The following is a 90735-nucleotide window of genomic DNA, read 5'->3' on the forward strand; positions in this document are numbered from 1 at the left end:
CGGGGGACAGTCCCCCGGTACTTTAATGCGTTACCAATCCGGGGGACTGTCCCTAAACCTAATAGAAGATGGTGGGCAATTTTTGGAGCCGACGAGTAACTTTAGGTATGCGACGAGTATTAGATCATTTCGACGAGTAACTAAGGAAAAATGACGAGTAATTCTCTGATTTTGACGAGTAAACAGGAGAAGTAGACGAGTAAACGAAATTTTCAAATTTAGATTAATTATTTCCGGCATATTTGCCGGATATTTTTTTGTCTTTTTTATAAGTCTAGACCATTCTCCACGCTAGAATGTCCTACTAGAGTGATTTCAAATTACCTTTTTATATGAAAAACCATTTATCAGCCGCTTTTTGAACTTTATCTGCCGGTTGAGTACTGATATCGTCCACTTTTTGAGATTTATCAACCACTTTCAACCACTTATCGACCATTCACCAAAATCCAGCTCAATCCCTACTTAAAAAAGCCAGTCCCCGCACTTTGGGGAATGGCTCAACTCATTAATCTTTTAACGCACTACCACATCGGGGACAGTCCCCCACTGCTTTAATGCGTTACTACTCCGGGGGACTGTCCCCCAAAAAAACATGTCTCAAAATATCGAATTTTGTTATGATAGTTTCAGGGGAACCCTCCCATATTTCGTTGAGGAGAACAATTAACTTGAACCTAAAACTTCGTACATATATGGCCGTCCTGTTTGCCATAGGAATTACCGCGCTAGCCGCCATCTTAAGCCTGATGATTGGGCACCAGGCTAGCAAAAAAATAGAAAGTGAAATTGGCAATACACTTTCAGCCACGGCCTACCAAATGGCGGATAAACTCGACTTCTTTATGTGGTCGCGCTCAGGCGAAATTGATATCGTCAGCCAACTAAAAGACATACAAGAACCAAACGACAAAGAAAAAGTCCAACAATTACTAGACCAGCTACAGGTCAGCTTTCCCACCTTTTCCTGGGTGGGATTAACCGATGCCAACGGAAAAGTGATGGCGTCTACTAAAGGGATCCTGGAGAATGCCGACATATCTGAGCGGCCTGTCTTTCAGAACGGAAGTAAAGGCCGGTTTATTGGTGACGTCCATGATGCAGTCCTGTTGGCCAAGCTTCTCCCTAATCCAAGCGGAGAGCCCCTCCAGTTCGTTGATGTTAGTCGCCCAGTCCGAGGCGAGGATGGGAAGCTAGTGGGCGTACTCGCGGCCCACTTAAGCTGGGAATGGTCTCGTCAGGTCGAGCAGGAAATCCTGAAACCGCTAAAGGAAAAGAACAAAGCCGCAGAAATTTTTGTGGTGAGCCAACATGATCAAGTCATTCTTTTAGGGCCGAAAGCAATGATTGGCAAACGGCTCAACATTGATAGTATCAAGCAGGCACAAAAAGCTCAGAACAGCTGGCAGCTTGAAACATGGCCAGATGGGAAAAAATATTTAACGGGTTATGCTTTAGGAGACGGCTATCAGAATTACCGGGGATTAGGCTGGTCCACTCTCGTTCGTATCCCGGAAGAAACAGCCTTTGCCCCAGTGAAGGAGCTACAGAAAACGATCATCATCACGGGTATCCTATTAGCACTCGTATTTGCTATTCTTGGCTGGTTCATTGCCGGCTACATTACGAAGCCGTTGCAACAAATCACCAATTCGGCCAATCGCCTCCGCGCCGGGGAAAAAGTAGAGATTCCTCAATATCGGGGCATTAAAGACATAGAGATTCTCTCGCTATCGTTACGCGAGCTAGTAGATTCGCTTGTTCGCACCGTTTCCGATCTGGGGAAAATGGAGAGTCTCGCGCACCACGATAAATTGACCGGGCTCATGAATCGAATTGCGCTCGATTCGTATATCCTAAAGGCCTTAGAACGAACGAGACCATTAGGGGAAAAACTGACCTTCTTGTTCCTAGACTTAGATGGCTTTAAGAAAGTGAACGACACATATGGGCACCAAGTTGGTGACCTTCTACTGCAAGAGGCAGCAAGGAGACTACAGGGGTGCATCCAAAGTAAGGGGGAAGTGTTTCGTTTAGGCGGGGACGAGTTTTTAATCGTCCTGTTTACCGAGGCGATAGATCCTAACCAGGATGCATCCGTAGTGGCAGCAAAAGTAATCGAAAGCCTGAACCAACCGTTCGACCTAGTCAACGAAGAAATCAAGGTAGGATGCTCAGTCGGGGCTGCAACTTGGGAAGACGAATCAACCGCACCAATCGAAATCATCCGATATGCCGACGAAGCCCTCTACGTGTCCAAGCGCACAGGAAAAAACAAAGTAACCTTCCATTAAACCAAAATGGGGACAGTCCCCCGGCGCTTTAGCGCAACGGGGGACTGTCCCCATTATAATTCTTCGCCCGCTTATCTAAATACTTCCTCAATCGGTCATAAAAAACCACATTAACAACCATCACGAGAAAATAGAAAATAAGCGAATAGTAAATTTTCCAGGTCTTATAGGTAAACAACTGAAAGAAATAAACCGAAATGCCTTCTAACGTACCTAAAATAATCGTACATATCAAAATAAAGAACCATTTTCGCGGCTTCTTTACCTTATAAACATGCATGAAAAATAAAAGCGTCCCCGGATACACCAAAGTTTGCAGGAAAATATCTGTGAATTCGCCACTATTATTATCCCCGGTATCGTAAAAATCGTAGGGCGGCATAGCCAGAAAATAATCCCCTAACGTAGTTAGCTGTAAATCAAACAATGAAATACAAATAATTTCGGACCATGTCAGCTTCCTCTTCTTGATGGTAATATAGTAGACCGCAACACCAACGATGATTGAAATCGAGAGAGTGAACCACTCATTCCCATCAAACTGCTCCGGGAGTAGCGGCTTAAGCGCTTTTTCATAAATCTCCTTCATCTCGTAACACCATTTCCCTTCGAAGAATCAGAGGCAGCTTCTCCATGAAAAAAATACAAGTATAGAGAACAATCATCGCGAGAACAAAATCAATAGAAGGATACCAACTTTTACTTTTCGATACAAACACACCAACTACAAGCAAGAGTTTCTCGATCAAAACTCCACCAGCCACCCAGGAGAAACAAACAACGATTTTAACAGATAATCGATGGTTGCCGCGCAATACGTAAAGCACCCACATCAAAAGAACAGGAAAAATAATAGCGTATTGTAGTCTCGCTGACCAAAAAGGCAGATGCATTTCAACCACCCGTAGCCTCTGGTAAGGAGAAGAGAGCAAATAGAAAAAGTTTTGACACCAGTAGGATGAAAACATAAATAGGATAAAGACCTCAAACGGATCGAACCGCTTCTTAAGGGACCATAAACTTAACAATGATAGGATAGACAAAACAAGGAGCAATAAGAAAATAAATACCATAACCCACTCACCTTATAAAAAGTGACATTATTACCTATCGTTTACCTGTGAGAGCAAAAGTATCCCAAAAGTGTCTTGTCAGGCCCCGCCTCAAAAAAAATATAATTTTTTCACCTTTATTCATAGTTTGTTCATATTTTTGGGCTAATATAAATTCATGCAGCGAAAAGGCATAAGCACCTTTTTCTGACCCCTTAAAAATATATTTGTATTGCGTCCGGCATATTTGCCGGATATTTTTTTGTCCTTTTCGGGGGACAGTCCCCCACCCAGGTAACGCGCTACCGCGCCGGGGGACTGTCCCCGAACTTAGCTACTATTTTCAATTACCTTTTTATGGGAAAACCAACATATCGACTACTTTGGGAAAGATATCGACCACTTGACCTTGAACGAAGATTTTAACCACTATTTGAGATTTATCGACCGCTTTTCACCACATATCGACTACTTTCCACCCAATATCGGCCACTCACCCAAAATCCAGCCCAATCCCACATAAAAAAGCCAGTCCCCGCACTTTGGGGACTGGCTCAACTCATTATTCTTTTCCACTTCGGGGGACAGTCCCCCGCCAAGGTAACGCACAACCGTGCCGGGGGACTGTCCCCCAGCCAAGAACTATCTAATCCAAACCCCACTCCCATTAAAGAAATAGGTTTTCCCTCCAATGGACACGGTGCCTGTCACCATGGCGCCGCCACTATTGAAGTAGTACCAGACCGTGCCGACCTTCAGCCAGCCGACCTGCATCGCACCACTGCTCTTCAAGTAATACCAAGTCGTACCGCTCTTCAACCAGCCTGTCTTCATCGCGCCATTATCCCCGAAGAAATACCACACCGAACCAGCTTTCATCCAACCAGTGGCCATCACCCCACTGCCTTTAAAGAAATACCACACCGTCCCAACCTTCAACCAGCCAGTCACCATGGCGCCATTACTGTTCATGAAATACCAACTCGAGCCATCCTTCACCCAACCAGTCTTCATCGCGCCCATACTGTCCGAATAATACCAACTCGAACCAACCTTATACCAGCCAACCTTTTTCACGAAAGTCGCGGGATCGTAATAATACCACTTACCGTTCGACCACACCCAACCAGACTTCGCTTTAACAACCGTCACCTTCGCCGCTGGGCTCATATTACCATAACCGTCGCTCACCGTAACAGTGATCTCCGTGCCAACAGGCTGCGTAGCAATCTTCACGGAAAAATGGCCATCCTCACCAACAAGCCCGTGACCAATCACATTAAAATTATTCAGGCTCACTTCCACATACGTACCCGCTTCAGCCTGACCCGTCAACACTGTTGCACGGTCATTCACTTCATTAACCACCGGTTTCGTAGGAGCCGTCACGTCAACGACCGTCATCACCGCACTATTGCTGACATTCCCAGCAGCATCCGTTGCCGTTACAAAAACATCAACCCCGCCTTTTTGCTTAGGAATCGTCACAGCAAAACGTCCGTCATCACCAGCAACACCTGATCCAATCAAGCGATCATCAGCAAACACGTCCACTTTCGCGCCAGCTTCAGTCGTGCCCTTCACCGTCGTCGTTTGATCTGTCACTTGTCCATCAATAACCGGATCAACAGGCGCCGTGCCATCCTTCACCACGACAACCGTTGCTTCACTCACATTACCGCCCTTGTCCGTAGCAGTAATCGTCAATTCCGTGCCCGCTTTTTGCTTAGGTATTTTTATTGTAAAATATCCTTCGCTGCCAGCAACAACAGAACCAATCACCGTGCCGTCAACACCGCCAGTCACGAACATCTTCGCACCAGGTTCAGATTTACCAGTCACAACCTCATCCTTATCCAGCACTTGGTCCACAATCGGTTTCTCAGGGTTCGTCCCATCTTCTACCACCACAACTGTAGCTTCACTCACATTGCCAGCCTTGTCCGTTGCTACAACGTTTAATTTAGTCCCAGCCGTCTGTACGGGAATCGCCACAGTAAACGCGCCATCCTTACCAACCGTACCGCTGCCGATCTCCGAACCGTCGACAGTCACTACAATCGCAGCCCCAGCTTCACCCTGACCAGAAACAGCTGTGTCCTTATCTGTTACCTCATGGACAACCGGCTTTTCAGGCTTGGTCACGTCACTAACCACGACAACCGCCACATCACTCACGTTACCAACCAAATCCTCAGCAGTAACCTTCAATGACATCCCGGCCTTTTGCATAGGAATCTTTATGGAAAAATAACCATGGTCATCCGCAAAATCAGAACCAATCACCGTACCGTCGACCGTAACCTTCACACGCGAACCTGCCTCAGTCGTACCACGCACCGCCGTGTCTTGATCCGTCACATCGCCAACAACTGGCTTCCCAGGTGCCGTGCCATCCTTTACAACAACCGTAGCTGCTTCACTCACATTTCCAACCTTGTCAGTCGCAGTCACAGAAATCTCTGTTCCTTCTTTTTGCACAGGAATGGATACAGTAAACGTTCCATCTGCAGAAACCGTACCCGAACCAATCACCGAACCGTTACCTCTGACCGCCACTTTAGAGCCGGCTTCAGCTGTACCGGTAACCTCCGTATCCTGATCCGTTACATCGCTAACAACGGGCTTCCGAGGTGCCGTCCCATCCTTCACGACCACCGTCGTAGCTTCACTAACATTTCCAGCCTTGTCAGTAGCCGTGACCACTATTTCCGTTCCTTCTTTTTGCGAAGGAATGGTCACAGTAAAGAGATCAAACGTAGAAGCAACAACCGAACCAATGACCGAACCGTCCACTGTAACCTCTACTTTAGAGCCTTCCTCAGCCCTACCGCTAACCTCCGTATCCTGATCTGTCACCTCGCCAATAACTGGTTTCTCAGGGGCCGTCCCATCGATGACGACAACCGAAGCGGCTTCACTCACGTTTCCGGCATTGTCGGTAGCCTTCACGACAATCTTTGTTCCTGCCGGTTGCACAGGAATTTCCAGCTCAAACGTTCCATCCGCAGCTGCCACACCCCAACTAATCGCCGTCCCATTTGCACTTACCATAATCGTGGACTTCGCTTCCGCTTGTCCTTTTACAAAAGAATCCGCATCCGTAACCTCAAAAACAACAGGTTGGGGAGGAGCAGTCACATCTAACACTAGAACCGTAGCCGCTTCACTCACATTCCCAGCCGCATCTTTAGCAGTAACTGACAACCACGAACCACCCTTTTGTTTAGGGATCTCCACAGCAAACGTGCCGTCTTCCGCAACCGTACCAGTACCAATCACGGACTCACCACTGCGAACCTCCACAGTCGCTTTAGGTTCCGCTTGACCAGTAACCGCCGTATCACGATCAGTCAATCCATTCAAAACCGGCTTCCCAGGAGCCGTCAAATCTTTTACAAAAATCTCTTTCGAAGTCGTCAGCACATTGGCCGCATTCCAAACCTCAAACTTCAACGTCGTATTCTCAACTAACCCGCTAACCGGAATCGAAAAATAACCATTTCCACCCGACTCACCGCTAGCAAGCAACTCACCATCTTCAAACACCTTCACAACCGCATTCGCAAGCGTCTTACCAGAAAGAGCCGTAGAATCCTTTGTAAAATCATCTACATAAAGATCTGACACATCATAAGAATGATAGTAGGTATACCCAGCCAAATCCGTTAATTTTACAGAAATAGAAGTACTATTTCCAATGTAAAAATCGTTCAAACGAAATGTTCCGTTCTCCTTCAAAGAAACACTTTGTCCGTTCACCTCAACTACAACAAAAGGAAGGGTAGCACCAGTCAAATTCACCCGGCCGCCCGAGCTAACAAGCGGTGTATCATAAAGGTTGAAAGGGACACTCTCCATCACTCGATTGGATGCTCGCAGTGATGAAATCGTGTTAGATCCTGAAAAAATTGCTTGTCCATCAGTTGGTGTGTAATAACCAAAAGTGACAAAGCTCGCATTCACCGTACCATTCACCGTCAGCCCGCCATAACTACGGAAGCCTCCCAGAACATAGACATTCCCGTTAATCGTCACATTGCTATTAATCGTTAACCGCGCACCAGGAGTAATATATACATCCGAGTTTACCGTCTTTTTTGACCAAGTTTCATACGAGGTAACGACGTAGCTGCTCAACGGCTCCACACCTTTAAGCACGGTAAAATCACCAGCACGTAAATCGACCATAGCCGCATCCACAACAGTAGAATTCGAATTGGTATCTTTCACTTCAACAGAGGAAACCTTCCAGTCACCGACTTCCGTATTTCCATCTATGGAAAAATAACCGCTAAAACGCGTTCCATCATACGATAAAGGGACCGAAACGAGGGCCTGACTCACAGGAGAAACGAGGTTCACTGTTGCCCCCTTCAGGTGCGTATCATCACTCGCATCCACCGTAAAATGAACCGAATCGCCGGAATCTGCCACTTTTTTATCAATGGATAATCCCGAGAAGGAGGGAGGATTGTTTTCTGTGAAAAACGTAAACGTACCACCCGCCATTTTATCTGAATCACCTTGATAGTCTGCAAGAGTTGTCATATTACCAGCGCTATCATAAATCGTAATAAAATATAAATAATACTCTCCCGTTTCTAGTGTAGAAAGAATCGGTAGGCTACCTTCAAAAGCATTTGTTTCATAATTAAAATTCATTGGTACATTCAAGCTCTTTTGTGTATTTGGCGTTTTATAATAAAGTACTACAGAATCTACTCCTACATCATCTATTGCCTTGACACTAACATTTACTGTATCCCCAACAGTGACATCCTTTTTATCCACACTGATGCCTTCAAATACTGGCTTAGTAACGTCAGCAGAAGTGGTTCCACTAACAGTAAATTGACCAGCAGATAATTGGCTTTCGTCACCCTGATAATCGGCCAGGGTAGTTGAATTATTAGCGGTATCATAAATAGTTATAAAATATATGTTGTAAACACCATTTTCAAAGTTGTCAAGAATTGCTAGGTTACCCTCAAAAGCATTTGTTGTCGAATTATATTTCAGTGGAACATACATGCTCTTTTGTGTAACTGGTGTTTTATAATAAACTACAATAGAGTCTACACCTGCATTATCCGTTGCCTTGACAGCAACCTTTAATGTATCTCCAACAGTGACATCCTTTTTATCAACACTTATACTTTCAAACACTGGCTTAGTTACATCTGCAAAAGTTGTTCCGCTAACCGTAAACTGCCCTGCTGCTAATTGACTTTCATCCCCCTGATAGTCGGCAAGGGTTGTTGTATTACCAGAAGTGTCATAAATTGTAACGAAATATATATTATAAATTCCTGATTCAAAATCATCAGGAATTACAAGATTACCTTCAAAAACCCCCGCCTCAGAATTATAATTCATTGGAACATGCATGCTTTTTTGTGTAATCGGTGTTTTGTAATACACTACTACAGAGTCTACACCTACATCATCTGTCGCTTTGACACTTACTTTGACAGTATCACCGGGACTGACATCCTGCTTATCCACACTAATACTCTCAAACACCGGCTTCGTTACATCAGCCGCTGCCAACACATTGCCTATTGGAACCGTGCTGATGATTAACAATACCGCCATCAATAGGGATATGACTCTTTTCAATTGAATCTCACTCTCTTTCTATAAAAAAATTTCACGAATAGATTAATAGTATCATAATTATGTCAAAAAATAGGGATTACCTACCAGTTTTATTGGATATAAATACTGGGAATTCTTCCTTTTTGAAAAATAAATCCTTCAATAGTTCGACAAAATTCATGGTTTATCCGCATGTTCAATGGGGTAAACTATTTACAATTAATGTATATTGTTGTAGAATTCAAAATTAGAAGAATAAAAGGGAGGGAGAATAAGAAGTTGGAAAGGAAAGCTGGAAAGAGCGCGAACACCGTCGATTTTTCTGAGATTGTGAAGAAGGCTTATGACAAAGGCTTAAACGAGAACGAAATCACCCTTGAAAAACTAATGGAAGAACTAAAAGCGGATTTAAGACAATTAGTCGTCTGCTAATATATATAATAGATACATAAGGCTGCGGGGAAACCTCCGCAGCCTTTTTCTGTGGGGAAATTGGTTATATTTCACTCTCGTGGGAAAAATAAAGATACTATTGCTCCAATCAAGAAAAATAATCTTCTTGTAAGCGGAGAAAATGCCTAAAACATCAACAGAATGCTAATCGAAGTCGTTAAAATTGACCTTTTTTAATAGTTACAAGCCAAAGATAGACCTGAAAATGAAGTGTATTCGCGAATTGTAGATAGTTATTCGCGGATTTCCAACTTTTATTCGCGAATCCACTGACTCATCAAGTCTACGGATCAACCCAACCGATTTATGAGCAAATTTACCTCAGTTATGAGCTAATATTCACATTAAATGAGCGAATGAACCCCATTTATGAGCGAATCTAAAAAGAGGTAACCTAAAAGCAATTATTTTAAGAGCGATCCGCCAAGTCTATCGGCGAATTTTCGTGTTCAATCGGCGAATCTGCCCAGTCTATCGGCGAATTTTCGGCTTCTATCGGCGAATTTTCCCAATCTACCGGTGAATATCAAAATCAAGACTATTTCAATTTGGCAAATCTGCTAAATCGCCCAACTTTCGAACGTTTTAAGCCTATTTAGAGCAAACCTTACGGTTTTTGGAGGTACCCCATCCATGCATATAATCCTTACCGCGATCCTTCTTCTTGCGGCGTTCTGGAAGGGGGATTGGCGACATTGGCGGAAATACCATCACACCATTCTATATATAGTTATCTGTAACCTACTCTACAACTTTCTGTGCAGAGATCATCTGCTCTGGAAACAGAACCCAGATCTATTACCGGAATCCCATGCCATTGTTGATCTCATTTATACCTTTATCAATCTCCCTGCGGTGACATTGATCTATCTGACTCATTTTCCATTTAAAACATCCAACGGGAAACAAGTGCGGTACATGCTGTGGTGGATCCTGGGATCAATCGCCGTCGAATACCCTTTTTATAAAATGCACAGACTCCTCCTAGAGCATGGGTACCACTTCTGGATGGAGCCCATCTTCTACACAGCGATGTACACCATGCTGCGCCTGCATTTTACCAGGCCGCTTGTTACATACGGAATCTCGGCTGTCATTATTTTGTTACTGATTCAATACTTTCACATACCCGTTAAATAAAAGAGGTCACATCCAATGTCTAGAGATTACATCGTCATCATTCTAATATGGGTTATAGGAATAATCGCATATCTGTTCTTGACCCCTAAAAATCGTTATCGAAAAGTATTATTTGGCCTTATTCTCTGTCAGGCCTTTGTATGGGTGAGTTCGCTGTTACATGTGAAATATCACCTGCTGGGCTTCCCGGTCCGTGAATTTCCAAAAGCAACCGAAGTGCTCGTCACAACCGAATATTTCTTTTACCCACTTCTATCTGGGCTTTATATTATCTTTGAGCCAAAACGTTCACTCATCATTCGCTTCCTCTATTTGTCACTATGGATCTCGGGTCTGACCCTAATGGACGTCATGCTGGAAAAATATACGAACCTCATTGAGTACGTTCATTATGCCTGGTACCTGACATGGATAGATTTCTTTTGTATATTTGCCGTCACGAACTTCATCTACCAATGGTATTTTAAAGATAGCGCACATTTCCATGTGGATAGGGAGGCTGTCAAATGAGACTAGAATGGTGGATATTACTCGCGGTTTGGATCCTAACGATCGGGATGCTTTTCTTTATCCCAAAAAAGAAAATTCGCTTAGCCGTAACCGCCTTCTTATTAAAACAAGGAATCACATGGATTTTTGGTCTAGTGGTCGTTGAGTATGGACTCCTGTCCTACCCTGTAAGGGAATTTGCCGACGTCAACCGCTCAAGCTTTACCTATGAGTTTTTCGTCTATCCGGCTGTATGTGCGATCTTCAATGTGTTCTACCCAAACAAGGGGACCAAGCTCATCCAGTTCCTATACTACTGTGCATTCTGTACCGCCATGACCGTACCGGAGATTTTTCTCGAAAAATATACCGATTTAATTCACTACCTGAACTGGGCTTGGTACTGGACATGGATTACACTATTTCTCACCTTTGCCATGACAAGGTGGCTTTGCGTATGGTTTTTCAAGGGGATTGAAAAAGAGATGGATGAAAGTGCAATACACCAAGAGTAGGGTGTTGTATAATTATGGTATAAGTTCATAATAATGGAGGCGACCTTATGGGAGACTTACGGTTTGGCCTATTTGCCCTTTTTCCGATTGTATTGTATTTAATCATTCTCGGATTCACCATCTATTTCATCGTCCGGACACTACGGTTCATGAACGACAAAACCAGATTAGATCAAGAGAGAAACGACAAGCTGGATGCCTTAATCAAAGCGGTCCAAGCGAACAGCAAAGAACAATAGAAGACGGGGAAGTGCATTCAAAGCAACTCCTTTCTTTTTGGGGGAGTGGGTTAAATGAATTGGAAACAGGACAGAATTGGCTCGGCACACCGAGAGGAAAATCCGATGGTGCTGGCTAAGATGAAGAGTGGGTTCGCGGTCATGGGTGATACGCAGTTCCTGCCTGGATATTGTGTACTATTGCCGTATGAGGAAGTCAGCACCTTAAACGACCTGCCATTTCAGCAGCGGAGTGACTATTTGCTTGATATGAGTTTAATTGGGGACGCGATTCAGGAGGTTTGCCTGCCGAGAAGAATCAACTATTCCATCTATGGAAATACAGATGCCTTCCTTCATGCGCATATCTTTCCGCGTTACGATTGGGAGCCGGAGGAAAGAAAGCCCTATCCTGTATGGCAATACTCACCGGACATGTGGCGGGATAGCCAGTATCAGTATCAGGATGAAACACATCTAGAATTAAAGGAAAAGCTAATCAAGCAGCTACAAATAGTAATGAGTAAGGCATACGAGTGAAAAAGGGTATCTCTTCTCACGCGAAAAAGCACCTCCGCAATCTTAAAAATTTATACATCTTTAAAGGTTTATTCATAGTTTGTTCATACAATCGGGGTATAGTAAGTAAATGAAAACGAGATGCATATCTTACTTTTCTAAGACCCCCTTAAAAATATTTGTATTGCGCGTCCGGCTCTAAAGGGTCGGATCTTTTTTTTGGGAAAAAACCCCCCTTTCAGCAAACAAAGGGAGCACCCTGTCACTAATCCTCGTTTAAAAGATAAATTATGAACATGGTCGGGAAGGTTTTATTACGTCAATCTAACACATTCAATCAAACCTCGAGCATAAAGTTTCTTCCCTTGCGGGAAAAATAAAATAAGAAAAGATCAAGCTGCCGAAGACAATTGAGAAGGTTGCAGATGACAGTGTGTTAAAAAACAAAATTCATAAGACCTGGGAAGATGAAGGGAAGCGACGTGAAAGCATTGCTGCCTTCAATAGAAATGGACTAACGTGCATATTGGGAAGAATGTGAAGTCAGAAAATGTTTGGATGTGGGGAAAGAGTAAGAAAAGAAGAGTTTTCAGTTAAATATAAAATTACACGTCTAGCTCTATAAGAGTCGGATTTTTTTTTGTTTCCTTCATTTCTGATTTCGATTTGTTTCTTCTATTATAATGTATGCGTTTTCACTTTCTTCACAGGAAAAAATATGGATGGAAACTCCCTCCAATTATTAATTCCCCCTTCAAATTTCTTACAAATAGGTGTTTAATAGTAATTGTGATTCACGACAGTTCGACATCTGTTCGAAATGGTTTTGAAATAATTTGACAAAAAATAGCCAAAAGATGACAAATTATGATATAATATTCAATGTTTTGTATTTAGGAAATTTAGGAGGACGAAATGGAAGAGACTATTAGTTTAAAAGAGTTACTTGAGACTTTGAAAAAACGATTGCTCCTCATCGTTTCTATAACAGTCATTGCAGGATTAGTCAGTGGAATTATCAGTTTTTACGTATTAACCCCCATTTACCAAGCTTCTACACAGATTCTCGTAAACCAAGCAAAAGGCGACCAAAGTATGTACAATCCAGGTGAAGTACAGACCAACCTTCAATTAATCAATACCTATAATGTAATAATCACAAGCCCAGCGATTCTAGATATCGTTTCAAAAGAACTTGATTTGGATATGACGGCTTCTCAATTAAAAGAAAAAATTACAGTTGGAAGTGAAAAAGATTCACAGGTTGTAAACTTATCTGTTCAAGATCCAGATGCGAAAGTAGCAGCCCAAATTGCGAACAAAACAGCAGAAGTATTCAAAAGTGAAATCTCAAAAATCATGAAGGTAGATAACGTTAGCATCTTAGCGAAAGCAGATGTATCTGAAAATCCATCACCAATTAAGCCAAGACCATTGTTAAACATTGCAATTGCGATTGTTGTTGGTTTAATGGCCGGTGTCGGTCTTGCGTTCTTACTTGAATACTTTAATAACACGATTAAAAACGAGCAGGATATTGAGAAGTTATTGGAATTACCAATCCTTGGCGTTATCGCTACGATAGAAGATCAAAAGCTAGAAGAATTAAAAATTAAAGCAGCAAGAAATAAAACAGTAAGAGGTGAGACACTTGGCTCTTAAGAAAAAGAATCTAACAAGCACTGACTCTAGCCGTAAGCTCATTACAGCGGTTGCGCCAAAGTCACCGATTTCTGAACAATACCGTACGGTTCGAACCAATATTCAATACTCTTCTATTGATGGAGACATGAGAGTATTGATGGTAACTTCATCTGGACCAGGAGAAGGAAAATCGACGACTGTTGCAAACCTAGCAGTAACCTTTGCTCAACTTGGGAAAAAGGTATTACTAGTGGATGCCGACCTTCGTAAACCAACCGTTCATCATACGTTTTCAGTTAACAATCAGGTTGGTTTCACTACTGTGTTAACAAAACAAACTTCCCTTGAAAAAGCAGTAGTAGAAACAGATGAGCAGGATTTATATGTCTTAACAAGTGGTCCGATTCCACCCAATCCAGCGGAGCTATTAAGCTCGAAATCGATGGAGCAATTTATTGAAGAAGCAAAAGAGCAGTTCGATTTTGTTTTATTCGATACACCACCATTATTAGCAGTGGCCGATCCGCAAATCCTTGCTAATCAGTGTGATGGCTCGATTCTTGTCGTATATAGTGAAAGAACAGAAATTGACCTAGCTAAGAAAAGTAAAGAATTGCTCGTAAATGCCAAAGCTAAGCTACTTGGCGTGGTGTTAAATCATAAAGAACTGAAGAATAACGATTATTACTATTATTACGGCGCAAAATAGCGGGAACTAGGGTGGAAAAAAATTCTAATGTATATTTCGACGATACGACAGCATTCGACAAAAAACCACCCTTTCTCATTTCTATTGATAGTGATACTATTGTAATGGTTCAAAAATACCGGTAAGGGTGTGGGGAAATGGTAGATTTACATTGTCATATAATGCCTGGTGTTGACGACGGAGCAAGAGATTTGTCGGAAAGCATCGAAATGGCAAAAGTAGCAGTCCAACAAGGAATTCATACGATCGTCGCTACCCCGCACCATTTAAATAATAGGTATGAGAACCCAAAGCAAAGCATTCTTGCTAGAGTAGAAGAATTAAACCGAGTATTACTAGATGAAAAGATTGATATAAAGATATTGCCAGGTCAGGAAGTCCGTATTCACGGAGAATTAGCGGAAGGCTACGATCTAGGAGAAATCCTTCCAGTCAATCACACACAGTATGTGCTGGTAGAGTTCTCATCCAGCCATGTGCCGAGATACACGGAGACATTGTTTTATGATTTGCAAAATAAAGGGTTGATTCCGGTAATCGTTCATCCTGAAAGAAATCAGGAAATCATCGAGAATCCAGACATTCTTTATGAGTTAGTGCAAAAGGGAGCTTTATCGCAGGTGACAGCATCAAGCATTACAGGTCATTTCGGTAAAAAAATAATGAAATTTTCTTACCAATTAATTGATGCGAACCTAACACATTTCATTGCCTCTGATGCTCATAACACAAGAAGTCGGACATTCAACCTCCGTGAAGCATATGACATCATTCAAGCGAAATACGGAAATGAAATAGTCTATTTTTTTGAAGAAAATGCAGCGCTATTGGTTGAAGGTAACCATGTATATAAGGAAGTACCAGAACGAATCAAAAAGAAAAGATTCTTTAACATCTTTTAAAAAATAAGCCGATAAGAATAAATCAGGTTTAGGCTATACATCATAGTCAGGCAGATTCGCCTGAACGGCGAGGGTCCCCTGTCCGTTATCCATGGAGTCACTCGATCATGCTGTGGGTGGGTATAACCCTCCTTAGACGCATGTCGTCAAAAGTATGATGTGAGGACGGGTTAAATGCCCGTAGTAATAAACAAACAATAAATATCTAATGAAAGAACAAGTGTCAAGTCACATGTGTTTCCATTAGATATTTATTTTTTTGCCTGTGTGCTTTAGTTGATGAAAGAGTTTCATAGATTAGAAAAATAATTAAAGGAGGAATGAAAGGATGACATACAGAAAAAGGCTTACTGCACTTGCATTTTTGGATTCATGTATAGTTTTATCCGCCATCTACATAAGCTATTTAACACTTAATCCGGATTTGTACATTTTTAAGATTCCTATGCTGTTCGTTACATGGATCACTTTATTTATCTGCCATCATACGTTTGCTTCTATATATAAGCTGTATAACAAAGCCTGGGAATATGCGAGTGTAGGTGAATTAATTGCAATTGTAAAAGCAGTGACCTTTTCCATTGCAGTAACTGCATTGATGCAGGAAATTTTCTTTCATAACATGTACGTGAGAGCATTAATGATTACTTGGATGCTACATGTATTGTTAATTGGGGGTTCAAGATTTTCGTGGAGGATGTTTCGTGATAACTTCATGAATAAGCAGAAGAATATTAAGCGGACGCTTATTATTGGTGCAGGTAGAGGCGGTACCATGGTGGCTCGTCAATTGCTGAGCAATCATGATATTGATTTGAAACCAGTTGCGTTTATAGATGATGATCCAAAGAAATATAAGTTGGATGTGTTAGGAATACCGGTAGTGGGAAATTCGGGTGCTATTTCATTCGCAGTTGAAAAATATGAAATAGAGAACATCGTAATAGCCATTCCTTCTTTAGGTCAGAAAGAGTTGAATCGAATTTTTGAAGAATGTGCAAAAACCAAGGCGAAAACACAAATTATGCCAATGGTTGAAGATTTGATGACTGGTAAGATTTCTGTTAATCAATTTAGAGAGGTTCAGGTTGAAGATTTACTTGGACGTGAGCCAGTAGAATTGGATATTAATAGTATTTCTGAGGTTGTATCAGGTAGGACAGTTTTAGTTACGGGTGCAGGCGGCTCGATTGGATCGGAAATCTGTCGTCAGATTTGTAAGTTTAATCCTAGTAAAATTGTTTTAGTTGGGCACGGTGAGAACAGTATTTATACAATTGATATGGAGCTTCGGAAAAAGTACCAGAAGCAAATTGAAATTGTGCCGGTAATTGGGGATATACAAGATCGGAATCGAATGTTTGAAGTGATGGAACAACATAGACCATATGTAGTGTATCATGCTGCTGCTCATAAGCATGTTCCTTTGATGGAATATAATCCGAGGGAAGCGGTTAAGAATAATATTTTTGGTACTAAAAATGTTGCGGAGGCTGCGGAAACCTTCGGTGTTAATACTTTTGTAATGATTTCTTCGGATAAAGCGGTGAATCCTCCAAATGTTATGGGGGCGACGAAGCGTTTCGCGGAGATGATTATTCAGAGTCTGGCGGTTAATAGTCATACGAAGTTTGTTGCGGTTCGGTTTGGGAATGTTCTTGGCAGTAGGGGAAGTGTAATACCTTTATTTAAAAAGCAAATACAAGCAGGTGGACCAGTTACAGTTACTCACCAAGATATGACCAGATATTTCATGACAATACCAGAAGCTTCTCGACTCGTGATTCAAGCCGGAACCTTAGCACGTGGTGGAGAGGTATTTGTACTTGATATGGGAGAACCTGTGAAAATTGTTGATCTTGCGAAAAACGTGATTAAGTTATCAGGATATTCAATTGAAGAGATAGGAATTAAATATACAGGACTTCGCCCGGGAGAGAAAATGTACGAAGAACTCTTAAATGAAAATGAGGTTCACCCTGAGCAGGTTTTTCCGAAAATTCACATCGGCAAAGCAAAGGTCATTCGATTAGAAGAATTAACTAGTTTAGTAGGAAGTCTATTAGAAATGTCAGAGATGGAAATGCATGAAACGTTAATTGCTGTTGCAAATAATAAGTTTGATGAGGCTAAATTTTTAGCTACAGTAAACTAGAATTAGGCGTAGCCTAAAAGGTCTAAATTTCAATACTTTACTGAATAAGAAGTCCCTAGTTTAATAAGTAGGTCTATTTATATTTATAAACGGTACACCTACTTCATCGTTTTTAGTCAAAAAGGGAGTGTCATAAATGGAAAATAGAATTTTACTAGCATCACCTCACATGTCAGGATTAGAAATGAAATACATCCAAGAAGCATTTGATACGAATTGGATTGCTCCCCTAGGACCTAATGTTGATGGGTTTGAAAAGGAATTAGCAAGTTATGTTGGTATAGAACATGCTGCTGCATTAACGTCGGGTACCGCTGCAATACATTTAGCCCTTAAAGCTTTAGGGGTTGGTCAGGAAGATGTGGTCTTTTGTTCATCACTTACCTTTTCTGCAAGTGTAAATCCTATTATGTATCAAAATGCAACCCCAATATTTATTGATAGTGAACCAAATAGTTGGAACATGAGTCCGGTTGCATTGGAGAAAGCGTTCGAGAAATTTACACCCAAAGCAGTAATTGTAGTTCATTTATATGGCCAATCAGCAGATATGGACCAAATAATTAAAATATGTAACAAGCATAAAGTTCCTATTATCGAAGATTCTGCTGAGAGTTTAGGAGCAACTTATAAAGGGAAAATGAGTGGAACATTTGGTGAATTTGGAATTTATTCATTTAATGGTAACAAGATAATCACTACTAGTGGTGGTGGAATGTTAATTTCCAGAAATAAAGAGGCTATTAAAAAAGTAAGATTTTGGGCGACTCAATCTAGGGATAATGCAAGGCATTATCAACATAGTGAACTAGGCTATAACTATAGAATGAGTAATATTGTTGCGGGAATCGGTAGAGGACAATTACAGGTTCTTAAAGAGAGAATTATTAAGAAAAAGGAGATATTTCAAACATACCAAAAGGCCTTTGAAGGTCTTGAGGATATTAAAATGATGCCAATTTGTAATTATGGAGAGCCCAATTATTGGTTATCATGTATTAGTTTAAATCAAAATAGTAGAATTAGACCATTAGATATTATGATTGAGTTAGAAAAGAAGAATATTGAAAGTAGACCTATTTGGAAACCGATGCATCTACAACCGTTTTATGAGGAATATAAATTCTTTAGTCATAATGAAAGTGGAATAAGTGTTTCAGAAGATATATTTAATAGGGGAGTATGCTTACCTAGTGACACAAAAATGACGCAAAAAGATATTGAAAAAGTCATTGCTACTATTAAAAAGCTGTTCATGTAATGGAGTGGTTAGGTTGTATAAAAGATATCTAAAAAGAACAATTGATTTTTCATTGTCGTTACTTGCATTAATATTTTTATCACCAATTCTACTTATTACGGCCCTATTGGTGAAGTGGAAACTAGGAAGCCCAGTTCTTTTTAAACAGGAAAGGCCTGGTAAAAATGAACGTATTTTTAAAATGTACAAATTTAGAACGATGACAGAACAACGAGATTCAGGCGGAGAATTATTACCTGATCATATTAGGTTAACGAGGTTTGGTAAGTTCCTAAGAAGTACAAGTCTTGATGAACTACCTGAACTAATTAATATAATAAAAGGTGACATGAGTATCGTTGGACCAAGGCCATTACTAGTCCAATATTTACCTTTATATAACACTAATCAAAGAACTAGACATGATGAAAGACCAGGGCTAACTGGATTAGCTCAAGTAAGTGGAAGAAACACCATATCTTGGGAAGAGAAATTTGATTTTGATGTTTACTATATTAAAAATTTGAATTTTTTATTAGACTGTAAGATTATCTTTTTAACATTGAAGAAGGTTTTAAAAAAAGAGGGAATTTCACAACAAGGTGAAGCTACCATGGAGTTTTTTTCTGGGAGTAATACTGAAGAATAAAATTTAAAATAATGTTATTACAGGAGATTGGTATGGACATTAATATATTAATTTTAAGTGCTGGTAGAAGAGTGGAACTTATAAATAGCTTTAAAAAAGCTGCATTTAATGAAAGTGTTAATAGCAAGATTATTACTGCCGATGTATCATCTACAGCACCAGCAATATACTTTAGTGATCGAAACTATCAGATTCCAAGAATCGGTGATTCTGGGTATATTGAGAAAATTATTGAAATCTGTAATTTAGAGAAGATTAAACTTATTGTTCCAACTATCGATACAGAACTAGAGATATTATCTATTGAAAAGGACCTGATTGAAAAAAGAACCAATGCAAAAGTTTTAATTTCAGATTATGACGTCATATCTGTTTGTAGAGATAAAATTAAAACTTATAACTTTTTTAAAGAGCATGGTTTCTTGGTCCCTGAATTAATTGACAATAATGATATCGACAATGGAAATTTTATATTCCCTTTATTTATTAAACCACTTAATGGAAGTTCAAGCATAAATACATTTAAGGTAAATTCAAGAGAAGAACTCTATTTTTTTAGAAATTATATTAAGAATCCTATGGTTCAAGAGTTTATTTCAGGTGAAGAATTTACTGTCGATGTATTTTGTGACTTTGATAGTACCCCGATTACTATTGTACCAAGAAAAAGATTGGCTGTTAGAAGCGGGGAAATATTGAATGGTAAAATTGTAAAGGATCGTCAGATAATAGATGACGTTAGAAGGCTAGTGAATATCTTAAAGCCAATTGGCCATATAACAGTTCAATGTATGAAAACGGAAAAGGGCATTGAGTATATAGAAATTAATCCTCGCTTTGGCGGAGGTGCACCAATGAGTATTATAGCAGGTGCGGATTCTTGTCAGAATTTATATAAATTATTAAAGAATCAAACTATAGAGTATACGGAAGATTATAAAGAAGACTTAATCTTTTTACGTTACGATCAATCAATTTTCATAGATGAGAATCAGGTAAAGGAAAATGTATAAGGCGATAATTTTTGATTTAGATGATACTCTGATTTCTGAATTAGAATATATAAAAAGCGGCTATAGACATATTTCTAATGTTATAGCAAATGAGTATAGCCTTAATGCAAATTCAATATATGATTTACTATTTTATGAATTTAAAGAAAATAAGATTGAAGTCTTTAATAGGACTTTAGAAAAATTAAATATTTTTTATAGTATGGACTATATAAATAAATTGGTAAAAGAATATAGAGAACATTCTCCTAAAATCAGTTTTTTTGACGATGTTTATCCTACAATAAATATGATTAAGCAAGATGGACTTAAACTGGGAATAATCACCGATGGATACAAGGAAGCTCAAAGGCAAAAATTAGAGGCACTAAATGCTTTCGAGGTATTTGATGAAATTATTATTACTGATGATTTTGGCAGAGATTTTTGGAAACCTAGCCCTAAACCATTTGAATTAATGAAGGAAAGGTTAGGGGTAAACTTTAATGACATGATATATATCGGAGATAACCCAGAAAAGGATTTCTATATTGGTAGTATCTATCCTATAACAACAGTAAGGATAATTAGGGGAGATGGCGTTTATATAAACCGAGAGTATTTTAAAGATGTAAAAAATACCTTTACCATAAATAGCTTAATGGAACTAAATTTAAGTATAAGACTTTAAGTATAGAGTCACTGGAAAAGTGCTTATACTTTAAGAAAATATTAATTCTGGTGGTAAGTATGAAAATTTTGTTTTTAACCTTAGCTGATTTAAGTAACGTTGATATCAATGGAATATATCCTGATCTACTTAGAAAATTTCGTGATAGAGGGCATGAAGTATATGTAGCATGTCCGGTGGAAAGAAGAAATGGAACAAAAACATTTTTCTATAAACAAAGTGGGATAAGTATATTAAGGGTTAAAATTGGAAATATAACAAAAGTTAATCTTTTAGAAAAAGGCCTATCAACATTATTCGTTGAAAATCGATTTTTAAAAGAAATCAAGAGGCACTTTTCTAAGGTGAAATTTGACTTGGTTCTCTACTCAACTCCACCTATCACTTTTGAAAAAGTTGTTGGCTTTATAAAAAATCGTGATGATGCGAAATCCTACTTATTACTTAAAGATATTTTTCCACAAAATGCTGTAGATTTAGGAATGTTTAGTAAAAAGAGTCTGTTCTATAAGTATTTTAGAAATAAAGAGAAAAGGCTATATATGCAATCAGATTTTATTGGTTGTATGTCTCAGGCAAATGTCGACTTTATATTAAAACAGAATAGTTATATTAATTCACAAAAAGTTGAGGTATGTCCAAATAGTATAAATCCAACTCCAATAATTATAGATAAAGAAAGAATAAAGTCTATTAGAAAAAAGTATGAAATTCCAAATGATAGAATTGTCTTCGTATATGGTGGAAATCTAGGGAAGCCACAAGGTATTGATTTTCTTATAAATTGTATAAAAAGTAATAAAAATAACCAAAATATATTTTTTTTAATAGCAGGGTCTGGAACAGAGTTCGGTAAATTACAAAGCTTTATAAACAACGAGAAAGTTTCAAATGTAAAATTGTTTCATCATTTACCAAAGGAAGATTATGAGTTGTTGGTAAATTCAAGTGATGTGGGACTAGTTTTTTTAGATAGAAGGTTTACTATTCCAAATTTCCCATCAAGAATTTTAGAATACATGCAAGCTTCTATGCCAATATTAGCAGCAACAGATAAGAATACAGATTTAGGGAGAATTATTGAATCTGGGCATTTTGGCTATTGGTGTGAAAGTGGAGATATTAACTCTTTTAATAAACTCTTGAAATTATTATCATCGGAGATGCGGATGCGTTCTATATTAGGTGAAAATGGAAGGAAATATTTAGAAGAAAATTATACTGTTGAGAACACCTATCAAATAATTATGAATCATTTTGAGAGGAAGATAAACAATGTTTAATAATAAAACTTTACTAATTACTGGTGGTACAGGGTCTTTTGGAAATGCTGTAATGGAACGGTTTTTGGGCTCTGGATTAAAGGAAATCCGTATTTTTTCTAGGGATGAAAAAAAACAGGATGACATGAGAAAACAGTATAAAAATGATAAGTTAAAATTTTATCTTGGAGATGTAAGGGACCTTGCAAGTGTAAAAAATGCTATGCATGGTGTAGATTATATTTTCCATGCTGCTGCTTTGAAACAAGTACCCTCATGTGAATTTTTTCCTCTTGAAGCAGTGAAAACAAATGTAATAGGGACTGACAATGTACTTACTGCTGCTATAGAGTATGGAGTTAAAAAGGTAATTTGCCTTTCAACCGATAAAGCCGCATACCCAATTAATGCAATGGGAATATCCAAAGCTATGATGGAAAAAGTCTTTGTTGCTAAATCGAAAACAGTATCACCAGACAAAACTCTTATTTGTGGAACAAGATATGGTAATGTAATGGCATCTCGTGGATCAGTTATTCCATTATTTATTGAACAAATTAAAAGTGGACAGGCATTGACTGTAACAGACCCATATATGACAAGATACCTGATGAGTCTTGAAGAGGCAGTTGAATTGGTAGTATTTGCTTTCCATAATGCTGAGGCTGGGGATATTATGGTTCAAAAAGCACCTGCAAGTACAGTAGGAGATCTTGCTCAAGCTATAAAAGAGATTTTTAAAGCAGACAATGAGATTAAAGTCATAGGCACTCGTCATGGGGAGAAGTTCTATGAGACACTTCTTACTAGAGAAGAGTTTGTTGTTTCGGAAGATTTAGGTGGGTTCTTTAGAGTACCAGCTGATCGACGGGATCTTAATTATGATAAATATTTTGCAGAGGGGAATAAAGAGTTAACTACAGTTGATGAATATAATTCACATAATACTGAGCTTTTAAATGTAGACCAGATAAAGGAAAAGTTATTAGCTCTAGACTATGTTCAAAAAGAGCTCAAATCATGGAAAAAAAGTAATTACGCTATGAATTAAAGGATGGAATAGTTAAATGAAAATTTTGGTTACTGGTGCAAAGGGATTCGTAGGAAAAAATCTTATAGCTGAACTTAAAAATAAAGGATATAACAATATTTTAGAATACAGTAAAGAAAGTGACGATTCTTTACTAGAGAAATATGCAACAGAGTGTGACTTTGTTTTTCATTTAGCTGGGGTAAACAGGCCAAATGATGAAAGTGAATTTATAAAGGGTAATTTTGGATTCACATCTGAAATACTAGAACTACTAAAAAAATCCGGTAATAAAGCACCAATCCTCATTACTTCATCAATTCAAGCAGAGAATGATAATCCCTATGGTAAAAGTAAGAAGGCTGGAGAGGATTTATTATTAGCATATAGTGAAGAGACTGGAGCTAAATCTTTCATATATAGGTTGCCTAACCTTTTTGGGAAATGGAGCAAACCTAATTACAATACAGTGGTGGCTACGTATTGTCATAATATTGCTAGAGGATTGGATATTAAGATAAACAATCCAGAAGTAGAACTTACTCTTTGTTATATAGATGATGTTTTAGAAGAATTTATTAAAGCATTAGAGGGCAATCCAACTATTAAAGGTGATTTCTGTATTGTACCTGTAACATATAATATTAAACTTGGTGAGTTAGCAAATGTTATAAAAAGCTTCAAAGAAAGTAGGGGGAATTTAAGTATTCCTAATATGGAAGATGCTTTAACCAAGAAGCTCTATAGCACCTATTTAAGTTTTTTACCAGAAAATGAGTTTTCATATGACCTTAAAATGCACGTTGATAAAAGAGGATCTTTTACAGAATTTCTTAAAACCTCAGAAAAAGGCCAAGTTTCTATAAATGTCTCAAAGCCAGGCATTACCAAAGGTAATCATTGGCATCATACTAAAAATGAAAAGTTTTTAGTAGTAAGCGGAGAAGGTTTAATTAGATTTAGAAAGATAGATACAGACGAAATCATGGAATATAGAGTATGTGGGGAAAAGTTGCAAGTTTTAGACATTCCTGTTGGATACACTCACTCAATTGTAAACATAGGCGAGAATGATTTAGTAACAGTAATGTGGGTAAATGAGTGCTTTAATCCTGAAAAGCCAGATACGTATTATTTGGAGGTATAGATTAGAATGGAAAAAATGAAGGTTATGACCATAGTTGGAACAAGACCAGAAATTATAAGATTATCAGAAGTAATAAAAGCTTGCGATAGATATTTTAACCATGTATTAGTGCATACAGGACAAAATTGGGACTATACACTAAATGAAATCTTTTTTGAAGAATTAGGATTACGACAGCCAGATCATTTTCTAGGAGTAGTTGGTTCAGACCTTGGGGAAACAATGGGAAATATAATTGCTTCTTCATATAAAATTTTAAAACAAGAACAGCCGGATGCATTGTTAATTCTTGGTGATACGAATAGTTGTCTAAGTGCAGTTGCTGCAAAGCGTTTAAAAATACCGATTTTCCATATGGAAGCAGGAAATCGCTGTTTTGATCAAAATGTACCTGAAGAGATTAATAGGAAAATTGTAGATCATGTATCTGACATAAATCTTGCTTATACAGAACATAGCAGAAGATATTTATTATCAGAAGGTATCAGAAAAGAACATGTTTTTGTAACTGGCTCTCCAATGACAGAAGTGATACACAAAAATATGAGAAAGATTGAATGTAGTGATATTTTGGAAAAATTAGGATTAGAAAAAGGAAAGTATATTTTAGTATCTGCACATAGAGAAGAGAACATCGATGATGAGAATAATTTCACCTCATTAATGAATGCTTTAAACAATATTGCTGAAACATATCAATTACCTATTATTTACTCTACTCACCCAAGAAGTTGGAAGAAAATTGAGGAGAGAGGTTTTAAGTTCCATACGTTAATAAAACAACTAAAACCATTTGGATTCTTTGACTATAATAAACTGCAGCTTATGTCATTTTGTACATTATCAGATAGTGGGACTTTATCGGAAGAATCTGCAATACTAGGATTTCCAGGAGTATTAATTAGGACTTCTACAGAAAGACCTGAGGTTTTAGATAAAGGAACAGTAGTAGTGGGAGGAATTGTTGAAAAGGACATAGTTCAAGCAGTAGAGTTAAGTAGAATGATGTGGGAAAATGAGGAAGATACAATTATTGCAACTGATTATATTGATAGAAATGTATCTGTCAAGGTTGTTAAGATTATTCAAAGCTATGGGAAGATAATTGACAAAGTAGTCTGGAAGAAGGAATAGGCTGGTATGAATATTATGGTATTTGATGTTCCTGCAGAAAGTGGAGGGGCTTTATCAATATTATATGACTTGTATAATGCGGTGGAAACTCATTCAGATGAAAACATAAATTGGATATTTATTGTGAGTAAACCACAATTGAAAGATAAAGAAAATATTAAGATTTTGAGATATCCTTGGGTTAAAAGAAGTTGGTTTCATAGATTGTTTTTTGATAACTATTTTGCATCAAAATTAATCAAAAAATATAAAGTAGATAAGGTATTGTCACTTCAAAACTTGATAATACCTAAAACAAAAGTTCCACAAACATTATATGTTCATCAATCTTTACCATTTGTAGATTATAAATTTTCATTCATTCAAAATAGAACATTTTGGATTTATCAAAATATAATAGGCAAAAAAATTTTTAAGTCAATAAAAAAGGCTGATATGGTAATCGTACAAACAAAATGGATGAAAAATGCTTGCATCGCAAAAACAAATGTTGAAAATGAAAAAATAAATGTAGTTGCTCCACAGATAAAAAATATGGATAATAATGTTCCGTTTGAAGTTAATCATGAATCGTTTTCAACCTTCTTTTACCCGGCAGGTGGTGGTGAATATAAAAACCATGAAATTATTATAAGGGCATGTAAAATATTGAAAGACAAAAATATGCATAATTTCAATGTGGTTTTAACATTAGATGGAAATGAAACAGATCATATTTCTTCTTTATGTGAATTAATTCGGCTGAACAATCTTCCTGTTAAATTTGTAGGTAGACTAGGAAGAGAAGAGGTATTTAATTATTATAGTAAGTCTGTTCTATTATTTCCGTCATATATTGAGACCTTTGGATTACCGATGCTAGAAGCTAAACAACAAGAAGGAATGATATTAGCTTCAGATTGCCCATTCTCTCATGAAATATTGGATGGATATGAAAATGCATACTTTTTTGACCCGTTTGATGAGGTGGAACTTTCCACATTAATGGAAAGTACTATAGCACAAAAAATTAAGTATAAAATTATAGATAATCACTCTTTGGGTTCTAGTGAAAATAGAACAACTTCAACTATTCTTAGTTTGGTAATCAGCCAATGATCTTTAAAAGAATAGGAAGTATTTATTTAAATGATAGAAGTAACTGAGGAATTTTGAAATGGTTGAACTTTAATTTAAGTGGTTATAATATTCGCTTTTATTAGAATATAATTTTACCTGATATCATTTTTTAGGAATTTTATATTGGAAATGCAACTTAAATGCTATTTTTAGAATATAAGACACCTACCCTAAAAGCAAGATTTTACTAATATTTGAGGATAGATTATTAATTGAAATTTATTAGGAGTATATAAATGAAAGATAATAAAAATATAGAAGGGTCAGAAAAATACCATTTAGCTATTATTATATTAAATTATAATAATTACAATTTAACTATAAAAACAGTTCAAGATTTAATTAGCAAAGGTATAATGCACCCTATTATTGTAGTAGATAACTTATCTCCAAATGAAAGTTATATAGAACTAAACAAAGCATTTGGGGATATTGATATTATTGATGTAATAAAATCTAATAAGAATGGTGGTTATTCTTACGGAAATAACTGTGGAGTTAAATATGCGGAAAACAAATACCCGTATTTAAAATATATATGTATTATGAACCCAGATGTTTCGGTAGAAACCACTGTACTAGATAATTTAACAATATTATTAGAAAAAAATAGTGAAATTGCTCTTGCTTCAGGGGTACAGATACTGGATGGGAGAGAGTATTTCGGTTGGGATTTACCCGGATACAAAGATGTTATATTAAATAATATTCCTATTTTAAATAAACTAAGAATGCTAAAAATGAATAAATATTTTACACAGTACCACTCAAATAAATCTAATGAAATTTTACAGATTGATGTTTTATCTGGGTGTTTTTTTATTATAAAGTTAGAAGTATTTAAGGAAGTAAATTATTTTGATGAAAAAGTATTTTTATATTACGAAGAAAATATTTTATCTTATAAAATTAAAAAAAAGGGTTTAAAGAGTGTGGTAAGTTTAAAGGATTCCTTTTATCATAACCACCAGCATAAAAGCAAAAAGCTTAAAGTGATTCAAAAAGATTACTCGATATTTCTAGAATCTCAAAGATATTACTGCAAAAATATATTAAATATAAAAAGCACTAAATTACTATGGATACTGGGCCTTTTCAATAAGCATGTAATTATCAGTTTAAAAAATCTTGCGAAATATATAAATTAATTCAAATAGGATTAATTTAGGTTAATTTAATTTAAATTATGACAAGAATAATATATTACAATCGATCTTCTTCATTTTAGGGACTTTGAACAAGCCAACACTCTTTGGCTTTTAGGTAGTAACATTAAAGGATGTCTTATTTATTTTTGGTTTTATTATTATTATCATTAGTAAAAAGATTGATATAACCAGTTGAGCATGCTTTACTATTAGTTTTTTTGAGAGATTTTCCATTTTTGTTGTTAAATAATTTTCAATTGCTTAATTGAAAATTAGCTTTATTAAATGGATAAATGGAAGAAACACCGAAATGGAGAATTAATTATGATTAGCAATATAAAACTCACAAAATTTTTAAAGAAACAAAAGAAGTATTTCTTGAATAATGACAGCTCCAAAAGGATTTTGTCTAATATGTTCTCATTATTCATTTTGCAAGGATCTAATTATTTACTTCCACTTATTACTGTACCATATAGTATAAGAACTCTAGGTGCTGAAAATTATGGACTAGTTGCATTCTCAATGGCTTTTATTGTATTATTTCAAGTTTTAACAGACTATGGATTTAATTTATCTGCAACGAGAAAAATATCTATTTATAAACATGATAAACGAAAAGTAGAGAAAATATATAGTACTATTATAGTTTGTAAAATTATTTTGTGTATTATCAGTTTTATCATTTTATGTAGTACTGTCTTATTAATTGAAAAGTTCAGAATTGACTTTTTAACATATGTGTTTGCCTTTGGAACAGTTATAGGTAATATCTTCTTCTCTATTTGGTTCTTTCAAGGTATTGAGAAAATGAAATATATAACATATTTGAATCTAATATCTAGAGGTGTATATACTCTGCTAGTTTTTATACTTGTTAAAAGTCAAGCGGATTATAATACCTTAATAATATTAAATTCATTGGTAGCTGTTATAAATGGAATATTAAGTTCCTTTATAATATTTTATAAATACCATATTAGATTTATCTTGCCAGCATTTGATCAAATAATTGAAGAGTTTATTGAGGGTTGGCATATATTTGTAGCATCTTTATTAGCTAATATTTTGGCAGCTAGTGGAACGCTAATATTAGGATTATTTCAAACTAAAGAAGTAGTTGGGAATTTTGCGGCTATTGATAAAATTTTAAAAGCAATTAATGGATTATTAACACCAATTACTCAAACCCTTTTTCCGTACATTAGTGCAAAGTTTGGAACATCGTTTGACCAAGGTGTAATAGCAATTAAAAAGGTCAGTTGGTTTGTTATTCCACTATCGCTAGTTATTTCTATTTTGGTTTTAATTTCGAGTGATGAAATAATAAATATATTATATGGCCCTGAATATATTAATTTTTCTGTAGTCCTTGAGTGTTTATCTATATGGATTACATTAGGAATAATAAATAATATGATTGGGATTCAATTTTTAGTAGGTAGTGGTAATGGAGGGGAATATAGTAAGGCGTTTTTTGTTGCTACCACTGTAACCCTACTTTTATATTTTTCATTAGTACCTTTTATATCATTTTTTGGTATTGTAATTGGGATGTTAGTTGGCGAAACATTATTAACATTGAGTATGTTATATAGAATTAAAAGTAATAATAATATGCTCATCAGAGAGGAAGCATGAAATGAAATCAATTTTATATATATCTCTTATTGATTGGCATTTTGCTAAACAAAGACCGCAACATTTAGCAGAACTTCTAAGTAATGAATATAATCTGTTTTATATTTGTCAAATGCCGATAATAATAAATGGTATAAATTCAAGGAAAATAAATCCTACATTAAAGCAACGAAAATTTAAAAACAAGCAAAACATGGTAATTGAAAGAAGAGTTATGATCCCAGGTAGTAGATTTAAGTTAGTGAATTCAATTAATCAAAATTTGTTTAAAAATTATATTATGGAATTATGTAATAAGAATAGTTTTGACATAATATGGCTGACTCACCCTCAACAATTAAGCCTTATTCCAGAAGGTTTTAAAGGGTCTTTAATTTATGACTGTATGGATAATTATGCTGAGTTCTCAAGAAATACAGAAGAAAGAAATGAAATTAATAAAACAGAGGAACAACTGTGTAGAAAAGCAAATATTATTTTTGCAAGTAGTAATGGGTTGGTTAAGAAAGTCAGTAGCTATCTACAACCGAAAGACTCAAGTAAAATTACATTAATTCAAAATGCAGTAGATTTTAAACATTTTAATATTGCTTATAATAAAAATCATAATGATGGTAAGGAAATAGGAACGCGAGATAGGAAAAATGTTGGTTATTTTGGAACTATAGGTAATTGGTTCGATATTGAATTGTTGGTCGATACTGCAAAAAAAATGCCTGAAATGGATTTTATTGTTATCGGGCCAATTGGGAACTGGGAATTAATTAACCAATCAAAAAACATTAATAATATAAAAATTTTAGGTCCTAAACCATTTGAAGAACTACCAGACTACTTAAAAAGATTTGATGTATGTATAATGCCTTTTAAGGTGAATTCATTAATCCAAGATGTAAACCCAGTTAAAATATATGAATATTTAGCTGCTGGAAAGCCTACTGTAGCTACCAAGTATGAAGAACTGAATGTATTCCAAGACAATATTTATTTAGCCAAAGACAGTAATGAGTTTGTTGGGAAAATAAAGGATGCACTAAATGAAGATTCTACCGAATTGTCATTGAAGAGAATAGAATTTGCATCTCAACATACTTGGAAAGAGAAAGGTAAGAAAATAAAAAAAATGATAGATAGCATAACTTAAACTAACTTTTCTAGTTTGCAATGCTACTCTACTTCTAATTACTTATTCAAACATTCAGAAGATAAGTATTAGTGAAAATGATATCATATACAAGTAATGAGGTAAATGCATGAAAATAATCATATTAATAGTCTTAGGACTATTATTAATATACTCTTACAAGAAACCACATATCACTGGAATGATATTTTGCTTAGTAGTTAGTCTCAGTCCATTAATTAAGGGATTGATTGGTGATAATGGCTATAATTTTTTAATAATTGAAATTCTATTACTTCTTTTAATTAGAGTAATCAAAGATGGGATCTTTAAAAGAAATTTAATTGTTTATTTCTCCATTGTGCTAGTTTGTTTATTATTACAAATATTTATTGTTGGCATTTATACAGAACAGGTTATTCTCTCAATTCACAGATATATCTATATACCTATAGTGGCACTTTATTCCATAAAATACATGGTTGAAAAAAATATCAGGCTCTCAATGGTCTATACGCCATATTTCATCATTAACTTAGGTATATTATATTACAGAGCCCTTATTGATTACACATTCTTTGGTGTTATGAGAGATGAAAACATTTTAATTTTCGAAGATGTAGTTAAAATGGGAAGTGTTTTTTATAGACCGTCAAATTTTAACTCTCCAATAGTTTTTTCAATTGAGCTTGTGATGTATTTATGCCTATTATTTCTGGAAAGTAATAAAAATAAAATATTTTATATTATGGTAGCTTTAAGTGCTTTTCCGCTATTAGTAATGCAAAGTCGCTCCTCATACATCATTATACTTTTGTTTGTTATAATATATTGTTTACTAGAAAAAAAGTTTATTATACTGACAGGTCTTATACTTGCAGTAATAAGCTTAGGAGTAACATTTGGTGATAAAATTTATTTGTTTACAGTATTTGACTTACAAGAAAAAAGCTATACAGGAAGAATCGATTCAATAATGAATACAATATCAAAATTTCAGAATGAAGACTGGTATGTAATATTATTTGGTAGAGGTGTAGGTAGTGCTAATCTAAACCTTGGTGCACTTGATAATAATTATGGAGGTATTTATGTTGAAAACTTCTTTATGTCATTACTTTTTGATTCAGGAATAATTGTTTTTAGTATGTGGTTAATATTTAATGTTGTATTGTTAGTTGTAGCATTTTCAAAGAAATCATTGTTATCAAGGTATAGCTTTATAATAATTATTTGCCTTTTAGTTACAAATTTATTAGCTTCGAATCTAACAGCATATGTAATTCAATCTTTCTATTGGAACCTGGTTTTTATTATTATTTATAATAATAAAATAACCATAAAATCAAAAATAAAACACTAATACTTGCAGATGAGCAAGAGAGGTTATTTTATGAATGTAAATACAAAAAATTTTGATGAAAATCGATATATTAATTTTGCACGGGCTTCCGGAATAATTATGGTGGTTGTTGGCCATTCCGAATCACCAATAACATCTATAATTTATTTATTCCATATGTCTTTATTTTTTTTCATTTCAGGATACTTGTATAAGGATAAATATAGTAATGATATAAAGTTACAAATAATTAAAAAGGTTAAATCATTATATATACCATTTATTAAATATCAGATAGCATTTTTACTCTTACACAACTTATTTTTTTATACTAAGATTTACACCTCCTATTATGGTATTTCAAAATTTAGTGGATTAGATTATTTGAAAGGTTTTATAAATATAATATTATTTGGGGGAAATGATCAATTACTTGGCGGATTTTGGTTTCTTACAGCAATGTTTGAGGTTACTGTTATTTATGCGTTAATTTGTTATTTTTCATTAAAAGTTAACCTTAACAGTCAATATATTAGAAATGTGCTTGTATTTACACTGTTTATTATTGGGAATATTCTTATTTATTTTGGAATAAAGTTACCCAGGTTTTTAGATACTGCAATCATATTGATAGTTATTTATCATATTGGATATCTTTATAAGAAGTATGAAAGAATAATTCCGATGAATATATATTTTTTTGTTGTGTCTTTATTATCTATTTTGACATTAAATAAATTTGGTAGCATAAATGTTGGTAGAAATGAATATACAAATCCAATTTATTTCATTATTTGCTCTTTACTAGGAATTTATATTGTCTTTTATATTTCGAAACATTTAAATAGAAGATTTAGGCTCAACTTATTAAATTTTATTGGTCAAAATACTCTCCATATATTTGCCCTACATTTTTTATCTTTTAAAATTGTAAGTTTAATAATCGTAAAGATATATCACTATCCAATTCATGATATATCTATGTTTCCCGTTATATCAGGTCAAGGGATAAACTGGCTTGTGTATTCATTCATAGGTGTTCTTGTACCAACCTTAATTAAATACGTCTATGATAAAATATATGCTCAATTGCGATTAAATAAAAATGCGTAGAAACCTAATTAAGCCCAAAGTTTTTAAATGTGCTATTAAGAAATTGAGCAAGCATCAAACTATGATTTTGGCAGGGTTCAAACAATTTGGATGATTGGGTCGAATTTAATTAAACAATCTTATTTAGGTCTTTCCATAGGTATTGAAAATGTTAGAGTAAGAAGACGATGATTCAATTGTACTTAAAAAACCCCTAAAAGATAGGTTGATAAAGGAATAATTCATATGAATAAGGATATTATTTCTAACAATGTGTAGATATCGATCAATTGGGAGTTAAGATATCAAATATATAAATAAGGGTGATTTAGAATATGAAAGGTATAATACTTGCGGGTGGAAGCGGTACAAGATTATTTCCATTAACAATGGTTACTAGTAAACAGCTTTTACCAATTTATGATAAACCTATGATTTATTATCCCTTATCAACGTTAATGCTTGCTGGAATTAGAGATATTCTTATTATTTCAACTCCGGAGGATACTCCTCGTTTTGAGGCATTATTAGGAAATGGTATTCAATTTGGAATTAATCTCGAATATAGGATTCAGCCTAGCCCGGATGGATTAGCTCAGGCTTTTTTAATTGGAGAAGAGTTTATTGGTAACAATTCGGTAGCAATGATTTTGGGAGACAATATCTACTATGGAAGTGGTATGAGGAAAATACTCCAACGTGCTGCACAAAAGGAAAGGGGTGCAACAGTTTTTGGATATCATGTTCAAGACCCAGAGCGATTTGGTGTAGTTGAATTTGATGAAAATGGTAAAGTTCTAAGCGTTGAGGAAAAGCCAGAAGTTCCAAAATCAAATTATGCCGTTACAGGTCTATATTTTTATGATAATCGTATTATAGATATTGCAAAGAATGTCAAACCATCTTCTCGTGGAGAGCTAGAGATTACATCGGTAAATGATACTTATTTACGAATGGGCGAGCTTGATGTTGAACTTCTAGGGCGTGGTTTTACATGGCTAGATACAGGAACACATCAAAGTTTAGTAGCAGCAACTAATTTTGTAAAAACGATTGAAGAGCATCAAGGGATTAAAATTGCCGCCCCTGAAGAGATTGCGTATATCAATGGGTGGATTGGAAAAGAAGAATTAATTGAATCTGGAGAGAAATTCTCTAAGACTGGTTATGGACAATACCTATTAAAGGTAGCAAATGGAAGCATAAAGTATTAAATAAGAGGTGTTTTAAGTGAACTTTATTGAAACCTCCATACCAGGAGTGAAAATTTTTGAACCTAAAGTATTTGGAGACCATCGTGGATGGTTCATGGAGACTTACAGTGAAGCGATATTTAAAGAAGCAGGATTAAATATAAAGTTTGTACAAGATAATCAATCTTTGTCTGCAGCAAAAGGAACATTAAGAGGCTTGCATTATCAATTAAATCCTAAGGCACAAACAAAGCTTGTTCGATGCACAAAAGGGGCCATTTTTGATGTAGCAGTTGATATACGAAAAGGGAGCCCTACGTTTGGTAACTGGTTTGGAATAGAGCTAAGTGCAGACAATAAGAAACAATTATTAATTCCTCAGGGATTTGCGCATGGATTTATGACTTTGACTGATGATGTAGAAGTTCAGTATAAAGTGGACGAGATTTATGCACCAGAGTGCGATCGCGGTATTTTATGGAATGATCCTACTATTGGAATTGATTGGCCAATTGATATTACTCCTGTTTTATCTGCCAAAGATGAAAAGGCACCGCTTCTAGAAGAGGCTGAGATTAATTTTATCTATGGAGAATAAATAATGAAAATACTAGTAACCGGTTATACAGGACAATTGGGATTTGATGTGGTGCGAGAGGGATTGGAATACGGATTTGACATGGTGGGTGTTGGTTCAAAAGATTTGAACATAACTGATGAACATGCAGTTTACAAATATGTAAAAGAGACTAATCCAGATGCTATTATTCATTGTGCAGCATATACCACAGTTGATAAGGCGGAAGATGATAGGGAAAACTGCTGGAATGTTAATGTTAATGGTACGAAGTATTTGGCAAGTGCAGCAAAAGAACTAAATGCCAAGTTTATGTATATCAGCACTGATTATGTTTTTAATGGTGAAGGGGATATGCCTTTTGTTGAATCCGACACACCTAACCCAGAAGGATATTATGGTAAAACAAAATATGAAGCTGAGAAAGTAATTCAATCCTTATTATCAGAATGGTTCATAGTGCGAATATCTTGGGTTTTTGGTTTGAACGGAAACAACTTCGTTAAAACGATGTTACGACTGGCAGAAACTCGTAATGAAATAAATGTAGTTGGTGATCAAATCGGATCCCCTACTAATACTCAAGATTTGTCAGTTTTATTATTAGATATGATACAAACAGATAGATTTGGTATTTACCATGCAACCAATGAGGGCTATTGCAGTTGGGCTGAATTTGCAAGGGAAATCTTCCATTTGGCAGAGAAATCCGTAAAAGTAAATTCAATTAAAACTGAAGAATATCCTACTAGAGCTATTAGGCCCAAGAACTCTCGAATGTCTAAGCAAAAGTTAATCGATAAAGGATTTAATTCGTTGCCATCTTGGCAGGACTCCTTAAATCGTTACTTAAGTGCACTACTACATGAGGTGAAATAATGACGAATAAAAAGATTCTTGTCACTGGTGGAGCAGGTTTTATTGGTGGGAACTTTGTTCAATTCATGGTGGATAAGTATCCACAATATGATATATATAATTTAGATTTATTAACATATGCTGGTGATTTGACCAAGCACCGAGAAATTGAAAAGAAGGACAACTACCATTTTGTTAAAGCGGATATTGCCGATCGTGAGACAATTTTTACACTTTTTGAAAAAGAGAAATTTGATTATGTAGCTCATTTTGCAGCTGAAAGTCATGTGGACCGTTCTATAACGGAGCCGGAAATTTTTGTACGTACAAATGTGTTAGGAACACAAGTATTACTTGATGCAGCTAAGCAGGTAGGAGTTAAGAAGTTTGTTCATGTTTCAACAGATGAAGTATATGGTGAATTAGATTTTGATCCAAGTACATTCTTTACTGAAGAAACTCCGTTACAACCAAATAGCCCATACAGTGCAAGTAAGGCGTCATCTGATTTCTTAGTACGGGCTTACCATGAAACATTTGGACTTCCAGTAAATATCACACGATGTTCAAATAACTATGGACCATTTCACTTTCCTGAAAAGTTAATTCCACTAACAATATCTAGGGTTTTAAATGATGAGAAGGTTCCTGTATACGGGGATGGGAAGAACATCCGTGATTGGTTACACGTGTTAGATCACTGTTCAGCCATTGATCTTGTATTGCATGAAGGAGTAAATGGTGAGGTCTATAACGTTGGTGGTCATAATGAGCGAACTAATTTAGACGTGGTTAAAACAATTATTAGTACACTAGGAAAATCTGAAGAGTTAATTGAATTTGTAACAGATCGTTTAGGTCATGATAAACGATATGCAATTGATCCTACAAAGTTAGAGAACTTAGGTTGGAAGCCAACTTATACCTTTGAAACTGGTATTGCTCAGACCATTGATTGGTATTTAAACAATAAGTGGTGGTGGGAGCAAATTATCAGCGGAGAGTACCAAAATTATTTTAATAAGCAGTACTCTTTATAATAATAAATTTAATATAACCCTTTTAGCTGTATTCTTTTATATGAATACTGCTGAAAGGGCTATAGTTTATAGTAAATTAATTCCTTTGAACTTGAAAACTATTACTTGTATGGTTCATTAGCATAGGGATAATAGAATTCAGCAAATAGTAATGCCTTTTTTATTATTTTATCTCTAATTGTTCTCTCAAAACATTCTGTACTCGCTGTTTCTCCTCTGAAGATACAATTCCATAATAAATTTTATCAATTTTTGTTCCTTGTTCCTTTATTTCCATTTGCTGAATGTCGTTTGCTGCGTCTTTATAATTCTTTTGGATGTCCATCATCTGTTCAAATGTGAGATTCGTTTTCACATTGCTACCAAGTGCTTTGAATATATTTGAGTAGTTCGTTAAGCTCGATAAGCTTGCGCCTTCCTTAATAACGCCTTGAATAATTTGGCGTTGCCTCATTTGTCGGCCGAAGTCCCCTCTTGGATCTTCGTGTCTCATTCTTGAATAGCTCAATGCTTTCGCACCATTTAATGTTATCTCACCTTTAGGAAACTCAAATCCATCTGAAGAAAATTGTAAATCATTTTGTACAGTTACTCCGCCAACCGCATCAACAATATCTTTAAAGCCTTCCATGTTAATTTTTACATAATAATCAATCGGGATATCAAGGAAGTTTTCTACTGTATCCATGGCCATTGGAACGCCTCCAAAGGCATACGCATGGTTAATCTTATCCTCTTTCCCTTTTCCAACGATTTCCGTTCTAGTATCACGTGGGATACTTAGCATTTTTACAGAATGATTTTTTGGGTTAACAGTTAACACAATCATGGAGTCCGAACGGCCGCGGTCCCCTTTTCGTTCATCTACTCCTAACATTAAGACGGAGAAAGGAACTTTCTTCGTAAATTCAACAGGGTCCTGGCGTTTATCTGATTGTTGACGCTCAATTGGTTGGTGCATGGTCTCTACCGCATTTTTAAGAGAGTGATAGACAGAATAAGCGTAAACTCCCACACCTATAAAGAGAACTAGTAATATAATGCCTGTTACTTTAAGCCATTTTCTCTTCTTTTTTTCAGTTTTCATTTGGGCAAATCCTCCAAGAAGTATATTAATTTATCAATTATATATGTCCAAAGTATTTTACAATTTTTTCAAATTAGGGCTATATTATTATAAACCTTTATCTCTGAAAAAGGTACTATTAGGTATTATTATCAATCTCTTTTATTTGTAATGGTGAACTTCAAAGATTTTATGAAGAAACTATTTGTGGCGGAAGTAGTAGAATGTTTTGCTGTATACTTAAAATATAAACACCATGCAACAATTTTTTCACCTTTTTTAATATACAAATCTATTAGTATCAAGGGATGTAGCGTTTCTAATCAAACGTTTAGTTGAAGTTGAAAATTTAGGGATTTGGTCGAAGATTGTCCTTTTGTTCATCATAATTAACAGGGGTTCTTAAAATGACCTTCCAGCTGCGGATTGGAACCCCGATTGCGAGGATTAGTTATTTGTGATCCTTATAACCATTCAATTCATCCAATTATTCTATTACACGATACAGATCCTTAATAGCTAAATCGATGCTTATTAGAGAGGCAACTTCTTCTTCGGTTCTTTTCTCTTTGTTATGATGAGGGATAATTCCTTTTTCTTCGGTTCAAAATAGAAAGCCGTAGGATTGCTGCCTATTTCTACAGTAATCCTGTTTAATTGTTCCGCGTTTTTAAGCTTGGTATTAAATGCAGCAAGTCTACATGGGACTTCAAGCGTGTGACCGTTTGTAAACTCTAAATATGTACTTCTATAAAGGCTGCTTGTTCTAACAATATGATTTGGATTCAACCAGATGGAATCCTCATGCTTGGCTGATTTAGTAGGAAACACACAAATTTTATGTATGGGGTTAATCATTACCGGACACATATGGATATCACCAAGAATCCATTTTGCCGTAGACAACGCACCTTTGAAATCGAAACCAATACACTTAATACTATCCTCAATAATCTCGACTGGAGATTTATCAACCACAAATGACCCATTCGCTTGAGTGACTAAAGTGATCAACTTTCCATTCCGGTCATAAAAACTTACCATGTACATCATGTGCTGATTAATAATATAGAATTTCTTTAAATACAACCGATCCAACCCCTTTATAAATAAATAGTGACTGTTTGTCATTCAAAAAGATCTCATTTTAGCTTCTTTTTGTGTATGCTCCTCCTCTTGATGCCGTCACTATTATTTAGGTACTAAAGGTAGTGGCGGCTTTGATTGTAATAAAATAAAACGCTTACATTTTTGTGAGTAACTGGTGAATCATCTATGGTTGATGGGGGTGATGTTGTTCTTTAATGGTATAAGGATTTACGATTCATGGTGAAGTGGAGTAAGTAACAATATTCCTGTGGTTTATGAGAAACATGTAAGTTGGGAGGATCATGCTAGGAACTCTATAATCCCTGCTTTTTCAGAGAAAATGCAGGGCGAGTTGAACCCATGTACCGAGTTGGAAATGAGAAACACGGGAGAAAATGTATTACTAATCATCATCTGTTTCTTTAAAATCAAGGATTTCACGCATATCTGATATATCGAACGTATCGGCAATGCGATTTAAGTGCTCAAGGTAAACAAACTCTCTTTTTTCTTGGCCCATTGCACTTAATGCTGAATGTCCGATATCCGCTCTTCGCCCGATTTCTCTAAGCGACAAACCAGTCTTATCCATTAAATCATAAATTTTAACATACGCTTTTTTTCCCATAGCTCTCTCTACCACCCAATCTTGTGGACTATAAGGAAAAACTAACATAATAAATTTTCGTAAGTGGTATGCGTATAGATACCAATTACTATTTTTCAATACCTTTTTTTAAAAAAATTTGGATAATTTACACATTTATTGTCGAATTGGGTCAGTCCCCCATACTTTCCCGCGCCAGTCACGCCCCGGATTGTCACCGACTGTTTCCAAAGAAAGGATGGTTTAGTTCAGAGGCATATTTCTTAATTTCTGTAATGCCCCTATCTTCCATTGCTTCACGGCTGAAACAGACACGTTTTCTTGAACCGCCAGATCCTTCATGGTTTGATCGTGGAGGATGACACCCACCACCCATTTTGTTTCTTTTTCTGTCAGTCCATGGCAATATGAAAGCAGAATCTCAGCATCAAAAGGGGTGTCAGGATTTTGGTCTTGTACGGTTTCCCAATACTCTTCTTTGGGATAAGTGACCATTGTCTCATCCTTATTTTTTTGGGTCAGCTCCATTAGGAGTTTCCCTTTAATATAGGTGTACGCATAGTTGGTGAAGCTTCCTTTTTCTGGGTTAAAGCGATTGTCTGCCTCCCAGAGGGCAATTAATGCTGCTTGATAGAATTCATCCTGGTTACGGTAAAGATGAAGAGAGTGCATGATTTTATGAATCATGGGGTTATACTGCTCGACTAACTGATTAAAGCTATCCATTGCTGGATCCTTTCGGGACAGCATGCTTCCAATTTATTCCTAGGTAGCTTAAAGATACCGAGAATAAAGGCTTTAATCGAATAGAGCTTTTTCATTTTTGAAAGGGAAAAGAGAAGGAAAAGAGTCTCTTTTGGCCTCAAAAAACAAATTTGATGCTGATTTTTGCAAATTTGAACCGTTTTGATATGAATTTGGACCGTGGGGACGGTTCTGGAGGCTTTTTTCTTCAAGAAATTTATATGAGCCAGGGGAGCCGTCCCTTTGTGGAAGTGATGATGAGAAGAGATACATGGGTCATTCACCTAATATTCATATGGCCATAAACTGAAGGTGGGGTGATGAATGTGTTACTACGGAATCAAGTGGACCCAGCTACCTATCATCAGAAATATTTTCGTCCATCTAGTTTACTGGCTTTAAATTTAAGATTTACCACTTCGGAGTTCTTGCAACCGTATGTTGAAAAAGCACACGACCAAATTCAGATACCAGCAGAATGGACTAAAACCCCTGAAGATACTCTTCTCAATTATTTTAGTATTTTGCGTGAAGCTGAAAACTTGGGAGGGCGAAGCTGCGGAACGGTTGGTCATGCACGGACTCCATTTCCACTGGCTTACAATTTTTTATCTAAGGAATATCAAAAAACGTTAACCTATGAAGACTATTTTCGTTCGTTTGCTGGGATTGGGCATACGAGTTTGATCAAGCTTTGTCGGGTGCCTGATGGAAAACGAGGTATACGTTTTTTTTATGAGATTGAAACAATTGAAGGGTTTAAGGGTAAAAGTGCGGAGTATTTTGGTTATTCTTACGGATTTATTCAGCTTGTTCACGGACAAGAAGGGTATCGGATTGCAGATTTGCAGCAGTTTCCGGAGGATTTTCTATGCGCACCGTACCATCTTTGGCAGCATGATGCAGAAGCAGTTATTGATATTAAATATGGATATTGGTGCAAGTTGATACAGAAAAGATACCCAACGATAAAAAATGGGTATGTTAAGCATATTTATTTTCACGGTACCGATGGCTTTGATTATCATTTTATATTCTTTACACTAACAAATGGAACAGACATCGAAATCGCTCAATTTCGTAAAGTTGGTGAAAAAACATGGAAACAGGTGAAAATGAAGCCGGAAGAAGAGTGCTTAACGGTAAAAGGGATTAAAAGATAAATTGCCAAAGGTTTCCAGGGGAAGGTTGTCAGGGGGACGGTTCTGCTGGCTTTTTTCTTCATCAAAGATTTTTTTGTGCCACAAGAACTGTCCCAGTGGTTTCGCCTCGAATTTTGTCGAAGATTGATAGGTTTTTAGAGTTGTGGATAGTGATAGAATGAAATTGCAGCTGAATATTGTTGGGGTGGTTGGTTGTTAATCTTCTTTCTGTTTTAGGAAAGGAGGTGATAATCATGGAAACATTTCTTGAAATTCTAAGAGAAGTTCTGAAGGGAGTTGTGCGTGAATTGAGCGCTTATTTCTTTCGGAAAAACGTTCTAGAAAACAAGAAAACCGCCCTACGCCGTCGTAAGCAAAAGGGTGGTTCTCAAGACAAACAATAAGCTTTTTGACAACCACCACCCTGACGGTTGAGGTTGCTGGGAGAAGTGTTAGCGCACTTCTCTTATTTATTATATTTCCATTATACATAAAAGTATTCCTGTAGAAAAGGAGAAATCCTCGGAGACCGGAGACCAAGGGGACGGATCTGCTGCTTTTTTCTTCATCAAAGATTTTTTTGTGCCACGAGAACCGCCCCTGTGGTTTATTCCTGTGATTTATTATTCTATCTCTAATTGTTTCTTCAAAACACTCTGTACTCGCTGTTTTTCCTCTGTAGATACAATTCCATAATAAATTTTATTGATTTTAGTTCCTTGTTCCTTTATTTCCATTTGCTGAATGTCTTTTGCTGCGTCTTTATAATACTTTTGGATATTTAACATTTGTTCAAAAGTAAGATTTGTTTTTACATTGTTCCCAAGTGCTTTGAATATATTTGAATAATTAGTTAAGCTCGACAAGCTTGCGCCTTCCTTTATTACTGCTTGAATAATTTGGCGTTGTCGCATTTGTCGACCAAAGTCACCTCTTGGATCCTCATGTCTCATTCTTGAATAGCTTAATGCTTTCGCACCATTTAACTTTAATTCACCTTTAGGAAACTCATATCCACCAGAAGTAAATTGTAAATCATTTTGAACGGTTACTCCTCCAACCGCATCGACAATATCTTTAAAACCTTCCATATTAATTTGTACATAATAATCAATTGGGATATCAAGGAAGTTTTCTACTGTATCCATGGCCATTGGAACTCCACCAAAGGCATACGCATGGTTAATCTTATCCTCTTTCCCTTTTCCAACGATCTCCGTTCTAGTATCACGTGGAATACTTAGCATCTTAACAGAATGATTGTTCGGATTAACAGTTAACACAATAATCGAGTCTGAACGACCACGATCACCTTTGCGTTCATCTACTCCTAACATTAATACAGAGAAAGGATCCTTCTTCGATAACTCAACAGGCTCCTGACGTTTTTCCGATTGTTTACGCTCAATTGGTTGGTGCATGGTTTCTACCGCATTTTTAAGAGAGTGATAGACAGAATAAGCGTAAACTCCAACACCGATAAAGAGAATTAGTAAGATAATTCCCGTTACCTTAAGCCATTTTCTCTTCTTTTTTTCAGTTTTCATCAGATAAATCCCCCAAGAAGTATATTAATTTAACTATTATATATGGTCCGAAAGTATTTTACAATTTTTTCAAATTAGGCCTTTTTTATTATAAATCAATCTCTTTGTGGAAGATATTATGTCAATTTTGTTAGTAAGGGTGATCGACTTCAAGCTGGGAGACAGAGGTTCAGTCACTCCATTAAGTACCTTTCCATAAAAGAAGCTTTCAGACCTCGACATTCTTCTCAATGATTTTATACCAAGAGTCCTTTATTTAGTTGGTTTTACCCCTGTGTTAATTAATCGTCTGATTAGTATCGAATAAGGGGGTAGAGAGACGAAAGAAGGCATTTCTCATGAAAATTGTTCTTTTTAAGGGAAGGATAGGGGGGAGTTCTGTTATATCTGCGACAAAGTTTTTATCTGATATCTAGGAGAAAGTCTTTATTCTTGCGGATTCTAGCAGTTCCAATTAAACGTTTGAATAGTAAAACATATAGGGGAAAGTGATGAATTTTGTTTAAATTGAGGGAATTGGGAGTGGATAGAGCAATGGTGACTAGTTAAGGTCCTTACATAACAATAGTCGCAATAACAACCTCGAGTTCATTTTCATAAAGGGAGAAATTTGTCCATTTCTTGACATTTTGTTCTAGAATAAGAAGATTCAAGGGAATTTTCGTATACTGTTTTTTGAAAATTATGTATTATAGATTTAATAGGGAAAAAGTCTTACTAAATTTAATGATGAGTAGGTAATAAGTATGCCGTATTATTCATTTCGAGAAGTTTGGACACCTTTGAGGCTTTTTAATATTCGATTTTTTATTGATAACAATGATAATAGTTTTTGGATCAAAATGGGGAATCAACCGAGAAAGAGGCTAACAAAATAACGGTTAAAGAAATTATTCTAACAGGAAAGAGCTCTGTCTGCACAGAGCTCTTTCTCATTATTTTCAGCTAAAGCTACATCTTGGATCAATCATAGTTGTTGTTATTCCTCCATTAGTACAGCCCATGAAAAGGATATATAACTATATTAAGGAGAAATTAAATGATTTTGAAGAGATTAGTATAAATCAGGAAACAGGAAAATAGGAGGTAAATTATAGAAGGTCATGGTATTGTTTTTGCGGCCGAAGATTTCAGAGGATTTGACCGTAATCTTGCTAGAGAATAGCTACTCCTTGTTTCTTGCATATAATTAGATGGATCCAGATTAAGATCTGTAATATAGGGATTTACTCACAATCTATCATGTGGAAGTGTATGTTTTGCATAGTAAAAAAGATATACAATTCCTTATTTTTAATATATATTTAAATTAAATAATGCTGAACAAATAAATTGAGTTATTTTGTTCTCATTTGAAAAAGGCAAATCTATTGAAAAGTAGAGACGCAAAGCCACAGGTCTACGGTATTTTTACTATGATGGCTGGGCTACCAAGTGAAGAATGGAAAAAACTCAATTTTTATATTGGGCTATTTCTGCATTCTTCCTTTACAAAACTAGTTTAGGAGGATTTTTTTATGCCAAAAAAAGAAGTTTTATTCACCAGGAAGTTCCGCAATGTACTTGCCACCACTGTTCTAACGGCAGGATTCACTTTCTCTATGGGAGGTGGACAAGCATTTGCGGATGAGAATGAGGTTCAGGTTGATCCTGCAGCAGGAGATACAGTTCAACAAGGAACTACGGATCCTGTAACCGATTCAACCGTAACAGATGAAACTACGGATCCTGCCGATCAGGAAGAGGCAACAGAGGGAACAGCTACAGATGGAGCGACTGAAAGTACCGACGACGCCGTTACAGAAGAAACACCAGCAGATGAAAGTACCGATGTAACTCAAGAAGAAAGTCCATCCCTTGTCCCTGGTGACTTTTTCTATTTTGTTAAAGTAATGACAGAAAAGATTCGCCTTGCGTTTACTTTTGATGACTATGAGGAAGCTCAATTATTAGCTGATTTTGCAGCTGAACGTATTAAAGAAGCAAATGTTCTACTAGCAGAAGGAAAAACTGAAGAAGCAGAACAGCTTTTAAAAGATGCGATTGCCACGCAGGAGCTTGCTGGTGAAAATTTACCAGATTCTACAGAGTCTTCAGAGGAAACGGAAGGTACTACTGAACAAAAGGATACAGATGTAGTAGAAAGTAAGCTTGCTAATAACATAGATGCGCTATTACTCGCTTTAGAAAAGGTTGAAAATCCAAAAGCTCAACAAGCGATCATGAAAAACGTTCAAAAGACTTTCGAAAAACTTCAAAAGAAGATGAGCAGGCTTGAAGAGTTAGATTCTAAGTTTGCTGAAAAAATGAGTGATATTGAAGGAAAATTAACTGATGGAAGCATTTCTGCTGAGAAGGCTGATCGTGAGAAGAAAAAGCTTCAGGAGGAATTAGGCAAGAAAAAGGATAAGGTTGAAGAAGAAGTAGCTGGCGACGTTGAGGAAGTAAGTACGGAGGCAGCTGAAGAGACAGAAGAAGCTGGTAAAGAGGAAGCTAAAAAAGGGCAAGAAACAGCGGCGGTTAAAAAAGTGGAAGATAAACAAACTGAAGCTGTAAAGCAGGCACAAGAAAAACAACAAGAAGCAACGAAAAAGGCTGAAGAAAAGCAACAAGAAGCAGCGAAAAAAGCGGAAGAAAAGCAAAAGGAAGAAGCCAAAAAAGCTGAAGAAAAACAAAAAGAAGAAGCTAAAAAAGCCGAAGAAAAACAAAAAGAAGAAGCTAAGGCTGAAGAAAAAGAAGATAAAGATAAAGATAAAGATAAAGAAAAAGAAAAAGAAAAAGAAGATCCTGGTAAGGGCAATAAAGGTAAGGGAAATTAATAGTTTATGCTTGGGTGTGCCATTTTTGGCTCACCCTTATTTTTTTACTCGGGACCAGGGAACCAAGGGGACGGTTCTGGTGGTTTTTTGGTTTAAAATATAATTTCAAAAGGGATGAAATAAACGTAAGTATTAGTGATGCGCTTTAGGTAAATTCTTATCTAGGGCATCGAGAGTGGATAAGCAATAGTGACCATTCCCGGTCCTTGCTTAAAAATTGTTACCATTACCACTTTGAGTTCATTTTTATAAAAGGAAATAGAAAACTAAGAGACAGTAGTCGACATTTTTTTTTAAGAATTCTAAGCAAGACCCCACTATTTTCAAGGTTTTCCCCTTTTATTAACTAATCGTTTGATTAGTATCGGATATAGGGGAGGAAGAATGAAAGAAGTCGATCAGTGAGAAATAACTACTATTTTGTGGAATAGGGTGGGAACTCGCGGAAAGTTGGCCGACAATTTTTTATGCCTGATGTGATGTGAAATAGGCAAACTATTGTGTTTATGCTCGTTTTAACCAAACGATTAATTAGTATAGCCTATAGAAAAATGATAAAAAAATGACGAAAGATAGGTTGATAGGGATGATCCATGTGGTCTTGGTTAGAGCCAGGAGAACCGTCCCTTTGGTTTTGTACCTGTCGATACACGTCAATACACGTCGAATTGTTAGTGTTTTCAGAATATACTAGAAAATGGTATATTTAATTATAATGAAGTCTAATCTGATAAAGGCAAACCTACTGAAAAGTAGGGACGCAAAGTCACAGGTCTAAGGTAATCTATGATGGCTGGGCTGCCGGGTTTAATAATTCAAAGGAGTAGATCTATTTGAAGATTAAATCCATTCTCTGTTTCTTACGTAGACGACACAAGTACAGTTATTACACAAGCAAATGTATCAGATGCGGAAAGACAAGTAACAATAGTTATCATTCATAGGGCCTGTGGGCTCTTTTTTTTTGCCCTTTTTCTGGGTTGCCAAGGGGAGTGTATGAGCCAGGAGAACCGTCGTCCCCTATGGTTTTGTGCCTAAACAATTGGTGCTTTTTTCCGAAAAAATAAAGAGATACAAAGTTTTACAAGTTTAGGGGGATTATGGTTGTGAGATTAAACAGATGGCTGGGGGCAGTGATCCTATTATTGATGTTAACAGCGTGCTCTCATTCTACTCAGAAGGCAGTCGGGGATGATATGAATCCGAATCTATCGTCGACGGAAAAGGAGGTAGCCAGACAAGCAGTTTCCTATGTGAAGGCTATCCAAAGCAAAGACTATCAAAAGGCGTTTGATATGGTATCGAATGTATTTAAAGAGGCGGGTATCACTCAGGATGACTTTGCATCGGACATAGACCAATCCACTCTTACTTTCAAAGGTTATAAGATAAGCGTTATAGGAGTGAGAGACCGGTTACCTAGAGAAACATCGAAAACGAATAAAGAGGAGAAATATTATCTCGTGTCTTTGTTTTTTGATTCAAAGGGGGAAACACGAGAGGATTACTCTCCGTATGAAGAATCGGATGTCAAATGGGCTGGTGAGAAGATTTGGTTTCATAAGGAAAAAGGAGGATGGAAATTCTTCGCTACGGATGAACAAGAAGGACTCACGTGGAAACCGGATGCCTATGAGGCGGCTCTAGCTTATGTACAGGCTTTAAAGGATCAGGATGCAGAGGTGATTTCGGCAAGCTATTCCGAGTTCTATAAACAGCAAGGAGAAACGCTGGAAGATATCAGCGAGCAGTTTGCACAGTCCGAAGGAAACATGGTCTCTTATACGATAAAAGAAATTACGGATGATTTACATATCGATGAGGAGGATAATGTTCTTTCTCCAGAGATGCATGAGGAATTAATTAGAGTTAAAGGCAGTTATTATAAGGAGAACTATGAGGGATTGGATGAGCCGGAAGAGTTCAAGTTTGAGTGGTTTTTCCATTTAGAGGATGGTAAATGGAAGTATTTATTGGATGATTCCTATGAGTTTCATAATGCGGCTATTTATAGTTTTTTAGAGAATGGGTTTAAGGATGAGAATCAAGGCGAGGCTTCCTCTCAGGGTACGGCTGAAACCGAAGCGGTTGATTTTAGTATGGAAGATAGTAAAGCAAATAACAAAAAGGTGATGGGGTCCGACTTTTTGAAGCTTGCTAAGCAAGGTCGAATCAAGGGGATTGAGGTTTCGATTGGTGATCCTATTGGACCGGCGATTGAGAATGTCATAGGTACGCCTGATGGGATAGGAGATGCAGAAGGTGGGCGTGTGCTTCTATATAAGAACTGTCATTGCGGGTTAGGTGTGGATTATGATTATGAGGATTATCCTGACTCTCCGGTGTATACTCTTAATCTACCTATTCATCTATCGTATGATGAAATGATTCAAACATTAGGCAAACCAGATGAGGAAGGAATGAGCGAAACGGATTCCTCGTACACGTTATATTACACAATTGGAGACCACACACTTTTTGTTCATCGAAGTGATGGAGCGTCTTCTGGTGCACCATTTGATTCGATTACTTTAAAATAAGCTAGATTTAGATAGAGAAGAATGACAACTTTGGGGGAATAGCAAGTGAGGAAGTTTGTAAAAGGGTGCAGTGTCGCTGTGTTGCTTTTAAGCTTAGTAGTGGGGTGTACCAAGCAGGAAGATATGGTCAGGGTCAATACAGATATTGTGGAGGCCATGAGAACATGGAGTGTTTATGAGGATCCGGAAGATGCGTTTCCTAAGGATGTGATTGAGATGGTGAATCACATCGATCCTACCTTTAATACCACACCGTATACTAGGGAGGAAAAGCCACAGATTATATCCAGTCACGATCTTATTTATAGCCTTAGAAACGCTGAAGAGGAGGTTTCACATAAAGGCTATCTTAAGTTATATAAGGATTTTGAGAAACGGTATAATTCGATCACTCAGGTGAAAAAGGATCCCATTACGGCGATGGATAAACTGGAAGATGAGTTGGAAGGTTTTCGGACAGTGATCCCAAATACGAGTAAAGATCTCTATTTTCATGGACAGGTTTGTACTATTATTGATGAAATCAACTGGTATCGAGAGAAGTATGAAAAAGGGGACAAGGAAGATGAATCGTGGAGGGAGGAGGAGATTGCTACTCGTTTAGCGATGCTAGCTGTAGTGGCTGAACTGGTCAACGATCACCCGGATATCCTAGAATTTGATAGGAACTCTGACTTCCAACGGTATGTGGAAGACTTTGTTTCGGGGCTTGAAATGAAAGCGAACTTTCAAAGGGAGTCACCTGTCAATGAAGTTGTGGAGCAGGAGCAGCCTATTGTGATGGAGCCGGATTCGACGGATGAAGATGAGAAGAATGCAGCGCTTAACAAGGCAATGGCGATTGTAAATGAGAAGATTGTAGGGATTGCTAGCATTGTTGCATATGATGGGGATTTAGATACCAATGGTCAAACCTATTATGCCTTTTACTGCACAAGAGACGACGAGTCAGGAGATTTCAGGCTTTTCGTGAATTCAGGGGATTTTAAGGTCTATAAAGATGATCAAGGCTTTGATACGGAATGGGTGCCTGAGTAAGGAGACCTAAATAAGGGGACAGTCCCCCGGCGCTTTAACGCAGCGGGGGACTGTCCCCATCAATATAAAAGGATGATGGGATAGTGGAGAAGATTATGGAAAACAAAAAACTATTATTTATTGGAGGTATTGTTGGTTTAATTGTCATTATTTTTGTTTTGTATTTTAGCGGTGGTAAGGATACACCTTCTGCAGCAGTTCGTAACTTTATAGAGTCATATAAAGACAATCAAGATGGGGAAGAAGAATATATGGTTTCTGAAGATAATAAGGAGTTTATGGAGCTAAACGCAAAATTAAGTCCTATTTATGAAAGGGCATCAAATTTTCCATTAGATTTCCGTTATCTTAGCGATGAAGCTTTGGATGGATATGAAATAAATAAAGAGGAAACTTTTGATGATTTATTAGCTGATTTTTATGATGAAATTGATATGGGAGATATAAGTGAAAAGGACTTAGAAGATGCCGGGCTTTTAGATGAGCGGCTTAAAGAAAAAGTTGTTCGAGTACCTGTTACTCTAGAACTAAAAGATGGTTCAAAGCAAGAAACTCATTTTTATACAATAAAACAAGATGATGGGTGGAAAGTGTTTGCATTTATGCAAACAAAATAATTTGAATAAAGGGGACAGTCCCCCACTGCTTTACAGCAGCGGGGGACTGTCCCCTTAAAGATTAATATTTAAATAGGTCATTTTGTCTTCTTGAACAAATTGGCAGTTAGGGTGTTTCGGGTTATTTCGAAGCTCATTGGAGAAATTATTTATCAAGCCTGTCAGTTCCGTTTTTTCTGTTTTATTCATATCAAATTCGATACCATATTGAAAAATATCGCTCATTTCCTGTTACCAAACAATATGTCCAACAAATTGAATCTCGGTATTTATTTTCAAATTTCAATTGCACAATTGTTTCGAATTACGACCTCGATGTTATATTTAAACAAATTGTGTCTTTTTTGTTAAATTGGTTGTCCGTACTTCTATTTTTTGTTATATTTTTTCTAGTGAATATTTGTAAATAGGAGCCATTTTTATGTTAACAATGCCAATTTATGATAAAAAGAGTAACTTATTATTAATAATCAAGTCCTTACGAAAAGAAATGATTCAAGTTGGGATAAAAGAGGGACTTGCAAGTGAAAAAACAATAGCAATTAGTCAACAGCTTGATGAGTATATAGCAAAATATCAAGTGATATAGTTAATATACTTCGCATTTTGGTCCAATAGCGAAATTTTGAAGTTTTTCTACTTCGACTAAGCTCACCCCATATCAATAAGAAAAAGACATCCCAAATTAAAGAAATGTCTCCATATGTTTTACTCCCATAAGTTCCTTTTCAAAAATGAAACCACCAATTTTCGACATACTTTTTGATGGTTAAACAGGAAAGACTCTTATTTTATATACTCTTAGCCCTTTATTAATTAAACGTTTGAATAGTATAGCATATAGGGGAATGTGACGAGTTTTGTATTTTATAGCTTTTGAACTATCCGAATATGCCATAGACGGAAAAAGAGGTAGCAAACAAACGATTTCCTTAGATTATCCTGGAGAATTTTACATCTGACTTAGAGGGGTCGACTCTAAATTTAGAAAGTACATGATATAAATGTGGTAGGAGTAGGGAATCTTCACCCTACAGATTCAGTTAATCTAATTTTCGTAAATTCCACTGTTACCTTCATATATCACTCCTATTGTATTATCACTCCTATTCTACACAGAGAAAGCCAAAATCGTGGTCCTGATGGCCCTTTTGAGAGGGTCCACCAGAACCTGCCCTGTAGACTTTCTTAAAAGAGTAACTTAGATACTTTTAAAATAAATTTGGGCAAAGTCAACCCCATTAATCAATTCTACTCGATTGTCGGCTGCCATTTCCTTGCATTCTTCCGTGAACCCGTCAGCAAGGGAAATCAGGATTTTTTGAACCACATGAGCTTCATCAAGGATTAAGTTCTTTTCCATGCTTACCAATTGGTGGACCCCGGTAGAACCTGTTAAATTTTCGTGCTTTTTAATTTGAATACAATAAGTGAGAATAATAGATTTAAGTTCAAATGGTGTTTCCACAGGAATGTCCTTTGAACATAGTAAATCGATATCTCCGCCTTTTCGGTCATAACTATTCGATTTAAGAATGGTGAACCCGTTATCTTTCATGCATTTCTTGACTAGCTTTTCAAAATCACTAGGTGTTAGGTTTCGAACCGTTTTTACCCACTCCGTATACAGCTTGTTCTCAATCGTTAGCAGCTTATCGTGCAGCGGATGGGCTTTTTCAAGTTCTTCTTTTTCATTGGATGAAAACACCTCTACAATGGCTTGTTTAAACTCTTGGTTTCGAACCATATTCACTGGGCTTGAATAGGCGATCGATTTAAGCAGCCTCTTCACAATTAAGGGTGTAAGAGGGGAATCATAATGGACCTTTTGGATATGGTCAGGATCAATATAGACAACATGACGGTAATCATTTGTTGGTTCCAAAGGCTGGCTGAACTCATAACAGGAATGGGAATTTGGTGCACGCTTGGCTTTCACAATCAGGAAGTGCTGGGAATCAGGTTGCTTAGGAATGACAATGGTGTCACCTTCCTTAATGAATAACATTCTAGATAACACATTCCAATGTTTTTGAGCCGTTCCAGCCAAATCTGTTTTCCCGTTTTGATAGCTTTGAATAAAGCTTTGCTGTCCTTGAAATAAAGAAAAGCGGTCAGAATAGCCCCAGCCTTGCCTAAGTCTGCCTTGTAGAATTTCTTGGTACAGAAGTTTTCGGTCTGCATCATTTTGTCTGAACACTACACACTTAGACTCTTCTTCACTACTGTATAGCTCACTGAAAGGCATCAATGAGCCGCCAAGAGCTACCTCCACCTGAAGTAGAGGAAGAAGATTGTTTAAATCTAGATTCCCTTGATACTCCTTCCAGGACCCATGGCTATAAAAAGATTCTATGTGCATCGGGGCGGAAAGGACTTTTTCCTTTAAATAAAGGATACTGACTTGATCATTTCCTAAACTCAAAAGATATCGATCAGACCCTTCCTGGCCGACAATCTTTATGCTGCTTACATTAGTTTGCATCTTGTCTGTCTCCATTCATCTTTTCATAATACCCGCACTGCTTTTCGCAGACCCATGCTAGAAACGAATCTACTATCATATGATCGTCCATCATATGGATTTCTTCCCAAGCATCTTCTTTCATCGGGGACCCGCATTGTTTACAAATTTTCATACATTGAATCCTCCAATAGGATCTCAATTTTTCATTTTGATAGAATTCTTCCATTCTGACGAAGATTGATTTTATGCATGATTAATCAATGTTGCTGATTGGTGTTTTTATCCTCACTAGGATGTGTTAACCGGCTGACTAACCGGTCAACAGTCGTTTGTCCTGAAGGGTTTGATTGAGTAATTTCTGTTACTTTATTCAACTGGTCTTTATTTATTTTACTAGGATTGCTTGCTGTACCGCCTTTACCTAATACAGTAGGGAAAATAACCTCTGCCTCCGTTCCATGGACATTTGAGGGGGTTGCCGGTATATTCTGCCCACCGTTGTAAGACAGGTTATTGGTTACAATACCGTCAGGAGCCGTTCTCACATAGTCATGGACTTGAACCAAGTCTTGCATATTTGGTGGCTTAGCATCCGGACCATGATAGGATAAGTTGTTCGTAGGATCCCCATCCGGTGCGGTCCTTACATGGGCTTGTACATGTTGTAGATTTGATCCATTCGCTATGGCCGGATCGGAGGAATGGCCTCCGTTTGGTACCACATGATCGCCACCCGTCACAACATGACTATCTGTGAACGCTGCGTCATGGGCAAAGAAGTCCCCTCCAATATGCATTTTTAGAAATGGTAGAATAAATGAAATGATGATGAGTGGAGCGCTTCCCATGATGCCGAGTGCCGTTGAACTCGTATATCCTTGTTGGTACAGCCAGATTAAGACACTCCTCAATACAAAGAATCCAATGACAGCGACGATTACCGCTTCCGTAAATACGGCAGAGGAAAACCGATACGACAACCATGAGTAAGGGTCCGCACTTATTTTTGCAAGTAGGGCTCCAGCAGCCCCATAGATGAAAATACCTGCCACAAATGGTTTCCAATTCTTAATGACAAATCCGATCCGCTTAATAAAAAGGATAATCATAATGATGAATATAATGGGTGCCAATGGCGGAATGAGCGCCGATAGGGCACCTAAGATGAGCATATAAATAATCATGGTTTTCAGTAACCGAAAAGAGGTAACTAGAAAGAATATCACTAGCCCGACTCCTGCTATGGCAGGATGAAAGTAACCTAAGAAAAGAATAATAGGGAATAGAATAATAGCTGCGCGGTGATGGCCTGACTCTTTTTGTATGGTGGCCGAATCGTACATTTCTGTCATTCCTTTCTATCTATTTTAAAACCAAGGGGACGGTTTTGGTGGCATTAGTTAAAGCCACCAGAACCGTCCCTGTGGTATCTACGCCAACACGGAATTGTCTGCTATTTCTTCTAAAACATTCTTTAAGGCTAGACCCATTTCTTCTTGGGAAGGTATAAAGATTTTCTCGCGTTTCTTCACTTCACTTTCGACTTGGTTTATTAATAGATTCCGTGCAAAAGCTTTTCTATCAGAACTTGCAAACATTTCTTTTAAGGTGGAGCCAGTTAACTTATCTTTTAAGCAATCAATAATATTTTCTGCTTCCTTTTGACTTAACAAATAATCCTCTGCTAGTTGTGTAAAGACTTTTTCAATAATCCGAACCATTTCATCTGCATCATCTTCAATAAATTCACTTAGGACCTTATTTGACACCTTATTTGCGGCAGTTCCACCAGCAAATGAGCCAAGTAATCCTCCTACTATACCGCCAACGGCCGTACCAATTCCGGGGATCACTGAGCCTATGGCAGCACCAGCAGTAGCTCCACCTACCCAGCCAGCCGTACCACCGGCAACGGTAGAAGCCGTATTTGCCACATTTTTAAATAACTGAGCACCTGAAATTCTTCCTCTAAAAATATTAACGACATCTACTGAAGATAAAACGGCAACAGAAACAGCACCTGTGATCGCATTCCCTCTTAATAATTTGGCTGCACTTTTCATGGCTGCAGCCCCGTAAATATTGGTTCCACTTCTAAAGGCATTCACTAACAAAGCTGATGCCTTAGGACCCATGATGTTCACTATTGCTTCTGAACTTCCAACTAAGGCACTGTTTAATCCTGCTTTCGATAATTGGCTTGATAAAACAGCCGTAACAAAAGTGGTTCCACCGACCTTTAGCCCTGAGTAGGTTGCTGTTTTAATCGCTGTGTTAAAATCCTCACCATTCCATACACATGTGGCAAAGGTTAAAACAGTTGTTAAACCAAAGGCATTCGTTGCAATAATGGCACCATTGACAGAATCGAATGTAATGGACTCCACTGTACCTGCCGTTGCTATATTTTTAGCCTGTTCGTATGTGAAATGTCCTTTCCTAATGATATTTTCTGCTTCATTAGGATCCGTAACTCCCTTGACTTGGCCCTTATTTATTCGTTCCTTCAAAGCTTGTAAAGCTGCATCATACTTATCAGATGGAACCTCAATTTGCATAGGCGATCCGTCTGGATTAAAATATTTGAAATTCTCATTTTCGAAGCATTGCTTAATACATTCACTACCACTTCTACAATACTTGGTTTGTATATTAACTCCATTAACCGATCTGTCCGCCCCATTTTTAATAATTCTACCTGTTGCTGGGTCGATATCTTCACCAAAGAATTCCACCTTTTTGCCCGTCACTTTATCATAAAGGTGATTAGCCCTTTCTGCTGCAAAGCCGTGACCTCTAGAAGTATTAAATCGATCCTGCCCATATATAGTACTGGCATTACTTACATTTCCGTAGACTAAACCGCTTGCCTTGGAACCTACTATTTCTATAATTCCTAAATTAATTTTGTTTTTAATATCGTTTAGTGTCTTTTCAAAATCGCAATCATTTGCTTCATATAATTTCGAAACTTTCTTCTCACTAAGGCCCGTCATAGCTTGAATATCTCTTATACACTGTTGATCAAACTCGCTTAACATAGCTGCAGCTCCCCGTCGGTTGGATTTAACATTAAAAGTTGTACTTAATATTAAATATATATCGGAAAATGTAATAAATTGTTAAGTGATTTCATAGGGAAATGGTATTTTTTGTTTTTTTGGAAAGTAGTTCCTTGAGGGAGTAGTGGGGGGAATAATTTTAATCAAAGATTAATTAGTATAGCACATAAGAGAATATCAAGAAGTTCCGGGACAACCATCCCCCAGAACTTCTTATCCACTAACCAAGTATTTTTATCATATATTCACAATGCTCATCCCCATTAACATTACATTTCACTTCACGAACAATCACTTTTTTATCATAAATTAGGGAAAATGCGCCTTCTAAAATCGCCCCTTCTAAATCACATGTCATATTCCCTTCATGAATGGGAAGGCCTTTACAGAAACAATCTTCAATCTTAATATGAATCTCATTTTCTGTAGCATGGATAATGGTTGGAATGCCGATTTTTAGCTCCTTAAAAATATGTAACGCATCCTCGATGGTTTGAACGGGGAGGCTTTGACCGATTTTTCTTCCTACAGCCATAGTCGTATTTTTCCCATTCATCGGTAAGCCTTGATACATCCCAATTAATCGGATGGTCCTAAATAATTCAAGGGGAATCATATTTCCTAAGCTGGGTCTATCAATTTTCTTTAAATCCTCAAACGTAAAAATTTCCATGGGTGTAATCTCCTTTTTCTTTATATTTTTTATTTTTACAAAAAGAGGCTTTCATTTCCTTGATATACATCAAGAATTCAGGAGGATGAAGGGTAATGATAAATGCTAATTTGGAAAATCTACGGTTTAAGGATTTTGTCGAAAATTGTTAATAAATGTATTAAGGTTTTGTTAAGAAAAGACGATTATTATATCTAGTAAATAGGTAATATATTACACTTTATAACGAAGTTAACTATGGAGGGAATCGTATGTATAAAATTGATGTTAATCATGAGGAAAGACAATTTATGATCACCCTAGAGGGTTCACTAAATTTGGAGGAAAGTATCGCTTATTCGGCAGAATTGGAGAGTAACCTATCAGGGAAGGACTTAAGTGAGTATTATTTGATTGTTGATACTTCGGGTTTAAAGATTAGTTCTCATGATTTAGAGGATCAAATGAAGAGGGGAATGGAACTGATTTTTTCTGCTCCATTTAAAGCGCGCTATAATATCGTCCCTAAGAGTGCCGTTATGAACATGCAAGCCAATCGTGTGGGAAAAGAGTTTGAACTGAAAGATAAATTTATTATTGTTCAGTCGTATGATGAGATTCTAGCGACTGCAAAGTAAGTGGTGAGTTTGTGATTTGTGGATAGCCAAAAAGGCTATTTAATGAATAAATGTATTTATCTTTAGGGGTATCCATTTTGGGTACCCCTTTTGTTTCTTGTGGAAGACTATTATTTCTGTTCAATAATTGGGTTGTTAAATGGTATAATATACCTAAAAATGTGATATATGGGAGGCGAGGTCCATGGGATTGAACTCGAAACACTTAGATGAGAATGGTTATGCTTTGTGCGGTGAATGTAGAAAGAAGTTTTTTGTATCTGATTTAGACTCTTGTACTTCTTGCGATAAGTTCGTTTGTAAATCTTGTGCAAAGAAAAAGCGTGGTTTTACGGTATGTAAAAAGTGTTGATAATGTATCCATCTTTAGTTACTAGAATCAATTACTAATAGTTTAAAAGGAGAAGAAAATTAAAATGCCAGGATCAGGTTTTTTAGCAAAGCTCTTAGTATATGCGGGGATTGAAGGGGTGAAATATCGTAGAGAAGCGAAAGCTAGAAAAGAATTTGAAGAAAAAATAGCTTTCGCAAATCGAGGTTTTTTAGCTACTTTTATAATCTACATTGTAGGTTTTATTATATGCTCCTTAATAATGAATTGGGGATTATGGGGAATTATATTGATTCTCCTTGGTTATGCCGGTCATTTCAGTAATCTCAATGAAGCAAAACAACATGTTCCTATAATAAGGGAAATGTTATTATCTATCATTTCGTTAATAGGATTAGGAATTATGCATTTTGTCTATGATTCTTCTATTCAAGCTCTCTGGTCTTTACTAAAATAACTTCTTGATGGGGGATTTAATGCAAATAAAAAACTGTTCTCCCACCACAAAAATTTGTGCAATGTGCGAACATTGGAATGGTTATAAAGGTGGGCAAAATGTTAAACCTCGAGTTGGAATGAGAAATGTAATGGAATATGATCCAGAAGAAGTACAGAGTTGTTTTAAAAAATCATTTAATATGAAGGCTTGGAATAGTTGTTCTGAATGGCATAAAAAATACTAATTGTAAGGGAGAGAATAGAATGGGTTTTTGGGATACAGTAGGTAAAGTGGGCAAAGGTATTGTAGATCATGTGAATGAGCAATCTCAAGAAATTCAATCACATAAAGATAGACTATCATCAAAAAGTGATGAGAAGTTGATGGAAATAGTGAACAGTAAGAGTACGTGGGTTTCACCTAAGGAGAAAATGGCTGCATCTCAATTACTTAAGGAAAGACGTGGTTATTAAAATATACATATCAGAAACTTACTATTTCTCAAATAAGAATCACGATATTATTGAATATTGCTGAAACTCTACATCATTTAAGAAAAAGTATTACTATTTTGTTGAATAAGAAGGAAAATGACCGAAAATTTTTTTATCCTATTTGTAATGAAAATAGCCATAAATCTGAGTTTATGCTCGTTTTAATTAAACGATTAATTAGTATAGCTTTTAGGGAGAATGGTTGAAAAATGACGAAAGGGACGGTTCGTATGGTTAGGTGAAAACTATACGAACCGTCCCTGTTATATTTTTTTTAGCCCAATTTTCCTAGTGACATAGTATATTGAAACTAGTCTGTGTATGGTAAAATATAACCACATTGATATTACTGAAAATTCCCTTATTTCTTAGTCTTTTGAGGAGGAAGAGTATGGCTCTATTTCGCAGCAAAGAAGATTCCAGCCAGGTTAAGAATATCCAAACAAAAAAATTGACCAAGGTATTTAATGTAAAGGAACAAAAAGTTCAAATAGATTATCTGCATGCTAATTATGGTGAATTGGATGGAAAAGAAATTCTATTAGATGAAGAGATAATTACTCAATCTTCAAAAGAAATCATAAAGGCTTTGATGATGAATGCCACGAAATACAATCCCATTCCAGCACACGTTACCATTTCTAACCAGTTAATAGAAGGTAAAGATAGTGGAATGAAAGAACAACAGAAAACCGATTTTTCAATATCCGCTTCAGATCCACGGTATTCATTGGATGAGGTGTTCCTTCCTGATGATTCGAAGAAACAAGTTCTATCCTCTTTAATACTAGAAAAATATAATGATAAATTACGAAATGAGTGGGGACTAGGGTCTATTATCAAAAGTGGAAGGGCTATTATTCTCAACTTTTTTGGGCCTCCTGGAACCGGAAAAAGTATGACCGCAGAAGCAATTGCCCATCATTTAGGTAAAAAAGTGATGAATGTCAACTATGCCCAATTAGAATCAAAGTTCGTTGGGGAAACACCTAAAAACATTAAGAAGTGTTTTGCAGAGGCAACCGAAAATGGGGCCATTCTTATATTCGATGAAGCTGATTCCTTTCTTGGAAAGAGATTAACGAATGTCAGCCAATCCGCGGATTACGGCGTAAACGTTACGCGTAGTGTGATGCTAATGGAATTAGAACGATTCACCGGGATTGTCATTTTTACCACGAATTTAATCACAAATTATGACCAAGCCTTTAAGCGAAGAATCTTTGCAAACATTGAGTTTACTTTACCGGATCAAAAGGGGAGGGAACGCATTTGGAGCTCTCATTTACCAGCGAGTTTACCGGTAGAAAAAGGTATTACTTCAGAAACTTTGTCTGAAAAGTTCGATGGTGTAACTGGTGCTGATATTAAGGATATTGTTTTGTATGCAGCGATTAACTGCTTAGAGAGAAATGGTGAAACTATTTATCTTGAAGACTTTGAACAGGCCTATTCTTATATAAAAGCTAGGTACTCGGATGGGAAGCATATGACAGTAAAATCAGAAATTATCTCAGAAGAACAATATAAGAAAGAATTAAATCTCCGTTAAGCGGGCTAGAGGTGGAATCCTTGTTAAATAAAGTTATTCACTCCTATCAAAATGCAAAGCTATCTGCCATTAGAAAGTTTTCCAATCAGGAATACGACATTCTTGAAGAGCCTGGATTCTTGGATAACGGCTTCATTCGGATGAAGATCGTAGGTTTAAAAAAGGAAGCGAAAAAGATTGATCAACAGATTGAACAACTACTTCAATTTGATAAAAGAGATGATTACCACAAACAAAAAGTTGGAAATTTTTTGGATCAGAAGGACAGTATTCATATCCATATGGCCTTCCTTGCCTCCAATAGTTTTCAGAGCTTAGAATTCTCTAAACAACTAATTCAACCATTGAATATTGACTTTTCACTATGTCTTGAAGCACTTACTCATTACAAGGAGGAAAGAGAGATTGAGTCATTTAAGTTGTTTGAAATGTACTTTGCTCAACATCCAAATCCATTAGACCATTTTTTAATTAATAAGGTTTACGGATTGCTTTTATTAAAAAATAACCTACCTGAAAAAGCGGTTGTATTTCTCAGGAAGGCAGCAGAAAAAAGGCCGGAGGAACACGAGGTACAGCATTATTTAATAAATGCTTATGAAACTTTAGGTCTCGTTAGTCAATCGATGGTACATAAAGAGATTTTAGTACTTTTAGGTGGTGCTAATAATGACAACAACTAATTTTCAAAACAAAGACCACGGGTTATCTTCATTTAGGACAACCATTGGGAGTGGAAAGAATAAAGTAAGCTTGAGCCAATACTTCCATTCACCTAATGGTGGCGTGACATTTAGATCAGGAAATATGACATCTAGAATTAATAATCAAGGGCAAACGTTAAGCACAGGGTTTAAGACTGGGAGAAATATGACCTATCTCGGAAGTAAGGACCGTATTTCCAATCGAATTGCCCCATTTTAAGGAATGGAGGTTCACTATGATTATCGAACAATATTTATTTACACATACCCTTGAAACAAAGGCACGGGAAGAAGTATTAAAAGCCCTAACATTTAAAGAGCAGGTAGAAGAGCATTATATCCATTATGAAGAGAAAAAGAGAAGGCCAGATTTGTTGGGGAAAACGGTAAGAGTTACGGAACATCAATTCCCTAGAGTCTATCAGATTGCCAAAAAGATTGAAAAGCTAACAAATTTAGCAATGCCAGATTTATTTGTCTATGAAGACTTTTATTATGCTATTGAAAGCAAGGGGATGGAACATACTTGGATTGAACTATCTGCCTCGCTCATTAATGATTTTACTGACAAGGAACTAGAGTTTTTACTGGCGAGGGAAGCAGGGAAGATTTATTTTAAAGATACTTATTTAACCACTCTTATCAATCAATCTCTTGACATGTATGGAAAAGGATTGATTCCATTTACAGGTGGAATTGTGGAAGAGACCTTAAAGGTGATTTTTTATCGTTGGAGTCGCTTGTCGAATTACTCTGCGGATTCTTTTGGCTATCTGGTATCGCAGGACCTTCAGGCGGCTACACAGGCCATTTTGAAATGTGTGTTGAATAGTGTTTTTTTAGCGGAAAATACAAATCTTGTTGAGTTTATTAAACAAGCGGAGGCAATCAATGATTTACACGACCAAGTATATGAAGCTACTAAAAGTGATGAGCAGTTTCCATATGCTCCGTTTCGAATTAAAAATTTATTCGCATATGCCTCTAGTGAGAGAGCGTTGAGAGCAAGGGAAATGTTTATTTAAGGAGGAGAGATAATGAGTTTAATAGCTTTTACAATCGGATGGATAATAGCTGGATCAATAGCTACCACCTTATTTGTTACATTTTGGGATGATATCCGTAATTGGTTAAATCAAGTGGCTGCAGATGCAGTGGAAAAAGTGTTTGGCTATAAAGCTAGACAAGCTATGCATAGAGCGATTTCTAAAATTGACCGCGTAATGGATAAGGTAAGAAATACGGCGACTATTTATACAAAGAAGAACCCGCTTGATACCCATTATGTAAAGACGGATATCATCGCTGAAGATAGTGTATATGAAATTGACAACCGAATTCTTGATGAAATTCAAAGAAAAGGAAATTTAGTTCAGGAGTTCGAATACAAAGGATGAAAGTAAATGGCTTTTAAAATTGTAAGTCAAACCGTATCAGAAGTAGAGGACCGTGACCCGAATTTATATGTTAAACGGGCAGAAGATTTTTTGAAAAGCCACCAATATACTGCTGCTATACAAGAGATGGATACTGCCATAAAATATGCGCCGCATAATAAAAAAAATAGCTATATCTTTGAAAAAATTAAGATTTATGAGGCCGTTGGACAGGATCCAACCTGTGTAGATTTTATAAAAAAACATATTAGTGCACTTTATTTTTATTTATCCTTAACTGATTTTTACCGAGTTCTTGCTTTACTTCAAAGAAATTTAAATTTATATAGTAATGAACTTACTAAAATTCTATCTGCCAATCATATCCCTTCTGTCTTGGTAGAAACCTATCATTCAAATAACTATTCAAGAGATTATTTTCTAAATCGCGCACAAGAATTTAGGGAGCAAAAACAGTATACGTATGCTCTTGAATGCATTTCTGTAGTAGATGATAAATATGGAGAGAATATTGATACTTGTGTTGGGAGAGCTAAGATTTTTCAAGCCCAAGGGCTACTTAGAGAAGCAGTATCAAATTATGCAAGAGCAGCGAACCTTTCTGGGACACCTGTAGAGGTATATATTGAGATTGTAAAACTTAAATTGCAGCTAAGGCAGGATAGTGAAGCGAAGAATTGGATTGAAGCAGGTTTGAAAAAGTTCCCCAATCATTCTGGACTTCTACACGAAAAGGCTGACTTATTATACAAGGCTAAGAATTTTGAGGAATGCCTATCAACCATAGAGTTAATCATTGACCAAAATTCTGCAGATGCAAAAGCGATTTATCTAAAGGGTCTTATTTATGATCATCAAGGGAAATTTCTCAAAGCGAATTGGTTTCTGAAAAAGGCAAATAGGATAGATGATAGCTATCACCTGCCGAATAATCAAAGCCGAGAGAGATTTTTATTTCGGATTAAATTGTTGATCATTTTAGTGCTTTTGTTAATGGTACTTTTAATCGGTGGTCAATTTATTATTTTTAAAACAGGCATAGTGAAACCACTAATGCAAGACACTGAGATTGGTCTATCGAATGAAACGATATTTGTTGGTCAAACAGTTGAGGTACATAAATACTTCTCCTATTTTCCCAATTATGCCAAAGAACCGGATATTAGGTTGGAGGTAGCCGATCCTAAACTAGTAAAACTTGACTCGGATGGGCAGCTTACTGGCTTGAAAGAAGGGAATAGTAGTATTAAGTTAGTTTGGGAGAATAAAGTTTTAGCCAGTGAGAAAATACAAATCGTTACACCGAAAGTAAGTAAATTCGAAGTGGAATTATCAAGTATACAATTAGAAGTTGGTGAGTCCACTGAGATGACTACCCAGCTTAAGATGGATTACGATAAAGCGGAGCCTCCCAAGATTACTTTTTCATCAAGTAACCCTAGTGTAGCTGAGGTCGATCAGAATGGCGAGGTTAAGGCAGTAGGTCTAGGTGAGGCAACTATCAGCGCCAATGCTGGTGGAATTAGCAAATCTAAAGTCGTTTATGTTAATGCTAAGCTAGATGACATTATTTTAGAGCAAGATGAAATTCCTTTGTTTGTTGGCCAAACGTATATTTTAAAACCAACTGTTGTAACCACTCCTTCAAACGAACAAGTAGCACTAAACTATTCTTCATCTGATGAAACGATTGCTATTGTAAGTAGTACTGGTGAAATCAAAGCATTAAAAAATGGAGAAGCGACCATTACGGTATCATCAGGTGAAATTGAAAAAACGGTTAAAGTCATCATTAAGCCTAATAAAGTTACGAATTTACATGCGGAGTACAACGATAATTTGCAAAGTATACAACTAAGCTGGAATTACGACAACCAACCTATTGAAGACTTAAGTTTCGAAGTTGTGATGACAGAGGGTGGGGAAACCCAAAATTCAATGTCTACAACGGAGAGAACCATGGATATCACTAATATTAGCAGAGGATCAAAGTATTCCTTTAAAGTTGTTGCGGTTATAGGTGGAGTAGAAAGTGAGCCGGTTACAGTAAGTTTGAGTCTTCCAGAAAGCGGTGTTGTTACACAAAACGAAGATAGTAGATATTCAGAGGAGGCTCCTCTTAATGCAAAAAGAGTAGCAACCATGAATAACCTCGTTGGTTATTGGAAGCGGACTGATCCGGTCAAGGACAATGCCCAACATGATGATCGTTATCTTTTTATATATGGAAGCGATACATATTGGAGAATGGACTTTCAGACAGAATATGGCGGTTCAGGTACCGAGCATGATACCTATTTAAATCAGATTATTTTTTCAGGAAACCAAGTTCAGGCTGATAATATTATTTTTATTATCCAGTCCAATACGTCTATTACATTAAAATATAAGAAAAGAGATAATTATGGAATGGTACTAGACGAAAATGGATATGTAACTCAGCACTATACACGAGTAAACAAAAGTCAGGTAGACCAAAAATACATTGATCGCTATCCATTTACGCAATTGCCATAATAATAATATCTGTATTAGGGTCAGTCCCAACTACTTTGAAGTAGCCGGGGCTGACCTTGTTTTTGAACTTTTTCATAATGAATGGGGACGGTTCTGGTGGCTTTTTCTAGTCGAGGAGTTTTTATGAGCCAAGAGAACCGTCCCTGTGGTACTTTGAATAATTTTCAGGATGAGGTTATTTGTGTTGACCAAGTGAATTTTCTCTACAGTCAATATATGAATGCATTCAAACGTTTGATTGCAATCGAAACTCGGGGAGAATACTCGAACATTGTCATAAATTTGAAGGGGTTCTTAAACTGTTCTTCTAGTTGCGGGGTAGCTAGAACGTTTAGTTGACTGAGTCAACTAAACGTTCTATACTGAAGTTAATTTTTAATTTTCGGACTACTTCGGAGGGGAAAAGATGGAGACCAATCAATATGTAGAAAAAATTCGGAAATTTAATCGTTATTACGCAAACGTTCTAGGTAAAATCGATCAAGAAATCTATAATCGACCGTTTCCTTTAACAGAAGCACGTGTGATCACTGAAATTCATAGTAGAAATGGTTGTACAGCAACCGAAGTTAGAGAAAATCTCGGAATTGATCGTGGGTATATGAGCAGAATCCTACAAAAATTTGAGGAAGAAAAAATCATTTTAAAAGAGCAATCGTCAGACGATAAACGCCAATACGTACTCTATCTTACTGACTATGGGAAGGAAATTCAAAATGGCTTGGTTGACAATTCAAATCGTGAAGTAGGCAAAATGATTGAAGCCATGTCCAACAGTGAATTGAACAAGTTGATCCGTTCAATGGAAACGATAGAATCCATTTTCTCAAAAGAACCTTTCCCTCAGTTAAACGTGTCCATTCGAACGTTCCAATCTGGAGACGTTGGTTTCGTGGCCCATCTACATGGAAGGTTGTACGAGAACACCTATCAATTTGGGGAAATGTTTGAATACTATGTTATGAAGGGCTTAACAGAATTTATGATCAATACTGATGGAGGAGAACTTTGGATTGCAGAAGTAGATGGTCAAATGGTTGGTTCGATTGCCATTACTAAGTCCAATCATACAGCTGCCCAGCTAAGATGGTTTGTTTTAGATGAAAAGTACCAAGGGTTGGGTATAGGTAAAAAGCTTATGGAGACTGCTATCGACTTCTGTAAAGAACAAGGCTATCAACATGTATTTCTATGGACGGTAAGTATTTTAGAAACAGCTCGTTCCCTTTATCAAAAGTATCATTTTAGATTAACAGAAGAAAAACCAAACGATGAATGGACTGGGTCGACATTAGTGGAAGAACGGTGGGATTTAGATCTTTCCAGTGAAACACAAGCGTATAAGTAAAATGCGATCATGTGACGGTTATGGTGGTCAATGGCTAAACTTTATTATTAAATTTTAATAGCTTATGCATTATGATGCAGATTACGAATGTATAGTAAAATTATTAGAAGATAACTATTATCAAAATCGAATTTAATGTATCCTAGTCCATAATACAAATTAATTTAATTGGATTTGGACAATTTACCCCTTTATAAAAACTAAAAAGGTGAATTTGTTACTAAAATAGATAAAGGTGATACCAATGAATATTGATAAGTTTCCAGTCATTTTTGATTTAGATGGTACCTTATTTGATTGCAAAGAACTAACGAATCTAACTTTTCCCCGTACGTTAGAATTATTAGAGAAACGCCATCCGAATCAACTCGAATTTAAATTTTTTCCTAGCTATGAGCAATTTCTTGGGATGGTGACCGATGATATTTTTGCTATCCTATTACCCAATGCCAGCGAGGAAATCATCGAAGAATCAAAAGAAATCTTAATTGATGTAGAGTTTGAATACATCTCGAAGGCAGGGAAACTATTTCATCATGTGGAAGAAACATTGAAATCTTTACACGCTGATGGGTACCCGCTGTATATAGCTAGCAATGGTAGTAAAGAATATGTTCATAAGGTCATCGAGGTATTTTCGTTGCAGCCATATTTCGTCGAACTCTATAGTGCCGGAGGCCAAGAGACCAAAACAAAAACCGAACTCGTGGCCAAACTACTACAAACCTCCCCTAGTAAAAACAAGGGTGTCATGGTGGGTGACCGTCATTCCGATATAGAGGCAGGAAGCCTGAACCAGCTCACAACGATTGGGTGCGAATATGGCTTTGGGGATGAAAATGAAATCAAGGATGCGGATGTATTGGTCAATCGTATCCAAGATATTCTGCCAATTATTAAGAATTTATCAGAATGCTAAGTTAAAGCTCACTGTTGATATCTAGCACTCTGTTGATTGGAGCGGAAATCAACAAGCAAGTTTACCAGAGTTTATCAGAAAAGGATCCGGTCTAACCGAATCCTTTTTCTTTTGCTAAAATTTTAAAATTTTCCATACCATTTGAATTGTCAGTATATTTCACCAATATTGGTGAATGAATTTGGACTGTAAACGGTTTCATACGAGGACTATACTTTTATCAAGGGTCCTCAGTATTTATAAATACGAATAAAGCGGTGAAGAATTTGTTAACAGCGAGAGAAATTCAGATTGTAACGAAATTACTGGAAGCTGAAAAAGCGCTTCGGACAAAAGATTTATCTGCAGAGTTTCATGTAAGTACGAGGACGATTAAATCCGATTTAGACCAGGTGCGAAAATGGTTTCAACAGCAAGGGGTTCCTTTTCACGCCCAGTCAAACAAAGGCTATTGGGTTGAAAGTGATGAGAACGAGCGGCTGAAACTCTATAAAGCATTAATGGAAATGAAAAGTACATCCTTATATCCTGATCAAAACATCCGGATTGAGAAGATATTATATTTATTTTTTTCACACAAAGAGTATTTAACGACGACGCAGATTGCGGATCATTTACTTGTGAGCAGGAATACGGTGATCAGTGATTTGAATTATTTAGAGGATTTCATCCAGCCGTGGATGGTTACGCTAGAACGAAAACCGCGGATTGGATATAAGCTTGTCGGCGATGAGATACATATCCGGTTGCTTTTCGAACATGTCATCCAAGAGAGCTTAAGTCATTTTGATGTCCATGGAATTATCTCACAAATAAAATCGGAAGAGTCCAATGATCCAACAAGTGTGTACATTCAGGAGATTCATCAGGAATTTGATCATGTGATTGGGCATATCCGCCAAGTACTAACGGATGATGAACTCAAAGATGTTACGAATGCGGAAGTATTATCGATCCTTATGCGGCTGATTATATTCTTAGTCAGAATTGAATCTGAATATACAATTGGGAGCTATCGCTTAGTAAAAAAGGGTCAACATCATTCCTCTACCTCTTCGAAATTTATCTTTGAGGTGATGAATCAACTCTGTCAGGAATTAGATTATCCGATGCTTGAGGATGAATTTCTCTACGTCCATCGCAATTTCTTATTAGAAGACAAGGAACTGAATCTCTTAAAGGTGACAGAGGAAATGATTCGTTATGTTAGTCAAAAAGAGCAAGTTCCTTATGATAAGGACTCCCGCTTACTAAATAATTTGTTGACCCATTTATCATTACGATTTGAGAAAAATAAAACGTACGTAACCGAAGTTAATCCGTTTACAAACGAAATAAAACGAAATAACACATCCTTATTTGTCAGTATAAAAGAGGCATGTGAAAAGCTGTTTGGCAAACATTCATCTGCCATTAATGACTCTTTTCTTTCTTTTATCGCCCTACACTTCCTCGTTTCTTATGAAAATGGGTTTGATAAGAAACCAAAAATCAGAGCTCTATATGTATGTTCAACAGGAAGAGGGGTTGCCCGGTTGATTAAAAATCGGGTGGAGCGGGAAATTGGCGAAATTAACATCACCAGCTATTGCTCAGTGATAGAAGTCGATGAAATCAGTAAAAACGAGGATATTGATTTGATTATTAGTGTCTTCCCGATTAAAAAATCAAAAATCCCAGTGGTCATGGTCGAACCGGTTCCAACTGAAGAAAGTATCCAAATCATTCGGAAAAAGGTCAATGAGCTACTAAAGAATAAAGTGAGTGATGGGTGTTTTACAATTGAAAAAATTGAGCCTTCAGCAAACAAGGACTATGAAATGATCAGCCAAGAAATTATTGTCAAGGGCTTTGAAATCTCCTATGAAATTTTTGAATTATTAACCGATAAAATTTCGGAGGAGCGAAAAAAGGGTTTACAAGTCCATTTGTTTTTAATGGTTCACCGTTATTATTTTCATCAGCAATACGACCAATTTATCCATCAATCAAAAGACCATCATGATGAAGCGATATTAACCCAAATCAATGAAATTTTACAGCGTCATAACATTTTTATAAATGAAACAGAGCGTAACGCACTATTACCATACTTTCAATGATTGGATGTGATGAAGAGATGAGTGAGACAACCATTTTACAAAATGGCTGGGTGTTTGACATAGAAACGGAAACCTTTGTCAAAAAAGATGTCTATATCGTTGGTGGGAACATAGTCAGCTTTGTGGAAGCAGAACTTACAAACCCTGTTGAAATAGATGTCGAAGGCAGTTATGTAGCACCAGGATTTATTGATATGCATGTCCATGTGTTTGAAACTAAAACAACCCTCGGAATCAACGCGGACCGGGTTGGAATTGAGCAAGGCGTAACGACGATTGTGGATGCTGGAAGTTCGGGATTGGAGGATTTCCAAGATTTTAAACAGATGATTAGTCAGCCAAGCCAAACAGAAGTACTATCTTTTCTCAATATTTCCAGGAAGGGGCTCTGCAAAGGATTATCTGAATTGGCGGACATGAATGATTTAATGTCAGTCCAAGAGTTAACAGAGATTCTTGCAAAAGAGAAGAATATTGTTGGTCTAAAAGCGCGAATGAGTGCTTCTGTTGTCAAAGATAATGGAATCAAGCCATTAGAACATGCGCGGAAACTAGCTGATGAATCGAATCTGCCAATCATGGTCCATATTGGAAATGCCCCGCCTGAGATTACCGAAGTCCTGCCTCTATTGAAAAAAGGGGATATCGTTACCCATGCGTTTCATGGGAAAAAGGGCGGCATCTTAAATGAGAAAGGGACACTCATTCAAGAAGCACAGGAGGCGATTGAACGAGGCGTTTTGTTTGATGTCGGTCATGGAACATCGAGTTTCTCTTATCAAACCATGAAAGCGTTTAAGGAAAACTATCACTATCCTTTCTCAACAAGTACGGATATTTATATTGGCAACTATGACAAACCAGTTGGTAGTTTAATGACCACGATGTCAAAACTGCTTGCAATCGGTTATAGCTTAGAAGAACTCGTTGCGTCCGTTACGAGCAGGCCGAAACAGGCATTAGGACTAGCGGAGCAAGGAAGCCTCGAACCTGGTACAAGAGCGGATGTGACGGTCTTTAAAGTTGTGGAACAACGTCAAACACTGATAGATTCGCAGGGTGAGGGAATGGTTGTTGATAGAATGATAGTTCCGCAGCTAACAATTCGAGATGGAAAGGTTGTTTTTGAATCAAATGAATACTGAAAAGATAACCGAAGAAATGCAGAACATACTTGCGAAAAGTGGAGATAGTAAACGGTGTGAACAAGTGTTTGAGCTTTCCCAGATACTGTGCGAAGCGGAACAAATAACCATGACAGATGTACAGAAATTGTCGTTGTTATCCCATTTGTCAGCGATGGTACACCGCTCTTTAACAGGGGAACAGCTTGCACCGATTGATCGGACATTGTTTTCCGAAATCTCAACCCAATCTTTTACGATTGCGAAAAAGATAAAAGAGTTCCTTACCAATTTAGAAGAAGATGAAATTTATTTACTATCGATTCATTTTGAAGTAGCCAAACAAAATTCATAACAAAGGGAGATGTCAATATGAGTAATCAAGTTGTAGTAGTAATCGGTGATCGTTTAGGAAAGGGACAGAATGTGGCAAAGGGCGTCGAAGCTGCAGGTGGAAAAGCAATTGTCGTAAGTGGCTTTGGAGCAGATATGCGTTTAGGTGACGAGATGAATGCAAATAACGCAACGATTGGTATCTCATTTTGCGGCAGTGGTGGTGCTGGGGCGATTACAGCTCAATCAAAGTATGGTTATAAAGCAAGATACGGTATGCGTTCAATTGATGAAGGAATCACAGCAATCCGTGATGGCGTCAAGGTGTTGGGCTTTGGCTTTATGGATGTCGAAGAGTTAGGAAAAAGAATTACTGAAGAATACATTAAAGTCAATGGATAACTCGATGCATAAAAAATTAAAGCATAAAGTCCGTATCGAAGGTAAAGGCAATACAAAAGAACACGCCATCGCCAATGCACTTGGATTAATTCAAAAAAAAGTAAATGCTGAGCTTAAAGGGATGATTATCCGGATTGAGCCGGTGCAAATTGAGGTCGTTGAAGCAATTGAAGAAACGTATACCGAGCGCTTCATGATGTTACTTTTTCCAAGAAAAAGAAGCCAATTTAAGTTAGTGATGGATATTGAAGTTGACCTGTTCATTCTAGATACAGACAAAATACAATTTATTGAAAAGAAAAGGTAAGAGAGGAGATGAATTTATGGAATTTCTAATCGTATTAGTGAAATCAATCATCATCGGCGGATTAGTTGGTTTTGGTGTCGGTGCAGGTGCCGCACGTATGTTTCACGCTCCAAAGGTTCAAGGGATGGGGGCGTTTCGAACACTAGGAGAATTAAATGCTTGCGCTGGTGACTCTGTATCCCACTTTTCCTTTGGTCTAGGGTTTTTCTTCAATGCATGGGCTTCATCCGTAGGGGCAGGGGCATTTACCCAAGATGTGGATCACAGGATTATCCCAAACTGGGCAGCAGCTATTCTTATTCGTAAAGGAAAACGAGTAGAGGATACCCTTCACAATCCTAAGAAAATGGCGATTGTAGGTACAATTGTGGGAGCGATCGTTGTTGGATTTTTAAATTCAACGGCGGCAGCGATTCCAGAATCAATGCAAGCGATTGCCGTTAAGGTATTAGTACCTGCAGCGAACCTGTTAATTAATCCAGTTATGCCTGTTATTTTCTGGCTAGCAGCATTGGATGCAGGGAAACGTTCAGGAACATGGGGGACGATCTTTGGTGGACTTGCTCATTTGATTATGGGGAACGCTGTCCCAGGTGTTGTTCTCGGGATTTTAATTGGTAAAGGTGTAGACGATAGCGGTTGGAATCGTGTGACAAAGACGTTATTAGGTTCAGTTATTGTCCTCTTTGTTTTAAGTGGATTCTTCCGCGGATTCGATATGAACTTAATCCAAGCTGTTCATTTAGATGTTCCTGCATGGTTAACAGACTTACATTCTCTAATTAGTGGAGGAGGAAAAAAATAGATGGAAACTATCAATACGAAAAACTTTTGGTTTGCTGATTGGTCCTTCCCAATTTTTGTTGCCTTTTTATCATCGGGAATTTTCGCTGGAACACATATGTATTATGTTCATCATATTGGTGCATTTAATGACGTAGCCATTGTTGCTATGCTACAAGCAGGGATGGAAGGCGGAGGTTATGGTGCAGCTGCAGCCTTCGGGGCAAGCTTTTTATTCGCCCGCGTGTTGGAAGGCTCGCTTGTAGGGATATTAGATATCGGTGGTTCTTTACAAACAGGTATTGGTATTGGCGTCCCGGCGTTAATGCTTGGTTCTGGCTTTGTAGCACCGCTAACGAGTTTTCCGCTTGCGCTTATCACAGGTGCCATTCTTGGGTTACTTGTTGGTTATATTGTTATCGGTTTGAAAAAGTTTACCGTTGGAAAAGCAAACTCTACGTTTGGTTCTGATGTCATGATGGGTGCGGGTAACCAATCCGGCCGTTTCTTAGGACCACTTATTGTCTTATCAGCATGTGGCGCATCGATTCCAATCGGTATTGGATCAATTATTGGCGCAGCAATCTTCTATGCATGGAAAAAACCTGTAGCTGGTGGCGCTATTTTAGGTGCCATGATTCTTGGGGCTATCTTCCCAATAACTTTGGAGTGATAAATAATGGAAACTTCTATATTTGAAACATTTGGATTGAAAAAAATTATCAATGCCAGTGGAAAAATGACAGCACTTGGGGCATCTGCAGTCACAGATGAAATCGCAGATGCATTAAAGAATGCTGCACAAGGATATGTCGATATTGATGAATTAATGGAGTATGCAGGAACAGTGATTGCGCATCATACGGGAGCAGAAGATGGTTGCCCAACCGTTGGCGCGGCAGCTGGAATAGCTATCTCTACTGCATCGGTCATCACTGGCAAGAACTTAAGCTTAATCGAAAGAATGCCGAATTCTGAAGGATTGAAGAATGAAATTATTATTCAAAAAGGTCATAATGTTCATTTTGGTGGAAGAATTGATCAAATGATCCGTCTAGGCGGCGGTGCTATTGTTGAAGTGGGCAGTGCCAACAAGGTCGAAAGCGACCATATTGAAGGCGCCATTACCGATAAAACGGCTGCACTCATTTATATCAAATCACACCATGCTGTGCAAAAAGGAATGCAATCGATTGAAACGATGCTTCAGATTGCTAAAAAACATCAGATCCCGTTGATTATTGATGGAGCAGCTGAAAATGACTTTAAAAAGTATATTGCGATGGGTGCAGATATTGTCATCTATAGTGGAGGTAAAGCATTAGAAGGTCCAACTTCAGGGTTTATCTGCGGGAATAAAGAATACATGGAAGCATGCCGTAAGCAATATAAAGGAATTGGCCGGGCGATGAAGGTCGGTAAAGAATCCATCTCAGGATTAATCGTTGCCTTGAATCAATATCCATTCAAAGATGACGGTGTCGATGAGCAAATTAGCAGCATGACTAAACTCTGTGAAACTCTCAATCAGGTGGAATGTCTTTCATGTACGATTAAGCAAGACGAAGCTGGTCGTCCGATCTACCGTGCACAAATTGAAGTGAAAAAAGAAGCAGGTATTTCTGCTGAACAATTGTTACACAAGCTTGAAACTGGTAATCCTGCAATCTATTTACGTCATCACTATGTAAACGTTGGAATATTGTCAGTTGATCCACGCCCTCTTTTAGATGGACAAGAGGATATTATTGCAGAACAAATTATTTCGATCATCAAGGAGGCAAAAAAATAATGTCTAATAGCCAAAAAGTGATTTTTAACTGTTTAGCAAAAGATGTTGAAAATGCAAAAGAAATCGTCAAGGTGGCAAGTGACCGCGTCCTGATCGGAATCATGGTGAAATCTTTTCCAGATACCCAGAGTGCGATTGATGAAGTAAAACTTTATCAGGAAAATAACATTCCGGTTTCTGTAGGATTGGGGGCAGGTGACCCTGCTGTTTGGAAAAAGGTTGCAGATGTTTCTGCAAAAACTATACCTAACCATATTAATCAAGTATTCCCTGCATCAGGTTATACTTTAGGCCGAATGGAAGAAGTAGGAGCACAAAATACGATTATTAATGCATTAATTAAGCCATCTGGAACTCCAGGACAAGTTATTATTGCAACAGGCCCAGATAGCTCTCGATTTGAAGAAACGGTTTCAGCTGAATTAGCAGCCGTTACGTTAGCGGAAATGGGTGTTGATTCCGTAAAATTTTACCCGATTGATGGGGAAAAGCGTTTAGACGAAGTAGCTGCCATGGTAAAAGCCGCGGTAGGAGCAGGCATTAAATACTTCGAACCAACTGGTGGAATTACATTAGATAATGTCGAATTAATAGTTAAAACATGTTTGGAAAATGGGGCAGAAATGGTCATTCCTCACTTATACACATCGTTGATCGACAAGGCAACTGGTGAAACAAAGATCCAAAACATTGAGAAGCTAGTTTCAATAGAGTGGTAGGCTTTGTGGGTTGGGGACAGTCCCCCGCTGCTTTACAGCGGCGGGGGACTGTCCCTTTTTTGCAAAAGTTTGCAGGAACGCCACAGGGACGGTTCTCCTGGCACTTCAACACACATCGAACTGAAAAATGCAATAGAACCAGCAGATTGTCGGTAGATGAAGGTTTCTTCCAACTTTTAAAAGTTTAAATGTGAGAACATTTAGGCACATTTATGTTCGTATCACTTGGCCCCTGTAGGCTAAGTACTGGTTTTCTCCCCGTTATTTCTCCTTTTGATTAATATTTTTACAAGGTTTTAATCATCCTGTTGATATAATGATAAAAAATTTTTAAAAAAGGGGTTTGTCCCTTACAAGCAGCACCTTTGTTACATCAAATATAGTAATACAAAAAGGAAAGAGGTGTTAGAGCTTGTCAAAAATTCTTACAACCGGACCGATGTTGGTTCCTAGGAAAATAACAGGTGATCCTGTTGGCGGCCCTCCAGATGAGGTTGCTATTACCATTAAAAATCCAACTTCTAAAAATTTCAGGGTGCAAGTTTTTGCAGACATTTGTCCCCCAGACTCAACGACTGAACGGACTGAATCCTCCGATATATTTACTATCCCTAAAGATAGCTGTTTAAGATTACGTCTTTTTAATAGTGTTCTTCCAGACTCTATTATTCGTTTATATGCGAAAGGTCATGTTGATAAAGATGCAGAAAAACTCGAATTATCGTTTGTAGGCAGAAGAGCAAGTGATCGAATGCATGAGCCCACCATGTTCTTCCGTCATGCGGATCTAATCGAAGTGGAAGACGAGGATTTCCATCAAGAACCCCGTGCCACGTTAACTTCAAATTGGGTAATCGGTTGAGGGTCAAGGGGACGGTTCTAGTGGTTTTTTTCATTAGGATAGGCGCGCCGTTTCTCGACAATTTTTTGGATGGTTATGCAGCAAGAATTCAATGCTGTCATGGGGTATACCTACAATTAACCAAACGTTTGTTTAGTTTCGAATGAGATGGAAGAAGAGAGAAGAATGTCGCTTTAAGAGAAGAGACTAGTGTTTTGTGGAATCGAGGAGAAATTTGTGAGTAAGGTTGCGACATTCTTTTTATTCTATTCTGGATCAAAAGCGCGTCATAGTAAGGCTTATGGCCTTTTTAACTAAACGTTTATTTAGTATAGCCTATAGGGGAAATGATATAAAAATGACGAAAGAGACGGTTCTTCTGGCTTTGCTTAAAGCCAGGAGAACCGTCCCTGTGGTTGCTTCAATAATTATTTGATCTTCTCTGCCAATTCTAAAATAATTCCTTCTGGTCCACGAAGGTTACATAATTTATAAGCATTTTCGTAGTTTTGTATCTCACCAAAAAGTTCTGCGCCTCTTTTTTTCAATTTGGCGACAATGACTTCAATATCTTCAACAGCAAATGCAATATGACATGTGCTCAAAGTATTTGAAGAAGATTGCTGAATATTTTTTTCATCTAAAGGCGCATGGAATTTGACCAGCTCCAAAGTTGCCTCACCGTCCGGCATCCCTAACATTACAATTGTCTTTCTAAAGTCATTAAGTCCTATGCTTCGTTCTACCCACTCACCTTCTACTTCTGCTTCCCCTAGCACTTCAAGCCCTAAATCGAGAAAAAACTCTTTAGCAGCAGAGAGATCATTTACAATTACACCTACATGATCTATTCTATGTATCCTCATATCCCTACCTCCTTGTCCCTGTTATTATGCAATATCCTACCTACTTGATATGTTTGTTTGTAATTCTTATTCGTTATAAACAGAAAATATCCTTTTTGACCAGGGGGGCCAGGGGGACGGTTCTGGTGGTTTTTTTCATAAGGATAGGCGCCGTTTCTCGACAATCTTTTGGCTGGTTTTGCAGCAAGAATTCAATGCTGTCAGGGGATCTACCTACTACTAACCAAACGTTTGTTTAGTTTCGAATAGGAGGGAAGAAGAGAGAAGAATGTCGGTTAAAGAAAAGAGACTAGTTTTTGTGGAGTAGAAGCGAAAAAATGCGGGTAGGGTGTCGACATTCTTTTTATTCTATTCTGGATTAAAAGCGCGTCATAGTGAGGTTTATGGCCTTTTTAATTAAACGTTTATTTAGTATAGCCTATAGGGGAAATGGTGTAAAAATGACGAAAGAGAGGACGAAAAGGACGATTTTACTGGCTTTGGTTAGTGCCAGGAGAACCGTCCCCCTGGTCCCTGCCCCTGGTCCCTGTGCCCCCCTGCCTGTGGAAATTTTTTGAAAGCTAGTGTATGATATGGGTGATAGCAATCGTCATGCTGTCCTTGCCTATAAAGATTTCCCTCAAATATTAACCTCTTTTGTACCTATCGTTTATCGCTACCATCATCAATTTCTATCTTTACTAATCCATTCATACTATTACTCTATGAACACCACATTTCCCTTCAACAGAAAATAGACTTCTTACAGATACCTACCTATATTATCCTTTAGTTTTCATTATCTACATCTTAAATATAAGTCTGCCATTCATTAACCCATTTTTAGGAGGAAAGACATGACAGTACAAGTTATAGGAAAAATTATGTCAATGATAGAATTGTGCCTTATGAAATCAGTGAAGGGGAGAAGAGGGAATGGAATTATCAGTAAGTAATGGAGGAGAAACACGCTTTTTGGTAGGTATGTGCAGTAGGATTTTGCTTTCTGGTGGTGAGTAGGATGCCTCGTAGAGCTAGAGTGAAAAGCAGGAGCGGAATCTATCATATTATGTTGAGGGGGGCCAACAGACAAGAAATTTTTCATGACGACGAAGACTGTAGGACCTTTCTTGAAATCTTCTATAAATATAAACTGATATCCAATATAAGGGTGTACAGTTGGTGTTTAATGAATAATCATGTACACCTGTTGATAAAAGAAGGCGATGAAGATATTTCAATTACGATGAAGCGAATAGAGGTTAGTTTTGTTCTCTATTATAACCGAAAGTACCGAACAACTGGTCATCTATTTCAGGACCGGTTTAGGAGCGAAAATGTAGAAGATTATCATTATTTATTTACAGTTATAAGATACATACACCAAAATCCACTTAAAGCAAGAATGGTTAATCGCAATGATCAATGGCAGTGGAGCAGCTGCCGGGAGTATTACTGTATGAAACAGAAGCCAGGGAAGCTAACAGACCTTCAATCTATTTTGGCGTTGTTTGCGGAGGATCCCATTTTAGCGAGAGAGAGATTTATAGAGTTTAATGAAAAAGTCAATCAGGATCAGTGTCTAGACGATACGGGATACGAGAGAGGATATACGGATGAGGAAGCAAGGAAGTTGATTAAACAACAACTACTGAACGGAGTGGAGATCGCCCAAGTCAAGAGTTTACCAAGGGACTCAAGAAATGAGATATTGCGAAAAGCAAAAGAAATAAAAGGAATATCCCAACGCCAACTCGCAAGAATCTTAGGTGTTTCTAGGAGGTTGCTCTCGAAAGCTTAAGTCCCGGGGGACCAAGGGGACGGTTCTGCCGGTTCTTTTCAGTGAGCCAGGAGAACCGTCCCTGTGGCAACTCAATTAATCATGTGCCTTTTCAAGAAATAGTCTTATCCCGAAACCTATCAGTATGGTTCCTGTTAGTCCTTCAATAATATTTTGTGTTTTCGGTTTTTTCAGGAACGTGCTGATCCGATTAATTAAATAGACGTAAGTTAAAGACCACATCGCAGTCATTACAGTATAAGTGATCCCCATGAAAAGAAACGGTAAAAAAGTATTGCTTCCAGGGTCAACGAATTGAGGCAAGAAGGTTAAGAAAAGAACTGCTACTTTAGGATTTAGGAGATTGGTAAGAAACCCTTGCTTAAAACAAGAGGTGTTTCCGAACTGGCTTTTTGTGTTCATCTCAACGCCTGCTACGTCTTCCTTTTTCCTTAAAGACCATAATGTTTTGATTCCCAGATACATTAAGTAAACTGCACCCACATATTTGAAAACAGAAAATACTAGTGCTGATTTCATAATGATGGCGGAAAGTCCTAAAACAGCAGCCGTGGTATGGATAAGAAGCGCACAGCAAGTACCTAAAACCGTTTTAACACCCCCGGCTTTCCCAACGGTGACAGTGTTCTTTGTAGCAATTGCGGTATCGGGCCCGGGTAAAATGATAAAAAAAATACACATAAGGACAAACAGATACATGTTCTCCATTTATGATCTCCTTTCTGCTTTTTGATAAGGTCTGTGTTTCTTATATTGTATTATATATAAAAGATGAAAAAATGTAGTTATAAAAATATTTTGATTTTGGTAGAAACCATGAGAACCGTCCCCTTGGTTCAGCAAGAAAAAGGACAATACCTAATTGAAGGTATTATCCTTTCTTTTTCACATAGCAAAATGTACTGTCCACCTTTTTCGGCTGTTATTTATTCAATTCAACCGTTTCATTAACATCTGTTGATTTAGAAGTTTGCCCTGTCATGCGTTTGTAGAGAAAGGCGATTTTCTTCGTAAAATTACCGGTATCCCAATATTCGGCTGCTTCCGCATTTACCTTTATCAAAACCACGTTAGGGTCATCATAAGACGTTTGCATAATTTTCTCATATGCTTTGCTCCACAATACCTTTTTTTTACCTAAATCTTCAACGATTTCCGCTCTTCCACGGACGGAAACATAGGATTTACCTGCATATGCCACATTGACATCATGATCATGTAAAATTTCTTCATATTTATCTGTCTCTTTTTTAGTGAAGAACCATAAGTCACCATCAAACTCTACCTCTTGTGTTTTCATAGGACGTGAAACAAGCCCTTCTTCAGTAACCGTAGTCAGCATGGCCGTGTCTACGTCTTTGATTAACTCTCTTAATGTTTCCAGTTCTTCTTGTTTCAACATGTTAGACATTTCCATCACCTCATGAATGTAAAGTACCCTTTATGCCAACTTTTATTCATTGAAGAGCCATGGAGACGGTTCTGGTGGCTTTTTGATGATAGGACAGTCTTGTGGTCTTGGGCAACTAGGAGAATCATCCATGTGGCAATTGGTAGAAATATATAATTACTTGTCAGTGAGTATTTCGATTAGTTCTGCTGATTTCTTATTGTCCAATTGAACATATTTACCTTCAGCGTCTATTACCAGTTCAACTTGGTCCTTTTGAGGACTGATCCAAAGTTCGTATAACACCGCTTTTGCCTCTATTTCAGGATTCTTAAATTGAAATACAAATCTGTAATCAGGAGGGCGTACCATAGATACTTTTGCATTTTCCCAATCACTATCTTCTAAAATATCTTTCACCTTTTGAACTTGGTTTTTGGTAGTAATTTTTTTGAAGGCTTCATAATTATTTTCATCACCAACACGCTTTTTCACTTCTATATATTTCTCTTCATTCTTCATTCTGTCGATACAACCCGCTGTAAACAATGAAATGATTCCAATAAAAACAATCAAATAGGTAAACTTTTTCAAAATTCATCGCCCCTTTAGTAATAAGACGGATTTCATTCAGAAAAGTATCAAATATACTTTTCATTTTCATTAATCTGGGGTTGCCCCGCCACGGTCCTTGATAATGGTGGTGTTTTTTATAGAGGAGTGAGTTGGTGGAGTTTAGTGGTTAGCGAGTAAAATGGGGGAATTGACGAGTAAATTTGAATAGTAGACGAGTAAAATCTTATTTTGACGAGTAAAACCCATTTTTAGACAAGTAAATGGTGCAACCTGACGAGTAATATGGATCGTCCGTCTTTTTCCATTGATGGAGTAAAGCAAAGTAGAAAAGGAAGGACAAGGTGACGGTTGTACGAATAAACTATTGTAGTCTAGTAGAAAAGGAAGTGAAGTCAGTGGACAGCATGACTAAAAAGTTAACTGTGACGTTAAGACAGGAATTTTCTTTTTATGCAAACGATGAAGTCCTCAACACCATTTTAAAAAATATCGCCGGTGGAGGCGTAACAATAGCCGCGTTTACGATAACAAAGATTAACATGAGGAACGTGAACTTTGTCCGATTAGTTGTCGGACCTGACAGTTCAAATAGTTCCCAAGCTAACCTGGTTGCACAGGATGCTCTTCGCTCATTAGGCATACAGTACGACCAGGAGAAGGTCATCCAGTTGATTGGGAACCCTGGAACACCGGGAATCTTAAGCACTATTCTTCATACTTTGTACCATCATGTCGTAGTGTTCGCTACGTATACGGGAGTTACTTCCATCATCCTGAATGTATCCGATATCCAAACTGCTCTTCGATTATTAAAAAAAAACAACATTATTGGCTAAGGTTTCTTCGACCTTTATGGACAAGTGGGGACAGTCCCCCGGCGCTTTAACGCAGCGGGGGACTGTCCCCCGTTCTGTTTTTTAGTAGTTGGCGAGTAAAATGGGGTTATTGATGAGAAAAGTGTGAAGTTTGACGAGTAAAATAGGAAATAGACGAGTAAATGATAATATTTGACGAGTAAATCATCGAAAGTGACGAGTAAGAAAGGAAATCATAGAAAAAGGGTAATTTTAAAGGTACCTCCAGAGGTGATCAACACATTAGTAGAATGGAAGATACTTGAGCCAGGCAAAATGACTGGCTTTTTGATTTACTGTACCTGTCACCGCCTAATTTTTGAAGAATCTTGCTAGCTTACTAGGAGAACGACCACGGTAACAGAACTGTTGCCTGTTCCACTTCAAGGAACTTTTTTTGAGTTAAGCAAATAGTCCCCCATCGCTTTAAAGCGATGGGGGACTGTCCCTGTTACTTAATCTGTCCTAAAATATATGGATCCTTAATCTTTTTATCCTCCGCAAGCATAAGAATTTTTGAAACTATTTCGGCTGTTTTTGGGTCTTCGTCCATGAATGGTAGGAAGACTCGACCTCGATGCTGAGAATGAACCGGTACAATAAACAAGGCCCCGCTCGCTTGTTTATACGCATTGGCACTTCCTAAATGTACGGAATATTCGCCAAGACTGCCTTCGATGAGGGCAAAGTTCCCCTCCACTCGAACATTATCGAGCTTTAACAAGCGGATCGATTCAGAGACAATCGCTCTTCTCATTTCAATCGTCGTTAAGCTTGCTTCTGGATCCACTCCGCCCACATGCGCGACACTCACCACTAAATCGACATCGCGCATCGTTTCAGAGAACAGCAGCTTTGGTACATCCTTTAGCTCCACGCTCTTATACGTATGTCGGTCGAAGAACTCAACGGTTTCTAATGTCGGACTTTCGATATCCGAAGGGGAGAACCAATCGGCCATCGCATAAACTTTGGCGATCAAATTCTCTTTATAAAAAACCTTCTGCAGCCCTTCTTCATAACTGACAGTCCAATTTCGCCCTTTTAATAGAGCTACGGTCTTCCCGGGCTGTACCTGATGTCCCGCATACCTCATCGATGCCGTGCCTGCAGCCAATTCGTCTTGATTCGGAACATACAATTCTCTAAACACCTGTTTGAATGGCTGCTTGATCCGGCGCGTAAATAAATCTCGTTGGAAATCGCTCCATTGACCGCTTTCGTACAAATGGACCGGATGGGCAATGAACAGTTCGTCATCGGACTCAATCAGGAAATCCATCCCAGTTACATTAACCAAACTACCCTCCACAAAATAGCCCAACTGTTCCTCTACTTTAAACACTAAGCTCTCTAATAAAGGTGAAATCACTGGATGGTTCATCATCTTCGTTAACTCTGCTAGAGTAAAGCTATTCTCCATGACCATTGAGCGTTCCAGTTCTTCTTTCGCACGCTTATATTGGTTGGTGAGATCCGTCTTAACGGACTTCAACTCTAAAATATACTCATGTTTGTTATATTTAGAAGGAATTGATTTTAGCGCCTTGCCATTTTTAGAAACTTGAATATCCGCTTTTCCGCTAGCATCAATCACCAGCTGTAACGTCAGGTCATCGACGTCCTTTGGTTCCATGAGATGCTGGATTTCCTCCAGTTTCTTGGCTTCCATTTCCCAAATTAAGCGGGTCACATCCTTGTAGCCGGCATTCCGGGCCAGGTTCTCAAGGGCAATCCCAACCGCTTTTGATTCGCTCGCACGCCGAGCTGAACCAAACTTCTTACTTTCTTGTAGAAATGCTTGTAAAAACTCATAACGGTCTAATACATCTCTCTCATTCTCTGAGTCAATCGGTATGAGACTAACCACCAGTAAATGATCTTTGTTGCGCTTTTCACTGGCTGATTTTTTCATATCGGACAGAGACAATTTCCCTAAGGTCGCATCGGCGAATAATTGGGACCGTCGATGATTGGCTCCGGCTGAAATATACTTCGCCGCGTCATATAACACCTTGAACCTTTTTTCGCCTAATTCCTGATAGGCTTCCTTAAACCAAGCAATATCAAATGCTCCGTCGTTAAATTCCTCAGGTTTGATCGGTGAATAGTGGGCCACAATCGTTTCTTTTTCAGCAGAAAAGCTCTCATTTATATGCGCATGGAAGTACCAAGCTGCACTGCGTAAGCCGTCCCATTGCAAGTACTTCGAAACAATCTCAATCCATTGGGGCGCATACATGGCTGCCTCTAGTAAACGTTTATCCGACACATTTTTCCCTTTTAAAAGTTCCGCCAGCATGGCTTCGTTTTCCCCGACTTTTGGGTAAGAAGCTTTCAACAAGTGGCTGAACGTTTCTTTTTTAGAGGCTTTTCCATCAAAGCTATAAATATAGCCGCGAACAAACGACTCCTTATCTGTTCCTAAAAGAATTTTGACAAAATACTCGATTCCTTCATATTTGCTTATATTTAAGGCAAGTGCTGTAACATCCGTCGGAAGCTCGCCGCGACTCAGTTCGATTTCTAGAATTGTTTCGATTGCGCGCTCTTTTAACGGCAGCATCGAAGGATACTTTTTCAAGAGGTCAGATCGTTCATTCGTCAGCTTCCAGTAATGCTGACTGCTTTCTTTCCTAGCGAACAATTCACGATAGACTTCCTCATCATCGATTACCTCCCATTCATACGCTCTCGCAAAATCTTCAATCGATGGGGAGAAGTTCTTATAATTAGACGAGCGATACAAATAATAAATGGCAGAAAAATAGTGGGAAAAAGATTCCTCATTATAAGCAAAATCCTCTGTCCACTCCAACCAGGGCTGAACAAGCAGCGACACAAATTTCGATTGATTTTTCTGCTCATCCCCCGGTATGGCTTTTACCATGGTATAAAGGACTGAATACAACACCTCAAAGGCTTTTGGCTTCTCGAGGTCCTCAAAATAAGCATCAACGATTTGGAAAACTTGCTGTGCATATTCTGTTTTTTCAGTAAAGATTTGCACCAGCTCAATTTGTTCGATAGGGTAGATGTCGCTTAAAATATCTTTTCTCGTGCTTGTTAGAGCTGGATAATGTTCTTTTTCCCATCGATTCATTTTATTAAAATAATATCGGTGGAAATCGTCTCTAGAGAGGAGGAAACGAATTTGAGCCAGCTGCTCCGTTGTTATCCCTTTTTCCTGGAAGTATTGTTTCCATATCTCCGATAGAGGCAAACGATCCAAGCTGGGCTGTTCTTCTTCTTTATGGAAGTTGACTCGTAAATCATCTCCAAGTAACAAGGTTTCTTTGTATCCACCGTAATATTCCACCACGTATTCATAATGGCGGTGCTCATGAACAAGGTCGGATAGTCCTTGTAAAAATGCAATGATATCCTCAGTAGATAAGGTAAACACTTCACGAAGCTGAACGATGGGGCGTTCCTTCAATGGCACCTCAGCTGCTACTGTTGGATCGTACAAACCAAATCCATTTTTTAATCCTTTTTCTTCCGTGTTGGAAAACTTATCGATAAAGACTTTTTCTTTTTCCGTTGGATTGGCAAGTGTATGGATTTTCCCTTTCAACAAAGCGAATTCCACTTGTCTCTTAGGATTCTCTTTCAACTCCGTCAGCATCTCTAATGCCCCTAAGCGTTGCAGTTCCTGCTTGCTTGAGATTAAGCAGTCAACTGATTTTTCTAAGCGTTCCTCTTTTAGTAAAAGTAATAGTTGAATCGCTTTCTGCCTTAAGGTTCCTGTCTTCAGCTTGAGGATCGCTTCTACTTTTTCCACTTCGGCATCCGTTAAATCGAGACGGCTTAGCTTGCCCATTGCTGTTTCACGGTTGGTCATACTTTTATCCGAAAGACTATCAAAAAGGAAATCACGCTGGGTTGGATTCGTTACATCTTTGATATAGAAATCTAAAAGGTTTGAGCGGACATCCGGGCCTACCTTATCCTTTAGTTCGATCATTTGGGCAATCCAATCCGGATCCATATCAAAGGCAATGAGATATAATAGTTTTTCTGCAATCATATCCGTTGAAAGAAAGACCTCATTGTCGTGGAACACGTTTGACTGAATCGTTAGTTCTTTTTTCGGAAGGCTTAACAGAATTTCTTTTAAGCGGGAAAACTGTCTAGCACGTTCGTTTTTGTCCTTTAACGATTCCATTTTTCCAAACTCTAATGTCTTCTCATGCGCCTTGCTTTCATAATTAATGCTATAAGAAAAGTGATAGCCAAGGTTTGCAATCATATAATATTGAAGCTCACGATCGGTTTCATCTAAGTATTTATGAGCAATGTCATATTTCAAGCCTTCATTTTGACTTTGTGATAAAAAGGACATGGAGACAATTTTTTGATAATGAGCCCCATGCTCCATCAAATGATAGATTTTGTCCTCCACATCATTTTCTTCATAAACCGCCGTTGCCCATAGACTGATATACAATTGGTCGACATTATTACTAGTAAGCCACTGCTCTCGAGCTTGTGCATCTGTCAAGGCTTGGTACACATACTCGATACATTGCCTAGCCACCCGTTTATTGGCCGCTTCTAAATTTAAACCTGTCCAAACGTCAAGTGCTCTGATGACAGAACTGTAACGGATTAGGTCCTGGTCGATGATGATTTTTAATAGATAAAGGGTTCCTTCCAACGTTCCTTCATCCATGCTCTCGACAATACTTTGGCGCAGTCCTTCTTGAAGGCGGGCGGCCAGTAATAACTCGCCTACCATTTCATACGCTTTCGGTTGATGGCTGTGAAGGATGCCTTCAATCATCCATTTGTCTAGAAGAGCGGTGTTGTTTTCGCCGTAAATGATGGTCTTTAATGCTTGAAAAATGGCCTCGTTGCCTCGGTCTAGTTCAAACGCGATGTAGTCGCTAATGACATGGTTGTTGGCGTAATCTACTTCTACTTTATGGGATAAATAATTGGTAATGTTAAATGATTCGTGCGTTAATTCAAGAATGCTAAATAACTTGTTGATCACCACATGAAAATGCCATCTTAGATTGGACGTTCGGAAAGGTCTGCGGTAATAGCCGACACTATAGGGATAGTCCGTCGTCGTTTCCGCGATATATTGAAAAAGAGACCCGATCTCGTCTCCGAGCCATTTGTTGACGACATGGATTAGTGGTTGAAGGGAAAAGGGGTGGTTGGTATTTTTCCCTTCAGACCCTATCCATTTCTTGACCGCTTGGAGAAGCGGCTTGAAGGAGGATGAGGTTTGATTCTGCCTCAGCTGCTCTACTAAATGGTAAAGTTTATTTTGATTGTCTTTTCTATCGTAATAATCGAGTCGGGCTTGCTTGATGATGTGTTGGGCAAGATCTAGTTCTTTTCCTGATAAAACCTTCTGTGCTCTTTCTAATAGACCCTGATAATATGTATCTTTGTCCTGTACCATGTCGGAAATCTCCCTTTGACCATGGGGACGGTTCTGGTGGTTTTTTTCGAAGAGTATTAAATGAAGCCAGGAGAACCGTCCCTGTGGCAATTCTCATCTACCACATTCGTCCTGCTAACATCGTTAGTTTGATCAAAACAAGTTGATCCCCTTCGTTTAATTGAATAGAAGGGCTTTCTACACCTTGTTCCACATCATTGATAAATACTTTGAATAATCCATCTTCAAACGCTTGAATCGCTGTCTTAATGGCCTCTTCTTCGTTGGCTTTCTGATCGTTGTAGTTGTAGGCGGTTGCAAAACCCACTTTGCCAGCTGAACCACTTTGTGTGATTTCCTCTTTCGTTAAAAATTGCATGAATGGCCTATTTTCCTGCCTTTGGTTAAACGCACGGACGTTCATGGATACAAGCTCGGATATGAGCTCCACGATCGTCACGGGTCGCTTCGTTAACTGAAGTTCTACCTTTTCGAGAAATACTTTTCGCTTAGCTAGACTCTTCAACGTCACATATATTTTCATAAGGTTTACCTCTTTGTGGGAATATTTCTACACTTATTTTATATGAAGTGGGGGTGTATAACATAGTAGGAAAAAATAAATGGGGACTAAAATTATCGAGCCAGTTTGTCGAGGATTGATAGCCGTTTAGATGTGTTTATAGTGATAGAATGTAATTGCTACTGAATATCGCTGGGGTAGTTGGTTGTTACGCTTCTTTCCGTCTTGGGAGGGAGGTGATAATCATGGAAACTTTCTTGAAATACTACGAGAAGTTCTGACAGGGATCATGCGGAAGTTAGCGCTTATATCTTTCGGAAAACGGTTCTGGAACACAAGAAAACCACCCTGCGCCGTCCGTAAGCAAAAGGGTGACACTAGAAATTAAAATAGCATAGACAACCATCACTCTGACGGTAGAGGTTACATGGAGTAGTGTTAGTAGCACTTCTCTTTTTTATTATATTCACATTATAAAAAAAATCATACCTATCTAAAAATGGAATGCTTTTTCTGGTGCAAAGGCCTGTTAAAAGTTTCTAGTTGTTTTGTGGATGTAAATGGGTGATTGGCGAGTAAAATGGGGTTATTGACGAGTAAAGTATGATATTTGACGAGTAAAATAGAAAATAGACGAGTAACTCCTATTTTTGACGAGTATTTCATCAAAAGTGACGAGTAAATATAAAAAACAGTGAAAGTATCAAACTTTAAATAGATTAATAAGTTCCTTTATAATTAAAACAACCAAAAAAATAGATTCATTAAGGATGGTTGATCATTTGAAGACAAAAGCTAAATATCAAACCTGGATTCGAGTTTACAAACTACTTATTTTTGCAGGTATTTCACTCATTCTTCTCTTTGTACCATTCTTACCTGTTCATTTGTATCTGCGGGTACTGTCAGGGATTTTAGCAGTGCCTTTTATTTATATAGCATTTATCCTTTCTTATTCTGTATACCAATTTGCAGAATTTGGGGGGAATTATCAGTCAAAAATACATGATTTGATTGTTGCGAAGGTGAATGGGGTTGGGAACGGAAAAATATTAGATATAGGAACAGGCAGTGGTTCACTGATTATTAAACTAGCAAAGATTTTTCCAACTTCCTTTTTAACAGGAATTGATTATTGGGGCGGGAATTGGGAATATTCGAAGGCACAATGCCAACAGAATGCTGAAATAGAAGGGGTCTCTGAAAGGATTAATTTTTTGAAAGCAAGTGCAGCTGACCTCCCTTTTCATGATGATGAATTTGATATTATTGTCAGTTGTCTAACATTTCATGAAGTTAGAGATAACGAAAATAAAACAGAAGTAATGAAAGAGGCATTACGCGTGTTAAAACCCGGAGGTGAATTTGTCTTCTTAGATTTGTTTATGGATGAAAAAATCTTTGGGGATGAAAAAGAGCTTTTAAATGAATTAAAGAAACATGGTGTGTCTGAATTGAATAGCTCCAAGCTAGCTAAAGAAATGAAATTGCCAAAGCTCTTATTAAACAAAAAAGTATTAGGAAATGCAATGGTTTTGAGTGGAAGGAAACAGGGGGACGGTTCTGTTGGCTCTTTTTGATCATAGGGACAGTTCTTGTGGCCTTGGTTAAAGCAAGGAGAACCGTCCCTGTGGATGCAAGAAATCATTTTATACTACTGGATCTAAACATGGAGGCATCTTGATTCATAAAAATACGTTGACCATGGTAGAATGTCTTCATTTCTATTGATTTAAATCCAACTTCGGATAAACTGTTTATCAGTTCTTCATGAGAAAAACCGTTATGAACTTTTGGATGATTTATTTTATCGTTCTTGTCAAAATCAATAATAATGAGCTTGCCACCAGCATTTAAGATGTTGAACAGTTCTTGTAGAATTTTTTTAGTATCCGAAATATGGAGGAGGACTATTGACATTAAAATGATGTCTGCCTTCAGTTCAGGCGTTCCTTGAGTGAAATCAGAATAAAGCACCTTTGCGTTGGTTATTCCTTTGTGAGAAATTTTCGCTTTCGCAACCTCCAACATTTGTTCGGATGAATCTACCAATAAAATAGAATCTACTAAATCTGTTAATTCCAAACTAACTAGACCCGTACCACTTCCATAGTCAATTAAAGATTTTGATTTACTATTTCGTAATTCAGGTCTTACTTCCTTCACGATCACTTTAGCTAATTCCATTCTTTCTTCTGTATCATATCTTTTTGCTATCTCTTCAAACACGTTATTTACCATATTCACTCCCCAATTTATGAAATTGCTATATTGTGGTCATTATAGCAAAAATCTCTTTGTGTTAGTTGACTCAATTGGGAAGAGGAGGATGGAATTCCCATACTCTAAAATCGTGAAGTAACGAAGCGTAAAGCAGGTCAACTACGATCCAAAACAATAAAGTTGTGTAAAATTCACTTAAGCGTCTCCAAACACCAAAGAATATTTTGGCGGAATTTTTCCGTTTATTTTTCAAACACAGTGAATCAACATTCAGCTATAACAGAGCCTTAGCATTAAATAATTAATTGTATATATTAATTAGTATATTATGGTAAATTTGTCTTATAGTGGGGAGGGTCATAATGTCAAAAGAAAAAATAATTAATTTAATTATTGTGGGTTTTCTATTAGTTGTATGTGGGCTTGTAATGATCTTTTCAAGTGTTAGTTTTGGAACATCATCTGCAGAGTCTTGGTTAATTAGTAATGGAGGGGCAGATACAAGTACTTATCAAATTATTCTTAAAGGCTATATAAATAACTTTTTAGTAGCTGGAGGTATTATATTTGGTCTGGGACTGATGGGAGTTATCCTATTCTCTTTTACGTTTCTAAATTTGAAGGAAAAAATATCTAGTAAAATGTAAAAGATACACTTATCCTTTTTAAGCTTAATGAGGCGTGTTGAACTAACGATATATTGCGAGAAAGGCTGTGATGTTATTTGAAAGGTTATGAAGCTATGCTATTTGATTTAGATGATACCCTACTTAATAGGGATTATGCAGTAGATAACCTATTTTTAATGATTTTAGAAAAGTGCTATGAAGATGTTACGCATTCAGCAAGAATTGAAATGCTAGAAAAGTTTAGAGTATATGATAAAAGAAGCTATGGAAATAGTAATAAAACAAAAGTCTTGGAATCATTTTTTGATGAATTTCCACCCAAATATAGATTGCCACACAATGATATTCAAGATTTTTGGAATAATCATTTTCCACATTGTTTTTCTATCAACCAAAATACTATAAATATCGTAAACGCAATAAAGAGGCAAGTGAAAGTTGCGATTATAACAAACGGCTCCACTCAGAGACAAAAAGCTAAAATACTTCAAACTGATTTAAATAATTGTTTTGATGTAATCATTATTTCTGAAGAAGTGGGATTTAGTAAACCTGACAAACGCATATTTGAATTAGCATTAAATAAGATGAATGTGCAACCGGAAGCCGCATTATTCGTTGGAGATGACATAGAAAGAGACATTGGTGGTTGTCAAAATGCAAATATAAAAGGCATATGGTTCAATCCTCATATGAGCAAAAATGAAACTGAAATAAGACCATATGCTGAGATTCATTCTTTTGATAGTTTATTAAGGTATATTACATAATGAGGAACCATGGGCCATGGGGACGGTTCTGGTGGTTTTTTTTAAGGTTGTTATTAATAAGCCGGGAGAACCGTCCCCGTGGTTTCCAGTCAATGTGACAGTAGAAAAAGGGGGGCAATAAATGATTTTAGAAGCTGTAATGTTACAAGTTAAGCGAGGCATGGAAGGGGAATATGAGGTAGCATTTCGAGAGGCATCAAAAATTATATCATCAATGAAAGGTTACATATCTCACGAATTACAACGATGTATGGAAGTTAAGGGGAAATATTTATTGTTGGTGAAGTGGGAGACATTAGATGACCATACAGTAGGATTTAGACAATCCGAAGAGTATCAAGAATGGAAAAAGCAACTACATCATTTCTATGATCCGTTCCCAATAGTTGAACACTTTGAGAATGTTCTATTTTAATAGGTTATTTAAGTAAATGGGTGCTTGAGCAAAAGATGGGGACGCTGTCACGATTCATTACTAAAATACAATTTTTCAAAGAATTCATGATAAAGTAAAAATGAATGGAGGGATATTTTTGAAAACGTTTGAGGAAAAATTAAAAAGCTATGCAGAATTGGTTGTAAAAGTAGGATTAAACGTTCAACCGAACCAAATCCTTTATGTAAG

The 90735-nt window shown here is 37.2% G+C and carries 85 protein-coding genes and 2 riboswitches; of the genes, 64 read left to right on the plus strand and 21 right to left on the minus strand.

All coding sequences use genetic code 11. The annotated features are described in order from the left end of the window. Positions 1-671 precede the first annotated feature (671 nt). Complete coding sequence (locus AC3A54_RS19280; RefSeq protein ID WP_487655760.1) at positions 672-2294, plus strand: diguanylate cyclase domain-containing protein; 1623 nt, start codon at positions 672-674, stop codon at positions 2292-2294. Between the two features lie 28 nt (positions 2295-2322). On the opposite strand, the gene AC3A54_RS19285 is transcribed toward AC3A54_RS19280, so the two are convergent. The 3 genes from AC3A54_RS19285 to AC3A54_RS19295 all read right to left on the minus strand — a co-directional run bounded on the left by AC3A54_RS19285 (position 2323) and on the right by AC3A54_RS19295 (position 8968). Further along, positions 2323-2883, minus strand: coding sequence for a hypothetical protein (locus AC3A54_RS19285; RefSeq protein WP_487655761.1), 561 nt, complete (start codon positions 2881-2883; stop codon positions 2323-2325). Then, complete coding sequence (locus AC3A54_RS19290; protein WP_487655762.1) at positions 2867-3367, minus strand: hypothetical protein; 501 nt, start codon at positions 3365-3367, stop codon at positions 2867-2869. Before AC3A54_RS19290 ends, AC3A54_RS19285 begins: the two co-directional genes overlap by 17 nt. Before the next feature lie 621 nt (positions 3368-3988). Beyond that, positions 3989-8968: an Ig-like domain-containing protein gene (locus AC3A54_RS19295; RefSeq protein ID WP_487655763.1), complete on the minus strand. Its 4980-nt coding sequence runs from the start codon at positions 8966-8968 to the stop codon at positions 3989-3991. A 258-nt stretch (positions 8969-9226) separates the two neighbouring features. On the opposite strand from AC3A54_RS19295, the gene AC3A54_RS19300 reads away from it, so the two are divergent. The 28 genes from AC3A54_RS19300 (at position 9227) to rfbB (ending at position 36969) form a co-directional block, all read left to right on the plus strand. After that, positions 9227-9379 carry a YwzD family small protein gene (locus tag AC3A54_RS19300; RefSeq protein WP_487655764.1) on the plus strand — a complete coding sequence of 51 codons (153 nt, stop codon included), beginning with the start codon at positions 9227-9229 and terminating at the stop codon, positions 9377-9379. Positions 9380-10033: 654 nt separating this feature from the next. After that, positions 10034-10540 (plus strand): CBO0543 family protein, encoded by a 507-nt coding sequence (locus tag AC3A54_RS19305; protein ID WP_487655765.1) that lies wholly within the window; start codon positions 10034-10036, stop codon positions 10538-10540. A gap of 15 nt (positions 10541-10555) precedes the next feature. Beyond that, positions 10556-11050: a CBO0543 family protein gene (locus tag AC3A54_RS19310; RefSeq protein WP_487655766.1), complete on the plus strand. Its 495-nt coding sequence runs from the start codon at positions 10556-10558 to the stop codon at positions 11048-11050. Further along, positions 11047-11544: a CBO0543 family protein gene (locus tag AC3A54_RS19315; RefSeq protein ID WP_487655767.1), complete on the plus strand. Its 498-nt coding sequence runs from the start codon at positions 11047-11049 to the stop codon at positions 11542-11544. The genes AC3A54_RS19310 and AC3A54_RS19315 overlap by 4 nt, the downstream gene beginning before the upstream one ends. Positions 11545-11591: 47 nt before the next feature. After that, the gene (locus AC3A54_RS19320) at positions 11592-11783 is read left to right on the plus strand and encodes a hypothetical protein (protein WP_487655768.1); all 192 of its coding nucleotides are present in this window, start codon (positions 11592-11594) and stop codon (positions 11781-11783) included. A 54-nt stretch (positions 11784-11837) separates the two neighbouring features. Beyond that, positions 11838-12302, plus strand: a complete 465-nt coding sequence (locus tag AC3A54_RS19325) for an HIT family protein (RefSeq protein ID WP_487655769.1) — start codon at positions 11838-11840, stop codon at positions 12300-12302. Positions 12303-13196: 894 nt separating this feature from the next. Then, positions 13197-13943 (plus strand): YveK family protein, encoded by a 747-nt coding sequence (locus AC3A54_RS19330; RefSeq protein ID WP_487655770.1) that lies wholly within the window; start codon positions 13197-13199, stop codon positions 13941-13943. Further along, positions 13933-14634: a CpsD/CapB family tyrosine-protein kinase gene (locus AC3A54_RS19335; RefSeq protein ID WP_487655771.1), complete on the plus strand. Its 702-nt coding sequence runs from the start codon at positions 13933-13935 to the stop codon at positions 14632-14634. Before AC3A54_RS19330 ends, AC3A54_RS19335 begins: the two co-directional genes overlap by 11 nt. 137 nt (positions 14635-14771) lie before the next feature. Further along, complete coding sequence (locus AC3A54_RS19340) at positions 14772-15536, plus strand: tyrosine-protein phosphatase (RefSeq protein ID WP_487655772.1); 765 nt, start codon at positions 14772-14774, stop codon at positions 15534-15536. A 328-nt stretch (positions 15537-15864) separates the two neighbouring features. After that, complete coding sequence (locus AC3A54_RS19345; RefSeq protein WP_487655773.1) at positions 15865-17691, plus strand: polysaccharide biosynthesis protein; 1827 nt, start codon at positions 15865-15867, stop codon at positions 17689-17691. Positions 17692-17827: 136 nt separating this feature from the next. Then, a complete protein-coding gene (locus AC3A54_RS19350; RefSeq protein WP_487655774.1) occupies positions 17828-18952 on the plus strand; it encodes a DegT/DnrJ/EryC1/StrS family aminotransferase in 1125 nt (374 codons plus the stop codon). A gap of 13 nt (positions 18953-18965) precedes the next feature. Next, on the plus strand, positions 18966-19580 hold the full coding sequence (locus tag AC3A54_RS19355) for a sugar transferase (RefSeq protein ID WP_487655775.1): 615 nt from the start codon (positions 18966-18968) through the stop codon (positions 19578-19580). A gap of 32 nt (positions 19581-19612) precedes the next feature. Next, entirely contained in the window at positions 19613-20593 is a 981-nt protein-coding gene (locus AC3A54_RS19360) for an ATP-grasp domain-containing protein (RefSeq protein WP_487655776.1), read from the plus strand. Further along, entirely contained in the window at positions 20586-21263 is a 678-nt protein-coding gene (locus AC3A54_RS19365) for an HAD family hydrolase (protein WP_487655777.1), read from the plus strand. Before AC3A54_RS19360 ends, AC3A54_RS19365 begins: the two co-directional genes overlap by 8 nt. Positions 21264-21322: 59 nt before the next feature. After that, positions 21323-22546, plus strand: a complete 1224-nt coding sequence (locus AC3A54_RS19370; RefSeq protein ID WP_487655778.1) for a glycosyltransferase family 4 protein — start codon at positions 21323-21325, stop codon at positions 22544-22546. Then, the gene (locus AC3A54_RS19375) at positions 22539-23576 is read left to right on the plus strand and encodes a polysaccharide biosynthesis protein (RefSeq protein WP_487655779.1); all 1038 of its coding nucleotides are present in this window, start codon (positions 22539-22541) and stop codon (positions 23574-23576) included. The genes AC3A54_RS19370 and AC3A54_RS19375 overlap by 8 nt, the downstream gene beginning before the upstream one ends. 16 nt (positions 23577-23592) lie before the next feature. Next, positions 23593-24702, plus strand: coding sequence for a capsular polysaccharide biosynthesis protein CapF (locus AC3A54_RS19380; protein ID WP_487655780.1), 1110 nt, complete (start codon positions 23593-23595; stop codon positions 24700-24702). Positions 24703-24708: 6 nt separating this feature from the next. After that, entirely contained in the window at positions 24709-25836 is a 1128-nt protein-coding gene (gene wecB / locus AC3A54_RS19385) for a non-hydrolyzing UDP-N-acetylglucosamine 2-epimerase (RefSeq protein ID WP_487655781.1), read from the plus strand. Between the two features lie 6 nt (positions 25837-25842). Beyond that, positions 25843-26934 (plus strand): glycosyltransferase, encoded by a 1092-nt coding sequence (locus AC3A54_RS19390; protein WP_487655782.1) that lies wholly within the window; start codon positions 25843-25845, stop codon positions 26932-26934. A 257-nt stretch (positions 26935-27191) separates the two neighbouring features. Continuing rightward, positions 27192-28103, plus strand: coding sequence for a glycosyltransferase (locus tag AC3A54_RS19395; protein ID WP_487655783.1), 912 nt, complete (start codon positions 27192-27194; stop codon positions 28101-28103). A 324-nt stretch (positions 28104-28427) separates the two neighbouring features. Then, on the plus strand, positions 28428-29744 hold the full coding sequence (locus AC3A54_RS19400) for a flippase (protein ID WP_487655784.1): 1317 nt from the start codon (positions 28428-28430) through the stop codon (positions 29742-29744). Position 29745: 1 nt separating this feature from the next. Then, entirely contained in the window at positions 29746-30888 is a 1143-nt protein-coding gene (locus tag AC3A54_RS19405) for a glycosyltransferase (protein ID WP_487655785.1), read from the plus strand. 109 nt (positions 30889-30997) lie between these two features. Further along, positions 30998-32230, plus strand: a complete 1233-nt coding sequence (locus AC3A54_RS19410; protein ID WP_487655786.1) for an O-antigen ligase family protein — start codon at positions 30998-31000, stop codon at positions 32228-32230. Positions 32231-32260: 30 nt separating this feature from the next. After that, positions 32261-33322 carry an acyltransferase family protein gene (locus AC3A54_RS19415; RefSeq protein WP_487655787.1) on the plus strand — a complete coding sequence of 354 codons (1062 nt, stop codon included), beginning with the start codon at positions 32261-32263 and terminating at the stop codon, positions 33320-33322. A gap of 314 nt (positions 33323-33636) precedes the next feature. Beyond that, positions 33637-34515, plus strand: coding sequence for a glucose-1-phosphate thymidylyltransferase RfbA (gene rfbA / locus AC3A54_RS19420; RefSeq protein ID WP_487655788.1), 879 nt, complete (start codon positions 33637-33639; stop codon positions 34513-34515). Between the two features lie 16 nt (positions 34516-34531). Beyond that, positions 34532-35092 (plus strand): dTDP-4-dehydrorhamnose 3,5-epimerase, encoded by a 561-nt coding sequence (gene rfbC, locus AC3A54_RS19425; RefSeq protein WP_487655789.1) that lies wholly within the window; start codon positions 34532-34534, stop codon positions 35090-35092. A gap of 3 nt (positions 35093-35095) precedes the next feature. Further along, the gene (gene rfbD, locus AC3A54_RS19430; RefSeq protein WP_487655790.1) at positions 35096-35950 is read left to right on the plus strand and encodes a dTDP-4-dehydrorhamnose reductase; all 855 of its coding nucleotides are present in this window, start codon (positions 35096-35098) and stop codon (positions 35948-35950) included. Beyond that, positions 35950-36969, plus strand: a complete 1020-nt coding sequence (gene rfbB / locus AC3A54_RS19435; RefSeq protein WP_487655791.1) for a dTDP-glucose 4,6-dehydratase — start codon at positions 35950-35952, stop codon at positions 36967-36969. The genes rfbD and rfbB overlap by 1 nt, the downstream gene beginning before the upstream one ends. Before the next feature lie 163 nt (positions 36970-37132). Here rfbB and tagU (AC3A54_RS19440) read toward each other — a convergent pair whose 3' ends face one another. The 4 genes from tagU (AC3A54_RS19440) to AC3A54_RS19455 form a co-directional block, all read right to left on the minus strand. Further along, on the minus strand, positions 37133-38056 hold the full coding sequence (tagU, locus tag AC3A54_RS19440; RefSeq protein ID WP_487655792.1) for a polyisoprenyl-teichoic acid--peptidoglycan teichoic acid transferase TagU: 924 nt from the start codon (positions 38054-38056) through the stop codon (positions 37133-37135). A 513-nt stretch (positions 38057-38569) separates the two neighbouring features. Beyond that, positions 38570-39124 (minus strand): competence protein ComK, encoded by a 555-nt coding sequence (locus tag AC3A54_RS19445; protein ID WP_487655793.1) that lies wholly within the window; start codon positions 39122-39124, stop codon positions 38570-38572. A 403-nt stretch (positions 39125-39527) separates the two neighbouring features. Next, positions 39528-39752 carry a helix-turn-helix domain-containing protein gene (locus AC3A54_RS19450; protein ID WP_487655794.1) on the minus strand — a complete coding sequence of 75 codons (225 nt, stop codon included), beginning with the start codon at positions 39750-39752 and terminating at the stop codon, positions 39528-39530. 222 nt (positions 39753-39974) lie between these two features. Further along, a complete protein-coding gene (locus AC3A54_RS19455; RefSeq protein ID WP_487655795.1) occupies positions 39975-40481 on the minus strand; it encodes a sigma-70 family RNA polymerase sigma factor in 507 nt (168 codons plus the stop codon). A gap of 314 nt (positions 40482-40795) precedes the next feature. Here AC3A54_RS19455 and AC3A54_RS19460 point away from each other — a divergent pair, with 314 nt between their 5' ends. Next, complete coding sequence (locus tag AC3A54_RS19460; protein ID WP_487655796.1) at positions 40796-41638, plus strand: hypothetical protein; 843 nt, start codon at positions 40796-40798, stop codon at positions 41636-41638. Between the two features lie 233 nt (positions 41639-41871). After that, entirely contained in the window at positions 41872-42021 is a 150-nt protein-coding gene (locus tag AC3A54_RS19465) for a hypothetical protein (protein ID WP_487655797.1), read from the plus strand. Positions 42022-42240: 219 nt separating this feature from the next. On the opposite strand, the gene tagU (AC3A54_RS19470) is transcribed toward AC3A54_RS19465, so the two are convergent. Continuing rightward, on the minus strand, positions 42241-43164 hold the full coding sequence (gene tagU / locus AC3A54_RS19470) for a polyisoprenyl-teichoic acid--peptidoglycan teichoic acid transferase TagU (RefSeq protein WP_487655798.1): 924 nt from the start codon (positions 43162-43164) through the stop codon (positions 42241-42243). Positions 43165-44514: 1350 nt separating this feature from the next. After that, positions 44515-44599: riboswitch (cyclic di-GMP riboswitch) on the plus strand. 82 nt (positions 44600-44681) lie between these two features. On the opposite strand from tagU (AC3A54_RS19470), the gene AC3A54_RS19475 reads away from it, so the two are divergent. The 4 genes from AC3A54_RS19475 (at position 44682) to AC3A54_RS19490 (ending at position 50178) form a co-directional block, all read left to right on the plus strand. Continuing rightward, positions 44682-45983, plus strand: a complete 1302-nt coding sequence (locus AC3A54_RS19475) for a DUF5667 domain-containing protein (RefSeq protein WP_487655799.1) — start codon at positions 44682-44684, stop codon at positions 45981-45983. 725 nt (positions 45984-46708) lie between these two features. After that, positions 46709-46789, plus strand: a riboswitch (cyclic di-GMP riboswitch). A gap of 300 nt (positions 46790-47089) precedes the next feature. Further along, positions 47090-48523, plus strand: a complete 1434-nt coding sequence (locus tag AC3A54_RS19480) for a hypothetical protein (protein WP_487655800.1) — start codon at positions 47090-47092, stop codon at positions 48521-48523. 45 nt (positions 48524-48568) lie between these two features. After that, positions 48569-49561 carry a hypothetical protein gene (locus AC3A54_RS19485; protein ID WP_487655801.1) on the plus strand — a complete coding sequence of 331 codons (993 nt, stop codon included), beginning with the start codon at positions 48569-48571 and terminating at the stop codon, positions 49559-49561. A gap of 83 nt (positions 49562-49644) precedes the next feature. Continuing rightward, a complete protein-coding gene (locus AC3A54_RS19490) occupies positions 49645-50178 on the plus strand; it encodes a hypothetical protein (RefSeq protein ID WP_487655802.1) in 534 nt (177 codons plus the stop codon). A 54-nt stretch (positions 50179-50232) separates the two neighbouring features. Here AC3A54_RS19490 and AC3A54_RS19495 read toward each other — a convergent pair whose 3' ends face one another. Then, the gene (locus AC3A54_RS19495; protein WP_487655803.1) at positions 50233-50403 is read right to left on the minus strand and encodes a hypothetical protein; all 171 of its coding nucleotides are present in this window, start codon (positions 50401-50403) and stop codon (positions 50233-50235) included. Positions 50404-50599: 196 nt separating this feature from the next. Between AC3A54_RS19495 and AC3A54_RS19500 the strand changes: the two genes are divergently transcribed. Next, positions 50600-50767, plus strand: a complete 168-nt coding sequence (locus AC3A54_RS19500; protein ID WP_487655804.1) for an aspartyl-phosphate phosphatase Spo0E family protein — start codon at positions 50600-50602, stop codon at positions 50765-50767. A 612-nt stretch (positions 50768-51379) separates the two neighbouring features. Here the strand turns inward: AC3A54_RS19500 and AC3A54_RS19505 are convergent. The 5 genes from AC3A54_RS19505 to AC3A54_RS19525 form a co-directional block, all read right to left on the minus strand. Next, complete coding sequence (locus tag AC3A54_RS19505; RefSeq protein WP_487655805.1) at positions 51380-52663, minus strand: restriction endonuclease; 1284 nt, start codon at positions 52661-52663, stop codon at positions 51380-51382. After that, positions 52653-52817 carry a hypothetical protein gene (locus AC3A54_RS19510; RefSeq protein ID WP_487655806.1) on the minus strand — a complete coding sequence of 55 codons (165 nt, stop codon included), beginning with the start codon at positions 52815-52817 and terminating at the stop codon, positions 52653-52655. Before AC3A54_RS19510 ends, AC3A54_RS19505 begins: the two co-directional genes overlap by 11 nt. 85 nt (positions 52818-52902) lie before the next feature. Continuing rightward, complete coding sequence (locus tag AC3A54_RS19515) at positions 52903-53988, minus strand: hypothetical protein (RefSeq protein WP_487655807.1); 1086 nt, start codon at positions 53986-53988, stop codon at positions 52903-52905. Between the two features lie 87 nt (positions 53989-54075). Further along, entirely contained in the window at positions 54076-55686 is a 1611-nt protein-coding gene (locus AC3A54_RS19520) for a hypothetical protein (protein WP_487655808.1), read from the minus strand. Between the two features lie 241 nt (positions 55687-55927). Next, the gene (locus AC3A54_RS19525) at positions 55928-56380 is read right to left on the minus strand and encodes a V4R domain-containing protein (RefSeq protein ID WP_487655809.1); all 453 of its coding nucleotides are present in this window, start codon (positions 56378-56380) and stop codon (positions 55928-55930) included. A 251-nt stretch (positions 56381-56631) separates the two neighbouring features. Between AC3A54_RS19525 and AC3A54_RS19530 the strand changes: the two genes are divergently transcribed. The 22 genes from AC3A54_RS19530 (at position 56632) to AC3A54_RS19635 (ending at position 75122) form a co-directional block, all read left to right on the plus strand. Continuing rightward, the gene (locus AC3A54_RS19530) at positions 56632-56997 is read left to right on the plus strand and encodes a hypothetical protein (RefSeq protein ID WP_487655810.1); all 366 of its coding nucleotides are present in this window, start codon (positions 56632-56634) and stop codon (positions 56995-56997) included. A 416-nt stretch (positions 56998-57413) separates the two neighbouring features. Beyond that, the gene (locus AC3A54_RS19535) at positions 57414-57785 is read left to right on the plus strand and encodes a hypothetical protein (RefSeq protein WP_487655811.1); all 372 of its coding nucleotides are present in this window, start codon (positions 57414-57416) and stop codon (positions 57783-57785) included. Between the two features lie 19 nt (positions 57786-57804). Next, positions 57805-58011 (plus strand): hypothetical protein, encoded by a 207-nt coding sequence (locus AC3A54_RS19540; RefSeq protein ID WP_487655812.1) that lies wholly within the window; start codon positions 57805-57807, stop codon positions 58009-58011. A gap of 19 nt (positions 58012-58030) precedes the next feature. Continuing rightward, positions 58031-58240 (plus strand): hypothetical protein, encoded by a 210-nt coding sequence (locus AC3A54_RS19545; RefSeq protein ID WP_487655813.1) that lies wholly within the window; start codon positions 58031-58033, stop codon positions 58238-58240. Between the two features lie 412 nt (positions 58241-58652). Continuing rightward, positions 58653-59813, plus strand: coding sequence for an ATP-binding protein (locus AC3A54_RS19550; RefSeq protein ID WP_487655814.1), 1161 nt, complete (start codon positions 58653-58655; stop codon positions 59811-59813). Positions 59814-59833: 20 nt separating this feature from the next. After that, positions 59834-60496, plus strand: a complete 663-nt coding sequence (locus tag AC3A54_RS19555) for a tetratricopeptide repeat protein (RefSeq protein ID WP_487655815.1) — start codon at positions 59834-59836, stop codon at positions 60494-60496. Continuing rightward, positions 60483-60737 carry a hypothetical protein gene (locus AC3A54_RS19560; protein ID WP_487655816.1) on the plus strand — a complete coding sequence of 85 codons (255 nt, stop codon included), beginning with the start codon at positions 60483-60485 and terminating at the stop codon, positions 60735-60737. Before AC3A54_RS19555 ends, AC3A54_RS19560 begins: the two co-directional genes overlap by 14 nt. Positions 60738-60753: 16 nt before the next feature. Next, the gene (locus tag AC3A54_RS19565; protein WP_487655817.1) at positions 60754-61542 is read left to right on the plus strand and encodes a M48 family metallopeptidase; all 789 of its coding nucleotides are present in this window, start codon (positions 60754-60756) and stop codon (positions 61540-61542) included. 12 nt (positions 61543-61554) lie between these two features. Continuing rightward, positions 61555-61914, plus strand: coding sequence for a hypothetical protein (locus tag AC3A54_RS19570; protein ID WP_487655818.1), 360 nt, complete (start codon positions 61555-61557; stop codon positions 61912-61914). Between the two features lie 6 nt (positions 61915-61920). Continuing rightward, on the plus strand, positions 61921-64431 hold the full coding sequence (locus AC3A54_RS19575) for an Ig-like domain-containing protein (protein ID WP_487655819.1): 2511 nt from the start codon (positions 61921-61923) through the stop codon (positions 64429-64431). Positions 64432-64837: 406 nt separating this feature from the next. Continuing rightward, positions 64838-65779 carry a bifunctional helix-turn-helix transcriptional regulator/GNAT family N-acetyltransferase gene (locus AC3A54_RS19580; protein ID WP_487655820.1) on the plus strand — a complete coding sequence of 314 codons (942 nt, stop codon included), beginning with the start codon at positions 64838-64840 and terminating at the stop codon, positions 65777-65779. A gap of 244 nt (positions 65780-66023) precedes the next feature. Beyond that, positions 66024-66698 carry an HAD family hydrolase gene (locus tag AC3A54_RS19585; RefSeq protein WP_487655821.1) on the plus strand — a complete coding sequence of 225 codons (675 nt, stop codon included), beginning with the start codon at positions 66024-66026 and terminating at the stop codon, positions 66696-66698. 266 nt (positions 66699-66964) lie between these two features. Continuing rightward, complete coding sequence (locus AC3A54_RS19590) at positions 66965-68800, plus strand: BglG family transcription antiterminator (protein ID WP_487655822.1); 1836 nt, start codon at positions 66965-66967, stop codon at positions 68798-68800. A gap of 17 nt (positions 68801-68817) precedes the next feature. After that, a complete protein-coding gene (locus AC3A54_RS19595) occupies positions 68818-69945 on the plus strand; it encodes an amidohydrolase/deacetylase family metallohydrolase (protein WP_487655823.1) in 1128 nt (375 codons plus the stop codon). Next, positions 69935-70279, plus strand: a complete 345-nt coding sequence (locus tag AC3A54_RS19600) for a PRD domain-containing protein (protein ID WP_487655824.1) — start codon at positions 69935-69937, stop codon at positions 70277-70279. Before AC3A54_RS19595 ends, AC3A54_RS19600 begins: the two co-directional genes overlap by 11 nt. Positions 70280-70296: 17 nt before the next feature. Further along, the gene (locus tag AC3A54_RS19605; RefSeq protein WP_487655825.1) at positions 70297-70659 is read left to right on the plus strand and encodes an SFCGS family glycine-rich protein; all 363 of its coding nucleotides are present in this window, start codon (positions 70297-70299) and stop codon (positions 70657-70659) included. Positions 70660-70663: 4 nt separating this feature from the next. After that, the gene (locus tag AC3A54_RS19610; protein ID WP_487655826.1) at positions 70664-70966 is read left to right on the plus strand and encodes a DUF4312 family protein; all 303 of its coding nucleotides are present in this window, start codon (positions 70664-70666) and stop codon (positions 70964-70966) included. A 16-nt stretch (positions 70967-70982) separates the two neighbouring features. Then, positions 70983-71771 (plus strand): DUF4311 domain-containing protein, encoded by a 789-nt coding sequence (locus AC3A54_RS19615; protein ID WP_487655827.1) that lies wholly within the window; start codon positions 70983-70985, stop codon positions 71769-71771. Continuing rightward, positions 71772-72422, plus strand: coding sequence for a DUF4310 family protein (locus tag AC3A54_RS19620; protein ID WP_487655828.1), 651 nt, complete (start codon positions 71772-71774; stop codon positions 72420-72422). 6 nt (positions 72423-72428) lie between these two features. After that, positions 72429-73541, plus strand: a complete 1113-nt coding sequence (locus AC3A54_RS19625; protein ID WP_487655829.1) for a DgaE family pyridoxal phosphate-dependent ammonia lyase — start codon at positions 72429-72431, stop codon at positions 73539-73541. Continuing rightward, entirely contained in the window at positions 73541-74260 is a 720-nt protein-coding gene (locus AC3A54_RS19630) for a KDGP aldolase (RefSeq protein ID WP_487655830.1), read from the plus strand. The genes AC3A54_RS19625 and AC3A54_RS19630 overlap by 1 nt, the downstream gene beginning before the upstream one ends. Before the next feature lie 412 nt (positions 74261-74672). Beyond that, positions 74673-75122, plus strand: coding sequence for a hypothetical protein (locus AC3A54_RS19635; RefSeq protein ID WP_487655831.1), 450 nt, complete (start codon positions 74673-74675; stop codon positions 75120-75122). A 407-nt stretch (positions 75123-75529) separates the two neighbouring features. On the opposite strand, the gene AC3A54_RS19640 is transcribed toward AC3A54_RS19635, so the two are convergent. Further along, positions 75530-75967 carry a VOC family protein gene (locus AC3A54_RS19640; protein ID WP_487655832.1) on the minus strand — a complete coding sequence of 146 codons (438 nt, stop codon included), beginning with the start codon at positions 75965-75967 and terminating at the stop codon, positions 75530-75532. Between the two features lie 1048 nt (positions 75968-77015). Between AC3A54_RS19640 and AC3A54_RS19645 the strand changes: the two genes are divergently transcribed. Then, on the plus strand, positions 77016-77747 hold the full coding sequence (locus tag AC3A54_RS19645; RefSeq protein ID WP_487655845.1) for a transposase: 732 nt from the start codon (positions 77016-77018) through the stop codon (positions 77745-77747). 75 nt (positions 77748-77822) lie between these two features. On the opposite strand, the gene AC3A54_RS19650 is transcribed toward AC3A54_RS19645, so the two are convergent. The 3 genes from AC3A54_RS19650 to AC3A54_RS19660 form a co-directional block, all read right to left on the minus strand. Continuing rightward, positions 77823-78455 (minus strand): LysE family translocator, encoded by a 633-nt coding sequence (locus AC3A54_RS19650; RefSeq protein ID WP_487655833.1) that lies wholly within the window; start codon positions 78453-78455, stop codon positions 77823-77825. Between the two features lie 214 nt (positions 78456-78669). Then, positions 78670-79158: a pyridoxamine 5'-phosphate oxidase family protein gene (locus tag AC3A54_RS19655; protein ID WP_487655834.1), complete on the minus strand. Its 489-nt coding sequence runs from the start codon at positions 79156-79158 to the stop codon at positions 78670-78672. 156 nt (positions 79159-79314) lie between these two features. Then, complete coding sequence (locus AC3A54_RS19660) at positions 79315-79731, minus strand: YhfM domain-containing protein (RefSeq protein WP_487655835.1); 417 nt, start codon at positions 79729-79731, stop codon at positions 79315-79317. A 323-nt stretch (positions 79732-80054) separates the two neighbouring features. Here AC3A54_RS19660 and AC3A54_RS19665 point away from each other — a divergent pair, with 323 nt between their 5' ends. Further along, positions 80055-80549 (plus strand): hypothetical protein, encoded by a 495-nt coding sequence (locus tag AC3A54_RS19665; RefSeq protein WP_487655836.1) that lies wholly within the window; start codon positions 80055-80057, stop codon positions 80547-80549. Between the two features lie 469 nt (positions 80550-81018). Here AC3A54_RS19665 and AC3A54_RS19670 read toward each other — a convergent pair whose 3' ends face one another. Together AC3A54_RS19670 and AC3A54_RS19675 are read right to left on the minus strand one after the other, a co-directional pair. Then, positions 81019-85986 carry a DUF5724 domain-containing protein gene (locus AC3A54_RS19670; protein ID WP_487655837.1) on the minus strand — a complete coding sequence of 1656 codons (4968 nt, stop codon included), beginning with the start codon at positions 85984-85986 and terminating at the stop codon, positions 81019-81021. A gap of 97 nt (positions 85987-86083) precedes the next feature. Beyond that, positions 86084-86509: a hypothetical protein gene (locus AC3A54_RS19675; protein WP_487655838.1), complete on the minus strand. Its 426-nt coding sequence runs from the start codon at positions 86507-86509 to the stop codon at positions 86084-86086. Positions 86510-87258: 749 nt separating this feature from the next. Between AC3A54_RS19675 and AC3A54_RS19680 the strand changes: the two genes are divergently transcribed. Beyond that, a complete protein-coding gene (locus AC3A54_RS19680; RefSeq protein ID WP_487655839.1) occupies positions 87259-88068 on the plus strand; it encodes a class I SAM-dependent methyltransferase in 810 nt (269 codons plus the stop codon). Positions 88069-88132: 64 nt separating this feature from the next. On the opposite strand, the gene AC3A54_RS19685 is transcribed toward AC3A54_RS19680, so the two are convergent. After that, positions 88133-88729 (minus strand): class I SAM-dependent methyltransferase, encoded by a 597-nt coding sequence (locus AC3A54_RS19685; RefSeq protein ID WP_487655840.1) that lies wholly within the window; start codon positions 88727-88729, stop codon positions 88133-88135. A 344-nt stretch (positions 88730-89073) separates the two neighbouring features. Between AC3A54_RS19685 and AC3A54_RS19690 the strand changes: the two genes are divergently transcribed. The 3 genes from AC3A54_RS19690 (at position 89074) to AC3A54_RS19700 (ending at position 90525) form a co-directional block, all read left to right on the plus strand. Beyond that, a complete protein-coding gene (locus AC3A54_RS19690) occupies positions 89074-89358 on the plus strand; it encodes a hypothetical protein (protein ID WP_487655841.1) in 285 nt (94 codons plus the stop codon). Positions 89359-89453: 95 nt separating this feature from the next. Then, positions 89454-90110: an HAD family hydrolase gene (locus tag AC3A54_RS19695; RefSeq protein ID WP_487655846.1), complete on the plus strand. Its 657-nt coding sequence runs from the start codon at positions 89454-89456 to the stop codon at positions 90108-90110. A gap of 121 nt (positions 90111-90231) precedes the next feature. Then, positions 90232-90525 carry an antibiotic biosynthesis monooxygenase family protein gene (locus tag AC3A54_RS19700; protein ID WP_487655842.1) on the plus strand — a complete coding sequence of 98 codons (294 nt, stop codon included), beginning with the start codon at positions 90232-90234 and terminating at the stop codon, positions 90523-90525. Positions 90526-90735 lie beyond the last annotated feature (210 nt).

The organism is Neobacillus sp. Soil_C_43, assembly GCF_057656715.1.

Coding starts and splice junctions, on each gene's coding strand:
- AC3A54_RS19285 (WP_487655761.1), bottom strand. CDS start 2,883: ATGAAGGAGATTTATGAAAAAGCGCTTAAGCCGCTACTCCCGGAGCAG.
- AC3A54_RS19290 (WP_487655762.1), bottom strand. CDS start 3,367: ATGGTATTTATTTTCTTATTGCTCCTTGTTTTGTCTATCCTATCATTG.
- AC3A54_RS19305 (WP_487655765.1), top strand. CDS start 10,034: ATGCATATAATCCTTACCGCGATCCTTCTTCTTGCGGCGTTCTGGAAG.
- AC3A54_RS19310 (WP_487655766.1), top strand. CDS start 10,556: ATGTCTAGAGATTACATCGTCATCATTCTAATATGGGTTATAGGAATA.
- AC3A54_RS19315 (WP_487655767.1), top strand. CDS start 11,047: ATGAGACTAGAATGGTGGATATTACTCGCGGTTTGGATCCTAACGATC.
- AC3A54_RS19320 (WP_487655768.1), top strand. CDS start 11,592: ATGGGAGACTTACGGTTTGGCCTATTTGCCCTTTTTCCGATTGTATTG.
- AC3A54_RS19325 (WP_487655769.1), top strand. CDS start 11,838: ATGAATTGGAAACAGGACAGAATTGGCTCGGCACACCGAGAGGAAAAT.
- AC3A54_RS19330 (WP_487655770.1), top strand. CDS start 13,197: ATGGAAGAGACTATTAGTTTAAAAGAGTTACTTGAGACTTTGAAAAAA.
- AC3A54_RS19340 (WP_487655772.1), top strand. CDS start 14,772: ATGGTAGATTTACATTGTCATATAATGCCTGGTGTTGACGACGGAGCA.
- AC3A54_RS19345 (WP_487655773.1), top strand. CDS start 15,865: ATGACATACAGAAAAAGGCTTACTGCACTTGCATTTTTGGATTCATGT.
- AC3A54_RS19350 (WP_487655774.1), top strand. CDS start 17,828: ATGGAAAATAGAATTTTACTAGCATCACCTCACATGTCAGGATTAGAA.
- AC3A54_RS19360 (WP_487655776.1), top strand. CDS start 19,613: ATGGACATTAATATATTAATTTTAAGTGCTGGTAGAAGAGTGGAACTT.
- AC3A54_RS19365 (WP_487655777.1), top strand. CDS start 20,586: ATGTATAAGGCGATAATTTTTGATTTAGATGATACTCTGATTTCTGAA.
- AC3A54_RS19370 (WP_487655778.1), top strand. CDS start 21,323: ATGAAAATTTTGTTTTTAACCTTAGCTGATTTAAGTAACGTTGATATC.
- AC3A54_RS19375 (WP_487655779.1), top strand. CDS start 22,539: ATGTTTAATAATAAAACTTTACTAATTACTGGTGGTACAGGGTCTTTT.
- AC3A54_RS19380 (WP_487655780.1), top strand. CDS start 23,593: ATGAAAATTTTGGTTACTGGTGCAAAGGGATTCGTAGGAAAAAATCTT.
- wecB (WP_487655781.1), top strand. CDS start 24,709: ATGGAAAAAATGAAGGTTATGACCATAGTTGGAACAAGACCAGAAATT.
- AC3A54_RS19390 (WP_487655782.1), top strand. CDS start 25,843: ATGAATATTATGGTATTTGATGTTCCTGCAGAAAGTGGAGGGGCTTTA.
- AC3A54_RS19395 (WP_487655783.1), top strand. CDS start 27,192: ATGAAAGATAATAAAAATATAGAAGGGTCAGAAAAATACCATTTAGCT.
- AC3A54_RS19400 (WP_487655784.1), top strand. CDS start 28,428: ATGATTAGCAATATAAAACTCACAAAATTTTTAAAGAAACAAAAGAAG.
- AC3A54_RS19405 (WP_487655785.1), top strand. CDS start 29,746: ATGAAATCAATTTTATATATATCTCTTATTGATTGGCATTTTGCTAAA.
- AC3A54_RS19410 (WP_487655786.1), top strand. CDS start 30,998: ATGAAAATAATCATATTAATAGTCTTAGGACTATTATTAATATACTCT.
- AC3A54_RS19415 (WP_487655787.1), top strand. CDS start 32,261: ATGAATGTAAATACAAAAAATTTTGATGAAAATCGATATATTAATTTT.
- rfbA (WP_487655788.1), top strand. CDS start 33,637: ATGAAAGGTATAATACTTGCGGGTGGAAGCGGTACAAGATTATTTCCA.
- rfbD (WP_487655790.1), top strand. CDS start 35,096: ATGAAAATACTAGTAACCGGTTATACAGGACAATTGGGATTTGATGTG.
- rfbB (WP_487655791.1), top strand. CDS start 35,950: ATGACGAATAAAAAGATTCTTGTCACTGGTGGAGCAGGTTTTATTGGT.
- tagU (WP_487655792.1), bottom strand. CDS start 38,056: ATGAAAACTGAAAAAAAGAAGAGAAAATGGCTTAAAGTAACAGGCATT.
- AC3A54_RS19450 (WP_487655794.1), bottom strand. CDS start 39,752: ATGGGAAAAAAAGCGTATGTTAAAATTTATGATTTAATGGATAAGACT.
- AC3A54_RS19455 (WP_487655795.1), bottom strand. CDS start 40,481: ATGCTGTCCCGAAAGGATCCAGCAATGGATAGCTTTAATCAGTTAGTC.
- AC3A54_RS19460 (WP_487655796.1), top strand. CDS start 40,796: ATGAATGTGTTACTACGGAATCAAGTGGACCCAGCTACCTATCATCAG.
- AC3A54_RS19465 (WP_487655797.1), top strand. CDS start 41,872: ATGGAAACATTTCTTGAAATTCTAAGAGAAGTTCTGAAGGGAGTTGTG.
- tagU (WP_487655798.1), bottom strand. CDS start 43,164: ATGAAAACTGAAAAAAAGAAGAGAAAATGGCTTAAGGTAACGGGAATT.
- AC3A54_RS19475 (WP_487655799.1), top strand. CDS start 44,682: ATGCCAAAAAAAGAAGTTTTATTCACCAGGAAGTTCCGCAATGTACTT.
- AC3A54_RS19495 (WP_487655803.1), bottom strand. CDS start 50,403: ATGAGCGATATTTTTCAATATGGTATCGAATTTGATATGAATAAAACA.
- AC3A54_RS19500 (WP_487655804.1), top strand. CDS start 50,600: ATGTTAACAATGCCAATTTATGATAAAAAGAGTAACTTATTATTAATA.
- AC3A54_RS19505 (WP_487655805.1), bottom strand. CDS start 52,663: ATGCAAACTAATGTAAGCAGCATAAAGATTGTCGGCCAGGAAGGGTCT.
- AC3A54_RS19510 (WP_487655806.1), bottom strand. CDS start 52,817: ATGAAAATTTGTAAACAATGCGGGTCCCCGATGAAAGAAGATGCTTGG.
- AC3A54_RS19515 (WP_487655807.1), bottom strand. CDS start 53,988: ATGTACGATTCGGCCACCATACAAAAAGAGTCAGGCCATCACCGCGCA.
- AC3A54_RS19520 (WP_487655808.1), bottom strand. CDS start 55,686: ATGTTAAGCGAGTTTGATCAACAGTGTATAAGAGATATTCAAGCTATG.
- AC3A54_RS19525 (WP_487655809.1), bottom strand. CDS start 56,380: ATGGAAATTTTTACGTTTGAGGATTTAAAGAAAATTGATAGACCCAGC.
- AC3A54_RS19530 (WP_487655810.1), top strand. CDS start 56,632: ATGTATAAAATTGATGTTAATCATGAGGAAAGACAATTTATGATCACC.
- AC3A54_RS19535 (WP_487655811.1), top strand. CDS start 57,414: ATGCCAGGATCAGGTTTTTTAGCAAAGCTCTTAGTATATGCGGGGATT.
- AC3A54_RS19540 (WP_487655812.1), top strand. CDS start 57,805: ATGCAAATAAAAAACTGTTCTCCCACCACAAAAATTTGTGCAATGTGC.
- AC3A54_RS19545 (WP_487655813.1), top strand. CDS start 58,031: ATGGGTTTTTGGGATACAGTAGGTAAAGTGGGCAAAGGTATTGTAGAT.
- AC3A54_RS19550 (WP_487655814.1), top strand. CDS start 58,653: ATGGCTCTATTTCGCAGCAAAGAAGATTCCAGCCAGGTTAAGAATATC.
- AC3A54_RS19560 (WP_487655816.1), top strand. CDS start 60,483: ATGACAACAACTAATTTTCAAAACAAAGACCACGGGTTATCTTCATTT.
- AC3A54_RS19565 (WP_487655817.1), top strand. CDS start 60,754: ATGATTATCGAACAATATTTATTTACACATACCCTTGAAACAAAGGCA.
- AC3A54_RS19570 (WP_487655818.1), top strand. CDS start 61,555: ATGAGTTTAATAGCTTTTACAATCGGATGGATAATAGCTGGATCAATA.
- AC3A54_RS19575 (WP_487655819.1), top strand. CDS start 61,921: ATGGCTTTTAAAATTGTAAGTCAAACCGTATCAGAAGTAGAGGACCGT.
- AC3A54_RS19580 (WP_487655820.1), top strand. CDS start 64,838: ATGGAGACCAATCAATATGTAGAAAAAATTCGGAAATTTAATCGTTAT.
- AC3A54_RS19585 (WP_487655821.1), top strand. CDS start 66,024: ATGAATATTGATAAGTTTCCAGTCATTTTTGATTTAGATGGTACCTTA.
- AC3A54_RS19595 (WP_487655823.1), top strand. CDS start 68,818: ATGAGTGAGACAACCATTTTACAAAATGGCTGGGTGTTTGACATAGAA.
- AC3A54_RS19600 (WP_487655824.1), top strand. CDS start 69,935: ATGAATACTGAAAAGATAACCGAAGAAATGCAGAACATACTTGCGAAA.
- AC3A54_RS19605 (WP_487655825.1), top strand. CDS start 70,297: ATGAGTAATCAAGTTGTAGTAGTAATCGGTGATCGTTTAGGAAAGGGA.
- AC3A54_RS19610 (WP_487655826.1), top strand. CDS start 70,664: ATGCATAAAAAATTAAAGCATAAAGTCCGTATCGAAGGTAAAGGCAAT.
- AC3A54_RS19615 (WP_487655827.1), top strand. CDS start 70,983: ATGGAATTTCTAATCGTATTAGTGAAATCAATCATCATCGGCGGATTA.
- AC3A54_RS19620 (WP_487655828.1), top strand. CDS start 71,772: ATGGAAACTATCAATACGAAAAACTTTTGGTTTGCTGATTGGTCCTTC.
- AC3A54_RS19625 (WP_487655829.1), top strand. CDS start 72,429: ATGGAAACTTCTATATTTGAAACATTTGGATTGAAAAAAATTATCAAT.
- AC3A54_RS19630 (WP_487655830.1), top strand. CDS start 73,541: ATGTCTAATAGCCAAAAAGTGATTTTTAACTGTTTAGCAAAAGATGTT.
- AC3A54_RS19640 (WP_487655832.1), bottom strand. CDS start 75,967: ATGAGGATACATAGAATAGATCATGTAGGTGTAATTGTAAATGATCTC.
- AC3A54_RS19645 (WP_487655845.1), top strand. CDS start 77,016: ATGTTGAGGGGGGCCAACAGACAAGAAATTTTTCATGACGACGAAGAC.
- AC3A54_RS19650 (WP_487655833.1), bottom strand. CDS start 78,455: ATGGAGAACATGTATCTGTTTGTCCTTATGTGTATTTTTTTTATCATT.
- AC3A54_RS19655 (WP_487655834.1), bottom strand. CDS start 79,158: ATGTCTAACATGTTGAAACAAGAAGAACTGGAAACATTAAGAGAGTTA.
- AC3A54_RS19670 (WP_487655837.1), bottom strand. CDS start 85,986: ATGGTACAGGACAAAGATACATATTATCAGGGTCTATTAGAAAGAGCA.
- AC3A54_RS19675 (WP_487655838.1), bottom strand. CDS start 86,509: ATGAAAATATATGTGACGTTGAAGAGTCTAGCTAAGCGAAAAGTATTT.
- AC3A54_RS19680 (WP_487655839.1), top strand. CDS start 87,259: ATGGTTGATCATTTGAAGACAAAAGCTAAATATCAAACCTGGATTCGA.
- AC3A54_RS19685 (WP_487655840.1), bottom strand. CDS start 88,729: ATGGTAAATAACGTGTTTGAAGAGATAGCAAAAAGATATGATACAGAA.
- AC3A54_RS19690 (WP_487655841.1), top strand. CDS start 89,074: ATGTCAAAAGAAAAAATAATTAATTTAATTATTGTGGGTTTTCTATTA.
- AC3A54_RS19695 (WP_487655846.1), top strand. CDS start 89,454: ATGCTATTTGATTTAGATGATACCCTACTTAATAGGGATTATGCAGTA.
- AC3A54_RS19700 (WP_487655842.1), top strand. CDS start 90,232: ATGATTTTAGAAGCTGTAATGTTACAAGTTAAGCGAGGCATGGAAGGG.